Source organism: Pseudomonas sp. FP1740, from assembly GCF_030687165.1.
Classification (GTDB): domain Bacteria; phylum Pseudomonadota; class Gammaproteobacteria; order Pseudomonadales; family Pseudomonadaceae; genus Aquipseudomonas.
The window spans coordinates 1,518,075-1,631,795 of record NZ_CP117461.1 but is presented as its reverse complement, the minus strand read 5'-3'; the positions used below and the strand labels follow the sequence as shown (position 1 = coordinate 1,631,795).

106 protein-coding genes, 1 tRNA gene and 3 pseudogenes (1 of these 110 cut by a window edge) are annotated in these 113,721 nt (G+C 58.0%); 54 read left to right on the top strand and 56 right to left on the bottom strand.

Annotated elements, in window-relative coordinates:
• Positions 1-328: 328 nt before the first annotated feature.
• The 4 genes and pseudogenes from PSH69_RS07210 (at position 329) to PSH69_RS07195 (ending at position 4,876) form a co-directional block, all read left to right on the top strand.
• Positions 329-2,017, top strand: a complete 1,689-nt coding sequence (locus PSH69_RS07210) for a BBE domain-containing protein (RefSeq protein ID WP_305411519.1) — start codon at positions 329-331, stop codon at positions 2,015-2,017.
• 621 nt (positions 2,018-2,638) lie between these two features.
• A complete protein-coding gene (locus PSH69_RS07205) occupies positions 2,639-2,956 on the top strand; it encodes a transposase (RefSeq protein ID WP_305410637.1) in 318 nt (105 codons plus the stop codon).
• Positions 2,953-3,288, top strand: coding sequence for an IS66 family insertion sequence element accessory protein TnpB (gene tnpB / locus PSH69_RS07200; RefSeq protein WP_305411518.1), 336 nt, complete (start codon positions 2,953-2,955; stop codon positions 3,286-3,288). The genes PSH69_RS07205 and tnpB overlap by 4 nt, the downstream gene beginning before the upstream one ends.
• Before the next feature lie 62 nt (positions 3,289-3,350).
• A pseudogene (locus tag PSH69_RS07195) lies at positions 3,351-4,876 on the top strand (IS66 family transposase).
• 62 nt (positions 4,877-4,938) lie between these two features.
• Here PSH69_RS07195 and PSH69_RS07190 read toward each other — a convergent pair.
• Complete coding sequence (locus PSH69_RS07190) at positions 4,939-5,550, bottom strand: LysE family translocator (protein ID WP_305410634.1); 612 nt, start codon at positions 5,548-5,550, stop codon at positions 4,939-4,941.
• Between the two features lie 98 nt (positions 5,551-5,648).
• Here PSH69_RS07190 and PSH69_RS07185 point away from each other — a divergent pair, with 98 nt between their 5' ends.
• The 3 genes and pseudogenes from PSH69_RS07185 (at position 5,649) to PSH69_RS07175 (ending at position 8,091) form a co-directional block, all read left to right on the top strand.
• Complete coding sequence (locus PSH69_RS07185; protein ID WP_305410633.1) at positions 5,649-6,101, top strand: Lrp/AsnC family transcriptional regulator; 453 nt, start codon at positions 5,649-5,651, stop codon at positions 6,099-6,101.
• An 80-nt stretch (positions 6,102-6,181) separates the two neighbouring features.
• Positions 6,182-6,505: pseudogene (locus PSH69_RS07180) on the top strand (cation:dicarboxylate symporter family transporter); the annotation flags it as partial.
• A gap of 167 nt (positions 6,506-6,672) precedes the next feature.
• The gene (locus PSH69_RS07175) at positions 6,673-8,091 is read left to right on the top strand and encodes an IS1182-like element ISPfl3 family transposase (RefSeq protein ID WP_305410273.1); all 1,419 of its coding nucleotides are present in this window, start codon (positions 6,673-6,675) and stop codon (positions 8,089-8,091) included.
• A 117-nt stretch (positions 8,092-8,208) separates the two neighbouring features.
• Here PSH69_RS07175 and PSH69_RS07170 read toward each other — a convergent pair whose 3' ends face one another.
• Entirely contained in the window at positions 8,209-8,574 is a 366-nt protein-coding gene (locus PSH69_RS07170; protein WP_305411517.1) for a histone-like nucleoid-structuring protein, MvaT/MvaU family, read from the bottom strand.
• A 54-nt stretch (positions 8,575-8,628) separates the two neighbouring features.
• Entirely contained in the window at positions 8,629-8,985 is a 357-nt protein-coding gene (locus PSH69_RS07165; protein WP_305411516.1) for a hypothetical protein, read from the bottom strand.
• 83 nt (positions 8,986-9,068) lie between these two features.
• On the opposite strand from PSH69_RS07165, the gene PSH69_RS07160 reads away from it, so the two are divergent.
• A complete protein-coding gene (locus tag PSH69_RS07160; RefSeq protein WP_305411515.1) occupies positions 9,069-9,413 on the top strand; it encodes a hypothetical protein in 345 nt (114 codons plus the stop codon).
• A gap of 133 nt (positions 9,414-9,546) precedes the next feature.
• Here PSH69_RS07160 and PSH69_RS07155 read toward each other — a convergent pair whose 3' ends face one another.
• Together PSH69_RS07155 and PSH69_RS07150 are read right to left on the bottom strand one after the other, a co-directional pair.
• On the bottom strand, positions 9,547-11,205 hold the full coding sequence (locus PSH69_RS07155) for a UvrD-helicase domain-containing protein (RefSeq protein WP_305411514.1): 1,659 nt from the start codon (positions 11,203-11,205) through the stop codon (positions 9,547-9,549).
• Positions 11,202-13,136 (bottom strand): ATP-dependent endonuclease, encoded by a 1,935-nt coding sequence (locus tag PSH69_RS07150; RefSeq protein WP_305411513.1) that lies wholly within the window; start codon positions 13,134-13,136, stop codon positions 11,202-11,204. Before PSH69_RS07150 ends, PSH69_RS07155 begins: the two co-directional genes overlap by 4 nt.
• A 460-nt stretch (positions 13,137-13,596) precedes the next feature.
• On the opposite strand from PSH69_RS07150, the gene PSH69_RS07145 reads away from it, so the two are divergent.
• A complete protein-coding gene (locus PSH69_RS07145) occupies positions 13,597-14,013 on the top strand; it encodes a hypothetical protein (protein WP_305411512.1) in 417 nt (138 codons plus the stop codon).
• Between the two features lie 23 nt (positions 14,014-14,036).
• Here the strand turns inward: PSH69_RS07145 and PSH69_RS07140 are convergent, their stop codons facing one another.
• The 4 genes from PSH69_RS07140 to PSH69_RS07125 all read right to left on the bottom strand — a co-directional run bounded on the left by PSH69_RS07140 (position 14,037) and on the right by PSH69_RS07125 (position 17,371).
• Complete coding sequence (locus PSH69_RS07140) at positions 14,037-15,359, bottom strand: type II toxin-antitoxin system HipA family toxin (protein WP_305411511.1); 1,323 nt, start codon at positions 15,357-15,359, stop codon at positions 14,037-14,039.
• Positions 15,360-15,567: 208 nt separating this feature from the next.
• Positions 15,568-16,011, bottom strand: a complete 444-nt coding sequence (locus PSH69_RS07135; RefSeq protein WP_305411510.1) for a hypothetical protein — start codon at positions 16,009-16,011, stop codon at positions 15,568-15,570.
• A gap of 128 nt (positions 16,012-16,139) precedes the next feature.
• The gene (locus tag PSH69_RS07130) at positions 16,140-16,442 is read right to left on the bottom strand and encodes a hypothetical protein (RefSeq protein ID WP_305411509.1); all 303 of its coding nucleotides are present in this window, start codon (positions 16,440-16,442) and stop codon (positions 16,140-16,142) included.
• Between the two features lie 197 nt (positions 16,443-16,639).
• Entirely contained in the window at positions 16,640-17,371 is a 732-nt protein-coding gene (locus PSH69_RS07125; RefSeq protein WP_305412798.1) for a metallophosphoesterase, read from the bottom strand.
• 174 nt (positions 17,372-17,545) lie between these two features.
• On the opposite strand from PSH69_RS07125, the gene PSH69_RS07120 reads away from it, so the two are divergent.
• The 11 genes from PSH69_RS07120 (at position 17,546) to PSH69_RS07070 (ending at position 30,986) form a co-directional block, all read left to right on the top strand.
• The gene (locus PSH69_RS07120) at positions 17,546-18,001 is read left to right on the top strand and encodes a helix-turn-helix domain-containing protein (protein ID WP_305411508.1); all 456 of its coding nucleotides are present in this window, start codon (positions 17,546-17,548) and stop codon (positions 17,999-18,001) included.
• Between the two features lie 100 nt (positions 18,002-18,101).
• Complete coding sequence (locus tag PSH69_RS07115) at positions 18,102-18,326, top strand: hypothetical protein (protein ID WP_305411507.1); 225 nt, start codon at positions 18,102-18,104, stop codon at positions 18,324-18,326.
• Positions 18,327-18,624: 298 nt separating this feature from the next.
• A complete protein-coding gene (locus PSH69_RS07110; protein ID WP_305411506.1) occupies positions 18,625-19,662 on the top strand; it encodes a hypothetical protein in 1,038 nt (345 codons plus the stop codon).
• Entirely contained in the window at positions 19,646-22,717 is a 3,072-nt protein-coding gene (locus tag PSH69_RS07105) for a hypothetical protein (RefSeq protein WP_305411505.1), read from the top strand. Before PSH69_RS07110 ends, PSH69_RS07105 begins: the two co-directional genes overlap by 17 nt.
• Entirely contained in the window at positions 22,714-25,065 is a 2,352-nt protein-coding gene (locus tag PSH69_RS07100; protein WP_305411504.1) for an RNaseH domain-containing protein, read from the top strand. Before PSH69_RS07105 ends, PSH69_RS07100 begins: the two co-directional genes overlap by 4 nt.
• A gap of 74 nt (positions 25,066-25,139) precedes the next feature.
• Positions 25,140-26,708 (top strand): ATP-dependent endonuclease, encoded by a 1,569-nt coding sequence (locus PSH69_RS07095; protein ID WP_305411503.1) that lies wholly within the window; start codon positions 25,140-25,142, stop codon positions 26,706-26,708.
• Positions 26,693-27,724, top strand: coding sequence for an AAA family ATPase (locus PSH69_RS07090; RefSeq protein WP_305411502.1), 1,032 nt, complete (start codon positions 26,693-26,695; stop codon positions 27,722-27,724). Before PSH69_RS07095 ends, PSH69_RS07090 begins: the two co-directional genes overlap by 16 nt.
• A 151-nt stretch (positions 27,725-27,875) precedes the next feature.
• Complete coding sequence (locus PSH69_RS07085; RefSeq protein ID WP_305411501.1) at positions 27,876-29,012, top strand: radical SAM protein; 1,137 nt, start codon at positions 27,876-27,878, stop codon at positions 29,010-29,012.
• Positions 29,012-29,626 (top strand): 3'-5' exonuclease, encoded by a 615-nt coding sequence (locus PSH69_RS07080; protein ID WP_305411500.1) that lies wholly within the window; start codon positions 29,012-29,014, stop codon positions 29,624-29,626. Before PSH69_RS07085 ends, PSH69_RS07080 begins: the two co-directional genes overlap by 1 nt.
• A complete protein-coding gene (locus PSH69_RS07075) occupies positions 29,623-30,204 on the top strand; it encodes an AAA family ATPase (protein WP_305411499.1) in 582 nt (193 codons plus the stop codon). Before PSH69_RS07080 ends, PSH69_RS07075 begins: the two co-directional genes overlap by 4 nt.
• Positions 30,201-30,986 carry an aldo/keto reductase gene (locus PSH69_RS07070; protein WP_305411498.1) on the top strand — a complete coding sequence of 262 codons (786 nt, stop codon included), beginning with the start codon at positions 30,201-30,203 and terminating at the stop codon, positions 30,984-30,986. The genes PSH69_RS07075 and PSH69_RS07070 overlap by 4 nt, the downstream gene beginning before the upstream one ends.
• 43 nt (positions 30,987-31,029) lie before the next feature.
• On the opposite strand, the gene gmtY is transcribed toward PSH69_RS07070, so the two are convergent.
• The gene (gene gmtY, locus PSH69_RS07065) at positions 31,030-32,418 is read right to left on the bottom strand and encodes a gamma-mobile-trio recombinase GmtY (protein ID WP_305411497.1); all 1,389 of its coding nucleotides are present in this window, start codon (positions 32,416-32,418) and stop codon (positions 31,030-31,032) included.
• A gap of 487 nt (positions 32,419-32,905) precedes the next feature.
• Here gmtY and PSH69_RS07060 point away from each other — a divergent pair.
• A pseudogene (locus tag PSH69_RS07060) lies at positions 32,906-33,442 on the top strand (mechanosensitive ion channel family protein); the annotation flags it as partial.
• A gap of 129 nt (positions 33,443-33,571) precedes the next feature.
• On the opposite strand, the gene PSH69_RS07055 reads toward PSH69_RS07060, so the two are convergent.
• Positions 33,572-34,216, bottom strand: a complete 645-nt coding sequence (locus PSH69_RS07055; RefSeq protein ID WP_007934054.1) for a hydrolase — start codon at positions 34,214-34,216, stop codon at positions 33,572-33,574.
• A 157-nt stretch (positions 34,217-34,373) separates the two neighbouring features.
• On the opposite strand from PSH69_RS07055, the gene PSH69_RS07050 reads away from it, so the two are divergent.
• Positions 34,374-35,261: a LysR family transcriptional regulator gene (locus PSH69_RS07050; RefSeq protein WP_305411496.1), complete on the top strand. Its 888-nt coding sequence runs from the start codon at positions 34,374-34,376 to the stop codon at positions 35,259-35,261.
• Positions 35,262-35,267: 6 nt separating this feature from the next.
• Here the strand turns inward: PSH69_RS07050 and PSH69_RS07045 are convergent, their stop codons facing one another.
• The 3 genes from PSH69_RS07045 to PSH69_RS07035 form a co-directional block, all read right to left on the bottom strand.
• Entirely contained in the window at positions 35,268-36,134 is an 867-nt protein-coding gene (locus PSH69_RS07045) for a carboxylate/amino acid/amine transporter (protein WP_019580786.1), read from the bottom strand.
• Between the two features lie 257 nt (positions 36,135-36,391).
• Complete coding sequence (locus PSH69_RS07040; protein WP_305411495.1) at positions 36,392-36,991, bottom strand: FMN-dependent NADH-azoreductase; 600 nt, start codon at positions 36,989-36,991, stop codon at positions 36,392-36,394.
• 150 nt (positions 36,992-37,141) lie between these two features.
• Entirely contained in the window at positions 37,142-37,471 is a 330-nt protein-coding gene (locus PSH69_RS07035) for a hypothetical protein (RefSeq protein WP_007934049.1), read from the bottom strand.
• Between the two features lie 49 nt (positions 37,472-37,520).
• On the opposite strand from PSH69_RS07035, the gene PSH69_RS07030 reads away from it, so the two are divergent.
• The 5 genes from PSH69_RS07030 to aqpZ all read left to right on the top strand — a co-directional run bounded on the left by PSH69_RS07030 (position 37,521) and on the right by aqpZ (position 42,647).
• Positions 37,521-38,444 (top strand): LysR family transcriptional regulator, encoded by a 924-nt coding sequence (locus PSH69_RS07030; RefSeq protein ID WP_018926731.1) that lies wholly within the window; start codon positions 37,521-37,523, stop codon positions 38,442-38,444.
• A 14-nt stretch (positions 38,445-38,458) separates the two neighbouring features.
• Positions 38,459-39,262, top strand: a complete 804-nt coding sequence (locus PSH69_RS07025; RefSeq protein WP_305411493.1) for an alpha/beta fold hydrolase — start codon at positions 38,459-38,461, stop codon at positions 39,260-39,262.
• Between the two features lie 3 nt (positions 39,263-39,265).
• Positions 39,266-39,829 (top strand): peptidylprolyl isomerase A, encoded by a 564-nt coding sequence (locus tag PSH69_RS07020; protein ID WP_007934039.1) that lies wholly within the window; start codon positions 39,266-39,268, stop codon positions 39,827-39,829.
• An 88-nt stretch (positions 39,830-39,917) separates the two neighbouring features.
• On the top strand, positions 39,918-41,750 hold the full coding sequence (locus tag PSH69_RS07015; RefSeq protein ID WP_019580788.1) for an ABC transporter ATP-binding protein: 1,833 nt from the start codon (positions 39,918-39,920) through the stop codon (positions 41,748-41,750).
• 198 nt (positions 41,751-41,948) lie between these two features.
• The gene (gene aqpZ / locus PSH69_RS07010) at positions 41,949-42,647 is read left to right on the top strand and encodes an aquaporin Z (RefSeq protein WP_018926734.1); all 699 of its coding nucleotides are present in this window, start codon (positions 41,949-41,951) and stop codon (positions 42,645-42,647) included.
• 34 nt (positions 42,648-42,681) lie between these two features.
• Here aqpZ and PSH69_RS07005 read toward each other — a convergent pair whose 3' ends face one another.
• Complete coding sequence (locus PSH69_RS07005; RefSeq protein WP_019648024.1) at positions 42,682-43,806, bottom strand: GNAT family N-acetyltransferase; 1,125 nt, start codon at positions 43,804-43,806, stop codon at positions 42,682-42,684.
• Between the two features lie 278 nt (positions 43,807-44,084).
• Between PSH69_RS07005 and PSH69_RS07000 the strand changes: the two genes are divergently transcribed.
• On the top strand, positions 44,085-45,407 hold the full coding sequence (locus PSH69_RS07000) for a putative porin (protein ID WP_305411492.1): 1,323 nt from the start codon (positions 44,085-44,087) through the stop codon (positions 45,405-45,407).
• Between the two features lie 131 nt (positions 45,408-45,538).
• Here the strand turns inward: PSH69_RS07000 and PSH69_RS06995 are convergent, their stop codons facing one another.
• From PSH69_RS06995 to aceK, 5 genes are all read right to left on the bottom strand, one after another.
• The gene (locus PSH69_RS06995; protein ID WP_007934080.1) at positions 45,539-45,775 is read right to left on the bottom strand and encodes an anti-sigma factor; all 237 of its coding nucleotides are present in this window, start codon (positions 45,773-45,775) and stop codon (positions 45,539-45,541) included.
• Positions 45,769-46,380, bottom strand: coding sequence for an RNA polymerase sigma factor (locus PSH69_RS06990; protein ID WP_096479682.1), 612 nt, complete (start codon positions 46,378-46,380; stop codon positions 45,769-45,771). Before PSH69_RS06990 ends, PSH69_RS06995 begins: the two co-directional genes overlap by 7 nt.
• A 155-nt stretch (positions 46,381-46,535) precedes the next feature.
• Positions 46,536-47,657, bottom strand: coding sequence for a beta-ketoacyl-ACP synthase III (locus PSH69_RS06985; protein WP_305411491.1), 1,122 nt, complete (start codon positions 47,655-47,657; stop codon positions 46,536-46,538).
• Between the two features lie 228 nt (positions 47,658-47,885).
• Positions 47,886-51,797, bottom strand: coding sequence for an ATP-dependent RNA helicase HrpA (gene hrpA, locus PSH69_RS06980; RefSeq protein ID WP_305411490.1), 3,912 nt, complete (start codon positions 51,795-51,797; stop codon positions 47,886-47,888).
• Between the two features lie 123 nt (positions 51,798-51,920).
• A complete protein-coding gene (aceK, locus tag PSH69_RS06975; protein WP_305411489.1) occupies positions 51,921-53,642 on the bottom strand; it encodes a bifunctional isocitrate dehydrogenase kinase/phosphatase in 1,722 nt (573 codons plus the stop codon).
• Positions 53,643-53,770: 128 nt separating this feature from the next.
• Here aceK and PSH69_RS06970 point away from each other — a divergent pair, with 128 nt between their 5' ends.
• Complete coding sequence (locus PSH69_RS06970) at positions 53,771-54,679, top strand: DMT family transporter (protein WP_305411488.1); 909 nt, start codon at positions 53,771-53,773, stop codon at positions 54,677-54,679.
• Positions 54,680-54,786: 107 nt separating this feature from the next.
• Here the strand turns inward: PSH69_RS06970 and PSH69_RS06965 are convergent, their stop codons facing one another.
• Both PSH69_RS06965 and cysK read right to left on the bottom strand, forming a co-directional pair.
• Positions 54,787-55,725 (bottom strand): aspartyl/asparaginyl beta-hydroxylase domain-containing protein, encoded by a 939-nt coding sequence (locus PSH69_RS06965; protein WP_305411487.1) that lies wholly within the window; start codon positions 55,723-55,725, stop codon positions 54,787-54,789.
• A 211-nt stretch (positions 55,726-55,936) separates the two neighbouring features.
• Entirely contained in the window at positions 55,937-56,911 is a 975-nt protein-coding gene (gene cysK, locus PSH69_RS06960) for a cysteine synthase A (RefSeq protein WP_018926743.1), read from the bottom strand.
• A gap of 126 nt (positions 56,912-57,037) precedes the next feature.
• Here cysK and PSH69_RS06955 point away from each other — a divergent pair, with 126 nt between their 5' ends.
• From PSH69_RS06955 to PSH69_RS06945, 3 genes are all read left to right on the top strand, one after another.
• The gene (locus tag PSH69_RS06955; protein ID WP_305411486.1) at positions 57,038-58,114 is read left to right on the top strand and encodes a DUF748 domain-containing protein; all 1,077 of its coding nucleotides are present in this window, start codon (positions 57,038-57,040) and stop codon (positions 58,112-58,114) included.
• Positions 58,115-58,257: 143 nt separating this feature from the next.
• Complete coding sequence (locus PSH69_RS06950) at positions 58,258-59,103, top strand: MoxR family ATPase (RefSeq protein WP_018926745.1); 846 nt, start codon at positions 58,258-58,260, stop codon at positions 59,101-59,103.
• A 21-nt stretch (positions 59,104-59,124) separates the two neighbouring features.
• Complete coding sequence (locus tag PSH69_RS06945; RefSeq protein WP_007934103.1) at positions 59,125-60,303, top strand: VWA domain-containing protein; 1,179 nt, start codon at positions 59,125-59,127, stop codon at positions 60,301-60,303.
• A gap of 126 nt (positions 60,304-60,429) precedes the next feature.
• Here PSH69_RS06945 and PSH69_RS06940 read toward each other — a convergent pair whose 3' ends face one another.
• The 4 genes from PSH69_RS06940 to PSH69_RS06925 all read right to left on the bottom strand — a co-directional run bounded on the left by PSH69_RS06940 (position 60,430) and on the right by PSH69_RS06925 (position 64,171).
• On the bottom strand, positions 60,430-61,356 hold the full coding sequence (locus PSH69_RS06940) for a biotin-dependent carboxyltransferase family protein (protein ID WP_305411484.1): 927 nt from the start codon (positions 61,354-61,356) through the stop codon (positions 60,430-60,432).
• On the bottom strand, positions 61,353-62,057 hold the full coding sequence (pxpB, locus tag PSH69_RS06935) for a 5-oxoprolinase subunit PxpB (RefSeq protein ID WP_305411483.1): 705 nt from the start codon (positions 62,055-62,057) through the stop codon (positions 61,353-61,355). Before pxpB ends, PSH69_RS06940 begins: the two co-directional genes overlap by 4 nt.
• Positions 62,054-62,806, bottom strand: a complete 753-nt coding sequence (locus PSH69_RS06930) for a 5-oxoprolinase subunit PxpA (protein WP_064619663.1) — start codon at positions 62,804-62,806, stop codon at positions 62,054-62,056. The genes pxpB and PSH69_RS06930 overlap by 4 nt, the downstream gene beginning before the upstream one ends.
• 78 nt (positions 62,807-62,884) lie before the next feature.
• Positions 62,885-64,171 (bottom strand): MFS transporter, encoded by a 1,287-nt coding sequence (locus PSH69_RS06925; protein WP_305411482.1) that lies wholly within the window; start codon positions 64,169-64,171, stop codon positions 62,885-62,887.
• Between the two features lie 160 nt (positions 64,172-64,331).
• On the opposite strand from PSH69_RS06925, the gene PSH69_RS06920 reads away from it, so the two are divergent.
• The 4 genes from PSH69_RS06920 to PSH69_RS06905 all read left to right on the top strand — a co-directional run bounded on the left by PSH69_RS06920 (position 64,332) and on the right by PSH69_RS06905 (position 70,621).
• The gene (locus tag PSH69_RS06920) at positions 64,332-65,261 is read left to right on the top strand and encodes a LysR family transcriptional regulator (protein ID WP_305411481.1); all 930 of its coding nucleotides are present in this window, start codon (positions 64,332-64,334) and stop codon (positions 65,259-65,261) included.
• 110 nt (positions 65,262-65,371) lie between these two features.
• Positions 65,372-67,294 carry an IucA/IucC family siderophore biosynthesis protein gene (locus PSH69_RS06915; protein WP_305411480.1) on the top strand — a complete coding sequence of 641 codons (1,923 nt, stop codon included), beginning with the start codon at positions 65,372-65,374 and terminating at the stop codon, positions 67,292-67,294.
• Positions 67,284-68,495: an MFS transporter gene (locus PSH69_RS06910; protein WP_305411479.1), complete on the top strand. Its 1,212-nt coding sequence runs from the start codon at positions 67,284-67,286 to the stop codon at positions 68,493-68,495. Before PSH69_RS06915 ends, PSH69_RS06910 begins: the two co-directional genes overlap by 11 nt.
• Before the next feature lie 14 nt (positions 68,496-68,509).
• Positions 68,510-70,621, top strand: a complete 2,112-nt coding sequence (locus PSH69_RS06905; RefSeq protein WP_305411478.1) for a TonB-dependent receptor — start codon at positions 68,510-68,512, stop codon at positions 70,619-70,621.
• 63 nt (positions 70,622-70,684) lie between these two features.
• Here the strand turns inward: PSH69_RS06905 and PSH69_RS06900 are convergent, their stop codons facing one another.
• The 3 genes from PSH69_RS06900 to PSH69_RS06890 are packed head-to-tail and all read right to left on the bottom strand — an operon-like array spanning position 70,685 to position 72,548.
• Positions 70,685-71,227, bottom strand: a complete 543-nt coding sequence (locus PSH69_RS06900; protein ID WP_305411477.1) for a DUF2937 family protein — start codon at positions 71,225-71,227, stop codon at positions 70,685-70,687.
• A gap of 14 nt (positions 71,228-71,241) precedes the next feature.
• Positions 71,242-72,018, bottom strand: a complete 777-nt coding sequence (locus tag PSH69_RS06895) for a class II glutamine amidotransferase (RefSeq protein WP_019580814.1) — start codon at positions 72,016-72,018, stop codon at positions 71,242-71,244.
• Between the two features lie 32 nt (positions 72,019-72,050).
• Positions 72,051-72,548, bottom strand: a complete 498-nt coding sequence (locus PSH69_RS06890) for an MFS transporter (RefSeq protein ID WP_305411476.1) — start codon at positions 72,546-72,548, stop codon at positions 72,051-72,053.
• Between the two features lie 102 nt (positions 72,549-72,650).
• Between PSH69_RS06890 and PSH69_RS06885 the strand changes: the two genes are divergently transcribed.
• Positions 72,651-74,705, top strand: a complete 2,055-nt coding sequence (locus PSH69_RS06885) for a S9 family peptidase (RefSeq protein WP_305411475.1) — start codon at positions 72,651-72,653, stop codon at positions 74,703-74,705.
• Positions 74,706-74,791: 86 nt separating this feature from the next.
• Positions 74,792-75,265 carry a cyclic nucleotide-binding domain-containing protein gene (locus PSH69_RS06880; protein ID WP_204124942.1) on the top strand — a complete coding sequence of 158 codons (474 nt, stop codon included), beginning with the start codon at positions 74,792-74,794 and terminating at the stop codon, positions 75,263-75,265.
• Positions 75,266-75,268: 3 nt separating this feature from the next.
• Here the strand turns inward: PSH69_RS06880 and PSH69_RS06875 are convergent, their stop codons facing one another.
• Positions 75,269-75,553, bottom strand: a complete 285-nt coding sequence (locus PSH69_RS06875) for a hypothetical protein (RefSeq protein ID WP_018926759.1) — start codon at positions 75,551-75,553, stop codon at positions 75,269-75,271.
• 95 nt (positions 75,554-75,648) lie between these two features.
• On the opposite strand from PSH69_RS06875, the gene PSH69_RS06870 reads away from it, so the two are divergent.
• From PSH69_RS06870 to PSH69_RS06855, 4 genes are all read left to right on the top strand, one after another.
• On the top strand, positions 75,649-76,335 hold the full coding sequence (locus PSH69_RS06870) for a spermidine synthase (RefSeq protein ID WP_018926760.1): 687 nt from the start codon (positions 75,649-75,651) through the stop codon (positions 76,333-76,335).
• 49 nt (positions 76,336-76,384) lie between these two features.
• The gene (locus PSH69_RS06865) at positions 76,385-76,759 is read left to right on the top strand and encodes a YajD family HNH nuclease (RefSeq protein ID WP_007942195.1); all 375 of its coding nucleotides are present in this window, start codon (positions 76,385-76,387) and stop codon (positions 76,757-76,759) included.
• Positions 76,760-76,949: 190 nt separating this feature from the next.
• Positions 76,950-77,420, top strand: a complete 471-nt coding sequence (locus PSH69_RS06860) for an RNA methyltransferase (RefSeq protein WP_007942196.1) — start codon at positions 76,950-76,952, stop codon at positions 77,418-77,420.
• Positions 77,421-77,500: 80 nt separating this feature from the next.
• Complete coding sequence (locus tag PSH69_RS06855) at positions 77,501-77,878, top strand: DUF2892 domain-containing protein (protein ID WP_305411474.1); 378 nt, start codon at positions 77,501-77,503, stop codon at positions 77,876-77,878.
• Between the two features lie 39 nt (positions 77,879-77,917).
• Here PSH69_RS06855 and PSH69_RS06850 read toward each other — a convergent pair whose 3' ends face one another.
• Both PSH69_RS06850 and PSH69_RS06845 read right to left on the bottom strand, forming a co-directional pair.
• Positions 77,918-79,147: a hypothetical protein gene (locus PSH69_RS06850; protein ID WP_305411473.1), complete on the bottom strand. Its 1,230-nt coding sequence runs from the start codon at positions 79,145-79,147 to the stop codon at positions 77,918-77,920.
• 91 nt (positions 79,148-79,238) lie between these two features.
• Complete coding sequence (locus PSH69_RS06845) at positions 79,239-79,688, bottom strand: YcgN family cysteine cluster protein (RefSeq protein ID WP_052966452.1); 450 nt, start codon at positions 79,686-79,688, stop codon at positions 79,239-79,241.
• A gap of 275 nt (positions 79,689-79,963) precedes the next feature.
• Here PSH69_RS06845 and PSH69_RS06840 point away from each other — a divergent pair, with 275 nt between their 5' ends.
• Positions 79,964-80,557, top strand: coding sequence for a nitroreductase family protein (locus PSH69_RS06840; RefSeq protein ID WP_007942200.1), 594 nt, complete (start codon positions 79,964-79,966; stop codon positions 80,555-80,557).
• Between the two features lie 56 nt (positions 80,558-80,613).
• Here PSH69_RS06840 and PSH69_RS06835 read toward each other — a convergent pair whose 3' ends face one another.
• The 6 genes from PSH69_RS06835 to PSH69_RS06810 form a co-directional block, all read right to left on the bottom strand.
• A complete protein-coding gene (locus PSH69_RS06835) occupies positions 80,614-81,546 on the bottom strand; it encodes a D-2-hydroxyacid dehydrogenase (RefSeq protein ID WP_028939342.1) in 933 nt (310 codons plus the stop codon).
• A 119-nt stretch (positions 81,547-81,665) separates the two neighbouring features.
• Positions 81,666-81,959 (bottom strand): YcgL domain-containing protein, encoded by a 294-nt coding sequence (locus PSH69_RS06830; RefSeq protein WP_305411472.1) that lies wholly within the window; start codon positions 81,957-81,959, stop codon positions 81,666-81,668.
• Entirely contained in the window at positions 81,956-83,089 is a 1,134-nt protein-coding gene (gene rnd, locus PSH69_RS06825) for a ribonuclease D (protein ID WP_305411471.1), read from the bottom strand. Before rnd ends, PSH69_RS06830 begins: the two co-directional genes overlap by 4 nt.
• A 117-nt stretch (positions 83,090-83,206) precedes the next feature.
• A complete protein-coding gene (locus PSH69_RS06820) occupies positions 83,207-83,869 on the bottom strand; it encodes a class I SAM-dependent methyltransferase (RefSeq protein ID WP_305411470.1) in 663 nt (220 codons plus the stop codon).
• A gap of 72 nt (positions 83,870-83,941) precedes the next feature.
• The gene (locus PSH69_RS06815) at positions 83,942-85,591 is read right to left on the bottom strand and encodes a phosphoethanolamine transferase (protein ID WP_305411468.1); all 1,650 of its coding nucleotides are present in this window, start codon (positions 85,589-85,591) and stop codon (positions 83,942-83,944) included.
• Between the two features lie 166 nt (positions 85,592-85,757).
• Complete coding sequence (locus PSH69_RS06810) at positions 85,758-87,140, bottom strand: glutamine synthetase family protein (RefSeq protein WP_305411466.1); 1,383 nt, start codon at positions 87,138-87,140, stop codon at positions 85,758-85,760.
• A gap of 451 nt (positions 87,141-87,591) precedes the next feature.
• Between PSH69_RS06810 and PSH69_RS06805 the strand changes: the two genes are divergently transcribed.
• From PSH69_RS06805 to PSH69_RS06795, 3 genes are all read left to right on the top strand, one after another.
• Complete coding sequence (locus PSH69_RS06805) at positions 87,592-88,776, top strand: cyanate transporter (protein ID WP_305411465.1); 1,185 nt, start codon at positions 87,592-87,594, stop codon at positions 88,774-88,776.
• A gap of 15 nt (positions 88,777-88,791) precedes the next feature.
• Positions 88,792-89,739: a DMT family transporter gene (locus PSH69_RS06800; RefSeq protein ID WP_305411464.1), complete on the top strand. Its 948-nt coding sequence runs from the start codon at positions 88,792-88,794 to the stop codon at positions 89,737-89,739.
• 147 nt (positions 89,740-89,886) lie between these two features.
• Positions 89,887-90,822, top strand: a complete 936-nt coding sequence (locus tag PSH69_RS06795) for a LysR family transcriptional regulator (protein ID WP_305411463.1) — start codon at positions 89,887-89,889, stop codon at positions 90,820-90,822.
• 3 nt (positions 90,823-90,825) lie between these two features.
• On the opposite strand, the gene PSH69_RS06790 is transcribed toward PSH69_RS06795, so the two are convergent.
• The 8 genes from PSH69_RS06790 to dapA all read right to left on the bottom strand — a co-directional run bounded on the left by PSH69_RS06790 (position 90,826) and on the right by dapA (position 96,566).
• Positions 90,826-91,191 carry a 5-carboxymethyl-2-hydroxymuconate Delta-isomerase gene (locus PSH69_RS06790; RefSeq protein ID WP_305411462.1) on the bottom strand — a complete coding sequence of 122 codons (366 nt, stop codon included), beginning with the start codon at positions 91,189-91,191 and terminating at the stop codon, positions 90,826-90,828.
• Positions 91,192-91,248: 57 nt separating this feature from the next.
• Positions 91,249-92,175: a LysR substrate-binding domain-containing protein gene (locus tag PSH69_RS06785; protein ID WP_305411461.1), complete on the bottom strand. Its 927-nt coding sequence runs from the start codon at positions 92,173-92,175 to the stop codon at positions 91,249-91,251.
• 169 nt (positions 92,176-92,344) lie between these two features.
• Positions 92,345-92,536: a DUF1508 domain-containing protein gene (locus PSH69_RS06780; RefSeq protein WP_074874292.1), complete on the bottom strand. Its 192-nt coding sequence runs from the start codon at positions 92,534-92,536 to the stop codon at positions 92,345-92,347.
• Between the two features lie 339 nt (positions 92,537-92,875).
• Positions 92,876-92,965 (bottom strand) — tRNA-Ser (locus tag PSH69_RS06775).
• Positions 92,966-93,049: 84 nt separating this feature from the next.
• Positions 93,050-93,763, bottom strand: coding sequence for a phosphoribosylaminoimidazolesuccinocarboxamide synthase (gene purC, locus PSH69_RS06770; protein ID WP_018926775.1), 714 nt, complete (start codon positions 93,761-93,763; stop codon positions 93,050-93,052).
• A 28-nt stretch (positions 93,764-93,791) separates the two neighbouring features.
• The gene (locus PSH69_RS06765) at positions 93,792-94,550 is read right to left on the bottom strand and encodes an MBL fold metallo-hydrolase (RefSeq protein ID WP_305411460.1); all 759 of its coding nucleotides are present in this window, start codon (positions 94,548-94,550) and stop codon (positions 93,792-93,794) included.
• Positions 94,551-94,554: 4 nt separating this feature from the next.
• On the bottom strand, positions 94,555-95,670 hold the full coding sequence (bamC, locus tag PSH69_RS06760) for an outer membrane protein assembly factor BamC (RefSeq protein ID WP_018926776.1): 1,116 nt from the start codon (positions 95,668-95,670) through the stop codon (positions 94,555-94,557).
• Positions 95,671-95,687: 17 nt separating this feature from the next.
• Entirely contained in the window at positions 95,688-96,566 is an 879-nt protein-coding gene (gene dapA / locus PSH69_RS06755; protein ID WP_007941448.1) for a 4-hydroxy-tetrahydrodipicolinate synthase, read from the bottom strand.
• Between the two features lie 328 nt (positions 96,567-96,894).
• On the opposite strand from dapA, the gene PSH69_RS06750 reads away from it, so the two are divergent.
• Together PSH69_RS06750 and PSH69_RS06745 are read left to right on the top strand one after the other, a co-directional pair.
• Complete coding sequence (locus PSH69_RS06750; protein WP_007898662.1) at positions 96,895-97,455, top strand: glycine cleavage system protein R; 561 nt, start codon at positions 96,895-96,897, stop codon at positions 97,453-97,455.
• 10 nt (positions 97,456-97,465) lie between these two features.
• Entirely contained in the window at positions 97,466-97,939 is a 474-nt protein-coding gene (locus PSH69_RS06745) for a peroxiredoxin (protein ID WP_018926778.1), read from the top strand.
• Positions 97,940-98,048: 109 nt separating this feature from the next.
• Here the strand turns inward: PSH69_RS06745 and PSH69_RS06740 are convergent, their stop codons facing one another.
• Together PSH69_RS06740 and PSH69_RS06735 are read right to left on the bottom strand one after the other, a co-directional pair.
• The gene (locus tag PSH69_RS06740; RefSeq protein WP_105348189.1) at positions 98,049-99,119 is read right to left on the bottom strand and encodes an AI-2E family transporter; all 1,071 of its coding nucleotides are present in this window, start codon (positions 99,117-99,119) and stop codon (positions 98,049-98,051) included.
• Between the two features lie 31 nt (positions 99,120-99,150).
• Positions 99,151-99,390: a sulfurtransferase TusA family protein gene (locus PSH69_RS06735; RefSeq protein ID WP_253419723.1), complete on the bottom strand. Its 240-nt coding sequence runs from the start codon at positions 99,388-99,390 to the stop codon at positions 99,151-99,153.
• 98 nt (positions 99,391-99,488) lie between these two features.
• Between PSH69_RS06735 and PSH69_RS06730 the strand changes: the two genes are divergently transcribed.
• Positions 99,489-100,922 (top strand): M48 family metalloprotease, encoded by a 1,434-nt coding sequence (locus PSH69_RS06730; protein ID WP_305411458.1) that lies wholly within the window; start codon positions 99,489-99,491, stop codon positions 100,920-100,922.
• A gap of 75 nt (positions 100,923-100,997) precedes the next feature.
• Here PSH69_RS06730 and PSH69_RS06725 read toward each other — a convergent pair whose 3' ends face one another.
• The 4 genes from PSH69_RS06725 to rpoE form a co-directional block, all read right to left on the bottom strand.
• Positions 100,998-102,428, bottom strand: coding sequence for a DegQ family serine endoprotease (locus PSH69_RS06725; protein ID WP_019647985.1), 1,431 nt, complete (start codon positions 102,426-102,428; stop codon positions 100,998-101,000).
• A gap of 246 nt (positions 102,429-102,674) precedes the next feature.
• A complete protein-coding gene (locus tag PSH69_RS06720; RefSeq protein WP_305411457.1) occupies positions 102,675-103,637 on the bottom strand; it encodes a MucB/RseB C-terminal domain-containing protein in 963 nt (320 codons plus the stop codon).
• A gap of 8 nt (positions 103,638-103,645) precedes the next feature.
• Positions 103,646-104,233, bottom strand: a complete 588-nt coding sequence (locus tag PSH69_RS06715; protein WP_105348177.1) for a sigma-E factor negative regulatory protein — start codon at positions 104,231-104,233, stop codon at positions 103,646-103,648.
• 30 nt (positions 104,234-104,263) lie between these two features.
• Positions 104,264-104,845: an RNA polymerase sigma factor RpoE gene (gene rpoE / locus PSH69_RS06710; RefSeq protein WP_003172477.1), complete on the bottom strand. Its 582-nt coding sequence runs from the start codon at positions 104,843-104,845 to the stop codon at positions 104,264-104,266.
• 559 nt (positions 104,846-105,404) lie between these two features.
• On the opposite strand from rpoE, the gene nadB reads away from it, so the two are divergent.
• Positions 105,405-107,021, top strand: a complete 1,617-nt coding sequence (nadB, locus tag PSH69_RS06705) for an L-aspartate oxidase (protein WP_019580843.1) — start codon at positions 105,405-105,407, stop codon at positions 107,019-107,021.
• Here the strand turns inward: nadB and PSH69_RS06700 are convergent.
• Both PSH69_RS06700 and PSH69_RS06695 read right to left on the bottom strand, forming a co-directional pair.
• Positions 106,990-107,442 (bottom strand): protein YgfX, encoded by a 453-nt coding sequence (locus tag PSH69_RS06700; protein WP_305411456.1) that lies wholly within the window; start codon positions 107,440-107,442, stop codon positions 106,990-106,992. The two genes, nadB and PSH69_RS06700, sit on opposite strands and share 32 nt — an antisense overlap.
• Complete coding sequence (locus PSH69_RS06695) at positions 107,426-107,680, bottom strand: succinate dehydrogenase assembly factor 2 (RefSeq protein ID WP_007941436.1); 255 nt, start codon at positions 107,678-107,680, stop codon at positions 107,426-107,428. The genes PSH69_RS06700 and PSH69_RS06695 overlap by 17 nt, the downstream gene beginning before the upstream one ends.
• Positions 107,681-107,828: 148 nt before the next feature.
• On the opposite strand from PSH69_RS06695, the gene PSH69_RS06690 reads away from it, so the two are divergent.
• Both PSH69_RS06690 and PSH69_RS06685 read left to right on the top strand, forming a co-directional pair.
• Complete coding sequence (locus PSH69_RS06690) at positions 107,829-108,770, top strand: folate-binding protein YgfZ (protein ID WP_305411455.1); 942 nt, start codon at positions 107,829-107,831, stop codon at positions 108,768-108,770.
• A gap of 35 nt (positions 108,771-108,805) precedes the next feature.
• A complete protein-coding gene (locus tag PSH69_RS06685) occupies positions 108,806-109,627 on the top strand; it encodes an HDOD domain-containing protein (protein WP_305411454.1) in 822 nt (273 codons plus the stop codon).
• Between the two features lie 64 nt (positions 109,628-109,691).
• On the opposite strand, the gene PSH69_RS06680 is transcribed toward PSH69_RS06685, so the two are convergent.
• The gene (locus PSH69_RS06680) at positions 109,692-111,080 is read right to left on the bottom strand and encodes a sensor histidine kinase (protein WP_105348165.1); all 1,389 of its coding nucleotides are present in this window, start codon (positions 111,078-111,080) and stop codon (positions 109,692-109,694) included.
• On the bottom strand, positions 111,073-111,744 hold the full coding sequence (locus PSH69_RS06675; RefSeq protein ID WP_105348163.1) for a response regulator: 672 nt from the start codon (positions 111,742-111,744) through the stop codon (positions 111,073-111,075). The genes PSH69_RS06680 and PSH69_RS06675 overlap by 8 nt, the downstream gene beginning before the upstream one ends.
• Positions 111,745-111,978: 234 nt before the next feature.
• Here PSH69_RS06675 and PSH69_RS06670 point away from each other — a divergent pair, with 234 nt between their 5' ends.
• Both PSH69_RS06670 and PSH69_RS06665 read left to right on the top strand, forming a co-directional pair.
• Positions 111,979-113,271 carry an OprD family porin gene (locus PSH69_RS06670; protein WP_305411453.1) on the top strand — a complete coding sequence of 431 codons (1,293 nt, stop codon included), beginning with the start codon at positions 111,979-111,981 and terminating at the stop codon, positions 113,269-113,271.
• Positions 113,272-113,310: 39 nt separating this feature from the next.
• Positions 113,311-113,721: the 5' end (the start) of a tripartite tricarboxylate transporter substrate binding protein gene (locus tag PSH69_RS06665; protein ID WP_018926791.1), read on the top strand. The gene runs 567 nt beyond the window's last position; only the first 411 of its 978 coding nucleotides appear in the window; its start codon is at positions 113,311-113,313; its stop codon lies beyond the right edge, outside the window.

Genomic DNA, 113,721 nt, shown 5'->3' with positions numbered 1-113,721 from the left:
CCACCATAAAAAACAAACACGATTACCAACGCAAAGGAATACAAGCCGGCGAACTCTCCCAATACTCGCCACCTTGCCTTCTCAACCACAAATAAATGGATGAAATAGCACTGTCAAATTGACATCAACCTATAACCATTCGAAATATATATTTAGAAAAATATAACTTTAACTTCTTAAAGAAGATACATGGACAGCATGCAAATGTCGGCTAAGGTGAGATAGCGCCCTAGAGGGATTACACATTTAAACTCAAATTGGGTGAGAGAAGTCTTAGGACATTTGCGCAAAGCGTGACGCATATTTTTTTGCAAGGAGGCAGGCTATCATGAACACCATAAAAGGCACTTCGGATTTTATTACAATAACTGAAGACAACAAAACATTTTCGACCTTACAGAAAGGATTCAATCTCCGATGGCCTCCAAATGCCGAAATGGGAGCTAAACGAATCTACGTATGTAAAACACCAGAAGAAGTACTAGACGCTGCAAACGAAGCACTATCGCAAAACTTTCGAATCACCGTAAGGAGCGGAGCGCATTGCTACGAAGGCTTCGTATCGAATCAGCTAAACAACGAAAATTTAGCAATTATTGATGTGGGTGAACTTAAAGGTTTTTCTCAAGACACCAATGGTAAAATTCAGCCTCTATATAAACATGACAGCAATACCCCTACAAATTATAAATACGCCGCATTCACAGGCAGTCAGAACTGGGATGGTTATGTGGCAATGTATAAACAGAGCGGTAAAACAATCCCTGGTGGCTCGTGCTATTCCGTAGGGCTCGGTGGCCACATTAGCGGCGGTGGGTACGGTTTACTGTCTCGCCTTCAGGGGTTGACCGTCGACTGGGTAACAGGAGTTGACATCATGATTCCGGATCCAGCCAATAGCGAAAAAAGGTTAATCCCTATTCATGTTAGCCCGAGTTCAAACCTTAAAACACATCGCGACCTATTCAAGGCTTGCTGCGGGGCGGGCGGAGGGAATTTCGGTATAATCATTCGATACTACTTCAACGACCTACCTGAGGCCCCACAAAAAGCTTATTGGACAACCCTCTCCTGGGAGTGGTCAGACTTCGACAAAATCAGTTTTAGGAAGTTTCTGCGTGGATATCACGACTGGTTCGCCAAAAACGACTCGGACGCAACCTCCAATGTTTTGTCAAAAGCAAACGGTGGTCTTTTCACCCTACTAAAACTCAATCACATCGACTCCAACCCAAAAGTCATTCTGGCCATCCAATACACGGGACGCGATGGCATGGTGGGCGATCACGAACGAGATGCACCATTTAACGATTTTCTCTCAGCAATAAACAGTGCAGCACCCGGTCACGGCAAACTGTACGACGGCTTCGTATTACCAAACATCACACCAAGACCTCATAGTATGGCGGGCAGTGCTATCACCAAAGCTTCACCTAGGCTTCTTATGGACTGGTTTTACATTACCCAGATGATTAATGCATCAGGAAATAATCAACGAGGAAAATATAAATCCGCCTACCAAGTGGACAATTTTACCGACGAAGAATGCGATGCATTTTATAACAACCTCAGCGCCCCCTCCAAAGATGGGACATTCAGTCAGTCGCTTGTCCAAATTGACTCTTATGGTGGGAGAATCAATAGCTTTGGCCAAGGTGATACCGCAGTGCCGCAACGCAGATCCTTGTTAAAGTCTCAATATCAAACTTACTGGACTGATCCTGATCAAGATAACGTTCAACTCGGATGGATCAATAAGATTTACGAAGACGTCCATGCTAGCCAACCCAATAAGCGACCTGGTGTCAACGAGCGATATGAAGGGTGCTACATCAATTATCCTGATGTGGACATGCTATTAGTAAACGGCACGCCTAATGATAGTTGGCTTGAGCTTTACTATGGAAATGCGGGTTTGGTAGATGAATTAATTTCCTTAAAAAACCAGGTAGACCCCCATAATCTTTTCAGGCACCAGATGTCGATTCCGCTAGCACGAGATAAAAAGAGGCAATAAAAACAGCTACTACCGACTGCACGCACCGCGTCGAGGTGCGTGCTTGATCACCACCACCCCAGGTAGTTAGCCCCCGCGTTTAGCTCCCGTCCTTTATCCGCATTCTGAGGAGTGCTCCCTTACCTGCAATGCATGACCAATGAAACCAGTGCAACGGGGATCTTCGATAGCACTGACCTGCTCGCTCGGCGCGGATGGCCTTCATAACCGGGATCAATGATGATCTCATTACAGTTCATCTGGATGACCACGGCTCTAGGCCATCATCTTATCGAAATGCGCCTCGAACTCTGTCTTCACGAATACCTCTCTAAACCGGTCTACGTATTGCCCTGCGTCGATGTCCCCAAAATCTGTCAGATTGACTGCATCCGAATGTGACTCCCGGTTCACGTATCGATCGGGTTGGCTAACCTGATCTTGGGACTCAGCAAGCACTAACTGCAGCCCCGCTCTCGCAGCGGGGCGTTCCTCCATCTATATGTCGCTGTGCGTGCTGTTCATCGCCAATGCCTACGGCGGTAAGCGTCCAGCCAACACACCTTCCGAACTCCAGCATTAAGGGCAATGGTGTCCGCGTATTTTTAAGCGGACGCAATAGCCCTTAACGTCAGGATTTCCATGCGCCAACGAAGCTCTTACCCGAAACCCTTCAAGGCCCAGGTTGTTCAGGAATGCCTGCAACCGGGCGCAACCCTATCTAGCGTTGCCATCCGCCACGGCATCAACGCCAACGTGATCCGCAAGTGGCTGCCGCTTTATCGAGACCAGCCGCCAGCGGCGTTGCCGGCTTTTGTTCCGTTAAGAGCCAGCCCCAAACGGACGGAGGAAGCGTCGGCGACTATCGAACTGCCGCTTGGCGAGCAATCAATCGTAGTGAAATGGCCAACTTCCGATCCCGAAGGCTGTGCCCGTTTTGTCCGTGGATTCACCCAATGATCCGCATCGACGCCATCTGGCTCGCCACCGAGCCCATGGATATGCGCGCCGGCACCGAAACGGCGCTGGCCAGGGTGATCGCGGTGTTCGGTGCGGCGAAGCCGCACTGCGCTTATCTGTTTGCCAATCGCCGTGCGACGCGCATGAAAGTGCTGGTGCATGACGGGATTGGCGTCTGGCTGGCTGCTCGCCGTTTGAACCAGGGCAAGTTCCACTGGCCAGGCATTCGACAAGGCTGCGAAATGGAGTTGGATACCGAGCAACTTCAGGCCTTGGTACTCGGCCTGCCTTGGCAACGCGTTGGAACTGGTGGTGCAATCACAATCCTTTAGAAGGCTGTCATTAACGCCTTAGCCTGCTGCCGCAGGCGATCTGCTTTGGTAAAATCCAACGCATGACTTCTACGCCCAACCTCGATCAAATGACCCCGGATCAACTGCGTGCATTCGCTGCGCAGTTGCTGTCGCAGGTCGACACGATGGGCAAGAAGATCCATCGGATCGAAACAGTCAACGAACAACTCACCCACGAAATCGCAGTGCTAAAACGGCACAAATTCGCCAAGCGCAGTGAGCAACTAAGCCCTGATCAAGGCAGCTTGCTCGATGACCTACTGGATACTGATATCGCGGCTATCGAGGCTGAGTTGAAGGCGGTTAACCGCCGGCTCCGCCGGCCGAACCGCGTCAGCAGCCCAAGCGTGCGCCGTTGCCGCCGCAGTTTCCACGCACTGTGATCCGTCACGAACCCGAGAACACCCAGTGCACCTGTGGCTGCCAGCTTCAGCGCGTCGGCGAAGACATCAGCGAGAAGCTCGATTACACGCCGGGCGTGTTTACCGTCGAGCAGCATGTGCGTGGGAAATGGGCCTGTCGCCAGTGCGAAACACTGATTCAGGCACCGGTACCGGCTCAGATCATCGACAAGGGCATCCCGACCGCCGGCCTGCTGGCTCATGTGATGGTGGCGAAGTTCGCCGACCACTTGCCGCTGTATCGGCAGGAGAAAATCTTTGGCCGCGCCGGCCTGATGATCGCCCGCTCGACGCTGGCGCAGTGGGTTGGACAGACCGGCGTGCAGCTCCAGCCTTTGGTCGATGCACTGCGCGAAGCGGTGCTGGCCGAGGGCGTGATCCACGCCGATGAAACTCCGGTTCAAATGCTTGCGCCAGGCGAGAAAAAAACCCACCGAGCATATGTCTGGGCCTACAGCACCACGCCGTTTTCGGCACTCAAAGGCGTGGTTTACGACTTCAGTCCAAGCCGAGCGGGCGAGCATGCCCGTAACTTCCTTGGCGCTTGGAACGGCAAACTGGTGTGCGACGATTTTGCTGGCTACAAAGCCGGTTTTGAGAAAGGCATGACCGAAATCGGCTGCATGGCCCACGCTCGACGCAAGTTTTTTGATCTGCACGTGGCAAACAAAAGTCAGCTGGCCGAGCAGGCACTGCACTCGATTGGCGGCTTGTACGAAGTTGAACGTCAGGCGCGGGACATGAGCGATGAGGATCGCTGGCGAATACGCCAGGAAAAAGCAGCGCCAATAATCAAAACGCTGCATGACTGGATGTTGGCCCAGCGTGATCTGGTGCCGAACGGATCGGCGACGGCCAAAACCTTGGATTACAGCCTTAAACGCTGGGTAGCGCTGACGCGCTACCTCGACGACGGCGCTGTGCCCATTGACAACAACCAGGTCGAAAACCAGATCCGGCCGTGGGCACTTGGACGCTCGAATTGGTTGTTCGCCGGGTCACTACGCAGCGGAAAGCGGGCGGCGGCGATCATGAGTTTGATCCAGTCGGCGCGCATGAACGGGCATGATCCGTATGCCTATCTGAAGGACGTTCTGACTCGTTTGCCGACGCAGCGGGCGAGTGATATTACGGAGTTGCTGCCGCATAAATGGGCGCCCGTTTAACCACGCAAGGCATGTCCGCCGGACGCTAACTATTCAATGGCTGTAGGTAGGACTTGCTATGGCTATGAAAGGGCCAACCGCAGAATCGCAGGCATCGTAGTCAGTATCAAAATTATGGACATAGAGATGTTGAAGGCTAACGAATAACTGGGGCGCGTTAGCACCTGCCGTAATGCAACCCCACCCACTGCCCAGATCCCCACGCATAGCATCGACAGAGCCGCCAATAGAGCACCTGCTAGGCATAGGTTTAGGACATGGTTTTCGACGGGTATATAGGTTGCAGATGCGCTAATTGAAAGCGCCCATGCTTTCGGATTTATCCACTGAAATGCCGCGCCCGCCACTAGCCCCATTGGGGGCCGGCTGTCCTGACCGATTTCCAGCGGGCCGCTGGTTGCAATTTTCCAGGCCAGCCAAAGGATATAGCCTGCGCCGACGACGCCTAGCGCCGTATGAAAACCTGGCGCCGCGTCAAATAGGGTACCTAGCCCCAGCCCAAGCAGCACGAATTGCAAGCTGACTCCAAGGGCGATACCACTCACCAAGGGCATCGTTCGCATCACGCCAACCTTCGCACCTGAGACCAGCACCATGGCGTTATTAGGGCCCGGTGTACCGGTCATCACTATGGCGAAAATCATAAATGGAATGAGGAGCGTGGGATCGGTCATGACAAGGGTGAGCCTGGTTGAGAAGTGCGTGAATTTTATAGCGCAACGCACGCACAATGGTTGCATAATGACGTACAAACCCAGGACTGACGCAACTAATGGCAGAGTTTGACCAGATCGACAGAAGAATATTGCATGAGCTTTCTCGGGACGCTCGCCAGACCAATTTGAAGCTGGCCGAACGAGTCGGGCTGTCTCCCTCCGCCTGTCTGAGAAGGGTTCAAGAGCTAGAGCGATCTGGGGTCATCACAGGCTATAGGGCGGTCATCGACAGATCTCGCCTAGGAGCAGGGTTTGTGGCCTACGTTACCGTAGGACTCTCCAATCACACGAAGGACAGTCTTCGGGCTTTTGAAAAAGCGATCAGCGCATGTCCGGATGTGGTTGAGTTACACACCGTCACCGGGACTATTGAGTATCTTCTGCGTGTTGAACTGGCGGACATGAAGGCTTACAAGACATTCCACAATGATGTCTTGGGTACGCAGCCGCATGTTTCTTCGATTACGAGCTACATCGTAATGGACACGCCAAAGAACGACCGTGCCTAAGCTTAGAGACTGCGGACGGCCACACGTAGAGCACCGGTCTTGATGCAGAGTTCGAAAAGTGGGTTGCCCGGACGCTTACCTACGGCGTACCGATGAGCTGGGAACAACAGGTGGGCACCATCGCCATCATGCTGGTGACGTCCAAAGGCGCAGCGGCGGTGTCTGGCGGTAGTTTCGTAGTGTTTGCCGCGACGGTGACCGCCATCGGCGTGCTGCCGGTCGAAGGCCTAGCCCTGCTGTTCGGGGTGTACCGCTTCATGTCGATGGCCATCGCCACCTGTAACACCATCGGCAACAGCGTGGCGACAGTGGTGGTATCCAAGTGGTCGGGTGAGTTCACCGAACAGACGGCGAAAGCTGAATACACCCGGGTGTTCGGACGTAGTCCAGAGGCAGCGCTTTAAGAATCTATTAGTGGAAAAAATCGTATGAAATCGCCGTTAATCTTTACGGGGATGCAGTAAAAAACTGTTTATGAAAAGGGCCCTCGACAGACTGTGTGAAAACCTAGCAATCTGTCCGGCCCTTTAAGAGAATGCTCCGTATCGAAAGATACGGAGCATTTTTCGTTATGGCCTACATACAAGGGGAGTCCCGTAGCCAGACCAGCCTGTTCCCGGTCTCGCTGGAGGAACTGATCCCTGAAGATCATCTCGTACGAGTCATCGACCTGTATGTCGCCAGGCTCGATCTGGGCCAGCTCGGTTTTGAGAAAGCTCAGCCCAAGGCCACTGGGCGCCCTGCTTACGACCCCGCCGATCAGCTCAAGCTCTATCTCTATGGCTATTTTCAGCGCATTCGCTCGTCGCGGCGCCTAGAAGCTGAGTGCCAACGCAACATCGAAGTGATGTGGTTGATCAACCGGCTTAAACCCGACTTCAAGACCATCGCCGACTTTCGCAAGAACAACAAAGTAGCTTTCGTTATGACGTGCCGAGCTTTTGTGCAGTTCTGCCGATCCGTCGGCTTGATTGCGGGTGATCTGGTTGCGATCGACGGCAGTAAGTTTCAGGCAGTCGCTTCCTCGCGACGCCACCTGAATTTGAATCAGCTCAAGCGTCAGGAGGAGAAGCTGGATAAGCGGATTGCCCAATACCTGGCTGACCTGGATGCCGCTGATAAAGTAGAGGGCGAGCAAGTGGTCGATCGCACTGCGATCAAGGCGGCACTGGCGAAGCTTGAGGCCAAGCAGCAAGACAACCGTAGTTGCCAAGCTTTGATGAAGTCGATGGGGCTGGAGCAATTCAACACGCACGAAAGCGATGCCCGAATGATGCGCACGCCAAAGGGGCCGCGTGTTGCCTATAACGTGCAAACAGCCGTGGATGCAGAGCACTGCCTGATTTTGCACCATGAGGTGACGCAAGATGGTGACGATCGCAAACAGCTTGAACCCATAGCTAAAGCCGCCAAGGCCGAACTGGGGCAGGACACGCTGACTGTGACAGCCGATATGGGCTACTCAAATGGCCAGCAATTCCAGGCGTGCGAGGAGGCCTCCATTACCGTGTACGTGCCGCCAAACCGAACTTCGAACCCAGGCGGAGAAACATTATTCGAGCGTCAGGACTTTACCTATGACGCTGAACAGGATCGATACCAGTGCCCGGCAGGTCAATGGCTAACCCTGAAGCAGCGTTACAAAGGCGACCGGATCTACCAGGCGGCAGTCAGCGACTGCGCTGGATGTGCGCTGAAAGCCCAATGTACAACGGCTCAGCGCCGCTATGTCTCACGTCACGCACAAGAGGAAGCCTTTGAGCGTATGGCACAGCGGATGCAACTGCATCCAGAGATGATGGAGCGACGCAGATCCATCGTGGAGCACCCGTTTGGCAATCTCAAACAATGGCTATTTGGGAACGGGCGGTTCTTGCTACGACAACTTGAAGGGACAAAAGCTGAAATGGCCCTGGCCGTGACCGCTTACAACTTCAAGCGGGCGATCAGTGTCCTGGGAGCCAAGAAAATGATGCAACTGATGGGCTGAAGAGCCTTTTTCAGCATAAAAACAAACGCCCCGAACAAGTCGGGGCGTTTGGTCTTAGGCCTGTCAGTGTGTTTTCACACAGTCTGTCGAAGGGCCCTTTTTGTACTCAAACCTAGGTCACTTGGTCAGCCACGACTCGACGGTGTCAGCGCCGTATTTCGCTTTCCACTCTTTCAGCGTTTTGTGGTTGCCACCCTTGGTTTCGACCACTTCACCAGAGTTAGGATTTTTATAGACTTTCACCTGGCGCGGCTTACGCGTGCTCGATTGCGACTGGGCAGCGGGAGCACGACGACCGGCGAGTGGATCAAGCAGATTGATCACGTTTTTCAGGCTGTAGCCGTACTCACCAAGCAAAGCGCGCAGTTTGCTCTCAAACTCCATTTCCTTCTTAAGGCCGGAATCACTTTTCATCGACTCAAGCTCTGCGAGCTGGGCGGCCAATTGTTGTTCGAGTTTACGAAATTCAGCCAAACGAGACATGGGCAAGTTCCTTACTTTTGGATAACACGTAGTGTGGACACATGATAGATCGTTTTACAGCCCCAAATCTCTGTGGAGTTGGTCTTCTTGGATCTCTTCAGTTGCGTGCCCACCCTTCACCAGATACCACTGGAGCTGACAGCGTAGGTGGTCTTTGAGTCGAGACCTCAGCTCAAGGTAACCAGGAACATCAACACAGGATTCAGGATGAAGCCCTCGTTGCCGCAGCACTGCACGCAGTACCTGAACACCTTGCGGGCCAATGTCGGAAGCATGCAATCGCACTAGAGGGTCAAATCCCGGATACCTCTTGAAACTATCTACAGCCCGCTGAATTAATGCTTCAAACGTTAAGGCGTCACACGCTTGCTGTGCCGATAGCCACACTTCAGATTCGAGTTCACTGTTCATTCACACCTCACTCCTCACCCACTAGGAGCTCCCACCCAGATGTTGTCCGACATGGGTATTTTTTCAAAAAAAACGATCGTTGTTTGAAATCAAACCTGAAAGCAGCGGCTTACGCCGCACAGAGCCGATTTTGCTATGCCCATGGGGCAGGCCATACGTCAGCGTCAGCAGGTACACCGCAAGAAAAAGGACAAAAACAGAAGCACTGCAAAAGCAAAAACCAACACCGTTTTTCCCAGAAGGAACGGCGTAAGGAGGAGCACCGAGATCGCTGCTTTTCTGTTGCTCTCAAATATAAAGATCCGTTGCTGAAAAATTTTTTCAAGGGGCCTTCTGAAAAAATATTTTTCTTGACACAACACCGCAGCAAAGCGCGTCGGTTCGGTGATACGTGTGAACTGCAGCCAGAGATCTTCCAAAGAATCTAGATCTACACACACGATTGACTGCCTGCGCACGAACGCATCCTCTAGCAAGTTCAAGAGGCAAGAAAATGCTGCATCCAGGCGCCTACTCCGGGCCGCCTTTAATCCTTTCTCTACGTCGTTCGAAGGCGCTGACTCAAAGATAAGACGCCGCATAGCTCAAGAATTCCTGCTGCGCAGACCTGTTTGTGTCCCAGCGTTTTGCCGGGCCTGGAGGATGGGAACGATAGTCTGCGACGGTGAGAATGAGCCGGTGCTTAGCTCTAGAGATCGCAACAAAAAAAACGGAACGCTCATCTGCTATATCACCAAAGAAAGCCTCATTCTCTACGCCGAGGACAATCACGTTGTCGAACTCCAATCCTTTCGACTTATGGATTGTCATCATCTTGACGGAGTCATCGTCCACGAAATGAGCCAACACCTGTGCTGGCGTTCGTGATTCAAAAAAGAGTATCTGCAGTCGCTCATAGGCTTGTTTAACCAGCTCTCGCAATCTGCCCCCTTGCCTGTATTCGTGAGAGAGCATGCAGACTGTATCCCGCCCAATCAGCGTTAAAAAATCATTCGCCCAACGCCGCATCTGCTCAAAGGTACACGCATCCCCAATCCGACGAGCCTCCTCGCGAACGTTGGACACATGATTACGCAGACGCTGTTGCACCCTGTAAGCGGACTCATCATCCATCCCTGTAACGTTCAGTACAGAAGCGATCCGAGCTTGGGCCTCCGCCTGCCCATCACCGACTACCACCAAGAGGAAGTCGAGGATTAGGCGAACAATCGGTTCGCTAGCGAAATCCTGCAACAACTGTTCATTGCGAAACGGCACTTGCAACAACCGCAACCGCTCCATCAAGGGATGCCCATAGAGATCCAGTTGCTTTGAGACCAGGATGCCAATTGACGACGGAGCCACCCCCTCTTCCTGTATCCATTGCAGTACCAAAGCACCAATCTTTTCGGCCTCATCCAAGCACGTTGCATATCGATGAATTGCGATCTGGCCCTCTTCTCCTAAGAGTTCCTGATCATCTAATGCTGAAGCTGGCTCCATGATTCGCACCATAGCGTTTTGCATTCTTCGAAGACGCGGTGCCGACCTGAAGTTGTAAAAAAGAGTCAGCGGTTGGGCCTGAAAGTCTTCAATGAATCGTTTGAACACTCCCTTTAACGCTCCCGCCCAACCCATGATCCTTTGCTTGTCGTCACCGACAGCAGTGAGCAAAGCGCCAGATCCCATGAATGCTTCTTGAATCAAGCTGTATTGCTGGGAGGTGCAGTCTTGAAATTCGTCCAAGAACACGTGGGTATACGTAAGCCGTACGGCGCTTCTTGCCATTTCGCTTGATCTGAGAATCTTGATAGCCAAGGGCACCAAGTCATCAAAATGGATCTGGGTGCCGGGCTTGCGAGTCACACCAACGCTGTACTCCGCGTCCAGTGCATCTCGGCCTGTGAGCAGAGGTCTGAATTTATCAATCAGGCTTTTGGCGAAGGCATGAAAGGTGTGGCTGTCGACACGCCTGCCGTCGACCTGGCCGCACCGATCAAAAACCCTCTGCCTGAGATTTCGCGCAGCATCTGTCTTGAATGAAATCGCAAGAATACGTTGCGGATACCAACACTGACCGGTACTCAATAAATAATGAGCTCGCTGAGCCAGTACCTCGGTTTTTCCTGCTCCAGGCCCAGCTGATAATGCGATTGAGTGAGCGTTCTCCGAGATCGCGGCAAGCGCATTGCGCTCAAATTTCATACCGTTCTCTGGCCGCCAGGCAGATAGGGCGATCATTCGGGCAGGCTCTCTAACTTGCTCTTGACCATGGCTATGAGTCGGCTGATGGACGGCGGCATCAATTGCAGTAATTGCACATCCGAAAGCGTAGCCAAAGCGGCAATATGCTCTGCAGGTTTACTACCCAGTTTGAAGCGAGCGTGGTACGCGCCGAAATAGCTTTTCTGCAGATCACTGTACTGATCCAGCGCAACCGGGGCTTTGCCAAGAACAGACAGGACGACCGGCAAGACTGGAGCGACAAGCTCCTCAGACGTGACTCCGTAAGCAATCGAAAACTGCGTCATCATGGAGAAATCTAGATCGAGTGGAGACGAATAGAAAACTCCATGCCCCTCCAGCCAGTTCCCCCACGCGACACCATCCGTCGATGTTAAAACATGATCTGCACCATTCCATTTCGGCAGCTTCTCACCATGCTTTTCTTTTGCGTCGATGACGTTTATTGCACCTAGTTGGTCGACCGCGTACTTCAACCGCCCCCATCCCGCTTGGTGCCGACCAAGATCCAGGTCAAGCAAGGTGACATAGGGAATTTGAAGGCCGTTTAGCAGCCGCCAGAAGTGATTGACATGCCGCCCTCCCAGTGGTGCGACAACGACAGAAGAATCGTCTTCAGCAACACCCGCCGCCTGCAATAGACGTGGAATCACAATCTCCTCGCTGTCTCCTTCACCCAGGATGACCAAGCGGGAAAAGTAGAGCTCAGGAAATGCCTTAACTGCCTCTTGCACGAATTTATGGGCCACATCCGCTTTATCCGGCATGACAATTTGCGTCACTTGGGTATGACGAGCAGGGGTTAACCGCAGATAACGTATGTGCTCTGGATCTACCCGCCGCAACAATGCCGGAGCATGAGTGGCTATGATGGCTTGTCCGTCATCGCCCGCAGAAAACGCCCTCAACGACTTGATAACGCGCCCCAGATAATGCGGTGACAAGCTGTTCTCCGGCTCCTCCATCGCAATCAACGTGAACAGAGCTGGACGCAGTTTCAAAACATCAAAAGCTTTCAGGCTGCCCTTAAGCACTTGACTGGCAATGGCCTGAGACGTCAGCACGAGAGTGATGTACAGAAGTGATTGCTGACCGTCGCTCAGCCTTGAAAAATCGACTTTGGCAGCGTCATGTCCAGGCGTAAATCCCACGGTCAGATGACGCAACAAGCTGTCCATTTCATTTCGATCGAACGAGATGGAGGGCTTGGCGTAAAACGTCCCCTTATGCAGGCCGCTCCAGGTTGAAGCCAGAACCTTATCAATACCACCTATGGCTGCGTTTCCAGCCAGCAGCTGACTGATCTGCCCCGTCAGTTCGGTTAACCCACCCTGCTCAGTCTGCCAATCAGCGGAGCGTAGAAGCCGCCCAAGTAACGAGTTGGCGGCGTACGAAATATGGTCGGCCGGATCCCGCCGAGCGGGCAGGTAGTGAACTTGGATTTCGTTGCGATCATGCTTGTTGACTGGCATCACACGCGATGGTTCGTCGGCAGTGTCTACCGCGATGACGTACTGAAACAACTCCTCAACATCACCCTCTTCATCAAGGTTGGCAGTGAGGCGAAACCGAACTCGGGGGACGGCGTCAGCAGAGACAAGCGTCAGGTGTGAATAATTGGACGCAATCGTAGGTCGCGGCTCTGTCCCTGGCTCACGCAATTCCGGAAATTCAAACTGAGCTTCGATCCACAGCGTGGTGGAAAAAGTTACTGTCCCATCAATCGCAGTTTTTTGACTGTGAAAGTCTGATCGCTGTACTCGTCTTAGCTGTGGGTCGGTAGCAAACATCCTTGCCAGCGCCTGCAGCACAGCCGTTTTACCCGATCCATTCGGCCCGAGGAGATACGTTAAGTCTTCAAACAGAATCGTCGATGGAACGGGCCCAAACGACTGAAAGTTAGAAAGCCGCAGTTGTGTAAGCTTCATCGTAATCCTTCCCCCATGAGGCTGCTCTTTACCGGTGAGGCTTTCAGACCAATCAACGCGGTAGATCGTGGATTTCCTATCCCTTCCACCTGTGCTTCGAGGTGTGTCAGCGCACGGGTTGTGACGGGCTACGCCGGCATCGGGAGGATCAATGCAAGACCAATTCCCTGCAGATTGCTATATCTCACGAAATGTTCGTCTTACGCAGATTTTTTTAAAACGTGCTGATTTTTTAGATTCAACTTATAAAGCACTGGCTTTCAGCCACGAAGGTGAGCGATTTTGCGATGCCCAACCTACAAGGACAAATGACCGGTACCGCTATTTACTTCGAAAGAGGTGATACCGGGCGTTGAGAAGGTACAGCAACGCAACCTGGCCCTCCCACAGACCTCACCATACCTAGTTAGGCACGTGATTCGCGATCTGATCTACGTACTACCGTGACAAGGAAACATTGATGGAAACCGACCTGAAGACTTTATGGCTGCGCGAGAACCAACGGCGCAGGCTGCTTTGGACGCTCGAACGACTACGCCCTGGTGCTGAGGAGGCAAAACCGTTGCTCGAAGAGCTCAGAAGCATAGAGCGCCAGGATCTCGAAAGCCCAATTGGTGACGCCTATTCGATGTCGGTCGATGAGCTGCGCGAGCGTGTTCCAGAAACAGAATTCCTAGGGAGCGATGGCCACCTTTTCGTTATCGTGCTTGACCAACACATACCCCTGCCCTGGCGTGCGCGATTCGAAGCAGCAAGCGCGCTCTCTTCACGGTTGCCGCAAGGAAGTTATGCGCGCGACTGGCGCCGGTTTCTTCGATGCTGGGCGCAAGATATGCAGCACGTTGCTGCGCACCGCGAGAGGTGCGAGGCCGATTGAATTTGATTTGACCATAAAGGGCCTTACATCAACTTCCATCTGCGAAACGTATCTTCGAGACACCTGAGCGGAATCATCGGCGAGCGCCAGGTCTCTTGGGGCAGCCCTAGATCCTGAAGCAAATCCGGCAATGCCCGCAGCAAACGAGCATCCGCCTGTAAGCGATCGAACAACCATTCTGGATCTGCCCAATGCGCGAAGCGAGCACACACAGCCCTCCAATCGACCGAACCTAGCCGTTCAATATTTGTTGGCCACCGTGTAATCCGCATAACGCCCTCGATATCCATCACCATGGGCGCAACATCGTAGATGGGTGCAAAGCTCACTCGCTCCTTGCCCCGAAGGATCGAGAGATTTCCGCCATGGTTATCGGTGTTCCCGAGAGCCTGGTTGATCAAATCCCGTCGCAAGTATTCGCTAAGCATGTCAGGTATTTCAGACTCTTGGCCGGCAGCAATCCATGTTTCCGCTAGCCGATCCACGACGTCGAAATGATTCAAACAACCACCTCGATTGCTGACGCCACATAATGAATACATTGACTCTACTGCGATGCGCTCCACTCCCCCCAAACAGACCTTCCGATCGAATCTTTGCATCCAAATGCTAGGTATCTTCGCTGCTTCGTGGGTCAGACCATCGGCGGCGATCGTGTCGATCCCCAGCTTGCCCAGCGCGCGGTAAAAACAGTATTCGGAATGCAGGATGGTGCGGTCTAACTGAGTGGCGGTGTTACGCGGGAATTTAACAAACCAATGCCGACGCACATCTGCGTCATCTAGCGCCCCCTCTGGATAAAGCTGACCCGAGGCATCCTCCACCAGCAGCACTTTTGGAGCTTCACCGCCGGCCCCAAGAGCACCGCTTATTGCCATTCCCGATTCCCTGGCCTGGTCGAGAAAGCTGATACCTTCCTGAATAACCTCTTCTCGGGTAAACCCACCAGTCACTTTTTCAGCGGGATGCAGCATTCCGGTCGCACCTTTTACACGCAGGTGCCCAATGGGAGCAGCAGCGAATTGCTGCAACAGAAAGAGATCAATCGACATCCCTGGCGGTACTGCCATTCTCGACAAGAGGTGCCGACGTCCAGCACCGGCTGGGATGACATCGTGCAGAAAAGCGGGGGCAGGCTCACGCCGAATATCCCACTCTAGAGGGAGGTTCGCACTGACGGCAGGCGCTTTAACCGTACCCAGTTGAATGTACTGATCCACAAGATATTCGGGCTGGTAGTTGATGATGCACCGGCTTCGCAGGCTCTCTCTAGGTGAATCGAAGCTGACCACCAGCGCATCGCGCCAACGGCCATCCGAGTGAATTTGAAGAGTGATGGATTCCATACATCTCGGCAAATTGCCGAAGCCTCACTGTGCCATGATCAAAATGAGTCCACCGAGCTTCTGGGGTGTTGTCGGTACCCCTGGACAGCGGGGAATAGTTTCTCGATCAACGTCTCTGATTCAATCCAAGGGCGAGCAAGGCATTCCGCCTAAACAGGGAGTTTCCCCCGATCTCCCGCAAACCGACTAGGCGAGCCCTGGCAGATTTTCATGCAGCGTTGCTATCTTCATTAACGTCAGCATTTTTAAAAGCACGTAACGCTGCAACAGCAGGCGCACTCACGTGCTTTCTCGCGCCACGGCCGGCCAAGATGTACAACACGTCTTTGCTTTCAAAAATGCAGTCCTCAAAATCGCTCTGAAAATCGCTGAGGACGCTGTCGCCTGGTTGGAGCTTGTTATTGCTGTCGAACACCACTGCTTGGGCATACAAGACCGTTGCTTCAAGGTCTTGTGCTTTCACTTCCTGCTCTTGAAATTCCGGGAGCATGACATCCAACAACAGCCACTGCCGAACGATGCAGAATGGCTTTTCTGTGAAGGTTACGGTGGCCAGTTCGATCAACTCATCGTCTTCAAGCCTTGAGCCACCCAGGGCTCGTGCTGATCCGAATAGCAACTCACCTAATAGCTCAACATCTGAAACAACCATATTTCTCAATACCACCCTTATCTGCTCGTCCTTTCGATAGCCCAAGCAGATATTAATTTTCCTGCGTCGTTTCCGATCGCACGCAATAGCTTCAACTTCCAGCCAGAAACCTGCCTCCCGCTGATCGATCAGTGGTAAACGCGATTCATGTAAAGATTGTTCCCGGGAGGTACCCAGCTCACTACGACGTAGAGGCTTCCACCGACCGTCTTGAACAACGAGTAGCCCTCGATGAAGAACGCCTTTTGTATCCTTGATGTCCTGATACTGGCGCCTTCACTAAATCGCCCCTTCGTATCGCCAAACACCGTTCCCATGAGTATCGGTGGGGTATCAACGGCGGCCACCAGATAAGCCGTGACAGGCATTCCGAAATCGATCGCCATTGCCGCTGTCACTGCAGTGGGAATGCTCGGTGGAAGTTCATTCATGCGGGGTTACACCTGAGCGCTGAGGCTGAGCCTCCATGGAACAAGTTTTTGTGTGCACGTGTCCCTCCCCCATACTTTTCACACCGTCACTGGCTGCCCTTGCACAACACATTGAGGACAAGTGTTTAAACGGTGTGCGCGTCAAAATCGTTGAGCAGACTGATAGAAGCCCGAAGTCGACGGCCATCTCAGTGAGCTCACGAAAGGCTGATGACAAGGCCTGGATCGAACCCCGTTTGCTCATTTGGATACCCCTGAGGATTCGAGACCACACGGCAGCGGCCCAACATCACATCAACGGCCCGGTGGGTGTGCCCAAAAATCCAAAGATCCGTTTTATCCAGAAGCTCGTGCCAACTGTTTGAGTAGGCAGCACTCAAGTGTCCTTCGTGTTTGTCGCCCATTACTTCGGGGGTGGGTGCGTGATGCGTCACGACCACAGTTTTGCCGTCGAATGGCGCATCAAGCTCCTTGGTCAGCCAGGCGAACGATGTGTAGTTTCGACTGATGAGGTCGGATGGGCGCAAACGGCGATAGTTTTCACCAGTCCGAATGACTCGAAAATCATTCATCCAATCCCATGCGGTTTGCGTTGCAGCAACAACGTTCCCGCTGGACGAAAAATCAGTCCAGCCCGTAGCGCAAAGGAACCGTGTTTGGTTCCAAACAAAGGTCTCGTTCTCTAAAACATGGACATTCGGTTGCGCCTGCTCCTTCATTTTTCGCAGCGTGTAATCAATGTGCCCCCCATAAAATTCGTGGTTACCGCACACGTAAATCACCGGGCGCGCAAAGACCTCATTAGCCCACTTCACCCCTCTCGCTTTGACATCAATGTCCCCTGCCAAAACAACCAGATCGTAGTCTCCTGGCACGGGCTTAAACGGAGAAAACTCGTTGTGCAGATCTGAAAGCACATGAAGCTTGATCAATGGCCTGATCTCGATTTACAGCTAAATTGATGGAGCGAACAAATGGGCGGGAATGAGCTCATGCAGATTCTTGATCCGCACCTGAGCCATTCGATCCACTCGTATGAATATATACATTTGAGTGGATCATGGCAATCACGGCATACAGCTCTGTTTTGACGGAACGGAAAAATGTCTGTGCGCACCGCATTCGCCGTAGCACTGAAGCTTTTGCGAACAAAGCGTGGCCTCACACAGCATGAGCTGAGCCAGAAGGTCACTCAGTCGCATGTAAGCCGCATCGAAAATGAAATGACCTCCCCCAGCCTCGAAGCCATCATTGAGCTCGCCAGAGTTTTGGAGATCAGTCCTGTTGCGCTCATGGCACTGGTGTGTGGTGCACAAGACGAAATGAGCGCGGCCGATGTCCTGAAGATCGCGGAAAAGGATCTCCAGGTTATGGCGCTACTGCAGGCTTCGATTCCGCTGGTAATTGAAGAGAAGCCTCACCCTCGCGTTATCGCTGCGGCAAAAATGCGAGAGGCAGTTCAAGCACTCAAAGAAAAAGGCCTTTCGCAGGCTGAAATCGCCAGGGAGCTGGGCATGGCAAAGACCACGGTTCAGCGTCATTGGCATCGCTCGGAATAAGCTTTTTGTTCTTTCTTGCTGACGCCCTCGCCCGTTGGCCATTCCAGGCCACCATCGAACCGCTGCTATGCTTTGCTCTCCATCCGAACGGAGTCGAGTCATGGCCGAGCAATATTCCCTTCCCGACGTGTTGGCAAAAATGTACGAAAACCAACTGGCGATCGAAGCCGCGCTGATGGAGCTCGTCCTGCTGGAGGAGCAGCGTGGGTCATCTGTGGCTTGTGAGAATGCGCGCGTTGCGCTTGAGCGGATTGGTGAGAACGCGGGGCATATTAAGCAAGGGATTGCGAGGTTGGGGGGAGATGCTGGGATGTCTGGGTACTGAAATGCCTCGTCTTGATAACCCACGAACATTGCCCGACGATCGCAAGTAACTTTCAGGTTGACCGTCACAGCACATTACCGCCTCGAACCCTGGCAGAACCAGAAGCGTGAACCCAGTGTTAGAGCAGAAATAAGGCTTTTGCCGAGCGCCGTCAGAACCTGACTTATCTCAAAAAAATACTACGCTACCAAGCATTGCGCCATTTTGTAGCAAATTGATGGTTTAAGTGCCGTAGCTTCCAAGCGTTACCAACCAGCAACGCCGATCAGCCGCTCAGGGATGAAGTGGAGTATCGCAAATGAACAAACAAGCTCCCGAGCATCTGCTACGTCTCCTCGCTCAAGGCGCGTCGCTCTGTGGCACAGACAGGGCTCAGGCGTTCAACGTGCTCCAGAGAGCCAGTGCGCTGCTTTGGCGACTTGAGCCTAGCGCAAGCCCGCTGTCCCCCATCGAACTGGAATACAAGCTTCGAGTTCCTCTTGAGAACTGGCTTCCTGAGGTTGTGAGACTCGACTATTCGGGGCCTCTGCTCTATTCCAACATCGCCACCCAAACCTGCAATGAAATGCTGCTGGAACTCGACGTCAAAGAGCTCTGGGAAGAAGTCCAGGCTAGCGTGAACAGAGTCAAGCAAGCATGCCGGCTCCGTGCAGACGGTGAAACGCATTACCGTAACTTCCGGCTATTTCTGATTGAGCACGGCGTGATCCTTCCGTCTCAGGCCCAAAACATTTTCATCCCGCTCAACCTGTCCTTGAACGAGTTCTACGAGCCAATCCCCTCTCATCTGCACCACAACGGATTGGTGTATTTGTGCCCAGAATGCAGATGGCCGATGAATGCTCAACGACATGAAGTCAGCTGCGACTCGGCGTGGTGTCAGGACAAAAAAAGCCTATTTGTCCGCGAAGGTTTGAGCCTGATCAACCGTGTAAACAGCAGCGTCCTGAATGGCCAGCCGGTCGACGGCCGCCTGATGCTCAAGCCCGCGTTGTGGAAATTCACTCTCCAACCTGGACTCATTGAAATCGCGCTAGCGCATGCCCTTGCCGCAAAGGGGTTTGATGTGCAGCTCTGGCCTGACGTAGATCGAACAGATCTTCGTATTCGCTTTAGTCTCAGTGAACAGGACATCGATGCCAAGGTTTGGATGTCGGCCTATGAGTTGGCAAAACACATCGAGTCAATCCCTTCGAATAAACCGCGCTGGATCGTGATCCCGGACTACCAGCGAGCAAGCATCCCGTTTCTCCGCCAACGCTGTAAAGCGGGCGTAAGCGTTTTTACCCGGAGCCAGTGTGTGAAGGAGGCATTAAAGTATGCGGCCCCTTTCTGATATCAGCGTCACGCTGTTCCTCGCTTTGGGGGCACGCTTTGCCGACAGCGATCCCATGCTGGCTGACGCAGCAGCACTGTGCGCAGGGCGCACACGAGGCTGGAGCACTTGGTACGGACTCTGCGACGCTGATCAGTTGCTGATTGCCGAAGGCTTGCGCTTGCGGCCGTCAACCGTCGCTCAACCTCAACGTTTTATGATGAGTGCCGAAGCGATCATCCAAGGTGAGCGCAGCCCCTTCGAACTGATAGATCCAAGCAAACTCAGCAGCCAACTCCACGAGCAGGATCGCTATCGCGTATCACCCCACCTGAACGTTGAACAGCTCATCAGAGAGTACCTCGATGCTCTGAGATATTGCCGAACGCCTCCGGTCTACGCCCAGCTTCCAGAATCTGGCGATGTCGTGCTCAAGCACATCACAGGCGACCAAGTGAGGGTGTTTGTCATTCCAGAAGCAGAGCGCGCCGCTCTTACCGGCGCTGCCCGACACATACCCGTCCCATCCTCTGCCGCCGTTCCTGAGACCGGATGGGAGCTTGGCTCGCTGAGCGAGCTCGCGCGAGTACTGGATACTGCCCCCGAACTGCACACCAACCACCAGACCTCGTTGACCAATATTTGGGGTTCAGATGCTGAACGCACGGCGAAGGCAGGCAACTTCTACCGAGTGAATGCGCCGACCGGTACCGGCAAAAGCGTTGCCATGGTCATGATGTCGATCGATGCCGCGCGCCGAGGTCACCGGGTCGTGATTGCAGTGCCCACGCTGGTCGAGTTGGAAAATACGGTGCGTATTCTCAAGCAATCAGTCGCTGCGACAGCGACTGAGCTGAAGATCGCCCCTTTGCATTCAGCGACGCGGATATACGAGCGTGGAAAGATCCAGTTTCAACAGGGAAATACTGCGCCAGCTTACGACTACGCCTGCTTACTCGACGCTTATGCCACGGATACGCTCAACGTTGATCCAGGGAACGAACCGTGCTTCAACGTGAGGGTTTCGACCAAGGAAGAAGGCCGCGAAGAGCAATCAAAACGGTTGAATCACTGCCCTTTCCTCTTCAAGTGCGGCAGGACGAGGATGTTGTCAGAAGCCCTGAAAGCGGACATCGTGGTGATCAACCACCATGCGATGCTGTCGGGCACAACCCGCATCCCGTTGTCTGACTCTGAGCAGTTCCCTGGCCCACGCAGCTTCATCGAGTTGCTGCTGAGAACAGCTCCCGTATTCCTCATCGATGAAATCGACGGTTTGCTTAAGTCGGCGATCGACAGCAGCGTCATCCAATTGAAACTGGGCAACCAGGGTGAAAACAGCCCACTGTTGCGCTTGTTCAACACAGTCGCCGGCCGATCAAGCATCCCGGAAGTCGATCGCAGCAGCCTGTTCCGAGTGAACTGGGCACTCACCTACTGCACGCTCAGTGTCAGCCAACTCATGAACCTACAGCAGGAGAAGTACTTCGAGTGGCCGACGAAAGAAACCACGTGGTCGGACGCTGACGACACCTTCATCACCCAGAAACTTGGTATTGATCGTGAGACGCTGGAACATCTGTTCAACAATACGAATCGCATACCCGACTACCTGGAAAAGCTGAGCCAGCACCTGGCCCATTGGCGATCTAACGGAGGTGAGCACAAGCTTGAGACCCTGGCGATCAATCTGGGGCACCTCATAAAAGAATTGTCCGACAATGGCCAGCTTCCCGAACCTCTCAAAGAACACGAGCAGATTCGCCTTAAGGCCTCGCTCATTTTGCGAGGCACGTTACTGGCAATCGAAACCCACCTGCGCAATCTCCAGGTTGAATTACCGAGTTTTGTGAACGCCGAAATCCCCTACTCGTACGAGGTAAAACGGAGCATCGCCGGGCCAGAGCCACTAAGCCCTACTCCAAATGGCCCACTTCAGCGTGCCGTTTTCGGCTTCAAACGCAAGGACACCGGGGACAACGATTCAACCCTGAACGTTATCGCGATGAGGGGTGATCCCCACAACACCTTGCTTTCGCTTCCAGATGTCAGCGCCCTTGGTTATGCCGGAGTGAAGCGCTTGTTCATCGGGTTTTCTGCCACAGCCTATTTCCCAGGTGCCAGTGCCTACGATCTTCGCGCAAAGGATTTCATCGACGTGCCTGACGTGGCTGGTCAGGTCACCTTCGAAAACGTTCCTCAGACGACTGCCATCTCCGGCGCCCCGTTCTCGCAGCGCAAGTTTCTAGTGTCCAAGTTTGCGAAAGAGATCTGGCCATGGGTGAAAAGTCGCCTAGCGTGCTTGGCTAACGACCCCCAGACCAAAACTCGCGCCCGTCTGTTGCTTGTTACAAACAGCGATGCAGATGCTGAAGTGTTGGCCATGACCTTGGCCAAAATGCAGGGTGGCCCGGGTCACCTCGTAGGTTGGGTGCGTGGACGACGGAGTGAATACAATCCGTCCTCGTTGGAAGCACAGCAGACACTCGTTTACGACGACCTGGCTGAATTCACCAGCGGTCGACACAAGGACAAAACACTGCTGGTTAGTGCATTGGGCCCCATGGCGCGCGGCCATAACATCGTGAACAGCGATGGCTTTTCAGCCATTGGCGCGGTGGTAATCTGCGTGCGCCCTCTTCCCTCCTCGGACAGCCCCAACAATAACCTAGCGCATATCTGTTACGAGACCGGAAAAGCCGTTGCGCTATCCAGCAGTCCCGGAGTGCTGATGATGCAGGAACGAAAGCACTCCAATGCTCTGCTGCAGAAGATTCGTACGGCTCGCCCTGCATTCAGCCAGCAGCCGGCCAACATCCGCCATTACACCATCATGAACATCCTGGTGAGCCTCACTCAGCTCATCGGTCGCGGCCGCCGTGGCGGCACCCCAGTGACCTGTTACTTCGCCGATGCCGCCTTTCTCGAAGGCCTCAAGCCATGGCCTCAGATGCTCAACGAGAGCGTTCAGCAACTGAAGAAAGACGGGGATTGGGATCAGTTTGAACGCCACCATGCCGGCGTTGCATCGGCACTGTTGAAATACATCAACGAATCAGGAAAGGACGCGAGATGAAGGGTCTTGAATTGCGCACCAGCCTCTTTGAATTTGACCCGACAAAGTTGGGGCAAGCCTACCGTGTCGTTGTCGGCCCGCATTACCTTGACGCTTGGCAAGCCCTTCAAGGGCTAGTAAAAAAGCCCCATCCCGGCCTGCCAACCATAGGACTTGAGGAAATGCTGGCCACCCTTTCTGGAGGCCCGGTGAAGGTTAACCTGTTCCCCCAAAAAGACGGCGGCGTTTCGGCAATCCTCCTGCTCAAGCCCATGCCTGTCGACACCATCAACGAAGCGCTTCAATTGTGGTCGATGGACGTGATGCAGTTCTACAAACAAGAGCTGGTCGAATTTGAAGGCAAACTGGTCGTTACTGACCTGGTACCACTTGAGACCGCCCGCTTGGTTATGCCAGGAGATGTTTCGTCTCTCGCGTACACGGTTATTCCTTGGCTGGTGGGGCAGGCCCTCATCAAAAAACCGATGCAGGCAGCAAAGCCACTCCAGCTTTACCTGGCCGCAGACGGTAGCGCGCTTGCTTGGGATGACCCTGTCGTCTCGGAAAACGACGTTCGCTACGCCAGTGCGCTGCATGTAATCGAGCCGTCGCTGGTATTGCTCCATGGTCAGCCACAACCCTATCTGCAGCTGCGCGTGAAGCTGAGCCAGGTGATGCCTAACCTGGTGGGCCAGAAGAAGCATGCCTGGGTTAAAACGGGTGACCTGATCGTCAAAGCGAAGATCAGGAGCAAATTCAATGATGGTGCTTGGAAGACTTTCTACGAACACCCCATCGAAAAGCTGCTGACGTTCATGGGCGCGCCCTCGTTTCCACCGATAATCGAAGGGGACATCCCTGTCGACAGCGATGTGCGCCCCATCTACGCAAGCCCTCCTTCGAACCCGATGATCGCCTCAGGTACAGGCCCGCTATTTCTTGATCAGGCAGGTTTTCACCTGCTTGCCTGCCTGCCAGGGACGAGGCCGCTTCTGGTCAAAAAAGCCGTTGCCAGCCTACGTGAAGAGAAGACGACCTCTACCGGCGAGGCCATCAATTTGAACGTGATGGTACTGGCAGCTCACGCCGATGTGGTGCTCAGGCTACATGGGGCGAGTCAAAACCTCGCGCGGGACAGTAAGTTTTTCGACAAAGTCATGCCCCCAATCGTGACACTGACGCGTCTGGATGTACCCGATGCACAGCGCATGCTGGAAGGGCAACATGACCTCAACCGTCTCAACGACTGGCTATTGAATCACGTTGTGCCAGCAAGCAAAAAAGTCTCGCAAGACGGTGCAAAGGTGATGATCGTTGAGACCAGTGCATCAGCAGCTTCTCGCGATGCAGGCCTTGATCCCAAACACGTCATTCGTCGGGTTTTGGCAAAGCATGGCATCGCGACCCAATTCATCATGCACATCGACCCCGATGCCCAAGTGAAGAAGCGTAAGGCCAAAGAGGATGATCGTGATTTCAAAGCGATCAACTCAATCATCGAAGCAATTCGTCTAAGCGGTCACCTCCCCGCCCCGACACCTAAGGTCAAGTCGATACCGGCGAGCACCACGGTGGTATCGGTATTACTGGATCGAATCCAGGACAAAGGTTGGGCCAAATTCCTGCCCGTGATCACCCGCACTTCGCTGGGTGGGCATACCCCTGAAATTTTCTGGTTCGAATCAGGCCTGGACTCCACCGGTAAGTGGCTCAGCTACAGCACTGGGCTGGCTGCCATCCACAGCACTGACACGCTGCTTACGCCTGATCAGTTGAAGATATTGATCACCCAGGCCTTCCTGGATTGCAAAATCAATCCGGCAGACTTGTTGGTCGTCTGCCTTGATGCGGATCTGAGAACCTTCTATGGAGGCTTGAAGGACAGCCCTGGAGAAGGACTTCCGCCCATTCCAACAGATGCAGCGATCGTACGCATTCGTGCTGATCATCAAGTGGCACAGATCAGTGGCAACCACACCTTGTCACCCCAATCGGCCCACTACATCGGTACCAAAGTAGGTGCATTTCAGTCCTGTGAAAGCCCCTCGGTATTTTATTTCGTGTCTCCTTCCAAACAGTTCGGCAGCGTTCGCTCGCAGCGCGAGAACACGCGATACGACGTATCGGAGCGTGACCTGCGGGATCCGTGGCAACAGTTGGGCGTCACCGAAATTGCGATCATCAAACCTGGTGGATTTGCCAACGCAAAGGTAATCGCCGAACAAGTCGCCTTGCTTTGTCGCAACCCACCATTGTGGGACGGCTACCTGCGTCTGCCTGGGCCGATGCACCTTGGCAAGCAAGTCGCAGCAGATCATCCCATTGTGGAAATGCGGCGCAAGGCTGACGCAAATCGGTTGGATGGATAACAAACTCCCCCGTAACTGATAAGCACCTAAGCACCCAGTTGATAACCACACAAAACAGGTTAAAGAGAACGAAAATGCCGGCCATCACCCAGTTAGTGCTGCAAAACTTCAAAAGCTTTCCAGACCTGACTCTCCACTTTGATGCCGGCACCAACGTACTGATCGGTGATAACGAAACGGGCAAGAGCAGCGTTCTACTGGCTCTTGATCTGGCACTCAGCGCAAGCCGAAGTCGCGTTGAGACCATTGGCTATGAAGCCCTGCTCAATCAGGCTGCTGTGAAGAAATTTCTGGCGGGCCCAGCGCGCCTTGACCTGCTACCAGAAGTCATTGTGGACGTCTTCCTTGAAGATGGCGAAGATCAAGGCTTGTACGGGTATCAGAATCTTGTGGGAACCGACAGCGACGGATTGCGCATGGCGATCGTTCCCCTCGTAGAAGAGTTTGGCCCTACGATTCTTGAGCTGCTGCACGCTAACAAGGACAGCTTTCCGTTCGAGTACTACACCGTGCAATTCTCGACGTTCTCGGGTGCACCGCATGCCAGCTACAGGCGACCAGTGAAGCATCTGTTGATCGATAGCTCGCGAATCGATACCGAGTATGCGGCCCGGGAGTACACGCGAACCGTGTTCGGATTCCATACGCAAGTTCCAGATCGATATCGTCTCGAAAATCAATACCGTCAGGGTAAGGAAGGCTTCCAGAAAGAAAACCTGAAGGCTCTTAATGAGACGCTGGGCGACTACCAGTTTGCCCTCAGAACCAGTGTGCGCTCGAACCTGGAGACCGACCTTGTCATCACCAAGGACGGCATTCCGATCGAAAACCGTGGCAAGGGAGAGCAGTGCTTCATAAAGACCAACTTTGCCCTGCAAAAGCACGACGCCAAGGGTGGTCTACACGCTCTGCTACTGGAAGAGCCTGAGAACCACCTGAGCCATACGAATATGAAACGGCTTGTGGAACGGCTTACGCGTACCCAAGGTACACAACTCTTCATTGCCACTCACAGCAGCCACATCTGCTCCCGCCTTGATCTTCGTCATGCGCTGCTCTTGGGAACCGAGCAAAAAGCCGGTCGGCTGAAGGATCTGACAGAACCCACCGCCGAATTTTTCATGAAGGCACCGGACAACAACGTACTTGAGTTCGCGCTCTCGAAACGCGTCATCCTGGTCGAGGGTGATGCCGAATTCATCCTCCTCGAACATTTCTACAAGCAGCATGCGCAGGGTAATTCCCCACAAGCCGATGACGTCCACATCATTTCCATCGGAGGAACCAGTTTCAAGCGCTACCTGGAGCTGGGCAAGTTGCTGGGAATCAGGGTTGCTGCGATCCGGGACAACGACCATAACCACCAGCAAAATTGCGTTGAAAACTACAAGGAGAGCCTCTACGACGGTGCTCAGATTTTTGCTGATCCTGACAATGAGCGCTCGACGTTCGAAATCGGCTTGTACCTGGACAATCAGAAAGCGTGCGACGACCTGTTTGGCAAGGGACGTAGAACCTTGACGGTTCAGGAGTACATGCTCAAGAACAAGGCAGACGTGGCGTTCGAGTTGCTCACGAAAAAAGCTGGCGAACTGATCGCTCCTGCTTACATCCAGGAGGCGATCAAGTGGATAAGAGCGTGATCTTTGCGGTGGCCGGATCCGGCAAGACCAGCCTTGTCATTGAACGTCTGAGCCCCGACCAGCGCGCTCTGATCATCACGTACACGGAAAATAATCACCGTCATCTGCGCAGCAGGATCATTCAGAAGTTCGGGACAATTCCATCCAACATAACCCTGATGACCTATTTCTCATTCCTGCACGGGTTCTGTTACCGCCCACTGATGCAATTGAAGATAGGCAGCCGAGGTTTAACCTTCAGGCGCCCGCCAAACCGTCAGATCCCTTTGACTGACATCGCACGTTTCCGTGATGGCAGCCGTAGGCTCTACCACAATCGCTTGGCTAAATTTCTGCAATTGAAAGGCTGCATGCCTGCGATAAAGGCCCGCATCGAGCGCTTTTACGACTGCGTCTATGTCGATGAGGTGCAGGATTTCGCCGGCCACGATTTCAACCTGCTGTTGGAGATTTCCAAGGCCAAAGCAGGAATGACCTTCGTGGGAGATTTCTATCAGCATACCTTCGACACGAGCCGGGACGGCAGTGTTAACAGCACCCTGCATGACGACATGGCCAAATACGAAAAACGATTTCGCGACGCGGGTATTGCGGTGGACAAGACCACACTTGGTCGCAGCTGGCGATGCGCAACGTCGATTTGCGAGTTCATCAGCACCAAGCTGCAGATCGCGATGGGCTCGCATGTAGAGCGTGCCAGTGAAATCGTCACGGTCTTGGAACAAGACCAAGCCAATGCTCTGCACGCCGACCCTTCGGTGGTAAAGCTATTCCTGCAAGAACATAGCAAGTACGGTTGCCACTCTCAGAACTGGGGAGCGAGTAAAGGCATGGATCACTTCGAAGACGTCTGTGTCGTCCTGGGCTCGGAGGCATGGAAACGCTACCAGGGCGGGAAGTTGCATGAAGCCAAGCCTCAGACCCGAAACAAATTGTACGTAGCCTGCTCGCGCGCAAGAGGCAATCTATTTTTCGCTCCAGATAAACTGTTCAAACCATTCAAGCAGAGTCATTGATGACTCCTGATGTGTTATAGAACAGCACCTGTCTGAAGCTGTGATAGCGAGATATGCGGGTGACACTATCAAGGATGGACACAGCGACGGTAATGAGCCTCGTCGTGCTATCGAATGATCATCGTTGGGTAGCAATGCAAGGAGCGCTTCAGTGGAAAAGTACGTCAATATCATCGACGTCAAGCAACTGCCCGATGTCAATCCAAGCCTCAAGGATCCTGTTCAGTACCGCAAGAGCGGTCTGAGTCTCAATCATATCGTTGGCTGCCCCCTTGATTGCAGCTACTGCGTGCGCCATCTGTTTGGCAACTTCGATCAACGCCAACCCCAAGCATTGATGAGTGACGAGCAAGCTTTCGAGCAGTTCATCTCGCATCGGTATTTTCAGCCACATATCACCCCTATCCAGTTGTTCAATCGGGCAACAGACCCGATGCTGCCAGACGTCAAAGCGCACACACATAATCTGTTGCGGCTACTGGATGAGGCTGGCCTTACCAACAACGTACTGGTCATCACACGGTGGCGGGTGACGCCGGCGGACTGCGAACGATTCAACGCCCTGCGCAATATCAAGTTGACGATCCTGATAACCTACTCAGGCATAAACGACCCGAAAATAGAGCCAATCAAATCGTCGATCGCCGGCAACAGCCTGAAAACACTCTTCAAGTACGCGCAGAACTATCGGGTATTGCTGTACTGGCGCCCGATCGTTCCCGGCCTGAACGACTCAGATAAGCACATCGCCAACGCCGCCAGCTTGGCCAAACATGCTCACGCCACGGTTTTCAGCGGTTTGTTCTACCGTAAAGAGATCGCCGAGTACTACCAAAGTCAGGGCATCCCAGAACCCTACAGCTCGACAGCCAGGCGCAAGCTGCTGCCGCTGGAGGAAGAGCGGCGGCTACTTAGACTGTATGAGGCGCATGAGACGGGCACTCCTATTTTCCGCAAGACCTCCTGCGGTGTTGCGCACGGCCATCAGCAGCCGGATTACAACGGCCACTTCGGCATCACAGAACTCTGCGATACGTGCCCAACGTCACAGTATTCGATTTGCAAGGCGGCTTGGAAACGGCCGGACGAAGCTCTCCTCCGTCAGATGTGCTCAGAGCTAGGGGCCGATGGAGATCCGCAGATTACCGACCGCGCCATCATCGTCCGAGGGCTGGATGAGCAGCGGCGCTACTTCATGCAACATACGCTGGGTTATCAAGTCCATGATGCCGACAAGCCCCATCATTATGACCGTCATGGTCGTGCTGAAGCACAAAGGAATCTTTGATGAACGACACTGAATTCGTGTGGCCTTCCGAACAGATCATCATCGTGGATGTGGAAGGTAATGGACATGCACCACCCGACCTGGTGGAGCTCGCCATTTCGGCCTTTCCGGCTGTCGAGGCTGTGCCCCCTTTGAGCTGGTTGATCAAACCTCCCAATCGGATCAAATGGCAGGCCAAACAGGTGCATGGCATCGGTAACTCTGACGTCGAAAACTGCCCTGGCTGGGACGAAATCAAGGAGGAGGTCGAAGAGAAGCTGCAAGGTAAATGGTTTGTCGCCCACAACGCTTCGGTGGACTACTCGGTGGTCAAACGGCACCTACCTACTTGGGAGCCCGCTGGGGTCATCGATACCTTGAAACTTGCGCGGCATGTCTACCCGAATGCCACAAGCCACAGCCTGTCAGCCCTTTTGACGACGACAGGCCTTCGAAATCAAGTCGTAGGTGAATTGCATCGAGCAGGAGAAGACGCTCGTGTCACTGCCCTTCTACTCGACCACTTGATCGAAAAGTCCTCGCTCAAAAGCTGGATTGAAATCTGCAAGATCGCTCAAATCCAAAAGCAAACCGAAGAAAAAGCCCCCGCGCCTGAGCAAGGAAGCCTGTGGTGAGCACCGTCATGATCGGCGTCACCGGTACGCATTCAACCGGAAAATCAACTTTTTGCTCTGACCTGCGCAAGTCGCTTGAACAACAGGGTATTCGGGTCGCGAGCATTCCGTCCTTTGGCAAGCTTGCCCAAGAGCAAGGAATCCCCCTACTGACCAACCATACCTATGATTCGACGATGTGGTTCATAGACCGAACGCTTGAGGCGCAGCAAGCAGCAATTGTCGACGCGGACGTGGTACTGGTCGACCGTCCAATCATTGATGCCGTGGCATATTGGAATGCGGCAGTTGAGTATCGCGGTACCTCTGCGACGACGCAGGAGATCGATGCTGTCCACGCCGTGATGCACGATCACTGCCCGACTTACACCATGCTGGTTGCGACCAGACTCGATATCTCCGTGCCGCTAGGCCCGGATCGAGATGCAAATCCCGCCTTCCGGCAATCGGTCGATAGCCATCTACACAAACTACTGGCTGGTCTTGAGCTCCGTCACCACATGCTCTACCCGCAAGTGCGTGAATCACTACTGACCAACCTGCATTCCGAGATTCTTCGGCATATGGGGCGTTCATGACAAAGACTCTTACCGGCCTACTCGCGGGCAAGACGGTTCGTCGTTTAGGGTTCGGCACAATGAGGTTGACCGGGCCGGGAATATGGGGGCCGCCGAGCAATGAACGAAACGCCATTGAACTGCTACGCAAGGCTGTGGACTCAGGTGTGCAACACATCGACACCGCAGACGCCTATGGGCCCGATGTTGCGGAACCGCTGATTCGCAAAGCGTTGTATCCCTATGCCGATGATCTGATCATTGCGACTAAGGGAGGCTTTACTCGACAAGGGCCTGGGCGTTGGACGCCATGTGGTGTTCCAGCTTATCTGCGCCAATGCGTGGAGATGAGTTTGAGACGGCTCAACGTAGAAGCGATCGACCTTTACTACCTGCACAGGGTCGACCCGGCTATCCCTCTGGCGGATCAGCTTGGAGAGCTTGAGCAGATGCGCCTGGAAGGAAAAATAAGGGCGCTGGGTATGTCCAAAGTCAACGTTTCCCAGTTAGACGAAGCGATTTCAATTGCCCCAATTGCTGCTGTTCAAAATACGTTCAACATTCTAAAGCCTGAGTCGCCTGACGTCGTGGCTTGGTGTGAAAGCAGGGAGATTGCATTCGTCCCCTATGCTCCGCTTAACGCCGGTAAATACCTGGAGGCACCAGCGAACGCAACGAACGAAAAATGCTTCACGCCCCGAGAGGCACTGAGGTGGCTATTGGACTACTCCCCCATCATGTTCCCGATACCGGGCACCTCGAACATCACGCACCTGGTAGAAAACCTTGAAGCGGACAGTTAGATAGGGCATCGAGCAGCCTCCCATGATCGGAGATCATCGGGCACTAACCCTTAGATTTTCGCTTCTCTTCCAGAATACGCTCGCCCCGAATGAAGGCCTCCTGGATGTCTTTGGCGCTCCACTCCTTGTAGGCCTCTTGCGATTCCTGGCTTCTGTGGTGCATCGCCTTTTGGATGATGGTTGGATGGATCTCTGCCTCTTCAAGCCTGAAGCCATAGGCATGACGGTGGCCGTGTTCGCTCGTCCCATGCCGCTTCGAGTGCTCCAAACCGATTCGATTCACAGCTGCTACGTGCTGACGACTGAAGTTTTTGATGGTCTCGGGAGTACCGTCGAGCTTGGTGAACGCATAGGGATGATCCTCGTGGGGTAAAGGATCGACTCGATACCTCAGATAGTTGATGTAATTGTGGAAGAACACTTTCGACGCGGAGGGAGGAAAGAACGCCACCTCAATGTAACCGTCGGCGCCATCCACGAGCAGCGGGTTCTTCCAACCTGCATGCAAAGCCAAGCTCTTCCTGAGCGTGTTTCTCGGGCGAAGCCGATATCGACGATGCAAGTAGTCCCGCCGGTTTGTGTAACCCTCCTCAAACTCCACTCGCCCATCAGAGGGATGCCAGATCCTGACGATCACATCCTTGTTCTTGAAATCGCAGATGATGTCTGAGAGATACAGATGGAACGGCTCACTCCTGCGCAACCCACCCTGGTTCAACAGAATGGTGATCGCCCTCCCCTTGTAATCGATGAAGTCGTCCGACTGTGCATCAGGGGCTGCGCACTGCTTGACCCAGCCGTTTACCAACAGGTTGTGATACTCGGCCTCAGGGAAGCGCTTGGCGATTCGCCCAAGAGTCTTGGCGACCCTGGAGGACTGGACTTTCCGAGCTTGGCGGGCTTCCTTGGCGGCTGCATCGTAGGAGGCCAGGTGGTTCAGGAAGACGTTGGCTTGCTTGTGATAGTAGGCGCACCAGTTCATCCGCTCCTCATCCGAAGTTGCCTTGACCAACGGGTTTGCCCGAGTCGCTTTGTAGGCTGGTTCGTCAGCCAGCCAATCCGTGTACGCGGTGATGTGACCCAGCAAGACTCGCTCTTCCTCAGCTCCCCTGGGCGTCCAAAACAGGCCGCTCGGATCGGTCTGGGTCTCGATGTTAATCGTGCCCATCCTCAACGACATGACAAAGCCCTCAAGCAGCGGCAAGGACTTATCGAACAGCCCTTCATTGGCGCGGATGTAGTCCAGCAGCAGCTTGACCGCAAACCGGCTCCGCTCTCTCCAGGATGGGCTGTAGCGATGCTTCTTGGTGGAGGCCAGGTAGCGAAGGTGAGAGATCAGGATACCGTCCTGCGTCAAAAGTCCTGGCAGTTCGATCTCTCGCCCGGTGTTGTCGTTGACGTAGCTGGTGTTGATGTAAAGCGCGAAAGCCATGAGCCAGTCTCGTTGAGCTGCAAGTACTCCCCCTATGGTATCGGCGGAGCTTGATGGGTGGAAAGGCTGCGTGGGTGGGCTCGTGAACTTGAAGGTGGGTTGCGATTGGGTGGCAACTTGGGGGTCGGGGGTCAAAAGCTTTCTGTTCGGTCTCGTACGCTTTCTCAGTTCAACTGCCCATGCACAGGTCGAGCACGCCCCTGCCATGCCCCACCAATACTCATTTGTGGATTCATCGCATCTGGTTGCTTGGTTAGGTTGTGGATTGGGTTGGCTGATGGCCTGGGGTTGGCAACTGGACTGGGATTTGAACAGATCTGGCTAGGAAGCTGCTCATAGTATTGAGTAGATAGTATGCGGTGATTCGTTGTTTTTCGGGGTCGTAGGGGCTTCTGGAAAGTAGGGGTAAGGGGGTTATTGGCTGGTTTTGGAAGGGTGTAAGTATTGAAATGCGTGGGATTAGTATGAAAAGGGGTACCGGTGATAATGGCGCGGCATGCAGCAATCCGGCGGACGGCGGATCAAGCGCAGCCTGTTCATCGACGCCAGCGGCGTGCGGTTTATTCGTGATGATGAAGAGCAGAAACTGTCCCAAGTGCATTTGCTGACCGACTACATGAGCCGCAAGACAGCCGAGCTCAAGGCCTGGAACGAAGCCCAGGGCAACGTCGCGGCGATGGCGGCCAACCGTCGGCGGATGACCAACATCGGCACCTTCCGCGCCTATGCGCTGGCGTATCTGAAAAGTCACCCGGAGGTTCAGCAGAACATGACCTGCATGGTGCGGCAGATGCAGACGACGGCGCAGGGGATTCCGCTGGAAATCTATTGTTTCACCCGCACCACGGCGTGGGGGGATTACGAGCGTATTCAGGGGGATATTTTCGATTATCTGCTGGCGGTACTGCCGGAGTTCGGATTGAGTCTTTATCAGCAGCCGAGTGGCGGGGATTTAAGGGCCGGATTGCTTCCGGCCATGTTAGGCGCGAGCCACATTCCGGAGCCGGAAAAACACATCATGTAAACACCGCCCCTGTAGGAGCGAGCGGTGCGGCGATCCGACTTGCCCGCGAAGGCGCAGTGTCAGTCAACATAGTTATCGACTGATACTCCGCCTTCGCGGGCAAGCCATGCTCCTACAAGGGTAACGGTGTTATTTGACCTGACGCTGCGGCGCCTTGTGCACCATGGTGTAGGCGTAATCCACGCCCATGCCATACGCGCCGCTGTGCTCCAGCACCAGTTCCATCACCGCCTCGTAAGTGTCTTTGTGTGCCCAGTCACGCTGGTATTCCAGCAGCACTTGTTGCCAGGTGACCGGCACCGCGCCTGCCTGAATCATCCGCTGCACCGACATGTCGTGAGCTTCTTTGGTGGTGCCGCCAGACGCGTCGGTCACGATGTACACCTCGTAGCCTTCAGCCAGGGCTTCCAGCGCCGGGAAGGTCAGGCAGACTTCAGTCCAGAGCGCGGCAATGATCAGCTTCTTGCGGCCGGTGGCTTTCACCGCGTCAACCAGCGCCTTGTCTTCCCAGGAGTTCATCGAGGTGCGCTCGATCGGCTTCTGCTCTGGGTGAACAGCCAGCAACTCCGGCCAGATGAAGCCGCTGAAGCTTTCGGTTTCAACTGAGGTGTAGATCGTCGGCACGTTGAAAATCTTCGCGGCCTTCGCCAGACCCACGGTGTTGTTCTTCAGGGTCTGACGGTCGATCGACTGCACGCCGAACGCCATTTGCGGCTGGTGGTCGATCAGGATCAGGGCGGAGTTGGTTGGGTTGAGCAATTCACGGTTAGACATGGCGCGTTCCTTTTGATGTCGATTTGTTTAATGAGTATTGGGTGAGTCACTTGCCTCAAGCTGTTTGCTTGCTGGCTTGGAAGTAACTTTACGGGCTAGATAAAAAAGGGACAATTCCCTAAAATCGAGAATAATTGATTCTAAAAAAGGGACAATCGTGGATCGGATCGAATGCATGCGCGCCTTTGTCGTGACGGTTGGCGAGAACGGCTTCGCAGCTGCCGCTCGCGCGATGGACGTGCCGCGATCAAAGGTGAGTAAACAGATTCAGGCGTTGGAGGAAGCAATCGGCGTGCAATTGCTGCAGCGCACCACGCGCAGCCTGCACTTGACCGAGGCTGGCGCCGAGTATTTCGAGGCGGCGCGGGAGGTGTTGTCCGCGCTGGACGAGGCCGAGCAGCGCGCTCGAGACGGCATCGGCGAGCTACGTGGGGTGTTGCGGGTGAATGCGCCGATGTCGTTCGGCCTGCATCGCCTTGGACGGTTGATTCCGCTGTTCCATGAGCAGCATCCGAACATCGAGCTTCAACTGGTGCTCAGCGATCAACAGGTCGATCCAGTGCGTGGCGGCTTCGATGTGACGATTCGCATCGCCAGCATGCCAGACTCGACCATGATCGCCCGGCAACTGGCACCGGCACCGCGGATCATGGTGGCCTCCCCCGCCTATCTGGCGCGTGCAGGCATACCGCGGACCCCGCAAGACTTGCGCGCGCATCAATGCCTGAATTACGGGTATCTGCAAAGCGGCGTGAGCCTGCAGTTGTGCAATGGCAAGGAGACGCAACGGGTCAACGTTTCCGGCCCGTTGCACGCCAACAACGGCGACTTGCTCGCTCAGGCCGCCGAAGCCGGGATGGGCATCGCCCTGCTGCCTGATTTCATTGTGGAAGACGCGTTGGCGGCAGGCCGGCTGGTGCCGGTGCTGTGCGAGTGGCAGGCACCAGCGATTACCATCAACGCGGTTTACCCTTCCTCGCGTCGCGTACCGCAAAAGACCCGGGCGTTTATTGAGTTTCTGGTGACGCAGTTGGCGCCGAATTAACCCGGTTTAGTGTGCAATGACGGGTTGGCGTACACCCAACCGGCTGATCCACACCGCCGCCAGAATGACCGATCCACCCAACAACAACCGCCCCAACTCTTCATGCTGATTCCAGATCAGCAAATTGATCAGCAACCCCACCGGCACATGCAGATTATTCATCACCGCCAGCGTCCCGCCATTCACCAGGCACGCGCCCTTGTTCCACCAGTACAAGCCCAGCGCGGTCGAGACCAGTCCGAGGAACAGCAGCACGCCCCATTGCAGCGGCGCTTCGGGCAGGAAGTTCTGTTTGCCGAACAGCAGAAATGCCGGCAACGCCACCGCCAATGCGCCCAGATAGAAGTAGCCGAATCGCCGGTAATGCGGCAGATCGCTCGGATGGCGGGCCACCAGATGTTTATAGAGCACCTGCCCGGCGGCATAGGTGAAGTTGGCCAGTTGCAGCAACAAAAAGCCCATGAAGAAGTCCGGATTGATCCGGTCGTAGCGAATCACTGCCGCACCCGCCACGGCCACCAATGCCGCGATCAAGGCCCACGGATTGAAGCGCCGGTTCAGCGCGTCTTCGATCAGGGTCACGTGCAGCGGCGTGAGGATGGTGAACAGCAACACCTCCGGCACCGTCAGCACGCGGAAGCTCAAATACAAACAGACATAGGTCACACCGAACTGCAGCGCGCCGATCAACAACATCCCGCGCATGAATGCCGGCTCGACCGAACGCCAGCGTGTCAGCGGAATGAACACCAGCCCCGCCAGCAGCACTCGCACCAGCACCGCGAAGTAGCTGTCGACATGACCGGCCAGGTACTCGCCGATCAAACTGAAGGAAAACGCCTGGATCAGCGTGACAAAAAGTAGATAGCCCATGCTCGCCTCGTTTTGAATGGCGGCGACGATAGCGGTTTTTGCCCGTTATCGCGAACGGTCGGCCAACAACAAGCCCGTTCCCACAGGATCAGCGCCCACTAAATCCCAGGCAAAAAAAAGCCCGATCTCGCTAAAGCGTTCAATCGGGCTAGAGCACTCAGGAGCAATAAGTGCAAAGGGAGGTTCGATGCGCGTGCAGGCTTGAAGGGTTGCGCCAGGTCACTAGACCATCCAGCGATTATCTGGCGATTAACGACTCAGGCGACCTGAGCAAGCTTGGCGTTGGCCTGGTTCAGGCCTTTCTCCTGGAAGTCGCCGCCCAGGTTCATGCCTTCGGCGTGAATGAACGTGACGTCGTGGATGCCGATGAAGCCCATGACTTGACGCAGGTAAGGTTCCTGATGATCCGCGGTGCTGCCGGCGTAGATCCCGCCGCGAGCGGTCAGCACGTAGGCGCGCTTGCCGCTGAGCAAACCTTGCGGGCCGGTTTCGGTGTATTTGAAGGTCACGCCGGCACGCAGCACATGGTCGAGCCAGGCTTTAAGGGTGCTCGGAATCGCGAAGTTGTACATGGGCGCTGCCATCATCAGCACGTCGGCGGCCAGCAGTTCGTCGGTCAATTGGTTGGAGCGTTCCAGCGAGGCCTGTTCGATCTCGTTGCGTTGTTCGACAGGTTTCATCCAGCCGCCCAGCAGGTTGATGTCCAGGTGCGGCACCGGGTTGACGGCCAGGTCACGGACGGTGATCTGGTCGGCCGGGTGTGCGGCTTTCCACTGGCTGATGAAGGTCTGGGTCAGCTGGCGGGAAACCGAGTCTTGCTGACGGGCGCTGCTTTCGATGATCAGAACGCGGGACATGGGATGTAGCCTCCATCTGAGAATGCTGTAGGTCGATGGAGTGAAGGTTAAACAGAGTCATATCGATGAAAAAGCGCAAATAACTGCTATAAAGCATCGATAAATTCGTTTATAAGCGAAGCATGCCCAGCCGACGTGCTCCGCTTGAGGTCATTTCGGGGTGCAAGTCAGGTCGATACGCAGCTTGATGATGGTGCGGGTGAACTTGGCCGTGGCGTTTTTGTGTTTGCCGGCGGGTACGTCGATCTTGCGGGTGCGTGGCGCTTCCGGGCCGTTATTGAAAACCACTTTGCAAGTGACGTCGGTGTCGCCGTAGTTGTTGACCTGAATGGAGCCGATGTCGGCGTCCGTGTCGTAGGCGTTGTAGTCGACCTTCAAACCGTTGAGCTGTTTATTGACATCGATCGGATAGGCAAACGCAGTCAGAGGCAACATCGCCAACACCGCACACCCCGCCATCACACAACAGATTTTTTTCATTCGGCAGTCTCCAATAAGAACTGCCAGCTTAGGACAAGAGGAGCTCAACATGAAAGCGCCCCGCGTGACCCTTGATCAATGGCGAACGTTGCAGGCCGTGGTCGATCACGGCGGTTTCGCCCAGGCCGCCGAAGTGCTGCACCGTTCGCAATCGTCGGTCAGCTACACCGTAGCGCGCATGCAGGACCAACTCGGCGTACCGCTGTTGCGCATCGATGGCCGTAAAGCGGTGCTCACCGAGGCCGGCGGCGTGCTGCTGCGCCGCTCCCGGCAACTGGTGAAACAGGCCAGCCAACTGGAAGACCTGGCCCACCACATGGAACAAGGCTGGGAAGCGGAGGTGCGACTGGTGGTCGACGCCGCGTACCCGAGCGCCCGCCTCGTCCGCGCCTTGACCGCGTTCATGCCGCAAAGTCGTGGCTGCCGGGTGCGGCTGCGCGAAGAAGTGTTATCGGGGGTGGAAGAAGTATTGCTCGAAGGCGTGGCCGATCTGGCCATCACCAGTTTCAGTATTCCCGGCTACCTGGGCGCGGAGCTGAGCGATGTCGAATTCATCGCGGTCGCCCACCCCGAACATGCCCTGCATCGTCTGAATCGCGAGCTGAGCTTCCAGGACCTGGAAAGCCAGATGCAAGTGGTGATCCGCGACTCCGGCCGTCAGCAACCGCGAGATGTCGGCTGGCTCGGTGCCGAACAGCGCTGGACCGTCGGCAGCCTGGCCACTGCCGCGACCTTCGTCAGCAGCGGTCTGGGCTTCGCCTGGCTACCCCGGCACATGATCGAGCGCGAACTCAAAGAAGGCACGCTCAAAGTGCTACCGTTGGATCAGGGCGGAAGCCGCAACCCGAGTTTCTATCTGTATTCGAACAAGGACAAACCCTTGGGCCCGGCCACGCAGATTCTCATCGAACTGCTGCGCACCTTTGACACCGCGCCGCTGGATGCGCCCTTCGCCGCGCCCGAACAAGCCTGACACGGAGTGTACCCATGGCCTATTTCGAACATGAAGGTTGCAACCTGCACTATGAGGAATATGGCCACGGCACTCCGTTGCTGCTGGTTCACGGGTTGGGCTCCAGCACCCAGGACTGGGAAATGCAGATCCCGGCGCTCGCCGCCCACCATCGGGTGATCGTGCCGGATGTGCGCGGCCACGGGCGCTCCGACAAACCCCGCGAGCGCTACAGCATCGCCGGGTTCAGCGCCGACCTGATCGCGCTGATCGAACACTTGAACCTTGGCCCTGCACATCTTGTGGGGCTTTCGATGGGTGGCATGATCGCTTTTCAACTGGCGGTGGACCAGCCGCAACTGCTCAAGAGCCTGTGCATCGTCAACAGCGCGCCCGAGGTCAAACGGCGCAGCCGCAACGACTATTGGCAGTGGTTCAAACGCTGGAGCCTGATGCGCGTGCTGAGCATGGGCACCATCGGCAAGGCCCTGGGCGCCAAACTGTTTCCCAAGCCGGAACAAGCTTCGTTACGACAAAAAATAGCGGCGCGCTGGGCAAGAAACGACAAACATGCTTATCTCGCCAGCTTCGATGCCATCGTTGGCTGGGGGGTTCAGGAACGACTTTCCAGGGTTTCGTGTCCAACCCTCGTCGTCAGCGCCGACCGTGACTACACCCCGGTCTCGGTGAAAGAAGACTATGTAAAATTGCTGCCCGATGCGCGGCTGGTGGTGATCGCCGATTCGCGCCACGCCACCCCGCTGGATCAACCCGAACGCTTCAACCAAACGCTGCTCGAGTTTCTCACCGCAGTCGACACCACCACTCAGGATCACTGACCCATGCTGAAAAAAATCGCCCTCGTCGCCGGCTCCGTTCTGTTTGCCGCCAACCTGATGGCCGCCACGCCGGCCAAGGCACCGCACGTGCTGCTGGAGACCACCAACGGCCAGATCGAAATCGAACTGGACCCGGTCAAGGCGCCGATCAGTACCAAGAACTTCCTTGAGTACGTCGACAGTGGCTTCTACAACAACACGATTTTTCACCGTGTGATTCCAGGTTTCATGGCTCAGGGCGGTGGTTTCACTGCACAGATGCAACAGAAGGAAACCAAGGCACCGATCAAAAACGAAGCCAGCAACGGCCTGCATAACGTGCGTGGCACGCTGTCGATGGCGCGTACTTCGAACCCGGATTCGGCCACCAGCCAGTTCTTCATCAACGTGGCCGACAACGCCTTCCTCGATCCGGGTCGCGACGCCGGTTACGCCGTCTTCGCCAAAGTGGTCAAGGGCATGGACGTGGTGGACATCATCGTCAACTCTCAGACCACCACCAAACAAGGCATGCAGAACGTGCCTGTCGACCCGGTGCTGATCAAGTCGGCCAAGCGCATCGACTGAGTACACCGGCAGTCTTGAGCGGTGGCCGGCCGATATCCGGCGCCGCTCATATCGTTTAAAGGAGAGCCCGTACGCGGGCGGAGAACCGATGCTTTATCGCCGTTTCGAAAAACTGATCGACATTTTCCGCGACGCCCCGACGGCGGCTCCACCGAGCCGGGTTCTCTCTTTCTATACCTACTACCTCAAGCAGGTCTGGCCAATCTTCGCCGTTTTGTTGGTCGTCGGCCTGTTCGGCGCGCTGATCGAAGTGGCGCTGTTCAGCTACCTGAGTCGCATCATCGACCTGACCCAGAGCACATCCAACGTCGACTTCTTCAAGGTCCACGGCGTGGAATTGGCCTGGATGGCGGCGGTAGCGCTGATCCTGCGCCCCTTGTTCCTCGCCCTGCATGACATGCTGGTGCACCAGACCTTGAGTCCCGGCATGACCAGCCTGATCCGCTGGCAGAACCACAGTTACGTGCTCAAACAGAGCCTGAATTTCTTCCAGAACGACTTCGCCGGGCGCATCGCCCAACGCATCATGCAAACCGGCAACTCCCTGCGCGATTCTGCCGTGCAAGCGGTGGATGCGCTGTGGCACGTGCTGATCTACGCGATCAGCTCGCTGGTGCTGTTCGCCGAAGCCGACTGGCGCCTGATGATCCCGCTGCTGATCTGGATCGCTGCCTACATCGGCGCGCTCTACTACTTCGTGCCGCGGGTGAAGGAGCGTTCGGTGGTGTCTTCCGATGCACGCTCCAAACTCATGGGGCGGATCGTCGACGGCTACACCAACATCACAACCCTCAAGCTGTTCGCCCACACCAACTTCGAACAGCAGTACGCCCGCGAAGCCATCGCGGAACAAACCGAAAAAGCCCAACTGGCCGGCCGCGTGGTCACCAGCATGGACGTGGTCATCACCAGCATGAACGGCCTCTTGATCGTCGGCACCACCGGGCTGGCCCTGTGGCTGTGGACGCAGTCGCTGATCAGCGTGGGCGCGATTGCCTTGGCCACCGGGCTGGTGATCCGCATCGTCAACATGTCCGGCTGGATCATGTGGGTGGTCAACGGCATTTTCGAAAACATCGGCATGGTCCAGGACGGTTTGCAGACCATCGCCCAACCGGTCAGCGTCACCGACCGCGAACAGGCAAAACCCTTGGCGGTGGCCCGTGGCGAGGTGCGTTTCGAACACGTCGATTTCCACTACGGCAAGAAGAGCGGGATCATCGGCGACCTCAACCTGACCATCAAGCCCGGCGAAAAAATCGGCCTGATTGGCCCCTCCGGCGCCGGCAAATCGACGTTGGTCAACCTGCTGCTGCGCCTGTATGACGTGCAGGGCGGGCGGATCCTCATCGACGGCCAGAACATCGCCGAAGTCGGGCAGGAAAGCCTGCGCGAACGCATCGGCATGATCACCCAGGACACCTCTCTGCTGCACCGCTCGATCCGCGACAATTTGCTGTATGGCAAACCCGACGCCACCGACGCCGAACTCTGGGAAGCGGTGCACAAGGCCCGTGCCGACGAGTTCATCCCGCTGCTGTCGGACTCCGAAGGCCGCACCGGTTTCGATGCCCATGTCGGTGAGCGCGGGGTGAAACTCTCCGGTGGCCAGCGTCAGCGGATTGCCATCGCCCGGGTGCTGCTCAAGGACGCGCCGATCCTGATCATGGACGAAGCGACCTCGGCGCTGGACTCGGAAGTCGAAGCAGCAATCCAGGAAAGCCTCGAAACCCTGATGCAGGGCAAAACCGTGATCGCTATCGCTCACCGTCTCTCGACCATTGCCCGGATGGATCGGTTGGTGGTGCTGGAAAACGGCAAGATCGCCGAAACCGGCAGCCACGCCGAACTGCTGGCCCATGGCGGCTTGTATGCACGGTTGTGGCAGCACCAGACCGGCGGGTTTGTCGGGATCGATTGAGCCGCGATCTTGGCGCCATCAGCCACACAGAAGAACACCAGAAACCGCCAGAACCCGCAAACCACGGGCTCTGGCGGTTTTTATGGTCACTGGAATTCCGTAAAAACCCTGCTGTACTCAGCCAGAGTACTGGAGATGGTTCTGTAGTCCATCTACCGGATGCACAACGACAGTGTTATCTCGATAGGGAAACTCGCTATGTCTTTGTTCAAACGTTCGGCTACAGAATTGGTAGGTACGTTCTGGCTGGTATTGGGGGGTTGCGGCAGTGCGGTTCTGGCGGCAGCGTTTCCAAACGTGGGGATCGGTTTACTCGGGGTGTCCCTGGCATTCGGTTTGACGGTACTGACGATGGCCTTCGCCATCGGCCACATCTCGGGTTGTCATCTAAACCCTGCGGTTTCGGTCGGACTGGTCGTCGGCGGACGCTTCCCTGCCAAAGAACTGCCCGCCTACATCATCGCCCAGGTGATTGGCGGGATCATCGCAGCGGCCTTGCTGTACTTCATCGCCAGTGGCAAACCCGGCTTCGAACTGGCCAGCGGCCTGGCGTCCAATGGCTACGGCGAACACTCGCCAGGTGGCTACTCGATGGCGGCGGGGTTTGTCAGTGAACTGGTGATGACCGCCATGTTCATCCTGATCATTCTCGGCGCCACCGATAAACGCGCCCCGGCCGGGCTGGCGCCCATCGCCATCGGCCTGGCGCTGACCCTGATCCATCTGATCTCGATTCCGGTCACCAACACCTCGGTCAACCCGGCCCGCAGTACGGGTCCGGCGCTGATTGTCGGTGGTTGGGCGATTCAACAACTGTGGCTGTTCTGGCTGGCGCCGATTCTGGGGGCGGTCATCGGTGGTGTGATGTACCGCTGGCTGGGCAAAGAAGACAGTTAATCTGCGCGACTGAGCCTGCAATCAACGGCGAAGATCAACCTTGTCGGTAAGGCAAGGCGGTCTTCGCCTCTTCTGCATACCCCAGCACCCCGACGCGTTCGCGCTCGAGGAAGTCTTTCACCGCCGACTTCAAGCCCGGATGGCGCAGGTAATGCCAGGAATGGGTGATCACCGGTTCAAAGCCACGAATCAGTTTGTGTTCGCCCTGAGCGCCGGCGTCGAAACGCTGAAAGCCGTTGGCAATGGCGTAATCCATACCCTGATAGAAACAGGTCTCGAAGTGCAGGCGATCGAACTCCGCCAGGCAACCCCAGTAACGGCCATAAAAGCTGTCGCCGCCGACCAGGCTGAAGGCCATGGCCACCGGCCGTGAGCCTTGTTTGGCCAGCACCACGCGAATCGACTCCGGCATGCGCTCGGCCAACAGACTGAAGAATTCCCGCGTCAGGTAAGGCGTCTGCCGACGCACCGCGTAGGTATTGGCGTAGCAGGCGTACACGAAGTCCCACTGCGCCTGGGTCAGCTGCCGGCCTTCCAGCCATTCGAAGTCGATGCCCTGCCCCGCCACTTGCTCACGCTCCTTGCGCATTTGCTTGCGCTTACGCGAACTGAGGGCGTCGAGGAAATCCTGAAAGTCCCGATAACCTCGATTCTGCCAGTGGTACTGACAGCCAATGCGCTGCAACCAGCCTGGCTGTTCGGCCAATGCGGCGTCGGTGAACGGATCGGTGAAATTGATATGGGCGCTGGAAAGTTTTTCTATCTCCAGATAACCCGGCAGGCTCTGCAAGAGTTCGAAACCGTCCTCGATCGTCGCCGCCAGTAATCGCGGCCCGCTGACCGGACTGAACGGCACCGCCGTCAACAGTTTGGGGTAGTAGTCGATGCCAGCGCGCTCACAGGCATCGGCCCAGGCATGGTCGAACACGTATTCGCCGTAGGAGTGCCATTTGCGGTAACTGGGCAGCGCGGCGATCAGGCGCTCGCCTTCGACATGCAGCAGATGCTCGGGCTGCCAGCCGGAATGCGGGCCCAGGCTGCCGCTGTCTTCCAGTGAGCCGAGGAACGCATGGCGCAGAAACGGCTGATTCTCCGGCACCAGGGCATCCCAGGTACGGGCTGCGATTTGCGACAGTGTATGCAGACGTTGCAGCGGCATTTTCCTCTCCACATCTTGGCGTGACAGCTCCGCGAGTATCGCCGATCGCAGAGCCATCCACACGCGTCAATCCGATACAAGGCTCTGAATCGGGCATTTCGGAAACGTTTGTATCGTCATCGACCTGCCATCACTTCGCCACTGACCTGTCATAAACCATCGCGATACTGGCGCCTGTTTTTAGAGCGCCGGGTTCTACCCGGCCACTGTTTTCCGACCTTCAACCGTCGGTTGTGTCCAGGATGGTTCAGCCATCCCTCTCATCTTCGGAGATTGCTATGCGTCTTGCTTCCACGAAAACTGCGGCGGCCTTGTGTGGTGGCCTGCTGCTGGCCATGAGTGTTCCGGCCAGTGCCGCAGTCGACGCCAAACTGCTCGACATGCTCAAGGCTAACGGTTCTATTTCCCAGGCGCAGTACGTTGAACTGCAAGCCGAACTGGCCAAGGATCAGAAGGCTCAGCAAATCGCGCAGCAGGCGCAGCAAGAGACCAACGAACAAATAGCGGTCGCCGCGAAGAAAGCCAACGAGTTGAGCGCCTTCGACCAGAAACTGGCCTGGGCCGCCAAGACCCAGTTCAAGGGCGACGTTCGCGTACGCCAGGAAACGGTCAAGATCGACGGCGAACCCAACAACGGTGGCCGTGACAAGGATCGTCAACGCATCCGCGCCCGTCTGGGTGCCTACAGCGAAATCAACCCGCAAGTGGACACCGGCATCCGCATTGCCACCGGCGGCGGTGACGATGCTCGCTCGACCAACCAGGACATGGACAACTACTTCGACAAGAAGCAGATCTGGCTGGATCTGGGCTACATCGACTACCACCCGGACGCCATCAAAAACCTGCATGTGATCGGCGGCAAGATGCTGCAACCGTGGGTCAGCATGGGTGATGTGATCTGGGACAGTGACATCAACCCGGAAGGTCTGGCAGTGACCTACAAATACCCGCTGGGCAGCAGTGCCGAACTGTTCGGTAGCCTGGGCAACTACAACCTCAAGGACAACGTCGACGGCGAAGGCGTGCAATTTCGTCACGATCTGCGTCTGACCGCCGGCCAGTTGGGCAGCCGTTTCGCCATCACCGACAACCTGAAACTGACCGTCGGCGGCAGCGTCTATGCCTACCAGAACGACGAAGACAGCCGTTGCACCGGCACCTCCACGCCGTGCGCCCTGGCCGTCAACGGCAACTCTGCCAACAACGAGTTCCGCCTGTATGAAGGTTTCAGCCAGGTCGATATCGGCGGCTTGCCGATGCCGCTGTCGTTCTACGGCCAATATGTGAAGAACAACGATGCCGTGACCGATCAGGACACTGCCTGGCTGGTCGGTGCCAAGTCGAAAGTCTTCGGCCTCAACCTCGACTACAACTACCGCGACGTGCAGCGTAACGCCGTGGTCGGCGCCTTCACCGACTCGGACTTCGCCAACGGCACCACCGGTTCTCGCGGTCACAAGTTCAAAGTCGGTTACGACATCGACAAGAACTTCGCCCTCGGCGCCACTTACTTCCTGACTAAAGCCGACTTCTCCAGCCGTACCCAGCGCGATGCCAACACCAACACGCTGCAACTGGACGCGGAAGCGAAGTTCTAAGCTGCGAAGCAACACACTTCAAACGATGCGGTTTACATCCGGTCGTGTCGTTTGAAGAGGTTCAACAGTCTGGCGCGGGGCAACGATCCCCATCATCCGTTCGTTTCACCCGCGCCGGCCTGTGCTTTTCTTCAGGAGCGATCTTTGCGCCGCTGCGCCGCCAGCCGCTCAGCCAGCGCCTCCACATCCTCGACCGGCTTCTGCGGCATCACCCGCAAGGTCGCCTGCATCAACCGCATCTGCCGAATGAAACGCCGACAATTGGGGCAAAACATCAAGTGATGCCGCATCATCAGACGCTCGCGAAAACTCAACTGGCCATCGAGATAATCACTGGAGCGCGCCACTTGTTCCTTACAGGTCAGCATTCGCCGGTTTCCTCAAAATGTTCTACGGTCGCAAAGACCTTCAACCGTGCCCGATGCAGCAGCACACGAACATTGGAGAGCGAGATTTCCAGAAGATTACAGATCTCCTCCAACTCCAGCCCCTGTCGCTCGCGCAACAGTAAAACACTGCTTTGCAGTTCCGACAGGCTGAGCAGCGTGTGCTCCAGGCATTCGCGCAGTTCGTTTTCAGTCAACAGTGCCTCTGGCGTGTCCTGATGCCAGGCAAACGGCGCCACCAGCCAATGACCATCGCTCGATGAAAAACGATCATCATCGATCGTGCCATGGGGCGACGGCAGGTCATCGAGCAACACTTCCCGGCGGTTTTGCTTGTAGCGGCTCTTGGCCGAGTTGGCGGTGATGGTCAGCAGCCAGGTCTTGAGGCTCGAACGTCCCTCGAATCCGCTCAGGTTACGCACAACCGATAGCCAGGCATCCTGAACGATTTCGTCGGCATGCCGGTTGCCCACAATAGCGTAGGCCACCGCACGCATGGCGTTCTGATAGGTGCTGACCAACTCTTTGAAAGCCTTTTGTTCACCTGCCAGCAAGCGCTCAAGCAGTTGCGCGTCGTCAGCCGCCATTAACAACCCCCTTGTTCTGACCTCGAAAATGAAAACAGCAGGACTTCGCTTGTAGGCATCGTCCTGCTGGAATTTCCGAAAATTACAGCCTTCCGACTATTTCGAATGTAGGAAAAGTCATCACAAGCCAGAGGAAAGAACAACAACCCCTTCGATCAACGTTTGCGCAGAATCACGCTGCCAATCGAGTAACCAGCGCCGAACGAGCTGAGTACGGCCAGTGAACCGCTGACCAGATCGTCCTGATTCTTGTGGAACGAAATCACCGAACCGGCGGAGCTGGTGTTGGCGTAGGTGTCGAGAATCACCGGGGCTTCTGCTTCAGTGGCTTCGCGGCCCAGCAGCTTCTTGACGATCAGGTGGTTCATGCTGAGGTTGGCCTGGTGCAGCCAGAAACGCTTCACGTCACTGACGTTGAGCTGGTTTTCTTCCAGGTGCGTGGCGATCAGCTCGGCAACCATCGGGCAGACATCGCGGAACACCTTGCGGCCTTCCTGGACGAACAGCTTGTCGGGGGCACCGATGCCCTCTTCCGCGGCGCGGTTGAGGAAGCCGAAGTTGTTGCGGATGTTGTTGGAGAACTTGGTCAGCAGTTTGGTGCTGACCACGTCGAACTGGTACTTGGAGGTCGCCAGATCGGCGCGCTCGATGATCACCGCGGTGGCGGCGTCGCCGAAGATGAAGTGGCTGTCGCGGTCGCGGAAATTCAGGTGACCGGTGCAGACTTCCGGGTTGACCATCAGGATCGCCCGGGCCTGGCCCAGTTGCACGCTGTTGGCGGCGGCCTGGATGCCGAAGGTTGCCGAGGAGCACGCCACGTTCATGTCGTAACCGAAACCCTGGATACCCAGCGCTTCCTGAACTTCGATGGCGATGGCCGGGTAGGCGCGTTGCAGGTTGGAGCAGGCGACGATCACACCATCGATGTCAGCGGCGGTCTTGCCGGCACGCTGCAAGGCTTGCTCGGCCGCGCCAATGGCCATCTGGCACAGCACCGACCACTCGTCGTTGGAGCGCTCGGGCAAGCGTGGCGCCATGCGTTGCGGGTCGAGGATGCCCTCTTTGTCCATGACAAAGCGGCTTTTGATGCCGGAGGCTTTTTCGATAAACGCTGCGCTGGATTCGGTCAATGCCTGGATTTCGCCGCGCGCAATGGCCTCGGCGTTGTCGGCGTTGAACTGCGCGACGTAAGCGTTGAAAGACTGCACCAGCTCTTCGTTGGAGATGCTGTTGGCCGGGGTGTACAGGCCGGTGCCGCTGATGACGACGTTATGCATGGTCGTTTCTCTAATCCGTTCAGGCAGAAAGCGCTGGCACCGACGTACCAACACACAAAGGGTCTATTCCAGGTTCCGGACGCAAACCTGGCATCGCTTTATTCCGATCCGCCTGGGCCCGTGGAGGCTGAAAACCGCGGGGCCGGCGTTTATAGGCGCGAAGTTTGCCATAAACGCTGGCTTTTGGCGCCTTTTGCTGAGTCGAACTCATACCCGCACCCACAGGGTTCAGGGCTCGACTTGTGTCCATTGCTTGCTCAAGCGCTTGTCGGAGATCGGCACCTTGGTTCCCAATTGCTGTGCGAACAGCGAAACCCGGTATTCCTCCAGCCACCAGCGATAAAGCTCCAGCTGCGGATCGCGCTTGCCTTCCTGGGCGTGTTTGTTGGCGCGGGTCTGGTATTGGGTCCAGAGGCCAGACAATTCTCCGCTCCAGACCCGGTCCTTCTGCACCTGGGCACCGAGTTTCTCGAAACGCTGCTCGACGGCCTTGAGGTAACGCGGCAGTTCCTTGAGCCACGGCATCGGCGTTTCCCGCACGAACCCCGGGTACACCAGATGGCTGAGCTGCTGCTTGATGTCGTTCAAGGCCACGGCTTGCGCCAGGTCGATCTTGCCCTTGAAGCGTTTTTGCAGGCCGTGCCAGTGCTTGAGAATCTCCAGGGTCAGCCTGGCCAGACGCTCGGCGTGCTCGGTCCAGGCACCGCGCTTGCGTTCGGCCAGGGACGCCAGTGCGGCGCCATCGCGTGGCAACGGGTCTTCGCCATCGAGGATGCAACTGTCCAGACTGGCCAGCAGAATGTCTTCCACCAGACTGTCGATGCGCCCCAGTTCGCGGTACATCAGGCCCAACTCGGTCAGCCCCGGCAACTTGCCGCGCAAGAACTTCGCCGGCTCCGCCAGTTGTTGCATCAGCAAGCGCTGCAAGGCCCGGCGATGCTGGAACTCGGCTTCGGCCGGGGTCGAGAAACGTCCTTCCTTGACCGTCCCGGCCTCTTCCACCAGCGCCGGATACACCGTCATCGACAGTCCGGCGATCTTCTGTTGGGTTTTCTCGGCGACGGCGGCAAAGACTTTCGCCTCCACCGGTTGCTGGCTTTTCGCGGTTTGCGGCACGGCCAAGGCGGCCTGGCTGGCCTCGGCAAAGCGCGCGGTCAACTCCGCCAGATCACGCCCTTCGCCAAGGAACTTGCCCTGGCCGTCGACGATTTCCAAGTTCATCCGCAAATGGCTTTCGACCTGCTGCGACGCTTCGGCCCAGGCCTCATCGCTGACCCGTGCGCCGGTCATGCGCAATAACTCGCGGCCCAGCGCCAGAGGCAATGAGCCCTCGCCAAAAGTCATGCGCTGCATCGCGGCTTTGACGAAATCCGGCACCGGCACGAAATTCTTGCGCAGGGCCTTGGGCAGGTTGCGCACCAGCGCAATGCACTTGGCTTCGATCACCCCCGGCACCAGCCATTCCAGACGTTCCGGCGGCAGCATCGGCAACAGCGGCGCGGGCACGCGCAAGGTCACGCCGTCACGCGGATGGTTGGGTTCAAAGTGATAACTCAGCGCCAGTTCCAGGTCGCCGATGTGCAGGGTGTCGGGGTAATGCGCGGCGGTGACTTCACTGGCTTCGCGGGCCAGCACGTCTTCTTCGCGCATGATCAGCAGCTGCGGGTCTTTCTGGCTGTTGATCCGGTACCAACTGTCGAAGGTCGCGGTCTGGTGGATCTCCGCCGGCAAGCGCGCATCGTAGAAGGCGAACAGGGTTTCTTCGTCGGCCAGAATGTCCCGGCGACGCGCCTTGGCTTCCAGTTCGTCGAGCTGTTCCAGCAGTTGCTTGTTGGCCGTCAGGCACTTGGCTTTTGATTGAATCTCACCACGCACCAAGGCTTCGCGGATAAACAACTCGCGGGACACCACCGGGTCGACCGGACCGTAATGCACCGGCCGGCGTCCGACTACGATCAGCCCGAACAAGGTGATTTGCTCGAAGGCTACGACCTGCCCACGCCTCTTCTCCCAATGGGGTTCGAAGTGATTTTTCTTGATCAGGTGCCCGGCTAGCGGCTCGATCCAGTCGGCGTCGATCTTGGCGACCATCCGCGCGTACAGCTTGGTGGTTTCTACCAGTTCGGCGGTCATCAGCCATTGCGGGCGTTTCTTGCCCAGGCCCGACGACGGGTGAATCCAGAAGCGTCGCTGACGGGCACCGAGGTAATCGCCGTCTTCTGTTTTCTGGCCGATCTGGCTGAGCAAACCCGAGAGCACGGCTTTGTGCAGCTTAGGGTAATCCGCCGGCTCTTTGTTGAGGCTCAGCTGCATGTCGCGGCAGATCAGGCTCAACTGGCGATGGGAATCGCGCCACTCGCGCAGGCGCAAGTAATTGAGGAAGTTCTTGCGGCACCAGTTGCGCAGCGGACTGGCCGTCAACGCTTGGCGCTGTTCTTCAAAACCTCGCCACAGATTGACCAGCCCGGCGAAGTCCGAGTCCACGTCTTTCCACTGGGCGTGGGCCTGATCGGCGGCTTGCTGACGCTCCGGCGGACGCTCGCGCGGGTCCTGGATCGACATGGCGCTGGCGACAATCAGCACTTCCTGCAAGCTGCCGAGCTTGGCCGCTTCCAGCAGCATGCGGCCCATGCGCGGGTCCACCGGCAGCCGCGCCAGTTGCCGGCCGAGCGGGGTCAGCTGGCTGTTGCGATCCACCGCCGAGAGTTCTTGCAGCAGGTTGAAACCGTCGCTGATGGCCTTGCCATCCGGCGGTTCGATAAACGGGAAATCAGTGATCTCGCCGAGGCGCAGATGGAGCATCTGCAGAATCACCGCCGCGAGGTTGGTCCGCAGGATTTCCGGGTCGGTGAATTCCGGGCGACCGATGAAATCTTCTTCGCTGTACAAGCGCACGCAAATCCCTGGCTCGACCCGCCCACAGCGACCTTTACGCTGGTTGGCACTGGCCTGGGAAATCGCTTCGATCGGCAAACGCTGGACCTTGGCGCGGTAGCTGTAACGACTGATGCGCGCGGTGCCGCTGTCGATCACGTAACGAATGCCCGGCACCGTCAGCGAGGTTTCCGCAACGTTGGTCGCCAGAACCACTCGACGCCCCGGATGCGACTGGAAAATCCGCTGCTGTTCGGCCGGCGACAACCGCGCATACAACGGCAGAATCTCAGTGTGCTTGAGCTGAGCCTTGCGCAGCATGTCCGCCGCGTCACGAATCTCGCGCTCGCCGGGCAGGAACACCAGCACGTCGCCGGGGCTCTTGCGCTCACTGCGTTCGAACGCGGCGATTTCGTCGAGGGTCGCCAGGATCGCCTGATCCACGGTCAGGTCATCCTCGACGCGGTTGCCCTCCTCGTCCTGCTCCAGGGTCAGCGGGCGATACCAGGTTTCCACCGGGAAGGTGCGGCCGGAGACTTCGACAATCGGCGCGTCATCGAAGTGTTTGGAGAAACGCTCCAGGTCGATGGTGGCCGAGGTGATGATGACCTTAAGGTCCGGGCGACGGGGTAGCAGGGTTTTCAGGTAACCGAGCAAAAAGTCGATGTTCAGGCTGCGTTCGTGGGCTTCGTCGACGATGATCGTGTCGTAGCGTTCGAGGTAGCGGTCGTTCTGGGTTTCCGCCAGCAGGATGCCGTCGGTCATCAGTTTGATCAGGGTGTTGGCATCGCTCTGGTCCTCGAACCGCACCTGATAGCCGACCAGCGCACCCAACGGTGTCGCCAGCTCTTCGGCGACCCGGCTCGCCACGCTGCGGGCGGCGATTCGACGCGGCTGGGTATGGCCGATCAGACCGTGCTGGCCGCGGCCGATTTCCAGGCAGATCTTCGGCAACTGGGTGGTTTTACCCGAACCGGTTTCGCCGGCAATGATCAGCACCTGATGCTTTTGCAGCGCCGCTTTGATTTCGTCGCGCTTGGCGGCGATCGGCAGGCTGTCGTCGTAACGAATCACCGGCAGGCTGGCGCGCCGCGCCAACACCTGATCACAGGACGCTTGTGTGCGCGTCACCCACTGGGCCAGCTTGGCCTCGTCAGGTTTCTTGCGCAGCTCAAGCAACTGCCGCCGCAGCCGGTGGCGGTCGGCGAGCATGGCGTGATCGAGGTTTTTCAGCAGTTTGTCGATGGAAGGCGATTCGTCAGTCATCAGGTACGCAAAAGTCGTCTAGTGGCGCAGGAGGCGGATTGTCGCAGATTTAAGGGACAAGCGAGATCCCCCGTAGCAGCTGTCGAGCCCCAGCGAGGCTGCTACGGGGTCGTGAGAGTCCGACTACTCGTTATCCAGGCCCTTGCGCCGATACGGAAACACATCAATCACCTTCCCCGCCCGAATCGCTTCCTGCAGCCCCTTCCAGTAATCGGCGTTGTACAGCTCGCCGTGCAACTGATCGAACAACTTTCGCTGCCCGGAATCGGCAAACAGGAACGGTGGAAACTCCTCGGGGAACACGTCCAGTGGCCCGATCGAGTACCACGGTTCGGAGGCCATTTCGTCTTCCGGTGTGCGCGGTTGCGGGATGTGGCGGAAGTTGGCTTCGGTCAGGAAGCAAATTTCGTCGTAGTCATAAAACACCACGCGACCATGACGGGTGACGCCAAAGTTTTTCAGCAGCATGTCGCCGGGGAAAATGTTCGCCGCCGCCAGTTGCTTGATCGCCAGGCCATAATCTTCCAGCGCCTCGCGCACCTGCGCCTCGTTGGCGTGTTCCAGATAAAGGTTCAACGGCGTCATCCGGCGTTCGGTCCAGCAGTGACGGATCAGCACCGTATCGCCTTCCACCGACACCGTGGACGGCGCCACTTCAAGCAACTCCTCCAGGCATGCCGGTTCGAACTTGCTCAACGGGAAACGGAAGTCGGCGAACTCCTGGGTGTCGGCCATGCGCCCGACCCGGTCGACGCTTTTTACCAGGCGATACTTTTCGATCACGGTGGCGCGGTCGACGTTTTTCGACGGTGAGAAGCGGTCCTTGATGATTTTGAATACGGTATTGAAGCCCGGCAGCGTAAACACGCTCATGACCATCCCGCGCACGCCGGGGGCCATGATGAACTGGTCGTCGGTGTTGGCCAGGTGATTGATCAGCGCCCGGTAGAACTCGGACTTGCCATGCTTGTAGAAGCCGATCGAGGTGTAAAGCTCGGCGATGTGTTTGCCTGGCAGGATGCGTTTGAGAAATCCGATGAACTCCGCCGGTACCGGCACATCGACCATGAAATACGAACGGGTGAAGGAGAAGATGATCGACACCTCCGCCTCGTCGGTGATCAGTGCATCGATCTGGATGCCCCGGCCTTCGCGGTGCAGCAGCGGAATCACCAGTGGCCATTGATCGTCCTGGGTGAAGATGCGCCCCACCAGATAGGCGCCCTTGTTGCGGTAAAGCACCGAGGAAAACAGCTCGACACTCAGCTCCGGGTCCTTGCAGACCCAATCCGGCAGGCTCTCGCGCAATTGTGCTTCGAGGCGGCGCAGGTCGCCGGGCAAATCGGCGTAGTCCTCGCTGAAGCGATAGTCGGTAAAAATACTCGCGAGCATGCCGGACAACTGGCCATGGGGCTTGTAGGTGCGGGTTTGCGCCGCCCGGGCGCGGCGCAGGCTTGGCCGCGTGGTGTGGATGAACATGCAGCCGTCGCTGATCAGGTCGTGGCTGAACAGCCCGCAGAAAATCGAGTTGTACCAGGTCTCGGACAGTTCATCGTCAAAGCGCAGGTCGATCAGGCTGATATAGGCACTTTTGACCAGCGGCCAGCTGCTGACGTCCAACAGCACATCGGCGGCGAACGACTGATGCAGGCGCCCGACCGTTTCGCCGACTTTCTCTTCGTAGAGGTTGATCCGCGCCGCCGACGCGACTTGTGTCGCCTGCCACTGGGCCTGCTCGAAGCGAGCTCGAGCGCCGTCGGTGATCTGACGGAAATGCTCGCGGTAATCGTCAAAGCCATCGAGGATCATTCGGGCGATGTCGGCGGCTGGCCATTGCTGCGGCATGGTGAAACCTCTGCGGCTGTTCTTATCGTTGGAGCCTGAGCTTAGTGGCCCCGTGTGACGCAACGCAACCATTGCCTTGTACCCCGACTGGCGCGACACTTGCGCGCCAATCAAGGAAGGAAAGTGCTGTGAACCCCGTCAATATCCTGCGTTTGTTGTCACTTGCCGCCATTTGGGGGGCGAGCTTTCTGTTCATGCGCGTGATTGCCCCAGTGATTGGCACAATCCCCACTGCTTTTTTTCGCGTATCGATTGCCGCCGTCGGGCTGCTGGTAATCCTTGGGCTGATGCGCATCAGCTGGGATTTCAAAGGCAAACTCAAGACGGTGATGCTGCTCGGGATGATCAACTCCGGGATTCCAGCAACCCTCTACTCCGTGGCCGCCCAAGTGTTGCCGGCCGGTTACTCGGCGATTTTCAATGCCACCACGCCGTTGATGGGGGTGTTGATCGGCGGCTTGTTCTTCCATGAAAAACTGACCGCCGCCAAGCTTGGCGGGGTGTTCCTCGGGCTGTTCGGCGTTGGCATCCTGACCCGTGCAGGCCCGGTGGCGTTCGATATGGAACTGCTGATGGGCGCATTGGCGTGCCTGATGGCCACCACCTGTTATGGCTTTGCCGGGTTCCTCGCCCGACGCTGGCTCGACCACGCCGGCGGCCTCGACAGTCGCCTTTCGGCCTTGGGCAGCATGCTCGGCGCGACGTTGTTGTTGCTGCCACTGTTTGGCTACAGCGTGATCAGCCAGCCACCGGCGAGCTGGGGCGGCTGGAGTGTCTGGTTGTCGTTGCTGGGATTGGGCTTGGGCTGCACCGCGTTTGCCTACATCGTTTACTTCCGTTTGCTCAGCTCGATCGGCCCGGTGAAGTCGATGACCGTGACCTTCATGATCCCGCCGTTCGGGGTATTGTGGGGGGCGCTGTTGCTGGATGAGCCGCTGTCGATGGCCCACCTGTATGGCGGGGTGTTGATTGCGGTGGCGTTGTGGCTGGTGTTGAAGCCGGCGGTGGTGAAGCCGGTTGAGGTGGTTGCCCGATAAAACGCCTTCGCAGGCAAGTCGGATCACCTAAAAGGCCCGGAGCTCATGAGCAAGCGCGCATAAAAAAACCGCTCCCAAGGAGCGGTTTTTTCATTCCATGGTCGGCCTCAACCGAACAACCAATACCCCAACAACGTCAACACCACCACCGCCAGCACCGGTCGCAGCACGCGATAGGCCTTGGGGTTGCGGCGCTTCCACTGCTTGACCACACCGCTGAATTTGTCGCTGAAGCTCTTGCTCCAGGCATAGGCCTGGTTGATCCCGCCAACGCGCTCATCGTCAAGGTTCTGCGGCGCAGTAGCACGCCCCAGCCAGCCGCTGATCCAGCGGTTGATGCGGGTCATCAGGCGGTTGCTCAAGGGGCGTTCGATGTCGCAGAACAGGATGACGCGGGTTTGCTCGGTTTCGTTCTTGACCCAGTGCACGTAGGTTTCATCGAACATCACGTCTTCGCCATCACGCCAGGCGTAGACCTGACCGTCAACGAAGATGCGGCAATCGTCGGAGTTTGGCGTCGACAACCCCAGGTGATAACGCAGGGAGCCGGCGAACGGGTCACGGTGCGGGTTGAGGTGGCTACCGCCCGGCAACAGGGCAAACATCGCGCCTTTCACATTGGGGATGCGGCTGACCAGCTCGACGGTTTTCGGGCAGAGCAATTCGGCCGACGGCAGCGGTTTGTCGTACCACTTGAGGTAAAAACGCTTCCAGCCCTTCTTGAAAAACGAACCGAAACCGGCGTCGTTGTTCTTTTCGGCGGCGCGAATGTAGCCCTCGTCGAACAGGTGCATGGCTTCGTCGCGGATAACTTCCCAGTTGTCCTTGAGCACGTCGAGCTCCGGGAACTTGCTGCGGTCCAGATAGGGCTTGGATGGCACACCGGAGAACAGGTACATCAAGGCGTTATAGGGCGCGAACAGGGCCGAGTGATTGACGAACTGACGCAGGACCGGCAAACGCGCCTTGCCACGCAAATGCACATAGAGCGTGCTGCCGAGGAACAGCAGCAACACCGACGCCTTCGCGACAAAGGAAAAGCTCATCTACGACTCCTTGAGAATAGGAAACTCCGCACAACGCCTTTTACCCGACGTGGCAGTCGGCCATGATAAACACTACCGGCCTCGGGAAAAACCCGTATTACTCAACATTCAGTGTTAAGGATTGTGCAATAAAGCACTTCTTAACATAGGGTTCCTGAACGGGGGCTGACCTGAATCAACCCCTGATCGGCTTCAAAACAGCCATAAAATCTTATTGCTGATTTTCCTGTTCGGTAAACAAGTCACTGAACAGCATGCTCGACAGGTAGCGTTCGCCAGAGTCGGGCAGGATCACCACGATGGTCTTGCCCTGCATTTCCGGGGTTTCGGCCAGGCGTACGGCCACCGCCATGGCGGCGCCGCAAGAGATGCCGCTCAAAATCCCTTCTTCTTGCATCAGGCGCAGGGCCATCGCCTTGGATTCGTCGTCGCTGACCAATTCCACCCGGTCGACCATCGACAGGTCCAGGTTCTTCGGCACAAAACCAGCGCCGATGCCCTGGATCTTGTGGGGGCTCGGTTTGATCTCTTCCCCGGCGATCGCCTGGGTGATCACCGGGGACACCATTGGCTCCACTGCCACCGAGAGAATCGGTTTGCCCTGGGTATTCTTGATATACCGCGAAACCCCGGTGATGGTTCCACCCGTTCCGACACCCGCCACCAGCACGTCGACTGCACCGTCGGTGTCGTTCCAGATTTCCGGGCCGGTGGTTTTTTCGTGGATGGCCGGGTTGGCCGGGTTTTCGAACTGCCCCGGCATGAAGTAAGTGGACGGATCACTGGCGAGGATTTCGGCGGCTTTCTCGATCGCGCCTTTCATGCCCTTGGCCGGCTCCGTCAACACCAGTTCGGCGCCAAGGGCCTTGAGCACCTTGCGTCGTTCGATGCTCATGGACGCGGGCATGGTCAACATCAACCGATAACCACGCGCGGCGGCAACGAATGCCAGGCCGATACCGGTATTACCCGAGGTCGGTTCGATGATGGTCATGCCGGGCTTGAGTTTACCGCTGCTTTCAGCATCCCAGATCATGTTCGCGCCGATGCGGCACTTGACCGAATAACCGGGGTTGCGCCCTTCGATCTTGGCCAGAATGGTGACACCGCGCGGGGCGATACGGTTGATCTGCACCAGCGGCGTATTGCCGATGGAGTGGGCGTTGTCAGCATAGATACGGCTCATGGCTGGGTCCTTATACCGCGTTGAATTAGCCCACCAAGGTATGCCTGTTGCTCGAGGTCGTCCAGTCAATCGAACGTCCGGTTAGCACAGCAGTCAATCGCTTTATACCGCCAGAGATTTGCTGCCATGAAGCGTCGATACAGTTGGCCTCTGTGGACCCTCGCCGGCCTCTTTATATTGCTGGTTGCCCTGCACATCGCCCTGCCCTATCTGGTGCGTGACTACCTGAATGAGCGATTGGCCAACATGGGTGACTACCGCGGGCAGATTGCCGACGTGGATTTGGCCCTGTGGCGTGGCGCGTACAAAATCAACGGGCTGAAAATCGTCAAGGTCGAGGGCAAGGTCCCGGTGCCGTTCGTCAACGCGCCATTGATCGACCTCTCCGTCAGCTGGCACTCGCTCTGGTACGACCACGCCGTGGTGGCCAAGGCGCAGTTCGACAAACCCGAGGTGAACTTCGTCGATGGTGGCGCCAACAAGAAAAACTCCCAGACTGGCCAGGGCACCGACTGGCGGGCACAGTTGGAAAAATTGCTGCCGATTACCCTGAACGAAGTGCGGATCAACGATGGCCGGGTCACCTTTCACAACTTCAATTCAAAACCGCCCGTGAACCTGAACGCTACTCAGGTGAATGCCAGCATTTACAACCTGACCAATGTGGTCGACACCAAAGGCAAACGCGATGCCCGTTTTGATGGCAAGGCGCTGTTACCGGGGAATGCACCGCTGGAAACAACGGCAACGTTCGATCCGCTGAGCAATTTCGAAGACTTCGAGTTCCGCCTGCGCGCCAGGGACCTTGAACTCAAACGCCTGAACGACTTCGCTTCGGCCTACGGTAAGTTCGACTTCAATGCCGGCCATGGCGACGTGGTCATCGAGGCCAAAGCCAATAAGGGTCAACTCACCGGCTACATCAAGCCACTGTTGCGGGACGTCGAAGTGTTCAATTGGCAACAGGACGTGGAGAACAAAGACAAAGGGATTTTTCGTTCCATTTGGGAAGCACTCGTCGGCGGCACCCAGAATGTATTGAAGAACCAGGCGAAAAACCAATTCGCCACTCGCGTCGAACTCAAGGGCAACGTGCATCAGCGGAATATCAGCGCGTTCGAGGCGTTTTTACAGATTTTACGCAACGGTTTCATCCAGGCGTTCAATGCCCAGTACGAACGACCCAAACCGGATGCGGGATGAGTCACGAAGTGACGCCCCATTCAGAGACTGAATAACCCGTCTGCGTTCACAGTCGACCGGGCAGCGCGTTATAGTCGGGCACTACAACTATTGCGCCCCGCCCTGTTCCGTTCAGGTCGGCGTTACCGTTCGAGGATTAGCAGATGAAGTTCGAAGGCACTCAGGCCTACGTCGCCACCGATGACCTGAAGCTGGCGGTCAACGCCGCTATCACCCTGGAGCGGCCACTGCTGGTCAAGGGCGAGCCAGGCACCGGCAAGACCATGCTCGCAGAGCAACTGGCCGAGTCCTTCGGCGCCAAGTTGATTACCTGGCACATCAAGTCCACCACCAAGGCGCATCAAGGCCTGTACGAGTACGACGCGGTCAGTCGCCTGCGGGATTCGCAACTGGGCGTGGACAAAGTCCACGACGTTCGCAACTACCTGAAAAAGGGCAAGCTCTGGGAGGCTTTCGAGTCCGAAGAGCGGGTGATTCTGCTGATCGACGAAATCGACAAGGCCGACATCGAGTTCCCCAACGACTTGCTGCAAGAACTCGACAGGATGGAGTTCTACGTTTACGAGATCGACGAGACCATCAAAGCCAAGAAGCGCCCGATCATCATCATTACCTCAAACAACGAGAAAGAGCTGCCGGACGCCTTCCTGCGCCGCTGCTTCTTCCACTACATCGCTTTCCCTGATCGCGTCACGCTGCAGAAGATCGTCGACGTGCACTACCCGGACATCAAGAAAGACCTGGTCAGCGAAGCGCTGGACGTGTTCTTCGACGTGCGCAAAGTGCCGGGCCTGAAGAAGAAGCCCTCGACCTCCGAACTGGTGGACTGGCTGAAACTGCTGATGGCCGACAACATCGGCGAAGCGGTGCTGCGCGAACGCGATCCGACCAAGGCTATTCCGCCGCTGGCAGGCGCCTTGGTGAAGAACGAACAGGACGTGCAATTGCTTGAACGTCTGGCGTTCATGAGCCGTCGCGGCACTCGCTAAGTACCAATAAGGGCGATCGCCATGCTGCTCAATCTGTTCAACGAAATGCGCGCAGCCAAGGTGCCGGTCTCGGTGCGTGAGCTGCTGGACCTGATCAACGCGCTGAAACAACGCGTGACCTTCGCCGACATGGACGAGTTTTATTACTTGTCGCGGGCGATCCTGGTGAAGGACGAACGGCATTTCGACAAGTTCGACCGGGCGTTCGGTGCCTACTTCAACGGTCTGGAAAAGCTCGACGATCACCTTCAGGCGTTGATCCCCGAAGACTGGCTGCGCAAGGAATTCGAACGCTCCCTGACCGACGAAGAGCGGGCCGCGATCCAGTCCCTCGGTGGCCTGGACAAGCTGATCGAAGAGTTCAAGAAGCGCCTGGAAGAACAGAAGGAACGCCATGCCGGCGGCAACAAATGGATCGGCACCGGCGGCACCAGCCCGTTCGGCTCCGGCGGTTTCAATCCGGAAGGCATTCGGGTCGGCGATGCCGGTAAGCGCCAGGGCAAGGCGGTGAAAGTCTGGGATCAGCGCGAGTACAAGAACCTCGACGATTCGGTGGAACTGGGCACGCGCAACATCAAGGTCGCCCTGCGTCGCTTGCGTAAATTCGCCCGTCAGGGCGCGGCGGAAGAACTGGACATCGACGGCACCATCGACCACACCGCGCGCGATGCCGGGTTGTTGAACATCCAGATGCGTCCGGAGCGGCGCAACACCGTCAAGCTGTTGCTGCTGTTCGACATCGGTGGCTCGATGGACGCCCACGTGAAGATCTGCGAAGAGTTGTTCTCGGCCTGCAAGACCGAGTTCAAGCATCTGGAGTACTTCTACTTCCACAACTTCATTTATGAATCGGTGTGGAAGAACAACATGCGCCGCACCTCCGAGCGCACCGCCACCCAGGACTTGCTGCACAAGTACGGCGCCGACTACAAAGTGATCTTCATCGGCGACGCCGCCATGGCGCCCTATGAAATCACCCAGGCCGGCGGCAGTGTCGAGCACTGGAACGAAGAAGCCGGTTATGTGTGGATGCAGCGCTTCAAGGAAAAATACAAGAAGCTCATCTGGATCAACCCGTACCCGAAAGACACCTGGGGCTACACCTCGTCGACCAACATCGTGCGGGATTTGATCGATGATCAGATGTACCCGCTGACGTTGCGGGGGTTGGAGGAAGGGATGCGGTTTTTGTCCAAATAAAGTTTGTTGTTGTCTGTAATCGATCGTTCCCACGCGCAGCAAAGGAATGCAACCAAGGACGCTCCGCGTCCCCAAAGCGGACGCGGAGCGTCCGGTGAGGCATTCCTTTGCTGCGCGTGGGAACGATCAGTGCGAAGCAAACCGCCGCAAATACTCGACTTGTTCGCGATGCGCGACATCCTGCACCACCGGTTTCAACCGCACCTTCGCCCCCGGCAAACACTGCGCCAGCCGCGCCAACGCCAACGGCGTCAACGCCCCCAACCGCGGATAACCGCCAATGGTCTGCCGGTCATTGAGCAGCACAATCGGCTGCCCATCCGGTGGCACCTGGACCGCCCCCAGCGGGATGCCTTCGGAAATCATCGGCTGGCCCTGATACTGCAATGCCGTTCCCAACAGACGAATGCCCATGCGATCGGCGCGACTGTCGAGGGTCCAGGCGCTGTTGAACGCGTCAAACAAACTCTGCCCGCTGAATTCACCGATTTGCGCACCAAGCACCAGGTCCAGCGGTGCATCTAGTTTGAAGTCCGGAACGTGCTCGCGCGGCAGCTCTCGTACCAGCAGTGGCGCCTCGGTGGAGTACTTCAACGAGGCACCTTTGGCCAACGCCCGACCCATACCGTCGAGGCCGCCGAGTTCCTCACGCACCACAGTCGCAGTGCTGCCCAGCACCTTCGGCGCATCAAACCCGCCTGGTGCCGCGAGGTACGCCCGAGCGCCAAGCAACGGTTGCGTGAATTGCAATCGTTGACCTTTGCCCAGCTTGAAACTGCGCCACGGCGCCAGGGGCTGGCCATCAATCTGCGCCCCAAGATCGGCACCAGCCAATGCCAGCAAGCAATCGTCCTCGGCCACCACACTGAACCCGCCGAGGGTGATTTCGATCACCGATGCATCCAGCCCATTGCCCAGCAACCAGTTGGCCCACGACATCGACCGCCAATCCAGCCCACCGCCCTGGGTCACGCCCAGATGCCGCACGCCAAATCGCCCGGCGTCCTGCAACAGGCACAGCGGTGTACTTGCTTCAATCGTCAGCCGGCTCATGCCAAGGTCTCCAACGGCGTGTCGTCACCGCCCAGGTTGATGAACTCGGCATGACTGACCGCCTCGAAGCGCACCGTGTCGCCCGGTTGCATCAAGCTGTAGCCGTCGCGTTCACGGTCGAACAATTTGGCCGGGGTGCGACCGATCAGGTTCCAGCCGCCGGGGGACACTACCGGATAAGCCGCCGTCTGGCGTTCGGCGATGCCGACACTGCCGGCGGCGACTTTTTTGCGCGGAGTACTCAGACGCGGTGCGGCCAACACTTCTTCCACCAACCCCATGAACGCGAACCCCGGCGCGAAGCCCAACGCGAACACCTGATACTCGTGTTCGCTGTGACGGCGGATCACTTCATTCACCGCCAAGCCGCTACGCTGGGACAACAGGTTCAACTCCGGCCCAACGCTCAAGTCATACCAGACCGGCAGCACATGGCATTTCCCCTTGGCCCGAGCGTTGGGCGTCAGATCGATCAGGGCTTGAGCGATCAACTCCCGGGCCTGGGCCGGGTTCAATGCCATCAGATCGTAATGCACCATCAGCGTCGTGTAGGACGGCACCAGATCGATCAAATGGCTGGTGAATGCTTCTCGCAAACGCTCACTGGCAGCCAGCATCCACGGCATGTTGGCCTCGGCAATTTCATCGAAAAGGCGCACCATCAGGCAATCGAGCGCCACCACCTCCACCCGTGGCTTCATGATGCGCTCTGCTGATTCAAGGCCTCGCGAATGCGTCGCACGGCGGCCACCGAACTGGCGTTGTCGCCGTGTACGCACAAGGTATTGGCCTGCAGGTGCAAGGCGCTGCCATCGCTGGCCGTGAGGTTGTCACCGCGGGCAATGATCAGCGCCTGTTCGATGATTTTCTCGGGATCGTGATGCACGGCCCCCGGTAGTTGCCGCGAGACCAGCATTCCGGCGCTGTCGTAAGCGCGATCGGCGAAGGCTTCAAACCACAGGGTCACGCCGTATTCGTCGCCCAACTGCTGGGCGGCGCTGTTGTCGCGAGTGGCCATCAGCATCAGCGGCAGTGTCCGGTCATAGGCCGCCACGGCCTGGATCACCGCACGCAATTGCGCCGGGTTGGCCATCATGTCGTTATACATCGCGCCGTGGGGTTTGACGTAACTCACTCGCCCGCCCTGAGCCCGGCAAATGCCGTCGAGGGCACCGATCTGGTAGTGCAACAGGTCCTGCAGTTCCTGGGCGGTATACGCCATGGAGCGGCGGCCGAAACCGACCAGATCCTGATAGGCCGGATGCGCGCCGATCTGCACGCCGTTGCTCAGGGCCAGGCTGACGGTCTTGCGCATGATGCTCGGGTCGCCGGCATGAAAGCCGCAGGCGATGTTGGCGCAGTCGATGAAGGGCATGACCTCGGCGTCCAGACCCATGGTCCAGTTGCCGAAACTCTCGCCGATGTCGCAGTTCAATAGCAGGCGGTTCACGGTGAACACTCCTGTAGGCTTTTGTCTTTTTAGCTGAAGGGCATCTGCCCCTCAGATTATCAGTTACCGGACATTCGGTTATTCGGCGTCGAGTTGTTTACCACGGGTTTCCGGCAAGCTGAGCGCCGCCAGGATCACCACCCCGTAGGACACCGCCGCGAAAGCCCCGATTCCCACGCTCAATGGCACCTTCTGACTGAGCAAGCCGATCAGCAGCGGAAACAACGCCGCCAACGCCCGACCGATGTTGTAGCAAAAACCTTGGCCCGAGCCGCGAATCCGCGTTGGAAACAACTCGGTCAGAAACGACCCCATGCCACTGAAAATCCCCGAAGCGAAGAAGCCCAAGGGGAAGCCCAGCCAGAGCATCACGCCGTTGCTGACCGGCAATTGGGTGTACAGCAGAACAATGGTGAACGAGCCGACGGCAAACAGAATGAAGTTCTTTTTACGACCAAGGATGTCAGTCAGATACGCGCTGATTACATAACCGACGTAAGAGCCGATGATCACCATCGCCAGATAACCGCCCGTGCCGAGTACGCTCAAGCCCCGCTCGTTCTTCAGAAACGTTGGCAGCCAGGAGGTGATCGCGTAGTAACCGCCGAGTGCGCCGGTGGTCAGTATCGACGCGCGAATCGTGGTGAAGAGGATGCCGGGGGCGAAAATCTCGTAGAACTTCGCCGGGTTGCTTGGCTCTTGCCTGGCTTTGGCTTCGCGGTAGATTTCCGGATCCTTGACCAGGCGACGGACGAAGATCACGAAAATCGCCGGCACGATGCCAAGAATGAACAGCGCACGCCAGGCGTCTTCCGGCGGCAACACCGAGAACAGCAGCGCATACAGAATGGCTGTCAGCCCCCAACCCAATGCCCAACCCGATTGCACCATGCCGACGGCTTTGCCACGGTCCTTGGCGCGAATCACTTCGCCCATCAGCACCGCGCCAGCGGTCCATTCACCACCGAAACCGAAGCCCATCAACGTGCGGCTGATCAACAGTTGCTCGTAGTTCTGGGCGAAGCCGCAGAGGAAAGTGAAGAACGCAAACCACAGCACCGTCAGTTGCAAGGTACGCACCCGACCGATGCGGTCGGAGAGAATCCCCGCCACCCAACCACCGATGGCCGAGGCGATCAGCGTGCTGGTGTGGATCAGCCCGGCCTGGCCGGTGGTGATGCCCCACATGGCAATCAGGGTCGGCACCACGAAGCTGAGCATCTGGGTGTCCATGCCGTCCAGGCCATAGCCGATCTTGCAACTCCAGAACGTGCGACGCTCCTGCTTGTTGATGTTGCGGTACCAGTCGAAAGGTCCCGGGCGAGCCGTGGTTTTGGGGATATCGAGGGTGTCGGGCGCACTCATGGCAAAATCTCCGTGCATATTTTATTGGTATTGTTCTGAGCCCCGACGACGCCTATCGTGGGAACCGGATGGCCTGATTTTTGGGCGGTTGGCCCCGCTGCGTCCAACTAATAAAACCCCGCCCTAGGCATAAGAAAAATTTTATCCACGAGCTGACCCCATGAACCTGAAGTTTCTCGAGACGTTTGTCTGGGTCGCCCGACTCAAGAGTTTTCGCCTGACGGCAGACAAGCTCTTCACCACCCAGGCGTCGATTTCCAGCCGCATCGCCGTGCTCGAAAGCGAGCTCGGGGTGAAGCTGTTTCTGCGCGACTCCCGCGGCGTGAGCCTGACCCCCGAAGGCCTGAAAGTGCTCGAATATGCCGAGCAGATGATGGACACGATGCATGCACTCAAGCAGGCGATCGAGACGCGCTCGAGCAAGGCCGGACGGGTGCGGATCGGCGTCATGGACACGGTGATCCACACTTGGCTCAGCCCGTTGGTGGCACAGATGATGGATCACTATCCGCTGGTGGAAATCGAGCTGGTGGCCGATACCGCGCTCAACCTCTGCGATCAGCTGCAAAAAGGCTTTCTCGATCTGATCCTGCAAACCGACCTGCTGCGCCAGGAAAGCGTGCGCAGCCTGGAGCTGGCCAGTCATCCGATGGGCTGGATCGTGGCCAGCAATTCCATCTACAACCGTGAGTATTCAGGTGTCGCCGACCTGGCACGGGAGCGGATCATCACCTATTCGAAAAACTCCCGTCCGCATCAGGACATCTTGAGCCTGATGCAGGCCAACGGAGTCATGGCGCCGCGGCTGAACTGCGTGAATTCGGTGTCGGCGATTACCCGATTGCTGCGGGACGGTTTCGGTATAGGCGCATTGTCGCCCGTGCTGGTGGCCGAGGAATTGGCCCGGGGAGAGTTGACCTTGCTGGCCATCGATCAGCGACCAGCGAATTTGCCGGTGGTGGTGTCGTGGCGGGTGGGTGTGGAGTGGGTCGAGGAAATCGTGGCGCTGTGTCAGCAAGTCGTGGAGTTCTATGCGCAGAAAGTGGGCGAGCACTACATCGTCTTGAGCAAACCCCAGGCCAGAGCCTGAAAATCATTTTCCGAAGTGTAAATATGAACCACTATCATTTGCATTAATTTTTTCAAAACGGTATTCTTTGCGCGCTTTCAGAATCAATTGTCCAGAAGGAGTCGGACCTGATGCGCGATTACACGCAACAACAGCAGCAATTGCTCGCTCACTGGAGCGAAGCTCTCGGCACTCAGGCTTTCCAGTCCCACCGCATCACGCTCGATCATTTGAGCAATGCCCTGGAGCCCGCCGCCCAGCGCTGTTTCCAACGCCTGATCCAGGCGCTGTTCCGTGAAGAGCTGATTGATCCCGACACCTGCGAATACGACGACACCAGCCGCTGCTGGCTGCCGCTTGGCGATGGCGCGCATCTTTGCTTCGAGCATTTGTCCAGCAGCAGAATGAACAGTTGGGACGTACGCGGCAGCATCGTCCTGCACACCCCCGACAAACTGCCGCACAAAATCCAGTTGCCCAGCGAACTGCTCGCTCACCTCAGCACTCAGCTCAATCCGCCAGCCTCCCCGCAGGTACTGGAACGTCTGGCCCGGGAGCTGGATGACAGCTTCAGCAACGACACCCTGTGCCTGGCGTTTCACCACGGATGGACCGAGCGCCTGAGAGAGCAGATCGACACCACCTACGACGACAATCTGCTCGCTTGGCTCAAAGCCAGTCCCAACCACCAGAACCCGACGTCACTGCTCGAACAGTGGGGCACTCTCGGCCATCCGTGGCACCCGAACTACAAGACCAAACTGGGCTTGAGCGCCGCTCAGGTCATCGCTTTCTCGCCAGAATTCGAAGCGAGTTTTCCGATTGTCCTGTGCGCCCTGCACCGCCAGTACGCACATGTTGAAGCGTTGGCGGGCACCACCGATTACTGGGACTGGTGGCAAGGTCACTTCCCACAGGCCGCCGAGCAATTGCAACGCCATTTGCAGCAACTGGGCCTGGACGCAAAGGACTACCTCCCACTTCCGTCGCACCCATGGCAAGCCCATGAAGAGCTGCCACATTCGTTCGCCAACGAGATCGCCGACAACCTGCTGATCGTCACTGACATCGTGGCTTTTACCGGCCACCCGACCATGTCCTTCCGCACGGTCCTCCCGCAGGCCAGTCGCACGGCCCCGATGGTCAAACTGCCGGTGGCTTTGCGCCTGACCAGCGTGCAGCGCACCGTGTCTCCGCGCTCGGCCCGGATGGGTCCGCGCATCAGCCAACTGATATTGGATATCCTCGATCAGGAGCCGCAGATTCAGCGCCTGCTGAACATCGTTCCAGAGCGCATCGGCGTGCATTACGCACCACTGCCGGCCGATGACGAGCGCTCCCGGCATGCTGGCGTGCTGTATCGCGACAACCCGCTGACCCTGCTGCAAGAAGGCGAGTTGGCGGTGCCGGTCGGCAGCCTGTTCGCCGTCAACGAATTCGAACAACCGTTGCTGCGTGATTGGGTCAGACTGGCTCAAGGCCGGGACGACAGCGAGGGCATGCTGACGTTCTTCGATGATTACCTGTCGATTGCGGTACCAAGTCTGCTGGGCATCTATCTAATGTACGGCGTGGCGTTCGAAGCGCATCAGCAAAACAGTTTCATGGTGATGGGCGCTGACGGGCAGTTGAATCGGCTGCTGTTGCGTGATTTCGGCGACGTTCGTATCGATCGCAAAACCCTGCACGCCAAGGGTCTGGATATCCAGTTGCACGATCCGAAAATGACCCTGTATGACGACGCCGGCTTTGTCCGCGACAAACTCCTGCACACCACCTTCATGTGCCACCTCGGTGAGCTGACGTTGCTTTGTGCCCGCCACTGGAATGTGCCGGAAAATATCCTGTGGGAGCGATTGGCAGCGCACGTTGCACAGTGCTTCGAGACCTTGCGCGAGCGCGTTGAACCGGCACGCTGGGAAAGCGAGCGCCAGGCCTTGCTGGAACAGGATTGGCCCGCCAAATCGTTCATGCGCATGCGCTTGCTCGACAGTCATGCCGACATCGTCGGACGCCTGAGTAACCCGCTGCGACCCAACACCCATGCTCGCTGACGGTCGCGCCTTGCGACTGCTGATCGTCATCCAGTTTGTCTCCATGGGCGCCATGGAGATGAGCGGCCCGTTCTGGCCCTTGCAGATCCAGCATCTGCTCGGGCGCGAAGGCGCCGGCTACACCGCGCTGTTATCGGCGATGGTCTATGCCGGCCCGATGCTGGCGGCCATGCTGCTGACCCCCCTGTGGGGTCGGCTGGGGGATCGCACCGGGCACAAACCGATGATTGTTCGGGCGTTGCTGGCCCTCGCGCTGTGTCAAGGGTTGGCGGCCATCACTCTCGACCCGTGGCTGCTGGTGGGTATTCGCGTGATGCAAGGCGCGTTGGCCGGTTTTCTCGCGGCCGCGCAAGCCTATGCCTTGGCCTGCTGCGACGGTGCCAGACGGGGTCACACCCTGGCCCGCCTGCAATCGGCAACCGCCGTCGGCTCGTTGATCGGCCCGGTGCTGGGTGGCTGGCTGATGGACGTCTCGGGGTTTGCCTTGCTGTGTTATGGCGCGACAGCGATTTGCCTGCTGTGTGCACTGGGGAGTTTTTTCCTGCCGGCCGACAAGGCGCGAACCGCGAAGAAAAAACCGGTTGAGCCGGTTGCCCTGCCCAAAGGCTGGCTCAGTGGAATCCTGTTGGTGATCGTGTTGATTCAGGCGGCGAAGATGATGCCGCAGTCGTTCTACGCCCTGTACGTCGCGAACATCCTGCATGCCCCAAGCTGGCTGATCGGCGCCACCTACGCGGCGAGCGCCGCGACCCTGGCCATTTCCGCCCCGCTGTGGGGACGCCTGTTCGACCGCTGGCAGCCGGCCTACACCTTGCGCGTCATCGAAGGCGTGGCCTGGTTATGTGCCCTGACGCTGGCGGCCACGGCATTGGCCAACGAATGGCTGGGGTTTCTCGTCAGCCGACTCGTCTGGGGCATCTGGCAAGGCGCCCTGCTGCCCGTCGCCTATGCCCTGATCGCCAACACCATTTCCACAACCCAGCAGGGTTTCGCGCTGGGCCTGGGCAACAGCGCGGCAAAGGCTGGAGCCCTGCTCGGTGTCGTCCTTGGCGGGATCGGCATGGGCCTGGTGGGCCTGGCCCACAGTTTCTGGCTGGTGGCGCTGACCTATGCCATAGCCGCCATCGGAATCCGCTGGGTGCGGTCGTTCAATGCCACGCCCGACCGCTCGACCTTATCGCCCCACACTTATCAAAACTAAAAAAAGACCACGTCATGACCCGAACCAAACTCTCCCTGTTGATCCCGCTACTCGGTACCTTCAGCGCCCAAGCCTGGGCCGAGGACACCGAGCAGCAGCCCGGCACCTTGAACATGCAAGCCACCGTCGTCTCCGCGACTCGCAGCGAGGCGAGCATCGCCTCGATTCCGGGCTCGGTCCAGGTCATCGACGAACAGCAGGTCCGCGAGCAGAGCGGCGCGGGTCGCCGGGTCTCCGACATCCTCGGGCAATTGGTCCCGGGTATTGCGCCATCCAGCGGCGGGATGAGCAACTTCGGCCAGACCCTGCGCGGGCGCAACATGCTGGTGTTGATCGACGGAGTATCGCAGAACGCCACGCGTGACAACTTCCGCCAGCTCAACAGCATCGCCCCGGCCAGCATCGAACGCATCGAAGTGATCTCCGGCGCCAGCAGCATCTACGGTGCCGGTGCTTCAGGCGGCATCATCAACATCATCACCAAGCGCAATCAGGGCCAGGACATTGCCTACAGCAGCAAACTGGGCCTGACCAGCGGTAACAACCTCAACAGAAAAGGCTTCGCCTACGAAGCTTTCCAGAGTGCCACCGGGCGCAAGGATGCGTTGGACTGGTATGTGTCCGCCGACCTGACCCAGCGCAACGATCAGTTCGACGGCAACGGCAACCGCATCCCCCAGGACACCTCCCAGGGCAGCAACATGGATACCGAAACCTATGACCTGCAAGGTCGTTTCGGTTACGAACTGGATGCCGACAAAAAACTCAGCCTGTCGCTGCAGGACTACAAGGACCAGCAGGACACCGGCTACACCAAAGACCCGAAAAACTCGCAGCAAGCGGTGGCCGTCAAAGGGCTGAAACTCGACGACCAACCCTATACCCATAATCAGGCGGTCAACCTCAACTACACCGACAAGGACTTCTACGGTCAGGGCCTGCAACTGGAAAGCTACTGGCGCCGCGCCGATGCACTGTTCTTTCCGGACCTGTCGCGAGGCAGAGCCGGGATCTCCGACAACAACAGTGTGCAGGACGTCTACGGCCTGCGCGCGGCCATCGACACGCCGCTGCCGGCGATCGGAAGCGCCACGGGCAATCTGGTCTGGGGTGCCGACTATGACAATGAGCGCTCGCGCCAACGAGGTGATCAATACACGCTCAATGGCCTGAACTACACCAAGACCGGCACCACCTACGAGCTGGGCCCGGACATCGAAACCACCACCAAATCGCTGTTCGGGCAGATGTCCTGGGACATCGGTGACTGGACCTTGCGTGGCGGTGTGCGCCGTGAATGGATCGAAAGCGACGTCTCCGACAGCATAGCCTACGGTCAGATCGTCCAGACCGGCATACGCGCAACGTTGCCCGGTGACACCCTCAAATACGACGCCACGCTGTACAACCTGGGGGCGGTCTACCACCTGAGTGAAAACCAGGACGTCTTCGCCAATTACAGCCAGGGGTTTTCGCTGCCGGATATCCAGCGCTTCATGCGTGACGTCAGCAGCACCTTCGACATCCAGAGTCTTAACGCCCAGGCCATCAAGGTCGACAGTTACGAGTTGGGCTGGCGTGGCAACTGGGACCAGTGGCAAGCCGACGTCACCGTGTACGAAAACACCTCGGACGTGACCCAGTTCTACGATGCCAATGATCGCGTATTGCGCCTGATCAACCAGAAAGAGCGGGTTCGCGGCATCGAAAACAGCCTGACCTACCGCGCGACCGATCACTGGTCGGTGGGTGGCACTTATGCCTGGGCCAAAGGCGAGACCGAGCAGAACGGCAAATGGATCGATCTGCCGGCCACGCGCATTTCACCCGCCAAGACCACACTGTTCGTCGGCTACACCGAAGACGACTACAGCCTGCGCCTGCAAGGCATGCGTTTGGCCAATTACGATGCCGCCGCCAAGGACAACAATGGACGCGACATCGAAGGCTATACGCTGGTGGACCTGCTCGGCTCCGTGCAACTGCCGGTCGGTCGTCTTGAAGGCGGCGTGTACAACCTGACCAACCGCACGTACCAGAACCTGTTCACCCAGGCCAACGCCAGAGCGCCGTACGCCAATGCCGAAGGCCGCACGCTGAGCATGAGCTACTCGGTCGATTGGTAAAAACAGGAGCCGGCTTGCCAGCGATGCGATCTCGCGGCAATCGCCGGCAAGTCGGCTCCAGTGTTACAACCCGCGCAAATCCCGCTCTTCGATCGGCCGGCTCTGGCGCAGGCGCTTGCCGCCCAGCACCACCCAGTCGATCAGTCGGAACAGGCATTCAATGCCGAACGACAGCAGCATCGCGCCGCTCATGCCCCAGATCATCGCTTCCGGTGTCAGCAGGATCTGGTAGCTGTAGCCGTTCCAGGTTTCCTTGCGAATATCCGGGTCGGCCGCCAGCACCACTTGCAGGAAGCGGATGTACCACGGGCCCTGCATGGCCTGGAATTGCTTGTCGAGGGCCAGTTGACGGGTGAGCAAGGTGCTCAGGCTGTCGGCATCGCTGCGAAAGATCGGGTCTTCGCTGGCACGGTAATGGGCCACCAGCGCCTGCATATCGCCCTTGAAAAACTGATTGGCAGTGCCCTGAAAACCGCTCAAACCGCTTTGCGCCTCGATCAGATGCGCTTCGACCCGCTTGGCATAGTCACTGATGAACCCAGGCACCTGGACACCGATCAACAGGCCTGCCGCAAACAACACCAGCCGTAGATAACTGAGCAACATGGGGGGAGAGATCCTTATTCGGTCTTGCCCTGGCTGACGCATTCGCCGCGTCGCCAGAGGCTCCATTGGCCCGGTTCGTAGCGGGTCCAGGTTTCGTTTTCGGTCAAGGGTTCGGTGGCGATCACCGTGACCACGTCGTTGGGCGTGGTCTCGGCCTGAAAGTCAACGATCACATCGACGTCCTTCAAGCGTGCCGGGCCGAACGGGGCACGACGGGTGATCTGCGCCAGCTTGGTCGAGCAGTAGCAGAACAACCAGTCGCCATCGCTGAGCAAGCAGTTGAACACGCCTTTGCTGCGGTACTCGGCGCAAGCGGCCACCAGGTCTGGCAGCAGTTCTTCGATGTCCACCGGCTCGGGGAACGCAGCACGCACCCGGTTGAGCAAGTCGCAGAATGCCGCTTCGCTGTCGGTATCGCCGACGGGGCGGTAGAAACTGGCGGTCGGGTTGAAGTCGGCCAACTGGCCGTTGTGGGCGAAACACCAGTTGCGACCCCACAACTCGCGCACAAACGGATGGGTGTTGGACAGACAGACCTTGCCGACATTGGCCTGGCGGATGTGGCCGATCACCACTTCGCTCTTGATCGGATAGCGCTGCACCAGGTTCGCCACTTCCGACTCGCTGCTCGCCGCCGGGTCCTGGAACAGGCGTAAGCCACGGCCTTCATAGAAAGCGATGCCCCAACCGTCACGGTGCGGTCCGGTGCGGCCGCCGCGCTGCATCAGCCCGGTGAAGCTGAACACGATATCGGTCGGGACATTGGCGCTCATGCCCAATAACTCACACATGCTCGGACTCTCGATGAAAGGCAGGGGCACTGTTACAGACGTGGTTCAACCCGCAAACGCTGCGGGTTGCTCGGCACCGGTGGCCGGCCGTAACGATCATCACCGGCACCGCCGAACGGTTGATCGCCTTCAGGCTCGTCGGCCCGCGCCGCAGCTTTCGCGGCCTCCGCCCGCTCCTTGCGAGCCTTGGATGCGCGCTCGATCGGGAAACGGATCGCCACGAGCACCAGATAAAGACCGAAGGTAATCATGCCGTACATGAACAGGTCGGAAATCGCCCGCCAGGCGTTGTTGCCGACCTTGAACAGTAGATCCAGTGCAGTAATGGCAATGGCCGGGGCAACCTTTTCCTTCACCGGGTCGATGATGGTCGGGCTGAACAGCAACACCGCCATCAGCAGCCGCAGCGGCTCACGCAGCCAACGCCACATCCAGCGGGTGATGCGCATCCACACCAACAGGCAGCCTAAAGCGGCAAAGGCGTAGAGGCCCCAAGCGATCAGATAGTCGTTCTCGGTCATGGTGTCCATGGCAAGGCAGGCAAAGAGGCGCTTATAGTAACGACTTTTCGCACTTCAGGCTGCCCCGCCGTCTGCGATCCCCTAATTTCGTACAACGTTCGAGAGTCCTTCATGCCCCTATCCGCCAACGTTTCCGACGCGCCCATTGCCCACAAGGCCGACGGCGATGACCCGTATGCCTGGCTGCAGGAGCGCGACACCGACGCAGTGCTCGATTACTTGAAAGCCGAAAACCGCTATCAGGAGGTGCAAACCGCCGATCAGGCCGGGCTGCGCGAAACCCTGTTCGAAGAGATCAAGGGGCGGATTCTCGAAACCGATCTGTCGCTGCCCTCGCCCTGGGGCCCGTACCTGTATTACACCCGCACCACCGCCGGCGACGAATACGCCCGTCATTACCGCTGCCCACGTCCGACCGATGGCAGCCTGCACATCGACGAAAGCCAGGAACTCCTGCTGCTCGATCCGAACGTGCTGGCCAAGGGCGGTTTCTTTTCCCTGGGCGCGTTCAGCGTCAGCCCGGACCACCAGCGCCTGGCCTACAGCATCGATTCCAGTGGCGAGGAGGTTTACACGCTGTTCGTGAAGGAATTGTCCAGCGGCCGCGTCAGCGAACTGGAATTCCAGAACTGCGACGGCAGCATGACCTGGGCCAATGACAGCCTGACGCTGTTCTTCGGTGAACTCGACGACACCCATCGCCCACACAAACTGTTCCGCTATCGGCTGGACGGCACCGCCGCCGAAGAAGTGTTCCATGAGCCGGACGGCCGATTCTTCCTGCATTGCTACCGCTCCAGTTCCGAACGGCAATTGCTGTTGTCGCTGGGCAGCAAAACCACCAGCGAAGTCTGGGTGCTCGACGCATCATTGCCGCATCAGGCCTTTACCTGCCTGGCACCACGGGTCGAAGACCATGAGTACGATGTCGACCACGGCAAACTCGATGGCGAGTGGACGTGGTTGATCCGCACCAACCGCGACGGCATCAACTTCGCCCTGTACCAGGCCGCCGACACCGGCGTCGCGCCGACCGAAGCCGACTGGCAGAACCTGATTCCCCACAGCGACACGGTGATGATCGATGGCATGAGCCTGAACGCCGAGGCCATGACCTTGAGCCTGCGTGAAGGGGGCCTGCCGATCATTGAGGTCCGCCCACAAGGCCTGGCGCCGTATCGCGTGCAATTACCGGACGCGGCCTACAGCCTGCATGTGCAGAACAGCCTGGAATTTGTCAGCGACAGAATCCGTCTGCGCTACGAGGCCTTGAACCGTCCGGCGCAAATCCGCCAACTGATTCTGGCCACCGGCGAGCAGAAAGTGCTCAAGGAAACCCCCGTGCTCGGCCCGTTCGACGCCGACGCGTACGTCAGCCAGCGGCTTTGGGCGACGGCGCCGGACGGTACACAAGTGCCGATCAGCCTGGTGGTCAAACGCGAATTCCTCGGTAAACCGACGCCACTTTATCTGTACGGATATGGCGCTTACGGCGAAAGCCTCGACCCGTGGTTCTCCCACGCCCGCCTGAGCCTGCTGGATCGCGGCATGGCGTTTGCCATTGCGCATGTTCGCGGCGGTGGTGAATTGGGCGAAGCCTGGTATCGCGCCGGCAAACAGGAACACAAGCACAACACCTTCAGCGACTTCATCGCCTGCGCCGAACACCTGATCGCCAACGACTTCACCACCTCATCGCAGCTGGCAATCAGTGGCGGCAGCGCCGGTGGCCTGCTGATCGGCGCGGTGCTCAATCAGCGGCCGGAGCTGTTCGGCGTGGCAATAGCCGAAGTGCCGTTCGTCGACGTGCTCAACACCATGCTCGACCCGGAGTTACCGCTGACCGTCACCGAATACGACGAATGGGGCAACCCGCAAGAGCCAGACGTCTATGATCGGATCAAGGCCTACGCCCCGTATGAAAACGTCACCGCGCAAGCCTATCCGGCAACGCTGGTGATCGCCGGCTACAACGACAGTCGCGTGCAGTACTGGGAAGCGGCCAAGTGGGTGGCGAAATTGCGCGCGACCAAAACCGACACCACCCCGCTGTTGCTCAAGACTGAATTGGGCGCCGGGCATGGCGGGATGAGCGGTCGCTACCAGGGATTACGTGACGTAGCCCTCGAATACGCATTTGTTTTGAAGGTTTTGGGCATTGCCTGAGGAACTTGGCCCGGCGTCCCGGTCTTAACACCAGACGCCGGGCGCGCCTGGAACAGTAACAGACACAAGAAAAAGACCGTGACGACATGTCAGAACCGACCTTACTGAACAAAGAAATTCGCGACTGGCTGATGGACTGCGGCCTGTTCGATCAACTGCTGCCGGCCGACTTCGTGGCGGCTTCGGGTTACTTCAGCATCAGCACCATCGCCGAAGGCGAAGAGATCTTCCGTGAGGGCGATGCCGGCAGTTTCATGTGCATCATCCACACTGGCCAGGTCGCGGTGCAGAAGACCAACAGCGAAGGGCAACGGGTGACCATGGCCACCTTGCGCAGCGGTCGGGCGTTCGGCGAAATGGCCGTGCTCGACGGCGAACGGCGCTCAGCCAGTTGTGTGGCCGCGAGCAACTGCCAGTTGCTCAACCTGGGCAAGGACTCCCTGGAAAAGATGCTCAACGAGGCGCCGAAAATCGCCGCCAAGATCATCCGCGCCCTCGCCGTCTCCCTCTCCAAACGCTTGCGCATGGCCGATGGGCAACTGCTCTCGCAGCAGATTTAGACACTATCCGCCCGGCGTTTTGATTTTCGTCGTGCTCGGCTCAAGGCCCGGCAAGGTCTGGTCCTTGGGCGGGTTGGGCATTTCGATCGGCGGCAACAATGGTGGCCCACCGTTGCCGGTCTTGGGCACAGTGGTCGGGGTAATCTGCGGGTACGGCGTCGGCGTAGCAGTGCCGGGCGAACCGGGTATCGGCGTAGGGCCGGTGGGGATGGTTTGCTGCTCCTGGGCCTGCACTGCAGTTATCGAGAGCGCGGCCAAGGCAATGGCCGTTAGAATGATGCGCTTCATCAATGGCTCCGTTGGCCTTGTAGTCTATTGCAGGCTACTCCCAACTGCGCTCGTTTGCCTTCTTCCGCCTGTCATTTTCTCCTCAAGAGAGCCCCATGAAACGTTTCGTTCTGCTCGACACCACCCCCATTCCTGAAAACGGCGGTGCCCTGTGCCTGTTCGAATACGGCGAGGACTTCGTCATCAAGATTCAGGGCGGCGATGGCGGGCAGTTGATGAACACCCGCATGCACGGCTCCGAAGATGCCCTGGCGCAAATCCCCTGCCGCAAGGTCGCCGGCCGGCCGAATTCGCGGGTATTGATCGGCGGCCTGGGCATGGGCTTCACTCTCGCCTCGGCGCTCAAGCATTTGGGCAAGACGGCTGAAGTGGTGGTCGCCGAACTGGTGCCCGGCGTGGTGGAGTGGAACCGTGGGCCGTTGGGCGAAAAAGCCGGCAACCCATTGCTCGACCCGCGTACGGTGATCCGCATGGAAGACGTGGCCAAGGTGCTGCAAGCCGAGCCGCAGGGTTTCGACGCAATCATGCTCGACGTCGACAACGGTCCCGAAGGCCTGACCCAGAAAGCCAACAGCTGGCTCTACTCCGCCGGTGGTCTGAGCGCCTGCGCCAAGGCCCTGCGACCCAAGGGCGTGCTGGCGGTGTGGTCGGCCAGCGCTGACCGGCAGTTTTCCGACAAGCTGAAAAAGGCCGGCTTCAAGGCCGAAGAAGTGCAGGTCTTCGCCCACGGCAACAAAGGCACCCGCCACACCATCTGGATTGCCGAGAAGCTCAAGGGCTAGGCTAAACTTCAACACATAACCGTCATTAGTCTTTTACAAAGGTGAACCCATGAGTTCGTCAACGCCTCCAACCAACACCTCAAAGTTGGACCGCATCCTCGCCGACAACCAGCGCGACAAGGAAATGGGTTACCGCGACAAGGCCCTGAAGATGTACCCGCACGTGTGCGGCCGCTGCGCCCGTGAGTTCTCCGGCAAACGCCTGAGCGAACTGACCGTGCACCACCGCGACCACAACCACGACAACAATCCGCAGGACGGTTCGAACTGGGAACTGTTGTGCCTGTATTGCCATGACAACGAGCATTCGCGTTATACCGATCAGCAGTATTTCGACGAAGGCTCGCTGAGTACGCCAAAGATTGCCAAGGCGACGCATAACCCGTTTGCGGCGTTGGCCGGACTGATGAAGAAAGAAGACTGAAGATCTGCTGATCGTTCCCACGCTCTGCGTGGGAATGCATCCCGTGACGCTCTGCGTCACATTCGAAAGCGGAACGCGGAGCGTCCCTGGCGGCATTCCCACGCAGAGCGTGGGTACGATCATCTCCAAACTGAACACCCCTCCCCCAATCCCCGTATAATCGCGCTTTTTTCCCGAAGGCACCCCGCTCGTGGCAGACAAACGGTACAGCTGCATTGGTTTGTATAACCCCAAATCACCGGAGAACGTCGGTTCGGTGATGCGCGCCGCCGGTTGCTATGGCGTGGCGTCAGTGTTTTACACCGGCAAGCGCTATGAGCGCGCCGCCGACTTCGTCACCGACACCAAGAAAGTCCACTACGACATTCCGCTGATCGGCATCGATGACCTGAAGAAAATCCTGCCGCTGGGCTGTGTGCCGGTCGCCGTGGAACTGGTCGACGGCGCCCGCTCGCTGCCGGAATACACGCACCCGGATCGCGCCCTCTACATCTTCGGCCCCGAAGACGGTTCGCTGGATAAAGAGATCCGCGACTGGTGCGAAGACGTGGTCTATATCCCGACCACCGGCTGCATGAACCTGGCGGCCACGGTCAACGTGGTGCTGTACGACCGCATGGCCAAGGGCAACAACACCCGCTCGGGCCCGAAATTCCGCTGAATCACCGCACATTCGATGGAACGAGCCGACCGCCTCGGCAGTCAGCTTAATTATCCACTCTTGAAGCCTGGAGACAGATCATGAGCGACCTCAAACGCGTAGAGCGCATCGAATCCACCCCGTTCCAGACTCAGCCCGCGCAGAACGTCCAGGGTTGGGAGCGCATCGGTTCCCTGGCCGGCGGCGTGGTGATGGTCGGCAAAGGCCTGCGGCGCGGTGGTGTGTTCGGGTTGATTCAAGTGGCCATTGGCGGCGCAGCGATGGCGCGGGGTATTACCGGGCACAGTTCGGCGAAAAGCTTTCTGGAAAAGAGCCGTCAGGACATAGTTAACGCTCGGGCCAGGATTGAGCGTGCCGGGGAAGAGTTGAGTCGGTTGAAGGCCAATGCCGAGGCGGCGACCAAAACCGCCACCGTGACCGGGAATGATTCTTTGAAGTCGCCGAAAGCCGGGGTTTGATCCGGAATTTTCGGTGAGGCTCAGGGCCTCTTCGCGGTCTTACTGAAGCAACCCGGTATCAAGCACCTTGGAAGACTCGCCAATAACGCTCTCACTGAGCTGAACGAATTCCTTGGTATCGACACTCTCCAAACGCATCGCCCCACGCAGTACATCATCCAGCGAGCGCTTGTTGCGGGTCTTCAGGCGAATCTCGCGATCCAGTTCCTGCAGCAACACCACCGCTTTGGCCACCTGCGCCGGGTTGATCTGCTCCCCGCGCAAGGTGGTGACCTTCTGGCTGTCCTTGGCCAACTTGCTCTGCAGGCTCTCATACCGCTCATCACTCATGCCGCCCGCGCGGCGCACCAGTTCGATGGCGTAATACTCGGCAAACCCTTCGCTGATCCAGTCACTGCGCTGGCTATCGTTGATGCGCCCGAACACCTGAGCCAATTCACGCATCAAGGCACTGGTACCGCTTTCGCTGACCAGCGGCAGGCGGCTATTGAGATAGATCGATTCCCGCGCGGCCAGGCTGCCACGCCACATCGGGTCATTGGCGCCGACGATCAGCAGTTTGCTGGGGTGACGCGGAAAAACTTCCTGCACTTGCGGCCACACGAACGTCAGCAGCGTCAGCACATCCATGCGACGCATCCCCTGGCCTTGGGGCGAGGCCACGGTGACTTCGGTTTCCCCCAACCGCGTGCGACGGCTACCGAGGTTACCGGCGAGCATCCAGCCAGTGGGACGGTCGAACAGGCGCGAGACGTTATCGATGCGGAACTTGTTTTTGCCGATCCGCGGCCAAGCGGTTTCGACGCTTTTCCAACCGCTGGGCAATTCGAATTCCAGGCGTGACACCAGTTCGATACCGTCCTGCTGATCGAGTCTGGCCGCGGGCACCAGGTCATCGCCACGCATCAGCGCCCACGTTGGTGTCATACGCGTGTCGAAACTGCCGCTCTTGCGCCCATGACTGATGCGCACGCGGTAGGTCAGGCTGGCCTTGTCGGCGGCCGGGCGCCAGACACCACGGGCCTGCGTGCCCGGTGTGAGCTGCCATTGGCCGTCGGCCTTGAAATCGCTGTAGTGACTGCCATCGCCCAAGTCGAAATCCAGACTGCGCACCGCCGAGCCTTGGGCCAGGGTCAGGCGCACTTCGGCCTGATCGCTTTGCGGCAACAGGCGTACGTGATAATCCAGATCGACTTTCTTCGCCGCCCATACGGGCGAACTCAGGGCCAGCAACCCGACAGCCAACGCCCGCAGCACTCCCACCGCCATACACACTCCTATTGTGGCGAGCTTACTCGCGCAGGGCTGCGTCGCGCCCCCAAATGCCTGTAACCACTGCCGATCTTGTATGTGCTACGCACTAACCCGCGCGAAAAATCAGGTGATCTTCCCAATCGTCTTCGGCCACGCTGCCTTCGGCGAGCATGCGCCCGGACTGGGAAATACGCTCGTGATGCACCGCCTCGCGATCACCACACACCAGGTGATGCCAGAGCGGCAGGTCCTTGCCTTCGCTGACCAGTCGATAACCGCAGGTCGGCGGCAACCATTTGAACTCATCGGCCTTGCCCGGCGTGAGCTGGATGCAATCGGGGACAAAGTCGCGGCGGTTGGGGTAATCGGTGCACTGACAGGTTTTGAGGTCCAGCAGTTTGCAGGCGATACGCGTGTAGTAGACGGCGTTGTCGTCTTCATCCTCGAGCTTTTGCAGGCAGCACAGGCCACAGCCGTCGCACAGCGATTCCCATTCCTCTTGATCGAGTTGATCGAGGGTTTTGCGTATCCAGAACGGTTCGACTTTGGCGGCCATGGTTCAAGCATCAACATCAGGTGGTGAAAAGGCCGCCAGTCTAGTGCCAAGGCACCGGCGGGCCAAGCATTGGCGACTGCCGGTACGACGGCACTTGTCAGTTTTTGCGCCACCCAGTAGCTTTGCCAGTCGCAAGGAGCCCTCCCCAAGTGCCATTAACGCTCAACCGCGTTGCATTCAGGTGAACTGCCGGCTCAAAAAAAACTGGCGCTCAGCTCAACTGTACCCGCCGGTTTTTCGACGACCCCCACTTTCAAACGTAAAGGAATCTCTTGATGAGTGCTAATCCACGCGTTGCCGACTACGCCATTCACCCTCAGTTCACCGATCGCTGGTCGCCCCGCGCCTTCACCGGTGAAACCATTCCCGAAGAGACCCTGCTGAGCTTCTTCGAAGCCGCCCGCTGGGCGCCATCGGCATACAACTCGCAGCCTTGGCGGTTCCTCTATGCGCGTCGCGACACACCGAACTGGGAGCGTTACCTGGGCCTGCTGAACGAGTTCAACCGCAGCTGGGCGCAGCACGCCTCGGCGCTGGTGATCGTGATCTCGAAAACCACCTTCGTGGCACCCGGCGCCAGCGAAGAAACCCCGGCGCTGTGGCACACCTTCGACACCGGTTCCGCCTGGGGCCATCTGGCGTTGCAAGCGAGTATCAGCGGCTGGCACACCCACGGCATGGCCGGTTTCGATCAGGAGCTGACCCGCAAGGAGCTGAACATTCCTGAGGGTTATGCGCTGCACGCCGCCGTGGCGATCGGCAAGCTGGGCGACAAGGCGACACTGGCCGAGTACCTGCAAGCACGTGAAGAGCCAAGCCCGCGTCGTCCGCTGAGCGAGTTGGCGGCTGAAGGTAATTTCACCCTCTAAACGCGCCGGACCTGATCATTCCCACGCAGAGCGTGGGAATGATCAGCTGGGTGAACTCAATACCCGCGCGCGAAATCCACTTCCCCACGCAACGCTTCACCCGCTTGATACGCCCGCAGGTTCTCGACAAACAGCTTCACCATCGCCGGTGGCGAAGTCGGTGCCGAGCTGTGGCCGGTCAGCAGCAGTCCCCATGCGGTCCAGAACGGATGACGTTGCGGCAGTGGTTCCTGACGGCAGACGTCGATCACAGCCCCGGCCAGATGCCCTTCCTTCAAGGCTTCCACCAGATCCGCATCGACCACCGCAACGCCACGCCCGACGTTGATGAACAACCCGGTCGCCTTGAACTGCTTGAACAGGGCAGCGTCATACAGGTCGTGCGTATTGGGGGTATTCGGCAGCAGATTGATCACGTAATCCACCTCACCGACCAGGCGCGGCAAATCGCTCAGCGCGCCGACTTCGACAAAAGGCGCCTGCTCCCGGGCGGTGCTGGCGATGCCGTATAACTCGACGCCAAACGGCAGTAGAAACTGCGCCACTGTCTGACCGATGTCACCGGTGCCGACAATCAGCACCTTTCGTCCAGCCAGGCTTTGACCTTGGCGATTGTCCCATTTGCGCTCGACCTGGCTGACCAGCCGCGCCAACACTTCGCGCTCGTGGCCAAGCATGTAAGTCAGCACGTATTCAGCCATGACCTGACCGAAAATCCCGACCGCGCGAGTCAGCCGATAGTGCCGTGGCAAGCCATCGGCCAGCAGCGGCGTGATACCGGCCCAGGTCGACTGCAACCATGCAGGCATGTGGCCCTGACGCAACAGCGTCGCCAGCAGGTCCGGCTGACCGAGCCAGACCTGGCAGTCGGCGGCCTGACGGGCCAGTTCGGCGGAGTCGCCACTGGTCAATACTTCCAGATCAGGCGCTGCCTGACGCAACAGTTGGGCATACACAGGGTGGTCGTGTTCAGCAATCAGAACGCGCATGTTTCAAACCTTTCAAAAACAGTGCAGACGACCGCCGACAGAGGATCACTCCATCGTCACGGCCATCGCCAAAATCATTCCAGTGTTTCATAAGGCTCTGAACAGAGCCTGTCTGCCGATTACATCGGGTCGTTGCGGCGCAGCAATTCTTCCGGCAAGTGTTCGATGTATTCATCCTCGGCTGGTGGCATTTGCAGGTGGTAGCCCTGCTTGTCGAGGTTCTCCAGTACTACAGTAATGTCTTCGCGCGACAGCTTGCGCTCGGGGGTCAACACCAGGTCGAAAGCGTGGATGGCTTTGCCGAAAGCCGCCATCAGGGGTTCAGGCACGCGCTCCAGTGCATCGCTTTTGAGCACATAGAGGTACATCCCGTTTTTCTTCGAGCTTCGATAAATCGAGCAAATACGTTTCAAGGCTGTTCTCCGGCGGTGGCCAGGCTGTCGAGCAGCGCCTGGCCCATCAATTCGCGGCGCCAGCCACGCAGCGAATCAGGCAATTGGTAAGGACCATTGGGGAAGCCGCTCTTGAGCAGCGCTTCCAGGGTTTTCTTGCGCAGCATCAGCTCCGGCGCGATGTTCAGGCGCTCGGCTTCGGCCTGGCCGATGGCGCGCAGCTGTTTGACCAGCGCGGCGGCTTCCACTGGCAATGGCTCCGGCACCGCTGGCGGCCACTGATCAGGCGACACACTGCCAGAGCGCTTGATCAGATCAAGCAGAAATTCGCCGTCCTGACGCACGGTGCGCGGGTGCATGTCTTCGATTTTCGCCAGTGCGCCGAGGTTGTCCGGTTGGGTGCGGGCCAACGGCCACAGTGAATGTTCACGGATAATGCGGTTGCGCGGCAGATCACGGGCGCGGGCTTCACGCTCGCGCCAGGCGCAGAGTTCACGCAACACGGCGAGTTGGGCGCGGGACAGCTTCCAGGCCAGTTTGGCGTCGCGATAGACCTCGTACGGGTCGACCTCGCGCCGCAGATTGGCGACCAGCTCGGCTCCGTCTTCCAGGACCCACGCGTATTTTTCGTCAGAAAGCTTCGGACGCAGCTGTACGAAAACCTCCGCCAGATGCACGGCATCTTCGGCGGCGTAGCTGATCTGAGTCTCGGACAGTGGGCGTTGCAGCCAGTCGGAACGGGTCTCGCCCTTCGGCAGGTCGATGCCGAGCACGTCCTGCACCAGCCGCGAATAGCCCATGGAGAAACCCAGGTTCAGGTAAGCAGCGGCCAGTTGGGTGTCGAACAGCGGCGCCGGCAGGCTGCCGGTCAGGCGCAGCAGGACTTCGAGGTCTTCGCTGCACGCATGCACGACCTTGAGCACGGCCGGGTTTTCCAGCACCGCGGCCAAGGGCTGCCAGTTGTCGATGGTCAGTGGGTCAATCAGGTAAGCGCGTACGCCATCGCCGATCTGCAGCAGGCCTGCGATCGGGTAAAAGGTGTCGACCCGCATGAATTCGGTATCGAGGGCAACGAATGGCAGCTGCTGCCACTCGGTGCAAAACTGACCGAGGCTATCGTTGTCGCGAATCCAGTGAATATCGATGGCCACACGGCTCTCCCTTGAAGAATGGCGCGCAGTATATATCGCCCCCGGCGATTTCCGCGCATTCACTGAACAAGAGCTTTAGCGAAAATACCTGCCGGACAGCAAGAATTGTCTGACAGGCTAGCTGTCCTTACGCAACACGTAGACCCGCATCCGCGTGCAACCCGGTACCAAGTCCTGATGGCTGAGCAAGCAGAAACCCGCCTGCCTGAACTCGGCCTCAAGCTCGGCCTTGCTGGCCTGCGGCTGGACCTTTGCGCCCTCCACGTCCAAACACTCGAGCTTGAAATGCCCATCAACCCGCACCGCCACAATCACTGTATCGCGACTGACCCGATGGAACTCGCCCAGCATGGCCAATCGATGCTCGGGACAGGCGACGCGTTGAAACAGTTGCAGGCAAAAAATGCAGTCAACCGCATTCGCCGACAAGCCGATGGTGAAGGCTGAACTCTGAAAGGTCTTGATCCGTTTCAGCAGGTTTTGCGGATGGTGGGTACGGGCGTGATCGAGCATGTCCTGGGACGCGTCGGCCGCGAGGATCACCCGGTTCGCATGCTCGGCCAGAACTGGCCAGAAACGCCCGGCACCGCAGGCCACATCAAGAATCAATCCCGGTTCGCCAGCGACCTGCAGCGCGTTACGCACCAATTGCTCTTCGCGCCAGAACGTCAAACGCCCCGCCAGGCCGCGCGGTCGCGGCTGTTTACAGACGCGGGCGTGTTCCTGATCGTAGCGCCGGGCGAACTCAAGCTCGAAGGCGGATGGGGGCTGCGCGGACATGAGTAATGGCTCTTGTTGGATGTTCCAGGCGCCGCAGATTAGCGGTCGTTACGTGAAAAAAGGTCGAGTCGCTCATTTTTTGGCCAGCACACCGTCGCCCATTGCGCCGCGGCATCCGGCGAACATATCCAGACCCGGGTTGTAGACCGTGCTGTTGACCTCCAGCAGACCGAGCATCGAATGGAACAGGTTGTCCTGGCTCAAGGGTTTTTCACGACTCAGTTGCAGGCAATGGGTGTCCACCGAGAACGACTTTTGATAGCTGTCGGAGAACCACGCCAGCATCGCTACATGTTTCTGTTGTTCCGGTGCGAGCATGTAAGGCGTGCCATGCAGGAACAGGTTGTATTCGCCCAGCGACTCGCCGTGGTCCGACAGATACAGCATCGCGGTATCGACTTTGCCCTGGTTGCTGCGCAACAGATCGATCAGGGTCGACAGCACGTGGTCGGTATACACCAGCGTATTGTCGTAGCCATTGACGATGCTTTCGCGGCTGCAATTGTTCAGCGCATTGCTTTCACACACAGGTGTGAAGTGTTCGTATTCTTTCGGGTAGCGCTTGAAGTATTCCGGACCGTGACTGCCCATTTGGTGCAGGACCAGCACGGTGTCCTTATTCAGCGTGTCGATGAAGTGCTGCATGCCTTGCAGGAGAATTTCATCGCGGCACTCGCTGTTGGCGCACAGCACCGGGTCTTTCAGGTCACTCACGTCATCGACAGTGACCCGATCGCAGGTACCTTTGCAGCCCGACTGGTTATCGCGCCAGATCACCTCGAGACCGGCACGCTTGAGCACGTCCAGCAGGCCTTCCTGGTTCTTCGCCTTGCTGGCGTCGTAATCCTTGCGGCCCATGTTGGAGAACATGCAGGGTACCGACACCGCCGTTTCCGTACCGCACGAATGCACATCGGTGAAGGCAATCAGGCCCGATTCCTTACTCAGTTTAGGCGTGGTGTCGCGGTCATAACCCAGGATGCCGAAGTTCTCGGCCCGGGCACTTTCGCCCACCACCAGTACCGTCAGGGATTTACGATCGTGGGCCTGCCAGGCCGGGTTTTTCTGGGCATCTTCACCCAGTTTGGCGAAAGGTTGCCGTGCAGACACCACTTGCTCACGCAGATAACCGAACGAGGCACCTATGTAGTTGCTCGGCACCACCATCAGGCGCAATTCATGGTGATTGCGAAACAACGACGACAGGCCTTGATAGTTGACCAATGCGACACCGCCGATCACCGCAACCGACGCGACACTCACCAGCACTTTACTTAATAACTCACGGTGCCAGCGACGGTAATTAACCGGGATTTTCCACAACAACCACGATGGCAAGACGCCGAGCAGCACAATATAAACAAACAGTTTTAGCGAGAGTAAGTCGCGTACTTCCGTGGCATTGGTTTCGGCGAAGTTACGCAACATACCGGCGTCGATCAGCACGCCATATTGGCTCATGAAGTACGCCACACCGGCACTGATCAGAAAAATCAGCGTCAACACGGGTTTCATCACGGGTCGGAATGCCAGCAAGGTCAGCACAATGTTGAAGGCCGCCAGAATCATCAGCCCGAACGCGACACGCATGACGATGCCTTGACCGTCTGCTGCGGTGATATCGAAGAGGTGTTGCCAGAGAACTAAATTGAACCCTGCCAATAGAAAGGCACTGGAAACCAACGTCACCCATTCGGGGCGCACGGCTTTGAACTTCAACATGTGATCGGCTGTTCCTGAAAAGAAGTGCCCGCGGCAAATGTGAAAATTTCATTGACCGAGAGGCCACAAATCTTAAGCAGTCAACCATCAATATTTCGTGAAAAAGAAGCCAACGAATAGTTGGCTTCTGGCATTAGGCCAAAACGTCCAACACTGGCGACCCGTTTCAAGCCTGATGCAGATACCAGCGCCAGTCCTGCTCACCGACTTCGCCCATGAATTGCCGGTATTCGGCTCGTTTTACTGCCAGATAGACGCCAAGAAACTCACTGCCGAACGCTTCCCTGGCCCAATTCGAGCCTTCCAGCGCTCGCAACGTGGTCAACCAGTCGGTCGGCAACAATTGCGCAGCCTGGGCGTAACCGTTGCCCTCCACCGGCGCCCCGGGGTCAAGTTGCTCGCGGATGCCGCGATGAATACCGGCCAGAATCGCCGCAGCCGCCAGATAAGGATTGGCATCGGCACCACAAATGCGGTGTTCGATATGCCGCGAGAACGCCGGCCCACCGGGTATTCGTAAACTCACGGTGCGATTGTCCACGCCCCAGGTGGCTGCCAGTGGTGCGTAGCTGTTGGTCTGGAAACGGCGGTACGAGTTAGCGTTCGGACAAAACAGCAGCAATGAATCGAGCAATGTCGCGAGCATCCCGCCGACCGCGTGCTTGAGCAGCGGCGTGCCGTCCGGGGCCTCGTTGGCGAACAGGTTATTGCCCTCCTTGTCCGCCAGACTGACATGCATGTGCATGCCGGTGCCGGCCAGGTCATCGAACGGCTTGGCCATGAAACAAGCCGTCATCCCGTGCTTGTGCGCCACGCCCTTGACCAGCCGCTTGTAGCGCACGGCTTCGTCCATCGCCTGCAAAGCGTCGGTGCGGTGTTCGAGGGTGATTTCCACCTGCCCCGGCGCGTATTCGGAAATCGCCGTGCGCGCCGGAATGCCCTGGAGCTTGCAGGCGCTGTAGAGGTCGGCCAGAAATGGCTCGATCTGTTCCAGTTCACGCAAGCCGTAGACCTGAGTCCCGCGTGGCCGCCCGCCATCGACATCCCGGGCTGGCTGCGGCCGACCGTTGCCGTCGCGCTGCTGATCCAGCAGATAGAACTCCAGCTCCGCCGCCATCACCGGGTAATAACCGTCGGCCTGCAAGCCTTCGATGACCTTGGCCAGCAGGTGTCGTGGGTCGGCGATGGTCGCGGGCATGCCCTCCTGCGGATGCATGCTGACCTGCACCGCCGCGGTGGGAATCAATCGCCACGGCATGCGCTGCAAACTGCCGCTGACGGGATAAGCGCGGCAATCGATATCACCGACGTCCCAGACCAGCCCGGAGTTTTCCACGTCATCGCCATTGATGGTCAGTCCCAGGATGGTACTTGGCAGTGGCCGACCGCTTTCATACACCGCCAGCAACTCATCGCGATGCAGTAATTTGCCTCGTGGCACACCGTTGTTGTCGAGGATGAACAGCTCGAACATCTCGATATCCGGGTTCTGCTCAAGAAAGGTCAGGGCTTGCTCTTTGGTAGCGAAGGATGTCTTGGCACAGCTCATGGGAATCCTCGTCTTTGCGCGTCAGGCAAACGCACAGGCGCCGCCGGTTTGATCCCGGCGCACAGCGCGGGACCTGTCAGAACAATCAGCGGGAGATGCAGGAATCCGGCGGGCGCGCGTGACGGCAGTGCCACAGCGCCCAGAAGGCCAGTTCGGAAGGGAGTGCGACTGGACAACCGTCCATAGAGAAGACCGCGATAACCAGATGAGCAGCAGCGTCACACGGGCGGTTAAGCCGTTAAATCGGGATTTGAAGAACCTTGGGTGTGGATTGGCTAAACAATTGATTATTCGCGACGGCCTCTGCAGCAGACTCGCAGGCTCGGCAGCTGCTACAGAGGATTAGGCGAACGGACTCTTATTTAATTTCTAAATACTGCTCCAGACTTTCTGATTTGCCGCCTCCAGGGCTCGCGCGCCTAATCGGTTCCTTGTTCCTGAAGGTCCGATTATGGAAAACGTTCGCGCAACCTCCCGCCCTGCCCTCTGGCTGATGTTCAGCATCATTCTTGTCGCCCTGAATCTGCGTCCGTCCATGGCCGCTGTCGGCCCGTTGCTGTCAGCCATTCGCGGTGATATCCCGCTGAGTTTCAGCCTGGCCTCGCTGTTGACCATGCTGCCAGTCATGGCCATGGGACTGGCGATGTTCTTTGGTATCGGTATCAGTCAGCGCTTGGGCGAGCAGCGCACCGTAGTGCTGTCGCTGCTGATCATCGGCCTGGCCACGGTGTCGCGGTTGTTCCTTGATTCGGCGGCGGAACTGATCCTGAGCGCCGTGCTGGCCGGCGTCGGCATTGCGCTGATTCAGGCGCTGATGCCGGCCCTGATCAAGTCCCGTTTCAACGACAACGTTTCCGTGTGCATGGGTCTCTACGTCACGTCGATCATGGCCGGCGCGGCAATTGCGGCGTCATTCGCGCCGTTGGTGATGACCCGCACCGGCAGTTGGCGAGTGGGGTTGGCGATCTGGGCGGCACTGGCGCTGGCGGCGGTGTTGTTCTGGTGCGTTCAACGCATGGGAATGCCGACATTGGGGGAAAAGTCGTCCCGCAAAGAATCCTTTTTCCGCAATTCCCGCGCCTGGTTACTCGCAATCTTCTTCGGCCTGGGCACGGCGTCCTACACCTGTGTCCTGGCCTGGCTGGCACCGTACTACGTGGAAAAAGGCTGGAGCGAACAACAGGCCGGCTTGTTACTGGGCTTTTTGACGGCCATGGAAGTGTTGTCGGGGCTACTGACGCCCGCCATCGCCAACCGCAACCGTGACCGGCGCCTGGTGCTGGTGGTGTTACTGGCACTGATCATGGCCGGTTTTTGCGGTCTGATTCTGAGCCCGCAACACCTGAGCCTGCTGTGGCCGTGCCTGCTGGGACTGGGCATCGGCGGGCTGTTCCCGATGAGCCTGATCGTGTCGCTGGATCATCTGGACAATCCTCAACGCGCGGGCGGGTTGACCGCCTTCGTGCAAGGCATCGGTTACCTGATCGCCGGCCTCTCGCCGCTGATCGCCGGGATGATTCGGGATCAACTGGGCAGTTTCGAATGGGCCTGGTGGTCACTGATGGGCGTCATGGCACTGATGATCCTGATGGTTCTGCGTTTCGATCCGCGGCATTACGCCAAACACATTCATTAACCCGGAACCCCCACCATGAAACGCACAGGTTTTGCTGCCGCTCACGTCGGCATGTTGCTCTGGGCGCTGTTGATTGCCGTCTCGTTTTCCGCGGCAGCCCAGGTCAGCCAGGCCATCGACCCGATTCTGCTGACCGGGTTGCGCTTGTTGTGTTGCGCCCTGGTGTTTTTACCCCTGCTGCTGTTCAAGGGCGATACCGCCATGACCGCCCGCGGCCTGCTCGGTCATGCCGTACTCGGCATGTTGTTGGCACTGTACTTCGGCTCGTTGTTCGAAGCACTGCGTTACACCTCGGCGGTGAACACCGGGACGATGTTTACTCTGGTGCCGTTGCTGACGCTGCTGTTCGAAGCCATCCTGACACCCGACAGCCGCCTGAAACAACGCGTGTTGCCCATGCTGGTTGCCGCGGCAGGCGCCGTGCTGCTGGTATTGAAAGGCGCAGGCCCCGGCGAACTGCCGTCGCTGTATGCGGTATCGGTGTATGCGGTCGGTTGCCTGGCAATGGCGCTCTACTCGCCCCTGAGTCAACGGCTCAAGGCCAACAGCCTCAAGGGGCGCGGCCCGGTGGGCATGACTTTCTGGAACATGCTGTTCGGCGCACTGTTTCTATTGGTGTTCTGTGGGTTCAGCGGCGGCTGGCGCTCGGCGTTGTTGCTGAGCGCGAGCGATCTCTGGTGGCTGATCTACCTGGCACTGTTCGCCACCCTGGCGACTTTCTGGCTGCTGCATCGAGCCATTGGCGTGATCGCCCCTTCCTCAGTCATTTCCTACATCTACCTGAGCACCCTGTTCATCACACTGTTCCACTGGTTGTGGCTACGCCAGTCACCCCGCGCACTGGAAATCATCGGCGCGTTGCTGGTGGGCGTCGGCATGTTGGCGCTGTTAATATCCAGCCGCGATGCAATGCCTGCACAGCAATCAGCGCTAAAAGCCTCTGGCCATGTTTCGGGTGATTGAAATCACAAGTCGTGTTCATAACACTATCTGTCCCACAACCGACCATGAAACATCCTACAAGGCATTCTCTTGGCACCATCGTTCCGTTAGGATCGTTCTCACACGTTTGCGCACAGTCGGCGCAAGGAGCACAGCGGGACAGAACGGATGCTGAACAGTAACTTGCTTAGAAAGCTCGATATGCAAGACCTCATGGTATTTGTTGCCGTGTATGAGCAAAGCAGCGTCACCGGTGTGTCGGAGGCACTTTGCGTCAGCCAGTCCACCGTGAGTTACTGCCTGAAGAAACTGCGTACAAGTTTCGAAGACGAGTTATTCATCAATACCCGCACGGGTATGCGTCCCACCTACAAAGCCAGCACCATGTATGCCCATGTGCTGAAGATTCTCGAAAGCATCAACCTGTGTCACGCCGGGACACCGACGTTCGATCCGACCTTGCAACCGGTCACCTTCAATATCTGTGCGCCGGAATACTTCGAGCAACTGATCCTGCCGCGCCTGTTGAAGAGCTTCGATTTCGCCGACCTGCCGGTGATGGTCAACATGCACAAGTTCGAAACCGACATCCCGGCCGAAGAACTGCGCGACGGCAGCCTCGACCTGGTGATCTGTTTCGGCCCGAACTTTCATCGTAGCCACACCGACTTAAACTCCAGACGGCTACTGGAGGACGACCTGGTCTGCGTCTTCGACAAACGCGCCACGCCGCTGGAGCCGCGCTTGAGCCTGCAAGCGTTCACTGAACGTCGGCATGTATTCCCGACGCCCTGGACGTCCACCACCAACATGGTTGACGGCTGGCTGGCTCAACAGGCCCACAAACGCCAGATTGTCGCACGCTCCAACAGCTACAGCGCAGCATTGAAGATGATCACCGGCACCGACTTCATCCTGACCTTGCCCCGGCGCATCCAGCAATTGCTGGCCAATGAGGCGATCTTCAATCACTGCGAAGCGCCCAATGGTTTACCGGGTTTCACCCTGGACATGCAGTGGAGTCAAAGCGTCGACCAGGACAGCGCCAACACCTGGCTGCGCGAGCAAGTGATCAAGGCCTGCGCCGAGCAGGAAATGGCCTGAAACTCAGAGGCCGATGGCAGTCTTGGAGTAGGACTCTCGATCGATGTCGAGGATTTCCACACACAGCTGAACCTCAACCCCGACCGGCCATTCACACACATCCTGCACCACCGCCAGCAGGCTGTCAGATAACTGCTTCTTGATCTGTGGCGAGCGACCGCTCAACAGTGCCAGCTTTACATGCACGAACGCCCGCTCGCCCGGTGCGGTGCCCACCCTGAAAGTCTCGACCTTCACCGCACGGGCCTTGATATCGAACTCGGCGCCAAACTGCCCGGAAGCGACCAGCGCGTTGTTGAGTCGCATCAACGCCACATCGGCATTCAGTTCGGGCAGGTTGGCGGTGTATTCCATGTGCAGGTGGGGCATGAAGGGACTCCTGAAAATCGGTAGAAAGGTCGTACATATAACACAGCGCTGCCCCACTCACTGGGACAGTGGAAGAGTCGGACGCTCACTCATGAACGCTTCCAGACGCGAGCGCAGCCAGCGCTCGGCTGGATCGCTGTCGACATGGCTGAGCCAGACCATGGACAGGTCCAGGGTCGGCGTCTTGAACGGAAACGGCTCCTTGAACAGTTGGCCTGACGCCGCCATCGCCTCCGCCGTGTAGTCCGGCAGGCTGGCGATCAGATCGGTGCCGGCGAGCAACGCCGGCAATGAGCTGTATTGCGGAACGGACAGCACGACGTGGCGTGTTCGGCCAATCTCCGCCAGCCATTCATCGGCGTAGCCACTGACATTGGCGGTGTGGGACACCAGTACGTGCGGCCGCGCGCAATATTCATCGAGGGTCAACGGCGTGTCCGACGCATCTGCACGCAAGATACTGGGTTGGATATGTCGCAACAACTTGCGTTTGGCGTTGGCCGGCAGGCCGCGGGTCTGGCTGATACCAACGGTGATATCGCCAGACGCCAGCAAGTCGGGAATGCGCCAGTAGTCGACATGCTGGACCACGAACACCACCTTCGGCGCTTCCTGGCGCAAAGAACGCAGCAGTGGCGGTAACAGACCGAACTCGACATCGTCCGACAGACCGATGCGAAACGTCATGGTGCTACTGAGTGGATCGAAATCGTGGGTCAGGCTCAAGGCCACCGACAGCGAATCCAGTGCTGGCGACAGGTGCTGAATAATCTCTTCGGCCCGCGCTGTCGGCTCCATGCGATGGCCGACCCGAATGAACAGCGGATCGTTGAACATCGTCCGCAAACGGTTCAGCGCCGCACTGATAGTCGGCTGACCGAGGAACAGCTTCTCCGCCACCCGCGTGACGTTGCGTTCGAGCATCAATGTCTCGAACACCACCATCAGGTTGATATCGGCCTTGCGTAGTTCGTTGCGATTCATCCGTTGCACCCCGGTCCCCAAGACTGGGTGACAGTTTAGGGAGGTGTCGCGATCGGCGTCTATGCAGGTTGGCAAACGACCCGCCCCATAAAAACCAGAGGCACTCACTACTCAAGACCACCCGGTCAAAACGAAGCTGCTCCCATTGAGCAGCTTCACCGCCTGGAACCTATATTTCCTTGACCGGAGTCTGATCATGAGTCCCCTTGATCAAACTGATGGCATGCACGCAATCAGACTTATTGACGTAAGCCTCCCCACTGGCAATCGTTTCATGATTCCCCGCCCGCAAACGCCAGCGCCATTGACCCTTGCCGGTCTGTGCGGTGCCACGGGTTTGCCTGTAAATCTCAAAGTACATTGATCGCTCCTTGCGATGGCTGATTACGACAGGTCAGTGACCTGCGAAACCAGAGTAGATGAGGAATTTTTGCGGCAACGTCTTTCAATGTCAGGGGATATTTCGAAGGAAAAACCTTGATTGACGAAACGCTCAATGAATACGGGGGGCGGTAATTAGAACGACTTGGTGGAGTAACTTTTCCTGTGGACGGACACATCTTTCTTACTCTGTCGTGCTGACTTTTCCGACACCAAAAACTTGGGGAAAAAGCGGGACGGACGCGAAAGCGGCCCGATGGAAAAAGCTGCGCAAACGAAAAAGCCCCGTAGATTTTCATCTACGGGGCTTTTCTATGTATGGCGGAGAGATAGGGATTCGAACCCTAGGTACCGGTGAAGGTACAACGGATTTCGAATCCGTCCCATTCGGCCACTCTGGCATCTCTCCAACGGCGCGCATCATAACAGCACAATCGCCGGAAGCGAACCCCCTTTAGCGATTTTTTTCCGTGCTATCAGATGCTTGCGTCGATTAAAGCGGTACGCCCAGACGGTTGGCGACTTCTTCATAGGCTTCGATGACGTCACCAAGGCCCTGACGGAAGCGGTCCTTGTCCATTTTCTTCTTGGTGGCCTTGTCCCACAGACGGCAGCCGTCCGGGCTGAACTCGTCGCCCAGAACGATGGAGCCGTCGGAGAACACGCCAAATTCGAGTTTGAAGTCGACCAGCAGCAGGCCGGCGTCGTCGAACAGTTTGCTCAGCACTTCGTTGACCTTGAGCGACAGTTCTTTCATGCGAACCAGTTGCTCGGCGGTGCCCCAACCGAATGCCACGACGTGGGATTCGTTGATGAACGGGTCGCCCTTGGCGTCGTCCTTCAGGAACAGTTCGAAGGTGTAAGGGTTGAGCTTCATGCCCTCTTCAACACCCAGGCGCTTGACCAGGCTGCCGGCGGCATAGTTACGCACGACGCATTCGACCGGGATCATGTCGAGTTTTTTCACCAGGCATTCGTTGTCGCCCAGCAGTTTGTCGAATTGAGTCGGCACACCGGCTGCTTCGAGTTTCTGCATGATGAAGGCGTTGAACTTGTTGTTCACCATGCCTTTGCGGTCGAGCTGCTCGATACGCTTGCCGTCGAACGCCGAGGTGTCGTTGCGAAACAGCAGGATCAAGCGGTCAGCGTCGTCGGTCTTGTAAACCGATTTGGCTTTGCCGCGGTAGAGTTCTTCACGTTTTTCCATGATGGGCTCCGCTTGCTAAGTAGGTGGGCTAGGCGATGTGTCGCCAGTCGAGCCCTGAATCTTGATCGGCCAGTTGCAGCCAGTCCGGGTCGCACCCGAGGGTGTCGACAAAACATTGCCGGGCCAGCTGCGGCAGGTTGTTCTTGCTGCTCAGATGGGCCAGGACCAGGTGTTGCAGGCCTTGCCAGCCCAACTCGGCCACCAGGAATGCCGCCTGATGGTTGTTCAAATGTCCAAATTCACCACCCACCCGTTGCTTGAGAAAGTACGGGTAGTGACCGCGAGCCAGCATGTCACGGCAATGGTTGGCCTCAATCATTAACGCATCGAGGTCCCGATAGCCGTCCAGCACCTTGTTGCAGTACGACCCCAGGTCGGTCAACAGGCCAAAACGCCGCTGACCGTCGCTGAAGACATACTGCGTCGGCTCCTGCGCATCATGGGCCACGGCAATGACGCCGATGCTCAGAGGGCCGATTTGCAGTTGCTCGCCGCCAGCCAGAAGGCCTGCGGGTTCAATCGGTTTGCGCATCCCGCGCAGGGTCCCGCGACTGAGGTAGACAGGCAGATTGTAACGCCGAGACAGCAAACCCACGCCATGCACGTGATCGGCATGTTCGTGGGTCACAAGTATCGCGCTCAACTGCGCAGGGTTTACCCCAAGGCGCAGCAGGCGTTTTTCGGTTTCCCGCAAGGAGAAACCACAATCCACCAGTACATACGTGTCATCGCTGGCTACCAGCGTGCCGTTCCCTTGGCTACCGCTGCCGAGAACGGCAAAACGCATGTGATCAGCCCAAATTGTCCTGAATCACGGTCAACACTTTGCGCGCCACGTCTGCTGGCGCCACGGTGTTGATGTTTTTCTCGACGGTAACTTGTACGTTCTCGCCAACCTTGCTCAGGCGAACCTGATAACGCTCGGCGCGGGCTTCAACTTCTTCCTTGTTCGGCTTGCTGCCGAACAGGCTGCCGAAGAAACCTGGCTGCTCATCCTTCTTCTCGGCCTTTTCGGCGAGGTTGATGTAGTACAGGCCCAGGCTGCGGTTGATGTCTTCAACACGCCATTCGCCCTGTTCCAGCGCACGACCGACGCTCGACCAGGCACGATCCAGGTCGGTACCGACGTTGAGCACCGGGTTGCCACTGCCATCCTCGGTCAGGCTGACACGGCTTGGCGTATCGAAATCACGCGAGGCCAGCATGGAGACCGAACCGCCCTTCTCCGAAGTGCGGCTCATGCTCGCGAGCATGTCGTCGACCAATGCTGCGTCCAGGCCGGTGTTGACCGAACGATTGGTGAAGTCGACGTTGGCGGTGCTGCCGGCAGGACGCTCGGCGCTGACCACATAGACTTCACTTGTGTTGCGCTGCACGCCTGGCTCGATACGCACCCGTACGCGGGTTTCGCTATCGGCGCCGACACCAGCCGCGCTCAGGCGCTTGGCCATGGCTGCGGACAGTTCGTCGGAATGCTGCCAGGTGGTAGTGAACTCACCGGTTTGCGGGCGCTGTTCGTCCAGACGGAAACCGTTGTCCTGGAAGAACTGCACGGCCACTGGCCAGACTTCGGCCGGTGGGTTCTGCGCCATGATCCAACGCGAATCGCCGCTCTTCTGCAAGGAGTAGGCACTGATATCAGCCGCTGCCGACAGCGGCTGCGGACGAGGCACGACATATTCGCCCTTGGCCGTATCGTCGGCCACATTGCGCGGGATCGGCAACAGTGGATCCAGACGCTTTGAGGTGCTGACATTCGGTGGCAGTTGCATCGGTGCAGTCTGTTGCGCTTCCAGGTAATCGCTACCACGGTCACGGAAGTAACCTTCCGGGCCCCAGATCCATCCGCAGCCACTGGTGCTGGAGATAATCAAGGCAAGTGCGGAAAGTCCGGCCATTCGCTTCATGCGTAGTACTTCCTCAATTAAACCAGGACGCCGGACTGGCGCATGGCCTGCCGCAGCGGTTCGTGACAGGCAGCACTGAGCCAGGTGAGCGGCAGACGGATACCGTCCGGCATCAGGCCCATTTCATGCAGCGCCCATTTCACGGGGATAGGGTTGGATTCGATAAACAGGGTTTTATTGAGCGGCATCAGCTTTTCGTGGATCGCCCGGGCTTTGACGGCATCACCGGCCATCGCAGCGGCGCACAGCTCGCTCATGGCGCGCGGTGCAACGTTGGCGGTCACCGAAATGTTGCCCTTGCCACCGAGCAGCATCAGCTCGACCGCGGTCGCATCGTCACCGGAATAGACCAGGAAGTCGCTGCTCACGCCGGCCAGGATGTCCTTGGCGCGCTGCAGGTCGCCCGTGGCTTCCTTGATGCCGATGATGTTCTTCACGGTCGACAGGCGGATTACCGTCTCGGCCTGCATGTCGCACGCGGTACGGCCCGGCACATTGTAAAGAATCTGCGGGATATCGACCGCTTCGGCGATGGCGCGGAAGTGCAGGTACAGGCCTTCTTGCGTCGGCTTGTTGTAATAAGGGGTTACCAGCAGGCACGCGTCGGCGCCAGCGTTCTTCGCGTTGGTCGTCAGTTCGATCGCTTCACGCGTCGAATTGGCGCCCGTACCGGCGATCACCGGAATACGCCCTGCAACCTGGGCAACCACGCGACGAATCACTTCGATGTGCTCGTTCACGTCAAGCGTGGCCGACTCACCCGTAGTGCCGACCGCCACGATGGCGTTGGTGCCCTCTTGCAGGTGGAAGTCCACCAGTTTGCTCAGGCTGTCCCAGTCGAGACGACCCTGTGCATCCATGGGTGTGACCAGTGCCACCATACTGCCCGCAATCATGCAACCGCTCCTGCCGGAAAAAGAGAGCGGTAATGGTACTGGCGCCAAGATGCTTGTACAAGCGAAGTACTGCGCTGCTGCCATTCCCCTTGGCGCTGCTTTTCGCTACCCTTCAGACTTTGATCGGTACTGATAAGCTCGTACGCCGGTTTCCAGCCTCCATTTTCGGCATCACAAGCCCCGATCCAGCGTTGCCACCCCTCGCTCTTGCCATACTGGAGCACGTTGCAACCTTCGGCTGGGGGTTTGTGAATTCGCATCCGCAGGCTCGTCCCCGGTAAAAAAGCCCATAAACAGTATCGACCGCTCATCGCTTTAGGAATGCTGCATGTCCACCCCCACAGTTCGCGAACAATTCCTTGTCATCAGTGCCCTCGGCGCCAACCCCATGGAGCTGACTAACGTCCTGTGCCGCGCCAGCCATGAAAACCGCTGCGCCGTGGTCACCTCTCGCCTGACGCGTCATGGCGAATGCAGCGCGCTGATCCTCGAGATCTCCGGCAGCTGGGACGCCCTGGCGCGCCTCGAAGGCAGTCTGCCGGTGCTGGCCAAGCGGCATGCTTTCACCGTCAACGTGGTGCGCAGCGCAGCCCTGGAGAACCGTCCCCAGGCGCTGCCGTACGTCGCCTACGTCAGCTCGGCCTACCGCCCGGACATCATCAACGAGCTGTGCCAGTTCTTCATGGACCACAACGTCGAGCTGGAGAATCTGACCTGCGACACCTATCAGGCTCCGCAGACCGGCGGCACCATGCTCAACGCCACGTTTACCGTGACCTTGCCGGCCGGCACCCAGATCAGCTGGCTGCGTGACCAGTTCCTGGATTTCGCCGACGCCATGAACCTGGACGCACTGATTGAACCGTGGCGCCCACAAAACCCAATGTAAGGAAGCTTTCATGGCCGTAGCCATCGACCAACCGGTTGCCGACTTCGAAGCACCCGCCACCAGCGGGCAGACCGTCAGCCTCGCGGCTCTCAAAGGCAAGCAAGTGGTGATTTACTTCTACCCGAAGGACAGCACGCCGGGCTGCACCACCGAAGGCCAGGGCTTTCGCGACCAGTACGCGGCGTTCAAGGCGGCCAACACCGAGGTGTTCGGTCTATCTCGCGACAGCCTGAAGTCTCATGAGAACTTCAAGTGCAAGCAGGAATTCCCCTTCGAGCTGATCAGCGACAAGGACGAAGCCATCTGTCAGTTGTTCGACGTGATCAAGCTGAAAAAGCTCTACGGCAAGGAATATATGGGTGTTGATCGCAGCACGTTCCTGATCGACAAGGATGGCGTGCTGCGTCAGGAATGGCGCGGCGTGAAGGTGCCGGGGCATGTGGATGCGGTTTTGGCGGCTGCTCAGGCGCTGAACAAGGCCTGATTTTTTTGGCGTCTATTCGGACGCCTTTGCGGGCAAGCCCGCTCCTACAGGGATGGTATGAACCCTGTGGGAGCGGGGCTTGCCCACAAAGAGGCCCTCAAATCGACGATCAAAGCAGCGGCGACACCTCGGGCTCCTTGCGCGGCCAGGCATCCAGCACGGCTTTGAACAGCGTCGCCAGGGGAATCGCAAAGAACACGCCCCAGAAGCCCCACAACCCGCCAAACAGCAGCACCGCGCAGATGATCGCCACCGGGTGCAAGTTGACCGCCTCCGAGAACAGCAGCGGCACCAGCACGTTACCGTCCAGCGTCTGAATGATCCCGTAGACCGCCATCAAATAGATGAACTGATCGCTCCAGCCCCATTGGAACAGCGCAATCAGCAGCACCGGCACGGTCACCACCACCGCCCCGACATAGGGCACCACCACCGACACACCCACCAACAACGCCAGCAGCGCCGCGTAGTTGAGCCCCAGCGCCACGAAAGCGATGTACGTCACGCCACCGCAAATGAAGATTTCGATGACCTTGCCACGAATGTAATTGGCAATCTGCCGGTTCATTTCCTGGGCGACCCGAGTGATCAGCGCTCGCTCCCGCGGTAGGTAACCGCGCACCCACTGGCCGATCATTTCCCGGTCCTTGAGGAAGAAGAACACCAGGATCGGCACCAGCACCAGGTAGATCATGATGTTCACCAGCAGCGGCAAGCTCGACAACGAGAACGTCAGCGCCCACTGGCCGAACTTGCCGATCTCGCCCCGCGCCACTTCGATCGCCTGCAGCACTTGCTCGTCCGACACCAGATGCGGGTAACGCTCGGGCAGCAGCAACAGCAGCGACTGCCATTTGGCGAGCATGCCGGGCAATTCGTTGAACAGCGTAATCAGTTGATGCCAGAGCAGGGGCACCACGACGAGGATGAATACCAGCAGCCCGCCCATGAACAACGCGAAGACCAACCCCACCGCCACGGCGCCCGGCAGACGCAGACGCTCGAGGATTACCACCAACCCCTGCATCAGATACGCCAGCACCATCCCGGCCAGCACTGGCGCAAGCATTCCGCCCAGGGTGAGTACGGCGGTAAATGCCAGAAACAGCAGTACCGCCAGCACCACGGCCTCTTCATCCGAGAAGTAACGCTGAATCCAGTCGCGTAACACTTTGAACATCAATAATCCTTAGGCACGAACACAGCAGATTTCAGGCTTTTTTCAACCAATAACGGTAAACGCCCGCCTCATCTTCTTCACGAAGCAGCGTATGACCGGCCAATCGGGCAAAGGTGCGAAAGTCACGCTGAGAGCCTGCATCGGTGGCGATCACCTTGAGCACCGCACCGCTGGCCATTCGGTTGAGTTCCATCTTAGCTTTGAGCAACGGCAGCGGACAATTCAGACCACTGGCGTCCAGCTCGGCGTCGTGGGTTACAGCGTCAGTCATCGAATCACTCCGGGGCAGGGGGTTGAGCCGCTTAGAATATCTGGTCCCAAGCGTAGTGTCCGGCTACAGTAACGTCTTTGTCGACTAAGGCTTTGTGCATGACTTTTTTGCGCCCTACCCTGCTGACGCTCGCTTGCCTGCTCGCCTCACCAGGCTTCGCCGACGACTTGCCGTCACTCGGTGACGCCAGTTCTGCCATCGTCTCGCCGCAACAGGAATACCAACTGGGCCGTGCGTGGCTGGCGATGCTGCGCAGCCAGGTGTCGCAACTCAACGATCCGCAACTCAAGGATTACGTCGAGTCCAGCGTCTATCGGCTGGTGGAAACCAGCCAGGTTAATGACCGGCGCCTGGAGTTCATCCTGATCAACAGCCCACAGCTCAATGCTTTCGCCGCGCCGGGCGGGATCGTCGGCGTCAACGGCGGCTTGTTCCTCAACGCCCAGACCGAAGGCGAATATGCCTCGGTCCTGGCTCACGAACTGGCCCACTTGTCGCAGCGTCACTTCGCCCGCGGTGTCGAAGCCTCGCAACGCATGCAAGTGCCTATGATGGCTGCATTGCTGGCCGGGATCGTGATTGCCGCTGCCGGTGCAGGCGATGCCGGGATCGCAACCATTGCCGGCACCCAGGCGGCGGCGATGCAGGAACAACGACGGTTCTCGCGCCAGAACGAACAGGAAGCCGACCGTATCGGCATCATGAATCTGGAGAAGGCCGGTTACGATCCGCGCTCGATGCCGACCATGTTCGAACGGCTGATGCGCCAGTACCGCTACGATGCCAAGCCGCCGGAATTCCTGCTGACTCACCCGGTGACCGAATCGCGTATCGCCGACACCCGCAACCGTGCCGAACAGGCCAAACCGGGCGGTATCGAAGACAGCATGCGTTATCAGCTGATTCGTGCACGCGTGCAGCTGATTTATGAAGAAACCCCAGGCTTGGGTGCCAAGCGCTTCCGCGCCCAACTCGATGAAAACCCGAAAAACGACGTCGCGCGCTATGGCCTGGCAATCGCCCAGATCAAAGGCGGTCAGTTGAATGAAGCTCGCGAGAACCTCAAGCAGCTGCTGGCCAAATCGCCGAACGAGATCATCTACAACCTGGCGCAGGTCGATCTGGACATCACCAATAATCGTCTGCCCGATGCTCAGTCACGGGTTGACCGGATGCTGACTCAGTATCCGGGCAACTACCCGCTGAATCAGGTGCGTGTTGACCTGTTGCTCAAGCAGAATCGAGCAGCCGATGCGGAAAAGGCGCTGGAGAACCTGCTCAAGACCCGTCCCGAAGATCCGGACGTCTGGTACATGGTGGCCGAGACTCGTGGTCTGTCTGGCAACATCATCGGTCTGCATCAGGCTCGTGCAGAGTACTTCGCACTAGTCGGGGATTATCGCCAGGCGATCCAGCAACTGGACTTCGCCAAGCGCAAGGCGGGCAGCAACTTCCCGCTGTCATCGCGGATTGACGCACGGCAACGCGAGCTGATGGAGCAGGAACGAATGATCAAGGACATGATGGGCTGACTGCTTCAGGGACAAAATTCAGATACAAAAAAACCGCCTCTTTCGAGGCGGTTTTTTATTCAGCCGACAACCGGTTTATTCAGCCAGTTTGAAGGTGATGAAGCTGGCGCGACCCTGGCGCAGAACACGCATCGACACCGAGCGGTTCTTCGGCAACGCCTTGGCAATCTCGGTGAACTCCTTGGTGGAGCCGATCGCCTGGTTGTTCAGGTGAGTGATCACGTCACCAGGCTGCAAGCCGATCAGGGCAGCAGGACCGTCCTGCACGTCCTTGATTACCACACCACCTTTAAGGTCGTAGGCTTTCTTCTGCTCATCGGTCAATTCGGCCACGGAAACACCCAGGCGATTGCTGCTGCGCTCTGCGCCAGATTTAGGCTGGGCGTCCAGCTCTTTGCCTTCTTCAGGGATAGCGCCGACGGTCAGCTCGACATTCTTGCGTTTGCCTTCGCGGATCACCTCAAGATTGGCTTTCGAGCCGGCCTTCAGCGCACCCACCAAGTGCGGCAGATCGGCAGACATGACGATCGGTTGACCGTTCATGCTCAGGATCACGTCGCCCACTTGCAGGCCACCCTTGGCAGCCGGACCGTCATCCTGGATCTGAGCCACCAACGCACCGGCCGGTTTCTCAAGACCGAACGACTCGGCCAGATCCTTGCTCACCTCCTGGATCACCACACCCAACCAGCCACGGCTGACTTTACCGCCGCTTTTCAGCTGATTGGAAACGTCCATCGCCACATCGATAGGGATTGCGAACGACACGCCCATGAAGCCGCCGGAGCGAGTGTAGATCTGCGAGTTGATGCCGACCACTTCACCGGCCAGGTTGAACAGCGGACCACCGGAGTTACCCGGGTTGATCGGCACGTCGGTCTGGATGAACGGCACATAGTTTTCGTTCGGCAGGCTGCGACCGATGGCACTGACGATGCCTTGGGTCACTGTGTGATCAAAGCCGAACGGCGAGCCGATGGCCACGACCCACTGACCGGCTTTCAGGTCCTGCGATTTGCCGAGCTTCAGAACCGGCAGGTTCTTGCCTTCGATTTTCAGCAAGGCGACGTCGGAACGCGGATCGGTACCGATCAACTTGGCTTTCAACTCACTGCGATCGGCGAGGCGCACGAGAATCTCGTCGGCATCGGCGATCACATGGTTGTTAGTCAGGATATAGCCGTCAGGCGAAATGATGAAACCCGAACCCAGGGACTGCGCTTCGCGCTGGCGATCGCCACGAGGTGAGCGCGGCTGCTGCGGCATACCACGCTCAAAAAACTCGCGCAGCATCGGCGGCAAGCCTTCAAGGTCAGGCATTTGCTCGCTGGACACTTTGCGCTCCGGCAACTTCTGGGTAGTGCTGATGTTCACCACCGCGGGCGAGGCCTGCTCGACCAGTTGCGTGAAGTCAGGCAAGTCGGCCGCTTGCGCAGTGACCGCCTGACCGAGCACCAGCACGGTGGCAAAAATAGAGAGATAAGACTTCAAGCGTGGTATCGACATACGGCTCCCGTTACGACGAGCATGGTTAAGCGATATGGAGCAAGGAACACCGGAAACGATACGCCGGTATTTTTGTTCCGGGAACAACAAACAAGGCCAGAGCCGAGGGGCTCTGACCTATAAAAAATTTTCGGGATATTTGCAAATGAAAATGCTCGGCAAAACATTTCGAGGCCTCAACGACGGGGGAGCCATTGCCGACCTCCCGCACCCTACAGCCCCGATTGATGAGCATGGCTGATCAGCTCACTGCTTGTTTGTAGCCGCGGCATCGTTGCGCATGGACAGCGCAATCCGTTCGGCGGTGCCAATCGGTATTTCACCGACCACGGTCACCATTATTTCGCCTTGCGGAGTGGTCAAGCGACGGGACACAGCGACCGTTGGCCCCAGCTGGGTACGGGTGTCGGTGACTGTTGCCCCATTCAACGGCTCAAGGAACACCGAGAATCGGGCCAGACCGTCGTCGAACATCAGACTGTTGACCTGGACTTTGGTATCCGGATCCTTGTGAGAGTTACTGCTGGTCAGTTCGAAACCTGGCGGCAACCAGTCCGAATGCCAGACCTGCGCAGTCTTGACGGCGGACGCCTTGTCGCTGTTCAGGTTAATGGGCTTGCACTCAGAACCTGCCTGCAAATCGCTGTCGGAAGGCACCTCCGCAGTATCCAGCCGGGTGAACTGGAACCGCTCCAGCAGTTGCCCTTTGTCATTGAGCAACAATGACTTCAACGGCAAGCCTGTTTCCTTGTCCAGATGCAGCTCAAAACCATAGCGATGCTGATCGCGAGGCGTCAACGAGACGATCACCGCCGAACGCCCGGCCACGCGCGACTTGCCGATGACGGCAAGGTCATACCAATTCTTTAGCTTTTGTGGATCGAGCGCACGAGCAGCGGAGTTGGGTGAGTCCCCCAGCCCTGCTATCAGGGTGCCGCTGACGCATTGAGTATGCCCATCAATGCGCACGACTTCCTGGGCCGAACCGTCGAGCTGAAGTAAACGCTCTTGGACTTTGCCATCCTGGACGCGATGCCAGATGTTATGGGTAGAAAAACTACCGTTACGCTCGTAGACGAAAGTACCGTGAAAGCTCTGCGTTTGCTCCGCCTGTCCCAGACGCTTCAGCCAGTCCTGGGCTTCATCGGCGTGGGCTGGAACAATAAACCAGCCACTGAGCAGAAGCGTAAGTAGAGGTATGGCGCGCATGATCCTCCTTAACGGTTTTCCAGGCTTGCTGCACGAGCGTAAGGCAGAGCGCTCTCAGTACCTTTCAGTGCAGCCTGTTGAGCATGTTGGCGCAAGTAACCTGGCAGACGCTGATCGTGCCAGCCTGGCTGACCTTGCAATACGCCGTTGGCCATAGGGCCAGTGGCATCCGAACTCTCATTGTAGCCTGCCAATACAGCGGGCCCCTTGATCTGAGGAGTGGTCAGACCCGGCTGATTCGAATGCTGAGCCAGTTCGACACCTGCGATCTCGTCCTGGTTGTACAGACGTACACCTGCCAGCACGGCAATGGTCACCGAAGCAGCGACCGCAAGACGACCCAGGCTGCGCCATGGGCCACGAGAGGCTTTTGCCGGTACGGCTTCGTCAGCCAGCGCAGCAGAAACTGCCGCAGCGATGTCCAGACGAGGGAGCAGCAGGTCCTTGTGCATGACTGCCCGAGCGATCTGGTAACGAGCCCAGGTTTCGCGGGTTTCAACATCGTCGAAGGCATTCAACACCCGACGCAATTCCAGTTCGTCCGCTTCGTTATCCATCACTGCGGACAGCGATTCCTGCAGGGCTTCACGACTCATGGCGTTCCTCTCTTGGCTGTCGCCGCTGTCTCAGTTTTCCTGCAACAACGGCTGCAGGGCTTTATCGATGGCCTCCCGGGCGCGGAAAATCCGGGAGCGCACGGTACCCACCGGACACTGCATGACGCTGGCAATGTCCTCGTAACTCAGACCATCGAATTCACGTAAAGTTAAAGCCGTACGCAAATCTTCTGGCAGTTGCTGAATGGTTCGATGGACGGTGCCTTCGATCTCATCCCGCAGCAATGCACGTTCTGGCGACTCGAGATCCTTGAGGCCATGATCGCCATCGTAGAACTCTGCATCCTCGGAACTGACATCGCTATCCGGCGGCCGACGGCCGCGTGAAACCAGATAGTTTTTCGCCGTGTTGATGGCGATACGGTAAAGCCACGTATAAAAAGCGCTGTCTCCGCGAAAATTACCAAGTGCACGGTATGCCTTGATAAAGGCTTCCTGTGCGACATCCTGGGCTTCATGGGTGTCGTGCACGAAACGCACGATCAACCCGAGAATTTTGTGCTGGTATTTCAGCACTAGCAGATCGAAAGCTCGCTTGTCGCCGCGTTGAACGCGCTCGACCAGCTGCTGATCCTCTTCCTGGGTTAGCATGAACACTCCTCGATAAGCTCGAAGGAGGCTTGCATTACTGAACGACCAGACTTGCAAACATAGACTCGGGCTTTTCGCAAAAGTTCTCCCCCTCCAAGCAAGTTTCCTGCGGGCTCTGATTTGGCACGCACGAAAAGCGCAGCGCGGGAAACCCAGGCTGCGCGAATAATCTTGTCATCGGATTCGTCAGCAGGGACCTTAACCGCAAGTCCCGCACCGAAACCGACACTGTCCCTTGTTTCAGGCAACCGTCTATTGATCTTGAGCCTTTGGCAAAAGTTCCATATTTATAGCCGCCTGCAACCGACATTGTGCAACCCGTGAAGCGAAAAAGACTGTTAAATCCACGATACAGTCGCCTTGTCGCCAAAGCAGTCAAGAAAACTTCCGACGAAGAGTCCAGTCTTTTCCGTCACAGTAGTTTCACAATGCCATGTGGGCCCGGCTATTGTGCCGCTCCCCCCCTCTATATACTAGTGGGCTGTGTGGCTGTCCTGACTCGCCGATCCAGCTGTCTTGCGCCACCCCCGACCCGGGTCGCTTTGAGCGGAATCCTGAAATGAGCCAACAGTTTCAACACGATGTTCTGGTAATTGGCAGCGGTGCTGCCGGCTTGAGCCTTGCGCTGACCTTGCCCGGTCATTTGCGCATCGCCGTATTGAGCAAAGGTGACCTCGCCAATGGCTCGACCTTCTGGGCCCAGGGAGGTGTCGCCGCCGTCCTGGATGACACCGATACTGTCGAGTCCCACGTGGACGATACCCTCAACGCCGGGGGTGGCCTGTGCCATGAAGACGCCGTGCGCTTTACCGTCGAGCACAGCAGAGAAGCGATTCAATGGCTGATCGACCAAGGCGTGCCCTTTACCCGTGACGAACAGTCCGGCACCGAAGACGGCGGTTTCGAGTTTCACCTGACCCGCGAAGGCGGTCATAGCCATCGACGCATCATCCACGCCGCCGATGCGACGGGTGCGGCGATCTTCAGAACCCTGCTCGACCAGGCCATACAGCGGCCCAACATCGAGCTGCTGGAACAGCGGGTCGCGATCGATCTGATCACCGAAAAGCGCCTGGGCCTTGAAGGCGACCGCTGCCTCGGTGCCTACGTCCTCAACCGCAGCACTGGTGAAGTCGACACTTACGGTGCGCGCTTCGTGATCCTTGCGTCGGGCGGCGCGGCGAAGGTCTACCTCTATACCAGCAACCCTGATGGCGCCTGCGGTGATGGCATCGCCATGGCCTGGCGTTCAGGCTGCCGGGTGGCGAACCTGGAGTTCAACCAGTTCCACCCGACCTGCCTTTATCACCCGCAAGCCAAGAGTTTCCTGATCACCGAAGCCCTGCGCGGCGAAGGCGGACACTTGAAGCTGCCTAACGGCGAACGCTTCATGCAGCGCTTCGATCCACGGGCCGAGCTGGCACCACGGGACATCGTCGCCCGCGCCATCGACCATGAGATGAAGCGACTGGGTATCGACTGCGTTTACCTGGACATCAGCCACAAGCCTGAAGACTTCATCAAGACGCACTTCCCGACGGTCTATGAACGCTGCCTGGAATTCTCCATCGACATCACCAAACAGCCGATTCCGGTGGTGCCGGCGGCGCACTACACCTGCGGCGGCGTGATGGTCGATCAGCGGGGCCGCACCGACGTGCCGGGCCTGTATGCGATTGGTGAAACCAGCTTCACCGGCCTGCATGGCGCCAACCGCATGGCCAGCAACTCGCTGCTGGAGTGTTTCGTTTATGCCCGTTCGGCGGCGGCGGACATTCTTGAGCAGTTGCCAGAGGTGTCGATTCCAACCGCCTTGCCCGTCTGGGATGCCAGCCAGGTCACCGACTCCGACGAAGACGTGATCATCGCGCACAACTGGGACGAACTGCGGCGCTTCATGTGGGACTACGTGGGCATCGTGCGCACCAACAAGCGCCTGCAACGAGCCCAGCACCGAGTGCAGTTGTTGCTGGACGAAATCGACGAGTTCTATAGCAACTATAAAGTGAGCCGAGACCTGATCGAGCTGAGGAACCTGGCTCAGGTAGCCGACCTGATGATCCGGTCGGCCATGGAGCGCAAGGAGAGTCGCGGCCTGCATTACACCCTCGACTACCCGAACCTGCTGCCGGTCGCCCTGGACACTATTCTGGTACCGCCCACCTACGCCGACTGAACTTGAGCCGAACCCGCAGGCGTCGGTGCACATCCGCCGCCTGCGAATCCCGCGGCACACAGATCGCCCTGCCCCATCGCTCGCCCCGCAGGCGAAAGCGCAACACCACGACCAACGGCAGCGCCAGGCTGTCCGGCTTTAGCTGCACCGGTTGCCAACCTTGCGCCCGACTCCACAACTGCCAGCCATCGGCATCGCGACGCAAGCCGCGAAAGGCCTGTGGGTGAGTCAGCAGAATCTGTCGCGGCAATACCCACATGCTGTGAGCCACGCACAACGCTACGCCGAGCAGGCTGGCCCAGAGCGGCATCGAGAGAAGAAACAGCGAGCCCAACGCGAACAGCTGGGCGAGAAGATAGGCCGCCAGCAACTGCCGTGAGGCATGCCAGCGGCATTCGAACGCGTTACTTGGGCTGGACACGATCCAGGATCATGCGAACCATGCGCTGCAGCTCCGGATCTTCCGATTCGGCGCGCTCCATGAACCAGCCGAACATGTCCTGATCCTCGCACTCCAGCAGGCGGACATACAGCGCGCGATCTACCTCGTTCAGATTCGCGTAAACCTCTTTCACGAACGGCACCAGAAGCACGTCAAGTTCCAGCATGCCGCGACGGCTGTGCCAAAAGAGGCGGTTCAGTTCAACGTTATCGACCATGGAGCGCTCCTCAAATAGGCCGCAAGTATACAGCCCCGAGGCGAGCCGAACAGTCGGCTTTGGTCGGCACTGACGATCCTTTGTGAACTACCCATTTCAAGGGCGCCCCCTTATGATGTCCATCAGACTCTTTACCCTGCGATGACCCATGGCCGATTCTGCTTTTTTCTGCACCCTGTCTCACGAAGGCGTTCTCGCGGTACGCGGCTCGGATGCCAGCAAATTCCTGCAAGGCCAATTGACTTGCAACCTCAATTACCTGAGCGACACCCAGGCCAGCCTTGGCGCGCGTTGCACGCAGAAAGGCCGGATGCAGTCGAGTTTCCGCATTCTGCTGGAAGGCGACGGTGTGCTCATGGCGATGGCCAGCGAACTGCTGGAGCCGCAATTGGCGGACCTGAAAAAGTACGCGGTGTTTTCCAAATCGAAACTGACCGACGAAAGTGCCGGCTGGGTTCGTTTTGGCCTTGAGCATGGCGATGCGGCACTGGCCAGCCTGGGCCTGGCGCTACCGGTCGACACCGACAGCGTCGTGCGCAATGACGGCCTGATCGCCCTTCGTGTCTCGCCTGAGCGCGCTGAACTCTGGGTGAACGCCGATCAAGCCGACACCATCAAGGGCAAGCTGTCCGCCCTGCTGGCCGAAGGCGAACTGAATCAATGGCTGCTGGGCCAGATTCGCGCTGGGATCGGCCAGGTCATGCCAAGCACTCGCGAGCTGTTCATCCCGCAGATGCTCAATCTGCAAGCCGTCGGCGGCGTGAGCTTCAAGAAGGGTTGCTACACTGGCCAGGAAATCGTTGCGCGCATGCAATACCTGGGCAAACTCAAGCGTCGTCTGTATCGCTTGCAACTGGAAGGTAGTGAACTGCCTGAACCCGGCACCCCACTGTTCTCCCCGACTCACGGCAGTTCGATTGGTGAAGTGGTGCTCGCTGCTCGCACCGAGCAGAACATTGAACTCCTGGCCGTGCTGCAAGCCGAAGCTGCAGAAGATGGCAACCTGCACCTTGGCGCACTCGAAGGCCCGGGCCTGCACTTGCTCGACCTGCCTTACCAACTGGATCGTGATCGCGAAATCCAGCGTTAACAGCAGCACTTGTCGCAATACCCTAGAGAAAAGAAATGAGTGAGCTGGCGGATAAGGTCCAACAGGATTTGGTTGAGGCCATCGATAATGATGACCTGGTTCTGCCAACATTACCGGAAGTGGCCCTGCAGATTCGCAAGGCCGCCGAAGACCCGGAAATCAGTGTCAGCACCCTGAGCAAAGTGATCGGCCGTGACACCGCGCTGTCGGCGCGGCTGATCAAAGTGGTCAATAGCCCGTTGCTGCGCGCGACCCAGGAAGTGACTGACTTGCACACGGCCATCACCCGGCTGGGCGTCAATTACAGCAGCAACCTGGCCATCGGCCTGGTGATGGAACAGATTTTCAATGCCCGTTCCGAGGTGGTGGAACAGAAGATGCGCGAGGTCTGGCGCAAAAGCCTGGAAATCGCCGGCGTCTGCTATGCGTTGTGCCGCAGCTACACACAACTCAAGCCTGATCAAGCGGCGCTCGGCGGGCTGGTGCATCAGATTGGCGTGCTGCCGATCCTGACCTACGCCGAAGATCACTATGAATTGTTGTCGGACCCGGTCAGCCTCAACCATGTGATCGAACGCATCCATCCGCTGCTCGGCGATAAATTGCTCAGGGTCTGGGATTTCCCGGAGATGCTGGTGCAATTGCCGGGACTGTATCTGGATTTCAAGCGGCAATCGGCGCGGGTCGACTATGTCGATCTGGTGCAAGTGGCCAGCCTGTATTGCCACAAGGACACCGATCATCCCCTGGCCCGTATCGACCCGCTCAGTGTACCGGCCTTCAAGAAGCTGGGAATCGATCCGGAGAACGAGGCGATGTACAAGGATCTGGAAGAGTCGCGGTCGATGTTTTACTGATTTCTGTGGCGAGGGAGCTTGCTCCCTCGCCACAACAAGCCTCTCTCCACAGGTGTGAATGTGTTCACTCCCCCGCAATAAAACTCACCCGCACTTTCAGCCCCGCCAACTCGCCATCGTGCAGGCTGATCTGCGCCAGGTGGGCGCGGCAGATCTCGCCGACAATCGCCAGCCCCAATCCCGATCCAGCCACCTGCTGATTGCGCCGGTAAAACCGCTCGAACACCAACTCCCGTTCTTCGAGAGGAATCCCCGGCCCATCGTCCTCGACCTCCAGCACCGCCGGCGCCGTGACCCGCAGGATCACATTGCCCCCCGGCGGCGTATGCGCCAGTGCGTTGTCCACCAGATTGCTCAACAGCTCGTTCAGCAGCGTCGGCTCACCGCGCATCCACACCGGCTCGTCAGCTTCCAGCGCCAATGCCACGCCACGTGCATGGGCCAGCGGCGCCATAGCCATGCCCAGTTCACGGGCCAACTGACTGAGGTCGAGCAACTGCGCACCGCCCTCGGCGATGGCCCGGGCACCATTCTCGACCCGTGCCAGCGAGAGCAATTGATTGGCCAGATGGGTCAGGCGATCCGTGCCCTGGGCGACGGTTTCCAGCGTGCTACGCCAGACTTGCGGTTCGTTCGAGCGCAAGCCCAGCTCGAGTCGTGCCTTGAGCGCCGCCAGCGGCGTGCGCAGTTCATGGGCGGCATCGGCGATGAATTGCGCCTGGCGCTCGAACTGCCCGCGCAAACGCTCGGTAAAGTGATTGAGTGCACGCACCAGCGGCCCCAACTCGTGCTGCACTTCCACCAGCGGCAAGGGCCGCAAGTCATCGGGCTGCCGCTCTTCCACTGCCGTGCGCAAGCGCTCCAGCGGACGCAGCGCGGCACTGACCGCAAACCACACCAGCAACAACGCACCGATCGCCAGCATGCCCAGCCGCAACAAGGTGTCGGCCATCAGGCTGCGCGCCATGCGGACCCGCGCCTCATCGGTTTCCGCCACGCGGATTTCCGCCATGCCGTTCATGTTCGGCTCACTGACCGCTTTGAGCAGGCTGACCACCCGCACGTTCTGCCCTTGATAAGTGGCGTTATAGAAACGCGCCAGCGCCGGATAGTCATCAGTGCGCGGCGTTCCCGGTGGCGGTGCCGGCAGGTTTTCGTAGCCCGAAATCAGCTTCTGATTGATGTCGTTGACCAGGTAAAAAATCCGCCCGGCACTGTCGTAGGCGAACGTATCGAGGGCCACATAAGGAACGTTGGCGCTGAGGCTGCCGTCGCGCTGGGACAGGCCGGCGGCGATGGTCCGCGCCGAGGCCAGCAAGGTCCGGTCATACGCGGTGTCGGCGGCTTCGCGACCATTCCAGTACGCGCTCAAACCACTGGCGAGCATCAACACCACCAGTAATAGCGCGAGGTTCCACAGCAACCGCCAACGCAGGCTGCTGAGCTTATGCATCGCGGCTTTCCAGCAAATAGCCAAGGCCACGAAAAGTCACGATCGCCACCGGTTGACCGTCGAGTTTCTTGCGCAAGCGGTGGATGTAGATTTCGATGGCATCGGGACTGGCTTCCTCGTCCAGGCCGAAGACCTGAGCGGCCAGTTGCTCCTTGCTCATCACCCGACCGGGACGGGCGATCAGGGCTTCGAGCACGGCTTGCTCGCGGGAAGTCAGGGTCAGCAGTTCTTCGCCAAGGGTAAAACGCCGGGTGTCCAGATCGTAAGCCAGTACGCCACAGGTCTGCTGACGTTCGCCGCCGAGCACACTACGGCGCAGCAAGGCTTTGACCCGGGCTTCGAGTTCGGTCAGTTCGAAAGGTTTGGCCAGGTAATCGTCAGCCCCCAGGTTCAGGCCATGGACCCGGTCCTTGACGTCGCTGCGGGCGGTCAACATCAGTACCGGCAGGTTCTTGCCCCGGGCCCGCAAGCGCGCCAGCACTTCGAAACCATCCATGCGCGGCAGGCCGACATCGAGGATCGCCACGGCGTATTCCTCGCTGCTCAAGGCCAGGTCGGCCGCCACACCGTCGTGCAGCACATCCACGGTCAGGCCAGTGCTCTTGAGCGCCTGGGCGACACTTTCGGCAAGCTGCAGATGGTCTTCGACGAGCAGAACACGCATGGATCTTTACCTCATTCAGGGATGGTCGACGCCATTCTTTGGCGCGGAGTTTACAGCCGCATCCGCCGCTGTGAAGCCCGAAAACCGTGAAAGTCAGCTGAAAGGTTAGCGAAAGGTTGGCCGGTTAGAGTCCAGCCACGGACAGTTTCGACTGCCGTCGCTGCCGCACACAGCGATACGAAAAACGCCTTGAAGCGTTTTCGCCAATAAGAACAATAAACGGAGTATGTCACCATGCTGTCCATGCAGCTTCAGGCTTGCCCGCCTGCTCGTTTTTCCCGCCTCAGCCACACCGCCCTTGTTAGCGCCGCCGCCCTCGCCGGCTTTTCGCCGTTGAGCCAGGCTGCCTTCTTCGAAGACAGTAAGGCAACCTTCGAAACCCGCAATATGTATTTCAACCGCGACTTTCGCGACGGCACCAGCGCCCAGCAATCCAAGCGGGACGAATGGGCCCAGGGGTTCATGCTCAATCTGCAATCGGGTTACACCGACGGCACCGTGGGGTTCGGTGTCGATGCGCTGGGCATGCTGGGGGTAAAACTCGATTCGAGTCCGGACCGCACCGGCACCGGCCTGCTGCCAACCCATGACGACGGGCGCGCGGCGAACGAGTATTCCAAGCTCGGCCTGACCGGCAAAGTGAAGATCTCCGCCACGGAACTGAAAATCGGCAGCCTGATTCCGGAACTGCCGATCCTCAAGCCCAACGACGGCCGCATTCTGCCGCAGACCTTTGAAGGCGGGATGCTGACCTCCAAAGAGATCAAGAACCTGACCTTCACCGGCGGGCGTCTGGAGAAAGCCAAGGACCGCGACAGCACCGACTTCGAGGACATCGCCCTCAACAACAAAAACAGCCGCTTCGCCGGCACCGTGGCCGGCAAGCATTTTGATTTTGGCGGCGTGGACTACAAGTTCACCGACAAGATCACCGGCAGCTACCACTTCGCCCAACTCGACGAAGTCTACAACCAGCACTTCCTCGGCGTTGTTGCTTCGCAACCGTTCGGCCCCGGTACTTTCGGTACCGATCTGCGATTTGCCATCAGTGACGACGAGGGCGCGGCCCGTGGCGGAAAAATCGACAACAAGTCCCTGAACGGGCTGGTGAGCTACGCCTTGAGCGGGCATAAACTCAGCGCCGGCTATCAGCGCATGTCCGGTGACAGCGCCTTTCCCTACGTCGATGGCAGCGATCCGTACCTGGTCAACTTCGTGCAGATCAATGACTTTGCCGGCGCCGAAGAACACTCCTGGCAGGCACGTTACGACTACGACTTCGCCAAACTCGGCATTCCCGGCCTGAGCTTCATGAGCCGTTACGTGAGCGGCGACAACATCAAGCTCAAGAACGGTGACGAAGGCAAAGAGTGGGAACGCAACACCGAGATCAAATACGTCGTACAAAGCGGCGCCCTCAAGGACGTTGCCGTACGCCTGCGCAATGCCACCTACCGTTCCAACTACTCCGCTCGCGATGCCGATGAAGTGCGTCTGCTGGTGAGCTATAGCGTTGCCCTTTGGTAATTCAGTACGTCCATAACAAAAACTCTTAAGGAGACTTGAATGAACCTGTCACTGCGTAAAGTTGCTCTGGCCACCGGCATCATGCTGTTCGCCGGCCAATTGCTGGCCGAACCCAAACGCCCGGAATGCATCGCCCCGGCCTCGCCGGGCGGCGGTTTCGACCTCACCTGCAAACTGGCGCAAAGCGCGCTGGTCAACGAAAAACTGCTGACCAAACCAATGCGCGTGACCTACATGCCCGGCGGTGTCGGCGCGGTGGCGTACAACGCGGTGGTCGCTCAGCGCCCGGCCGATGCCGGTACGCTGGTGGCCTGGTCCAGCGGTTCGCTGCTGAACCTGGCGCAAGGCAAATTCGGGCGTTTCGATGAAAGCGCGGTGCGCTGGTTGGCGGCCGTTGGCACCAGTTATGGCGCCATCGCGGTGAAAAGCGATTCGCCCTACAAGACCCTG

What these genes read in the sequence shown, in the direction of transcription:
- PSH69_RS07150 (WP_305411513.1), bottom strand. Translation starts at nt 13,136, where the DNA reads ATGAAGCTTACACAACTGCGGCTTTCTAACTTTCAGTCGTTTGGGCCC.
- PSH69_RS06895 (WP_019580814.1), bottom strand. Translation starts at nt 72,018, where the DNA reads ATGTGTGAGTTATTGGGCATGAGCGCCAATGTCCCGACCGATATCGTG.
- PSH69_RS06925 (WP_305411482.1), bottom strand. Translation starts at nt 64,171, where the DNA reads ATGAGTGCGCCCGACACCCTCGATATCCCCAAAACCACGGCTCGCCCG.
- PSH69_RS06965 (WP_305411487.1), bottom strand. Translation starts at nt 55,725, where the DNA reads ATGAGCTTTTCCTTTGTCGCGAAGGCGTCGGTGTTGCTGCTGTTCCTC.
- PSH69_RS07185 (WP_305410633.1), top strand. Translation starts at nt 5,649, where the DNA reads ATGGCAGAGTTTGACCAGATCGACAGAAGAATATTGCATGAGCTTTCT.
- PSH69_RS06805 (WP_305411465.1), top strand. Translation starts at nt 87,592, where the DNA reads ATGGAAAACGTTCGCGCAACCTCCCGCCCTGCCCTCTGGCTGATGTTC.
- PSH69_RS06900 (WP_305411477.1), bottom strand. Translation starts at nt 71,227, where the DNA reads ATGTTGCTCAGTTATCTACGGCTGGTGTTGTTTGCGGCAGGCCTGTTG.
- hrpA (WP_305411490.1), bottom strand. Translation starts at nt 51,797, where the DNA reads ATGACTGACGAATCGCCTTCCATCGACAAACTGCTGAAAAACCTCGAT.
- PSH69_RS06785 (WP_305411461.1), bottom strand. Translation starts at nt 92,175, where the DNA reads ATGAATCGCAACGAACTACGCAAGGCCGATATCAACCTGATGGTGGTG.
- PSH69_RS07105 (WP_305411505.1), top strand. Translation starts at nt 19,646, where the DNA reads ATGCGGCCCCTTTCTGATATCAGCGTCACGCTGTTCCTCGCTTTGGGG.
- PSH69_RS07100 (WP_305411504.1), top strand. Translation starts at nt 22,714, where the DNA reads ATGAAGGGTCTTGAATTGCGCACCAGCCTCTTTGAATTTGACCCGACA.
- PSH69_RS06835 (WP_028939342.1), bottom strand. Translation starts at nt 81,546, where the DNA reads ATGCGCGTTCTGATTGCTGAACACGACCACCCTGTGTATGCCCAACTG.
- PSH69_RS07030 (WP_018926731.1), top strand. Translation starts at nt 37,521, where the DNA reads ATGAAAGCGCCCCGCGTGACCCTTGATCAATGGCGAACGTTGCAGGCC.
- PSH69_RS06800 (WP_305411464.1), top strand. Translation starts at nt 88,792, where the DNA reads ATGAAACGCACAGGTTTTGCTGCCGCTCACGTCGGCATGTTGCTCTGG.
- PSH69_RS07155 (WP_305411514.1), bottom strand. Translation starts at nt 11,205, where the DNA reads ATGATCGCCCTATCTGCCTGGCGGCCAGAGAACGGTATGAAATTTGAG.
- PSH69_RS06795 (WP_305411463.1), top strand. Translation starts at nt 89,887, where the DNA reads ATGCTGAACAGTAACTTGCTTAGAAAGCTCGATATGCAAGACCTCATG.
- PSH69_RS07135 (WP_305411510.1), bottom strand. Translation starts at nt 16,011, where the DNA reads ATGGTTGTTTCAGATGTTGAGCTATTAGGTGAGTTGCTATTCGGATCA.
- PSH69_RS06880 (WP_204124942.1), top strand. Translation starts at nt 74,792, where the DNA reads ATGTCAGAACCGACCTTACTGAACAAAGAAATTCGCGACTGGCTGATG.
- PSH69_RS06945 (WP_007934103.1), top strand. Translation starts at nt 59,125, where the DNA reads ATGCTGCTCAATCTGTTCAACGAAATGCGCGCAGCCAAGGTGCCGGTC.
- PSH69_RS06690 (WP_305411455.1), top strand. Translation starts at nt 107,829, where the DNA reads ATGGCCGATTCTGCTTTTTTCTGCACCCTGTCTCACGAAGGCGTTCTC.
- PSH69_RS06915 (WP_305411480.1), top strand. Translation starts at nt 65,372, where the DNA reads ATGCGCGATTACACGCAACAACAGCAGCAATTGCTCGCTCACTGGAGC.
- PSH69_RS06670 (WP_305411453.1), top strand. Translation starts at nt 111,979, where the DNA reads ATGCTGTCCATGCAGCTTCAGGCTTGCCCGCCTGCTCGTTTTTCCCGC.
- PSH69_RS07035 (WP_007934049.1), bottom strand. Translation starts at nt 37,471, where the DNA reads ATGAAAAAAATCTGTTGTGTGATGGCGGGGTGTGCGGTGTTGGCGATG.
- PSH69_RS06850 (WP_305411473.1), bottom strand. Translation starts at nt 79,147, where the DNA reads ATGGCGGTGGGAGTGCTGCGGGCGTTGGCTGTCGGGTTGCTGGCCCTG.
- PSH69_RS07110 (WP_305411506.1), top strand. Translation starts at nt 18,625, where the DNA reads ATGAACAAACAAGCTCCCGAGCATCTGCTACGTCTCCTCGCTCAAGGC.
- purC (WP_018926775.1), bottom strand. Translation starts at nt 93,763, where the DNA reads ATGGAAAAACGTGAAGAACTCTACCGCGGCAAAGCCAAATCGGTTTAC.
- PSH69_RS06995 (WP_007934080.1), bottom strand. Translation starts at nt 45,775, where the DNA reads ATGCTGACCTGTAAGGAACAAGTGGCGCGCTCCAGTGATTATCTCGAT.
- PSH69_RS06885 (WP_305411475.1), top strand. Translation starts at nt 72,651, where the DNA reads ATGCCCCTATCCGCCAACGTTTCCGACGCGCCCATTGCCCACAAGGCC.
- PSH69_RS06920 (WP_305411481.1), top strand. Translation starts at nt 64,332, where the DNA reads ATGAACCTGAAGTTTCTCGAGACGTTTGTCTGGGTCGCCCGACTCAAG.
- PSH69_RS06725 (WP_019647985.1), bottom strand. Translation starts at nt 102,428, where the DNA reads ATGTCGATACCACGCTTGAAGTCTTATCTCTCTATTTTTGCCACCGTG.
- PSH69_RS06820 (WP_305411470.1), bottom strand. Translation starts at nt 83,869, where the DNA reads ATGTCCGCGCAGCCCCCATCCGCCTTCGAGCTTGAGTTCGCCCGGCGC.
- PSH69_RS06790 (WP_305411462.1), bottom strand. Translation starts at nt 91,191, where the DNA reads ATGCCCCACCTGCACATGGAATACACCGCCAACCTGCCCGAACTGAAT.
- PSH69_RS07175 (WP_305410273.1), top strand. Translation starts at nt 6,673, where the DNA reads ATGGCCTACATACAAGGGGAGTCCCGTAGCCAGACCAGCCTGTTCCCG.
- PSH69_RS06815 (WP_305411468.1), bottom strand. Translation starts at nt 85,591, where the DNA reads ATGTTGAAGTTCAAAGCCGTGCGCCCCGAATGGGTGACGTTGGTTTCC.
- PSH69_RS07015 (WP_019580788.1), top strand. Translation starts at nt 39,918, where the DNA reads ATGCTTTATCGCCGTTTCGAAAAACTGATCGACATTTTCCGCGACGCC.
- PSH69_RS07000 (WP_305411492.1), top strand. Translation starts at nt 44,085, where the DNA reads ATGCGTCTTGCTTCCACGAAAACTGCGGCGGCCTTGTGTGGTGGCCTG.
- PSH69_RS06955 (WP_305411486.1), top strand. Translation starts at nt 57,038, where the DNA reads ATGAAGCGTCGATACAGTTGGCCTCTGTGGACCCTCGCCGGCCTCTTT.
- PSH69_RS06950 (WP_018926745.1), top strand. Translation starts at nt 58,258, where the DNA reads ATGAAGTTCGAAGGCACTCAGGCCTACGTCGCCACCGATGACCTGAAG.
- aceK (WP_305411489.1), bottom strand. Translation starts at nt 53,642, where the DNA reads ATGCCGCAGCAATGGCCAGCCGCCGACATCGCCCGAATGATCCTCGAT.
- PSH69_RS07005 (WP_019648024.1), bottom strand. Translation starts at nt 43,806, where the DNA reads ATGCCGCTGCAACGTCTGCATACACTGTCGCAAATCGCAGCCCGTACC.
- PSH69_RS06715 (WP_105348177.1), bottom strand. Translation starts at nt 104,233, where the DNA reads ATGAGTCGTGAAGCCCTGCAGGAATCGCTGTCCGCAGTGATGGATAAC.
- PSH69_RS07070 (WP_305411498.1), top strand. Translation starts at nt 30,201, where the DNA reads ATGACAAAGACTCTTACCGGCCTACTCGCGGGCAAGACGGTTCGTCGT.
- PSH69_RS07130 (WP_305411509.1), bottom strand. Translation starts at nt 16,442, where the DNA reads ATGAATGAACTTCCACCGAGCATTCCCACTGCAGTGACAGCGGCAATG.
- PSH69_RS06740 (WP_105348189.1), bottom strand. Translation starts at nt 99,119, where the DNA reads ATGTTCAAAGTGTTACGCGACTGGATTCAGCGTTACTTCTCGGATGAA.
- PSH69_RS06865 (WP_007942195.1), top strand. Translation starts at nt 76,385, where the DNA reads ATGAGTTCGTCAACGCCTCCAACCAACACCTCAAAGTTGGACCGCATC.
- PSH69_RS06855 (WP_305411474.1), top strand. Translation starts at nt 77,501, where the DNA reads ATGAGCGACCTCAAACGCGTAGAGCGCATCGAATCCACCCCGTTCCAG.
- PSH69_RS06840 (WP_007942200.1), top strand. Translation starts at nt 79,964, where the DNA reads ATGAGTGCTAATCCACGCGTTGCCGACTACGCCATTCACCCTCAGTTC.
- PSH69_RS06685 (WP_305411454.1), top strand. Translation starts at nt 108,806, where the DNA reads ATGAGTGAGCTGGCGGATAAGGTCCAACAGGATTTGGTTGAGGCCATC.
- PSH69_RS07165 (WP_305411516.1), bottom strand. Translation starts at nt 8,985, where the DNA reads ATGAACAGTGAACTCGAATCTGAAGTGTGGCTATCGGCACAGCAAGCG.
- PSH69_RS06675 (WP_105348163.1), bottom strand. Translation starts at nt 111,744, where the DNA reads ATGCGTGTTCTGCTCGTCGAAGACCATCTGCAGCTTGCCGAAAGTGTC.
- PSH69_RS06750 (WP_007898662.1), top strand. Translation starts at nt 96,895, where the DNA reads ATGTCCACCCCCACAGTTCGCGAACAATTCCTTGTCATCAGTGCCCTC.
- PSH69_RS06745 (WP_018926778.1), top strand. Translation starts at nt 97,466, where the DNA reads ATGGCCGTAGCCATCGACCAACCGGTTGCCGACTTCGAAGCACCCGCC.
- cysK (WP_018926743.1), bottom strand. Translation starts at nt 56,911, where the DNA reads ATGAGCCGTATCTATGCTGACAACGCCCACTCCATCGGCAATACGCCG.
- PSH69_RS07115 (WP_305411507.1), top strand. Translation starts at nt 18,102, where the DNA reads ATGGCCGAGCAATATTCCCTTCCCGACGTGTTGGCAAAAATGTACGAA.
- PSH69_RS07040 (WP_305411495.1), bottom strand. Translation starts at nt 36,991, where the DNA reads ATGTCCCGCGTTCTGATCATCGAAAGCAGCGCCCGTCAGCAAGACTCG.
- PSH69_RS06905 (WP_305411478.1), top strand. Translation starts at nt 68,510, where the DNA reads ATGACCCGAACCAAACTCTCCCTGTTGATCCCGCTACTCGGTACCTTC.
- PSH69_RS06870 (WP_018926760.1), top strand. Translation starts at nt 75,649, where the DNA reads ATGAAACGTTTCGTTCTGCTCGACACCACCCCCATTCCTGAAAACGGC.
- PSH69_RS07190 (WP_305410634.1), bottom strand. Translation starts at nt 5,550, where the DNA reads ATGACCGATCCCACGCTCCTCATTCCATTTATGATTTTCGCCATAGTG.
- PSH69_RS06680 (WP_105348165.1), bottom strand. Translation starts at nt 111,080, where the DNA reads ATGCATAAGCTCAGCAGCCTGCGTTGGCGGTTGCTGTGGAACCTCGCG.
- rpoE (WP_003172477.1), bottom strand. Translation starts at nt 104,845, where the DNA reads ATGCTAACCCAGGAAGAGGATCAGCAGCTGGTCGAGCGCGTTCAACGC.
- PSH69_RS06735 (WP_253419723.1), bottom strand. Translation starts at nt 99,390, where the DNA reads ATGACTGACGCTGTAACCCACGACGCCGAGCTGGACGCCAGTGGTCTG.
- PSH69_RS06940 (WP_305411484.1), bottom strand. Translation starts at nt 61,356, where the DNA reads ATGAGCCGGCTGACGATTGAAGCAAGTACACCGCTGTGCCTGTTGCAG.
- tnpB (WP_305411518.1), top strand. Translation starts at nt 2,953, where the DNA reads ATGATCCGCATCGACGCCATCTGGCTCGCCACCGAGCCCATGGATATG.
- nadB (WP_019580843.1), top strand. Translation starts at nt 105,405, where the DNA reads ATGAGCCAACAGTTTCAACACGATGTTCTGGTAATTGGCAGCGGTGCT.
- PSH69_RS07170 (WP_305411517.1), bottom strand. Translation starts at nt 8,574, where the DNA reads ATGTCTCGTTTGGCTGAATTTCGTAAACTCGAACAACAATTGGCCGCC.
- PSH69_RS07210 (WP_305411519.1), top strand. Translation starts at nt 329, where the DNA reads ATGAACACCATAAAAGGCACTTCGGATTTTATTACAATAACTGAAGAC.
- PSH69_RS07145 (WP_305411512.1), top strand. Translation starts at nt 13,597, where the DNA reads ATGGAAACCGACCTGAAGACTTTATGGCTGCGCGAGAACCAACGGCGC.
- PSH69_RS06875 (WP_018926759.1), bottom strand. Translation starts at nt 75,553, where the DNA reads ATGAAGCGCATCATTCTAACGGCCATTGCCTTGGCCGCGCTCTCGATA.
- PSH69_RS06990 (WP_096479682.1), bottom strand. Translation starts at nt 46,380, where the DNA reads ATGGCGGCTGACGACGCGCAACTGCTTGAGCGCTTGCTGGCAGGTGAA.
- aqpZ (WP_018926734.1), top strand. Translation starts at nt 41,949, where the DNA reads ATGTCTTTGTTCAAACGTTCGGCTACAGAATTGGTAGGTACGTTCTGG.
- PSH69_RS06845 (WP_052966452.1), bottom strand. Translation starts at nt 79,688, where the DNA reads ATGGCCGCCAAAGTCGAACCGTTCTGGATACGCAAAACCCTCGATCAA.
- gmtY (WP_305411497.1), bottom strand. Translation starts at nt 32,418, where the DNA reads ATGGCTTTCGCGCTTTACATCAACACCAGCTACGTCAACGACAACACC.
- PSH69_RS07025 (WP_305411493.1), top strand. Translation starts at nt 38,459, where the DNA reads ATGGCCTATTTCGAACATGAAGGTTGCAACCTGCACTATGAGGAATAT.
- bamC (WP_018926776.1), bottom strand. Translation starts at nt 95,670, where the DNA reads ATGAAGCGAATGGCCGGACTTTCCGCACTTGCCTTGATTATCTCCAGC.
- PSH69_RS07055 (WP_007934054.1), bottom strand. Translation starts at nt 34,216, where the DNA reads ATGTCTAACCGTGAATTGCTCAACCCAACCAACTCCGCCCTGATCCTG.
- PSH69_RS07080 (WP_305411500.1), top strand. Translation starts at nt 29,012, where the DNA reads ATGAACGACACTGAATTCGTGTGGCCTTCCGAACAGATCATCATCGTG.
- PSH69_RS07045 (WP_019580786.1), bottom strand. Translation starts at nt 36,134, where the DNA reads ATGGGCTATCTACTTTTTGTCACGCTGATCCAGGCGTTTTCCTTCAGT.
- PSH69_RS06780 (WP_074874292.1), bottom strand. Translation starts at nt 92,536, where the DNA reads ATGTACTTTGAGATTTACAGGCAAACCCGTGGCACCGCACAGACCGGC.
- PSH69_RS07205 (WP_305410637.1), top strand. Translation starts at nt 2,639, where the DNA reads ATGCGCCAACGAAGCTCTTACCCGAAACCCTTCAAGGCCCAGGTTGTT.
- PSH69_RS06765 (WP_305411460.1), bottom strand. Translation starts at nt 94,550, where the DNA reads ATGCGTTTTGCCGTTCTCGGCAGCGGTAGCCAAGGGAACGGCACGCTG.
- PSH69_RS06810 (WP_305411466.1), bottom strand. Translation starts at nt 87,140, where the DNA reads ATGAGCTGTGCCAAGACATCCTTCGCTACCAAAGAGCAAGCCCTGACC.
- PSH69_RS06720 (WP_305411457.1), bottom strand. Translation starts at nt 103,637, where the DNA reads ATGCGCGCCATACCTCTACTTACGCTTCTGCTCAGTGGCTGGTTTATT.
- PSH69_RS06695 (WP_007941436.1), bottom strand. Translation starts at nt 107,680, where the DNA reads ATGGTCGATAACGTTGAACTGAACCGCCTCTTTTGGCACAGCCGTCGC.
- PSH69_RS06985 (WP_305411491.1), bottom strand. Translation starts at nt 47,657, where the DNA reads ATGCATAACGTCGTCATCAGCGGCACCGGCCTGTACACCCCGGCCAAC.
- PSH69_RS07095 (WP_305411503.1), top strand. Translation starts at nt 25,140, where the DNA reads ATGCCGGCCATCACCCAGTTAGTGCTGCAAAACTTCAAAAGCTTTCCA.
- dapA (WP_007941448.1), bottom strand. Translation starts at nt 96,566, where the DNA reads ATGATTGCGGGCAGTATGGTGGCACTGGTCACACCCATGGATGCACAG.
- PSH69_RS07140 (WP_305411511.1), bottom strand. Translation starts at nt 15,359, where the DNA reads ATGGAATCCATCACTCTTCAAATTCACTCGGATGGCCGTTGGCGCGAT.
- PSH69_RS06910 (WP_305411479.1), top strand. Translation starts at nt 67,284, where the DNA reads ATGCTCGCTGACGGTCGCGCCTTGCGACTGCTGATCGTCATCCAGTTT.
- PSH69_RS06890 (WP_305411476.1), bottom strand. Translation starts at nt 72,548, where the DNA reads ATGGACACCATGACCGAGAACGACTATCTGATCGCTTGGGGCCTCTAC.
- PSH69_RS07020 (WP_007934039.1), top strand. Translation starts at nt 39,266, where the DNA reads ATGCTGAAAAAAATCGCCCTCGTCGCCGGCTCCGTTCTGTTTGCCGCC.
- pxpB (WP_305411483.1), bottom strand. Translation starts at nt 62,057, where the DNA reads ATGAAGCCACGGGTGGAGGTGGTGGCGCTCGATTGCCTGATGGTGCGC.
- PSH69_RS06730 (WP_305411458.1), top strand. Translation starts at nt 99,489, where the DNA reads ATGACTTTTTTGCGCCCTACCCTGCTGACGCTCGCTTGCCTGCTCGCC.
- PSH69_RS07120 (WP_305411508.1), top strand. Translation starts at nt 17,546, where the DNA reads ATGTCTGTGCGCACCGCATTCGCCGTAGCACTGAAGCTTTTGCGAACA.